Consider the following 113628-nt stretch of genomic DNA (forward strand, 5'->3'; position numbering starts at 1 on the left):
CGATAAGATTATACTTCAAATGGAAGAGATTAGAGCATTTCCAGCAAAAGTGTGAAACGTCTACGCGGGGAAATCAGTTCACTGGACTGATTTCTTATCCCGCTTCGACGCGTTGGATAATGCGAGAAAACAAATAGTTAGAGCGGTTCCGGCGATTCTGTTAGAACAGGAACCGCTCTAGCACCTAGACCGTGCGGCTCGTATATTGCTGGCGCTTGTTCTCATACATCAGCAGGTCGGCGCGTTTGGCGACGGTTTCCAGCTTTTCGCCCGGCATGCTGGTGGCCGTGCCGATGGAAAGATTGAGCTTCAACTGGGAATAATACTGGTTGTTGATATCGACCAGCCGCTGGATGTCCTCGACCATCGCTTCCGCACCGCGCTCGTCCACATAAGGCAGGACGACCGCAAATTCGTCGCCGCCGATGCGGGCTGCGTGGCCCGGCTGCCTTACCGCTTCGTTCAGCACTTCGCCAAGGCGCCGCAACAAGCCATCGCCTGTCGCATGGCCCCATTGATCGTTGGCGGCCTTGAGGCCGTTGAGATCGATGATGATGATCGAGATCGGCGCATGACCCTTGCGCTCGAGCCGGTTGAGTTCGTCGACATAGAAGGCGCGGTTGTGCAGCTTCGTCAGCACATCGTGCTTGCCGAGATATTCCAGATAGGCTTCCGCCTTTTTGCGGGCCGTAATATCGGTGAGCGCGACCTGCACCAGCGACCAGTCCTGCTCGTGTCCCGGCAGGACAGAGAATTGCAGCAGCACGTGCCGCTCGGTGCCGTCGAGCGCATAATTGACCACTTCGCGGCGCTGGAACAGCACGCCGTTCCACAGGTCGATCAGTTGCTCGCGGAATGATGCCTCCATCTCGTCCTTGAAGATGTGCGGCAGGTTTTGCAGCAGGGTCTTCTTGTCCGGCGCGAGGAAGAGGGCGAGCGTTTCGGAGTTGATTTCGAGCACGCGGATCTCGCTCATGCACTGGCGCACGAATTCTGGATGCACGTCGGTGAACACGCGGAAATCGACGATCCCGCGCTGGCGCACATCGTCCATCAAATGCTTGATGCGGCTGAAATCCTCGACCCAGAGCGAAACCGGCGAATGCTCGAATAGCCCTTGCGCATGCTGCTTGTGGCGGTCCTGTTCGCGGCGGGCATCCTCGCGGGCGGTCACGTCCTCAATGGCAAGCAGGACGCGCTCCCAGGTATGTTCATAGCCGGGCAGCACGACGCCCTTGAGCTGGATATCAAGCCGCTTGCCCTTGAGCGTATAGTTGATGGTATCGCTGGAAAAGGCGTTGCCGCCCTCCCAGAGCTGCACCATCTCTTCGATATGCGGGTCCAGCATGTCGTCGCGGAACACGCGTTCAAGATTGGTCACCAGATGGTCGACGCTATCGGCCTCGAAGAGCGAAAGCGTCTTGCGATTGACTTTGAGAACACGGATATGGCTGGTGCAGATGCGCAGCCGGGTCGTGTCCTCATGCAGGAAGGCCCTGAGATCGGTAACGCCAAGCGCACGCCATTCCTCGAACTGCTTGCGCAGGCCGCTATAGTCCTCAAGCCACAGGGAGATTGGGGCGAGGTCAAAAATATTGGCGCTGTCGCTCAGGGCAGACTCGATATTCATGGATTCCGTTCCAACTTTTTGCCGAAACACGTGTCCAGATGGAAAGCCGTCTCACAATGTCCGGGATGCGTTGTCCGTCCCATCGGGAAAAGCCGCGATGGTTATTGGGAGGGCCTTATATTACGGTTATCTTGGATAGACTAGTGCGGCAAATCCGAATTTCGTACAACTTTGGAGCAGTGTTGCTGAGGAATTTCGGTTTCAAAGCCACCGCACTGGCGGCGTCCTGAGCTTAAAAAAAAGAACAGGCGGCCCACTGGACCGCCCGTCATAACGCGTCAAACTCGATTATTCAGTTGCTGATCGGCAGCCGGTGGCGGACGAGCGTCGTCCAGTAGGAGCAACCCCAGGCGATCACATCATCGTTAAAGTCATATTTTGGATGATGCAGATTGGCGCTGGGGCCGTTGCCGATATTGATCATCGCGCCCGGCACTTCATTGAGCATGAAGGCGAAGTCCTCTCCGCCAAGCGTCGCCGGCATGTCGCGGGTGACGCGTTCCGCGCCGGCCACCGCCTCGGCGGCAATGGCTGCGAGTTCCGTTTCCTGCTCGTGATTGACCGTCACCGGATAATTGCGCTGGTAGTCGAGCGTCGCCTTTGCGCCGAAAGCATCGGCAATGCCTTGCACGGCGCGGGTCAGCTTTTCCTCGATATGGTTGCGCACTTCCTCGCGCAGCGTGCGGACAGTCCCGGTGAGGCGGATTTTCTGAGGAATGACGTTGAATGCATCGCCGCCCTGAATGGTGGTGATGGAAATCACGGCGGAATCGAGCGGGTCGATGGTGCGCGCCGTCAGCGTCTGGATCGCCTGAATAAGCGCTGCGGTCACCGGGATGGGGTCAATCGTCTGGTGGGGCGAAGCGGCATGGCCGCCGACGCCCTCTATGGTGATGTCGAGAACATCGACCGATCCCATGATCGGGCCGGAATTGATGGTGAAATGGCCCACTGCGAGGTTCGGACGGTTATGCATGCCATAGACTTCATTGACCGGCCAGCGCTTGAACAGGCCGTCATCGATCATCGCCTTTGCGCCCGCGCCGCCTTCTTCGGCAGGCTGGAAGATCACGATGACCGTGCCGTCAAAGGCGCGGCTTTGCGCCAGTTCGCGGGCAGCGCCCAGAAGCATGGTCGTGTGGCCGTCATGACCGCAGGCATGCATCTTGCCCGGCACTTTCGACGACCATTCAGCCCCGGTTTCTTCGAGGATCGGCAGTGCATCCATGTCGGCGCGCAGGCCGATGGCGCGGCCGGAGCGGTTCGACTGGCCGCGAATGACGCCGATGACGCCGGTGCGCCCGATGCCCGTCACCACCTCATCGACGCCCGCAGCGCGCAACGCTTCGGCCACCTTTTCGGCGGTACGGTTGACGTCATAAAGCAATTCCGGATTCTGGTGCAGGTCGCGGCGGAATGCGACCAGTTCCTCGATCTGGTTTGAAGTCCAGTTTTCAACCGGCATGTCAGGCTTCCCCGTCTTTCGTGTCGTTCTGTTCAAGGCGATAGCGGAAATCGCAGTGGCTGGCGCCCTTCATGATGGTCTGCGTGCGCTCCAGCTTCATGGCCGGGTTGTAGCCGATGCAGAAATCGCCATCACGATTGCACGACAGCAGATGACCGATATGGCCAAGCCCCATGTCGCGATACATTTCCGAATAGCGGCAGCGCGTGACGTTGAAATCGAAATGATCTTCGCCCTGCGAAATAACGTCGATTTCCAGCGCGTTTTCCTTCGTCCACAGCGGCTGGATATCGGCGAAATCCTGTATCGTCGGCGTGCGGCCCAGCTCATCGGCAAAGCTCTTGCCCTGTTCGATTGCCGAGCGGCTGACTGCCTCGCCGATTGCGGCTTGCGCTTCGTCCTCACCGGAACGTTCACGAATGACTTCGTAGACGTTCTTGAGAACCAGCGCTTCGATGCGGCGACGTTCGAGAATTGACATTTGATTCATGGACCTGACCTTTCACATGAACATTGAAGAAGCGGATTTACAGGTTCGGTTCCGAGAGATCCTTGCGCCGAAGCCATGCGAGATAGAACGGCGCAATCTTCCGTGCGACCTTGTGAAAAGGCAACGGCGCCGGTTCCGAGACGGGAAGCGCAAGCTCCTGCACCGGCTCGCCATCCAGCGCACGCGCAAACTCCCGGCCAAGCGATGTGCCAAGCGCCACGCCGCGACCGTTGCAGCCGATCCACGCCCAGCCATTGGGGCCGAGCTGATGGACACGCGGGAAACGATCCCATGTCATGCCGATATAGCCGCTCCACACATGGGTGATTTCCGGTTCGCCAAGGGCTGGAAAGGCTTCCGCCATGTTGCGCGCCGTCTTGCGCCTGACGCGCTCGGCCACGTTGAAATCGCCCATCACCACACCGCCGGTAATGAGCCTGTTGCGGGCATCGTAGCGGAAGAAACGCAGGTCGCCGCGTGTATCGGAAACTGCCTGCCGTCCGGGCAGGATCGTTGCGCGCAGATTGTCGCTGACGGGCGCTGTCGCCATCTGCCACGAGAGAACCGGCACGATGGTGCGGGCAAGGCGCGGGGCCAGCCCCTCGCGCAACTCGCCGGTATAGGCGTTGGTGGCAAGCAGGAAGCCCTTGGCGCGCACGGTGGCGCTTGCGGTCTTCACCTCCCAGTGGTCGCCCGCTCGGGCATAGGAAATGACCGGGCTTTGCTCGTGGATGATTGCGCCGTGGCGCTCGGCGGCGGCTGCAAGCCCGCGAGCGAATGCCAGCGGATTGATATGACCTCCGGTGGGGTTGAACATGCCGCCATACCAGAAATCGCTGCCCAGCAGACGCGATGTCGCGGCGCGGTCAAGAAATTCTGCCGGGAAGCCGAAACGTTTCCATGCTTCCACGCGGGTTTGCGACAGCTTCACCCGGCCCGGCGAATGGGCAGGCTGGAACCAGCCGTTCTGCTCGGCTTCGGCCTCGATATTCTCATTCCGCACGATGGAGAAAAGAATATCGGCGCTGTTGCCGATCAGTCTGGCGAAGCGTTCGCCCGCAGCACCGTAGCGTTTGGCGATTGCATCAGGTTCCGCCGAGGTCATGGTGGGGATCACCTGGCCATTATTGCGGCCCGATGCGCCCCAGCCGACGGCATTGCCTTCCAGCAGGATGACGCGCTTGCCGCGCTTTGCTAGATGGAGCGCTGCCGAAAGCCCCGTAAAACCGCCGCCGACGATGACGACATCGGCTTCCGCGTCCATTGTCAGTGGCTTGGCCGGCGTGCGGGGAGCCGCAGTTGCAGCCCATATGGAGGGGGGAAATTCTACTTTTTGCATGGCTTCACGCATGTTCCAAACGAGGCGGTGTCCAGCCCTTGCCGGGAATGGAGGCAAGCAGGCGCTGTGTATATTCATGTTGCGGATTGGCGAAGACTTGCGCCGTTGGCCCGGCTTCGGCGATCTCCCCCTTCGACATGACGATGATGCGGTCGCAAAGCTGTGCTGCAACCCGCAGGTCGTGCGTTACGAAAAGCAGCGACAGGTTGAGCCTTTCGCGCAGGTCGGCCAGAAGACGCAGCACCTGCGCCTGCACCGAAACATCGAGCGCGGAGACCGGTTCGTCCGCGACGATGATGCGGGGTTCAAGCGCCAAGGCGCGGGCGATGCCGATGCGCTGGCGCTGTCCGCCTGAAAACTCATGCGGGAAACGGTCGGCGGCAGCGGGCGAAAGCTCGACCAGTTCCAGCAATTCGCGGGCCTTCGCGTGTGCCTGTTCCTTCGGCACGCCATGGACGATCGGTCCCTGCGCGATGAGGTCCACGACACGGCGGCGCGGGTTGAGCGAGGCCATCGGGTCCTGAAAGACCATCTGGATATCCTTGCGCATGGCGCGGACTTCCCGCGCGCTGGCGCTCAGAAAATCCCTGCCATTCACATCGACCTTGCCGCTATCGGCTTCCAGCAGGCGGGTGACGATCCGCGAGACAGTCGTCTTGCCGGAGCCGCTTTCACCAACGACGCCCAGCGTTTCGCCCTGGCGCAGCTCGAACGAAAGGTCCTCGACGGCGGACACGGCGCTGCGTTTGCCGGTGAGCAAGCCGCCGCGCGCCTTGAAGGTCTTGCGCAGGGCGCTCGCCCTCAGGATGATCGGCTGTTCAAGAGACGGTTTGGCTGGCGGCGGAGTGAGCGCCGGAACAGACGCGATCAGCGCCCTTGTGTAAGGGTGCTGCGGGTGGTTCAGCACTTCGTTGGCCGGACCTTCCTCCACCAGTTCGCCAAGCCGCAGCACGGCCACGCGGTCGGCGATTTCCGCCACCACGCCGAAGTCGTGCGTGATGAACAGAATGCCGGTATTGTGCTCGCGTTGCAGGTCGCGGATCAGTTTCAGGATTTGCGCCTGCGTGGTCACATCGAGCGCCGTGGTCGGTTCGTCGGCGATGATGAGGCGCGGTTTCAGGATTAGCGCCATGGCGATCATGACACGCTGGCGCTGCCCGCCGGAAATCTGATGCGGATAGGCGTTATAGGCGGATTCCGGGTCCGGAATCTTCACTTCTGCCAGCATGTCCAGCACGGCGGTGCGGCGCTCCTTGCGGCCGAGTTTCGTGTGCAGGCGCAGCACCTCATCGATCTGCCAGCCGACCGTCTTCTGGGGATTGAGCGCGGTCATAGGCTCCTGAAAGATCATGCCGATGCGGTTGCCGCGCAGCTTCTTCATATCCGCTTCGCTGAGCGAATGAAGATCGGTGCCTTCGAGCCTGATCGTGCCATGGGTCACGCGCACGTGCGGTTCCGGCAGAAGGCGCATGATCGCACCCGCCGAAAGCGATTTGCCGGAGCCGCTTTCGCCGACGAGGCAGACGATCTCGCCGGGATTGATGGTTAGCGACAGGTCCTGCAAGGCAAAAGGCCGGTCGGCGCCTTTCGGCAGCGCGATTTGCAGGTTTTTGATTTCAAGAACAGGTGCGGCGGTCATTACTTCTTCTGCCTCGGATTAAGCGCGTCGTTGAGGCCCTCGCCAAGCAGGCTGAAGGACAGGACGGTAAGCAGAATGGCGATGCCGGGAATGACCGAGCAGAACCAGTCGGTGCGCAACACGGCGCGACCCTGGCCGATCATGTTGCCCCAGCTTGCATAGTTCGGATCGCCGAGACCAAGAAAGGCGAGCGCGCTCTCCATCAGGATGGAGGTTGCCATCACCACGGATGCGAAGACGATCACCGGCGGCAGGGCATTCGGCAGGATTTCGCGGAAGATGATCGAGGCATTGCCTACGCCCAGATTGCGCGCGGCGTCGATGAATTCGCGCTTGCGCAGCGCCAGAAATTCGGCGCGCACCATGCGGGCGGGCGCTGTCCACGAAACGATGCCGATGCAGATGATGATGTTCTCGATGGAGGAGCCGAAGATCGCCACCAGTGTCAAAAGCAGCACGAAGCTCGGCACGGTCTGGAAGGCTTCGGTGATGCGCATCAGAACGTCATCCACCCAGCCGCCGTAATATCCGGCAAGCGCGCCGATGATGATGCCGATCACGATGGAAATCAGGGTGGCCACCACGCCGATCAGCAGCGAGATGCGCGCGCCATGGAAGATGCCCGCCATGATATCGCGGCCAAGCTGGTCGGTGCCGAGCGGCGTTGCCGCATTGAGGAACGGCCAGACGAGCGGATCGCCAGCGCGGCGCAGCGGGTCGCCGGGCGCAATGACATCTGCCAGCAGTGCGATCAGGACCACGGCGATGAAGAGGACAAGGCCAAGCACGGCGGCGCGGTTGCGGCTGAAGCGCTGCCACAGAATTTTTGCGCGCGAGACCTGCGGGCGAGTGAGGGAAAGGTCCTGGGAAGTCATGACAGTTCGATCCTGGAATCAAGCCGCGCATAGATGAGATCGGTGATGAAATTCACGATCACCACCAGCACCGAGCACAGGAAGATGATGCCCATAAGCGTGTTGAGGTCGCGCTTGATCACGGAGGTGTAGGCAAGCTGGCCGAGGCCGGGCAGCGAGAAGATCGTCTCGATCACGACCGAGCCGCCGAGAACGGTGGAAAATTGCAGGCCAAGCAGCGTGACGACAGGCAGGAATGCGTTGCGCATGATGTGATGGAACATCAGCCTTGGGCCGCTGGCGCCCTTGGCGCGCGCTGTGCGCACATAGTCGAGGTCGGCCACTTCCAGCACGCTGGTGCGCATCAGGCGCATGTAGAAGGCGAGATAGATGAGCGACAGCGCCGTTGTCGGCATGACGAGGTGGACGGCAATATCCCAGACATTCTTCCAGCCGGTATAGAACCCGCCCAGCGTCTTGTAGCCGCCGACCGGCAGCCAGCCGAGCTTGACGGAAAAGATGAACATCAGGATGAGGCTGAGGAAGAAGCTTGGCATGGCATAGAAGACGAGGCCGAGCGTGGAGATCGCATTGTCGGTGAGCGAATAGGCGCGTCGCGCCGCAAAAGCGCCGAGCGCGATGCCGAAAATGAAAGCCACCGAAAGCGAGGAAACCATCAGCAGGAGGGTCGGCACGAGGCGGGCCATCAGCACGTCCAGCACCGGCTGCTCGTAGACATAGGACCAGCCGAAATCGAACTGCGCCAGCTTGGTCATATAGATCCAGAGCTGCGTCCAGACCGGCTGGTCGAGTCCATATTCGGTGCGCAGATTGGCGACGAATTGCGGGTCAGCGCCGCCCATGTCGCCGACAAGCGCGTCCACCGTGTCGCCGGGGGCAAGCTTGATCAGCAGGAATGACCCAATCATGATGAGGAGAATGACGGGGATCGCCTGCAAGATACGTCGCAGCGCAAAAGTCAGGATCGGGGGCAGGGGCATTGCGGATTATCCTGCAAGATATTCATTTCGGCATTGGTCAAGTGAGAAGCCGCTGCCGGATGACCGGCAGCGACTGCGTTTGGCTTATTGGTCGATCCAAAGATCATACCAGCTGGAAGAATCCCAGCGCGGGGTGTTGTGGTGGTTCTTCAACACCTTGTTGGTCACGCCGACGAACGGATGTTCGATGGCGAAGATGACCGGTAGGTCCTTCATCTCAAGCTGCTGGATCTGATGATAGAGATCGGCGCGCTTGGCCGGATCGAGTTCCGACGCGGCCTTGTCGATCAGGCTGTCCATTTCGTCGGACTGGTAGCCGAACTGGTTGGACCAGGCCGTGCCGACCGGAGCGCCGGAGCGCAGCCACACCGTGGTGGAAACCGCCGGGTCGGAGCGGAACTGGTGCCAGCCATTGGCGGTGTCGAAGTCATGATCGCGATAGACGCCGTTCAGGAAGCCCGGTGCATCATTGGTGAGGATTTCGACATCGATGCCGACTTCCTTCATCGCCTGAGCGTAATATTCAGCCCAGAGCTGCGTATATTCACCCCATGGGGCCGGGCGATGGCGCAGCTTGAAGCGGATGCCGTTTTCCTTGACGGGATAACCGGCTTCATCAAGCAGTTTCTTTGCCTTTTCAACATCATACGGGTAAGTCTGAACCTGATCCGTATAGTTGGCGCCGCCGGTGCTCGGGATCGGGCCACGACCCGGCTTGGCATAGCCGCGCATGATCGTCTTGATCGCGAAATCGATATCGAGCGCGTGGTAGATCGCCTGACGAACCTTCAAATTGGCAAGGATCGGATTGCGCAGGTTGAACTCGATGGTCGAGTGGGCGACGTTGTTTTCAAAGCCCTTGGTGCCGGTATCGAAGCGGCCATCCTTCTGGAGGCGCTCGGTATCCGACATGGAAATGCCGTTGAAGGCTGTCTCCATCATTTCACCGGCTTCGAGTGCCGCGGCAGCAGCCGCCTTGTCCGGCATGAAGCGCCAGATGATGCGGTCGAGGTAAGGATATTCCTTGCCGCGCCAGTAATCTTCGTTGCGCTCGGCAATGATGTGCTGGCCGCGTTCATATTCGACGAACTTGAACGGCCCCGTGCCGACCGGCGCGGCGTTGTACTTGTTCTTCAGAACATCCGTGCCTTCATAAAGATGCTTCGGCACGGGGTGGCCGAGATCTGGCATGGCGGCGACCAGAAGGTCGAGCGGCATCGGCTTGGAATAGCGGAACACCGCCGTGTGCGGATCGGTGCAATCCACGGCTTCGAGATTGGCCTGAAGCGTCGTCGAATAGTTGAGCAGCTTCTTCCAGAGGTTCATCGCGCTGTACGAAACGTCATCGCAGGTGAAGGGCTGGCCGTCATGCCAGCGCACATTCTCACGCAGCTTGAAGGTGATGGCCTTGCCGTCTTCCGAGGACGACCAGCTCGTGGCCAGAACCGGCACATAGCCCTCATAGGTGCGGTCGATCAGCGGCTCCATGATGCGGCCAGTGATCTGATAGACGCCGGTGGAGGCGCGCAGCGCAGGGTTGAGCACACCCTGTTCGGTGTTCATATGGACGATGACAGTGCCGCCGCGCTTGACTTCTTCGGCGTGCGAAGACACCGCCGCAAGCGAAAACGCCGCAACAAACAGGCCAAGGCCAGCTTTTCTGATATGCATTCTCTGTTCCCCTGAAGGACGTTGAGGGAGGGCTTTCCAGCCTCTTTTCCCGCACGTCCCAATATTGTGCAAGCCCCTGAAATTGCAACGAAATGCCGCTTCAGAGGGTCGTTATTGTATGCAAGCATTGATATGCTAGATTCCGTGGCGATATTGTCAAGATAAACTAATATGCGTCGCAAAATTGGTAAAAATTCTCGACCAGCCTGCGTTATTAAATGTCGATTTTTTACGACGGAGTTTGTTGATGAGCCAAAATTCTCCCGAGGTGAACGCCAATTCGGGCAAAATCGTACCCGGTACGGTCTGGATTACCGGCGCCGGGTCGGGCATCGGCGCTGCAATGGCGCGGCGCTTCGCCCGAGAAGGCTGGCGGGTGGCGCTTACGGGCCGCAAGGCGGATGCGCTGACAGCAATTGCCGGGGAAATTGCTGCCAATGGCGGCGAGGCGCGGATTTTTCCGGCAGATGTTCTCGACCGGGAGGCAATCGCTGCTACTGCCGGAGCTATCGTCGAATGGGCGGGCCGTCTGGACGTGCTCTGCAACAATGCCGGTCTCAATATTCCGCGCCGCAGCTGGGCGGATATCGATTTCGATTCATGGGACGATGTCATCGATATCAACATCAAGGGGGCGATCAACGTGATTGCTGCCGCCCTGACGCCCATGCGCGCGCAAGGCGGCGGGTTGATGATCCACACATCGTCATGGGCAGGGCGGTTTTCGTCGCCCGGCGGCGGCGTTCCCTATGGTGCGTCCAAACATGCGCTCAACGATCTGAGCGCCAGCCTCAATGCGCAGGAAGGGCAGAACGGCATCCGGTCGACCGTGCTTTGCCCCGGCGAGGTGGCGACGCCGCTTCTGGCGCGCCGTCCGGGTTTCGATCTTTCCCGCATGGATGAGGTCATCCAGCCCGAGGATATGGCTGAAACGGCACTTTATGTTGCCAATATGAATCCCAAGGTTACGATCCACGAGATCGTTCTGGCTCCGACCAAGAAGTAAAAGGAAGTTTTGCATGTCTCATCCGGTCAAAGGCGTCGATCATATTTTCCTGCTGGTCGGCGACCTGGAGAAAAGTGCCGAGCAATATCGCCGTTTCGGCTTCACGTTGAGCCCGCGCGGGCTGCATAGCAAGGAGAAGGGAACCGGCAACTACACGATCATGTTCCCGGAGGATTATTTCGAGCTGCTTGGCATCGTCGCCGAGACGCCGGGCAATCTGCACCAGCGCGAGAAACTGGCGACGCAGGGCGAAGGCCTCCATGCCATTGCCTGCCGGATCGACAATGCGCGCGACGCCAAGGCGGAACTGGGCGCGCTCGGCATCGAGACGGGTGAGGTTGGCGCGTTCCAGCGTCCCGTTAAGCTGCCGGGTGGCGGCGAGGGTGTGGCGGCCTTTGAAACCGTATCCTTCGCGGAAAGCGAAGTTCCGCAAGGCATGGTGTTCATGTGCCAGCACAAGACCCGAGAAACTGTCTGGCTGCCGGAGCTGATCGAACATGCAAATGGCGCGAATGGCCTTTCCGCCATTATTGCTATTTCGGACGACCCGGAAACAGCCGCCAAGGGGTTTGCCCGCCTTTTCGCGGACGGCAAGGCCGGTGCGCAGGATGGCGGCTGGAAGGTTTCGACCGGCACGCGTTCGGCTGACATATGGGTTGTGACCGCCGAGAAAGCCGCCGCACTCTATCCCGGTGTGGATTTCGGCCAGACGCCGGGCAAGGCTTTTGCCGCCCTGCGCATTCGCGTTGCGTCGCTGGACAAGGCGCGTGGCGTTCTCGAAGCCAACGGGGTTTCCCATGTGGCGACACCGGCAGGCATCGCCGTGTTGCCGGAAAATGCCAGCGGCACGGTTCTGGAGTTCTCGGAACAGTAGGAACTGGAGCAGGCGGGGCCGTGGGCCCCGCTTTCTCACTCAGCGTGGAAAGCGCTGGTTTTCTTCCAGCACGTTCAGGTCCATATGGTTGCGCATGTAGCGCTCGGATGCCTTTTGCAGCGGCTGGTAATCCCATGGATAATAGGCGCCGTTACGCAATGCCGGATAGACGACATGACGGCGCGCCTGGCTGGCGCGAACATCGGCATCGTAGCGGTCCAGATTCCAGCGCTGTTCCGCCTTGGCCAGAAGATTGTCCAGAACTGCCTTGAATTCCGGATTTTCCGCCAGATTGCGCATCTCGTCCGGATCGTCGGCAAGGTTGAAAAGTTGCGGCGGGTCGGCGCGGCACAGGTTGAGCTTCCAGTCTCCATCGCGCAGCGAAACCATCGGCGCGACCGTGCCTTCGGCGGCATATTCGACAGGCACCGGACCGCGTTCGGCGGAACCCGAAGCAACGCCTGCCAGCGCAACGCCATCGGTCCATGGCATGATGCCCTTGAGGTCTATGCCGGCAAGGTCTGCCAGCGTCGGCAGGACGTCGAGCGTGGAGACCGGCGCGTCCACGCGGCCAGCCTGCAATTGCGGCGCGGCAATCATCAACGGAACGCGGGCGGAACCTTCAAAGAAGCTCATCTTGAACCACAGGCCGCGTTCGCCCAGCATGTCGCCATGGTCGGAAGTGAAGACCACAATCGTGTCGTCAGCCATGCCGCAGCGCTCGATTACATCGAGCAGCGCGCCGATCTTCTCGTCCACATAGGATATATTGGCGAAATAGGCCTGCCGCGCCGCGCGAACCTGTTCGCGGGTGAGGTCGTAGTCCTCCGCCTTGCAGGCCCGCAGCAGCCGCTCGGTATGCGGGTCGATCCCGCTTTCATCAAGCGGTCCGATTTTCGGATCAAGTTCGGGAATATCCGCATAGAGATCGAAGAAGCGCTTGCGCGCCACATAGGGATCGTGCGGATGGGTGAAACTGACCGTCAGGCACCATGGCCGCTGGTCGTGGCCGCGAGCCAGATCATAGAGCTTTGCTTCGGCCTGATAGGCCACCTCATCGTCATATTCGAGCTGGTTGGTTATTTCGGCGGAACCTGCCCCGGTGATGGAGCCGAGATTGTGATACCACCAGTCGATGCGCTCGCCGGGCTTGCGATAATCGGGGGTCCAGCCGAAATCCGCCGGGTAGATGTCGGTCGTAAGCCGCTGTTCAAAACCGTGCAGCTGGTCCGGCCCGACGAAATGCATCTTGCCGGAGAGCGCCGTCTGGTAGCCGGCGTTGCGCAGATGATGCGCATAGGTCGGGATTTCCGACGAAAATTCCGCCGCATTGTCGTAGACGCCGGTGCGGAACGGCAACTGGCCCGACATGAACGATGCGCGCGCGGGAGCACAAAGCGGGCTGGCCGTGTAGCAATTGGCAAAACGGGCGGAGCGTTCGGCAAGCTTTCTCAAATGTGGAACGTGGAGAAATTCGGCCGGGCCGTCCGGAAAGAAGGTGCCGTTCAGCTGGTCGACCATGAGGATGAGGATATTCGGCTTTTTCATTGTGCGGAACCGTTGGCAGGTGTGGAAACGCGAAATGGCGGGCGCCGAAACGCCCGCCTTGCTCTTCGTGCTTGTCAGGATCAGAGGCCGAGGCTCGCCTTGACGGCTTCCGCGCCCGGTTCGCCCTTGAAGGTTGTGACGCCTGCAAGCCACTTGTCGATCTGGTCGGGATGCGCCTTCAGCCATTCCTTCGCGGCTGCGGGACCTTCCGCACCGCCATCGAGAATCTTGCCCATCAGTTCGTTCTCGATGTCGACGGTGAAGACGAGGTTCTTGAAGAAGCTTGCCGCATTCGGGCACTGTGCGGCCCATCCGGTGCGGCCAAGCGTGTAGACTTCCGCGCCGCCGAAATTCGGGCCGAAATAGTCATCGCCGCCTGCCAGATATTCGATGTTCAGTTTTGTGTTCATCGGGTGCGGCGCCCAGGCGAGGAACACGACCCAGTTCTTGTCCTTGTTCTTGCGGTCCACCTGCGCGAGCATCGCCTGCTCGCTCGATTCCACCAGCTTCCAGCCGTCGAGCTTGAATTTCTGGTCCTCGATGATCTTCTGGATATTCTGGTTGGCAGGCGCGCCCGGTTCGATGCCGTAGATTTCCTTGCCGAACTTGTCGGCATGGGCGGCAAGGTCGGTGAAATCCTTCACGCCTTCGCTTGCCACATAGTCCGGCACGGCCAGCGTGAACTTCGCACCTTCGAGGTTTTTCACGATGACTTCGGCAGCCTTGGCCTTGTCGAGATCGTCGCGGAATTTCTGCTGCGCGGGCATCCAGTTGCCAAGGAAGACGTCCAGATTGCCGGTTTTCAGCGCCTCATAGCCGATCGGCACGGACATGGTCTTCACATCCGGCTTATAGCCGAGCCCTTCCAGCAAGACGCTGGCGATGGAGTTGGTGGAGGTAATGTCGGTCCAGCCCGGATCGGACAGGCGGATGGTTTCGCAAGCCGCCGGATCGGCAGCGGAAGCCGTTCCCGAAAGCCCCGCCAGTGCCGTGAACGCCAGTGCCGCAATCTTGAAGTAGCGCATTTGATGACCCCTCTTATAGATTAAAACCGGTTATGTCTCGCATTCCTACTTTAAGGAAAACATCATTTAGGCTAAGGAAAAACCCATTCTTTTTTTATCGAAGCTATAGAAAGTTTTTATGGTTTCTCCATCCTGGGATCTTGGCAGCCTTGGCGTTTTCGAAGCGGTGGGACGATTGGAAAATCTGACCCTCGCAGCGCGTGAACTGGGCATGACACAACCGGCAGTGAGTTATCAGATAAAACGCATCGAGGAGCGTCTGGGCGTCGCGCTGTTCGCCCGGCGCGCCCGCGGGGTCGAAATTCTGCCCGAAGGCCGCATTCTTTACGATGCGGTGCGCAGCGGTCTGGATGGAATCGATGAGGCTGTGCAGCAGATCAGACGTCGCCAGCGTGCGCCGGGATTGCGCATCGCAACCGATTACGGCTTCGCAACCTTCTGGCTGATGCCGCGTGTCGCGCAGTTCCGCCCGAAACATCCGGAAGTGGATGTGCGCATCACGGCATCGTCCATGCTTCAGCCGCTCGACCGGCGTGACGCGGACATTTCAATCCTCTTCGGCGGACGCGGGGACTTCCCGAAGGACGCCATAGCCTTCATCGGCGAAAAGGTCGTGCCGGTGTGTTCCCCGGCCTATCTTGCCGCGCATGGTCCCTTTCCGGACGGGAAACGGCTCGGCGCGGCCCCGCTCCTGCATCTCGACACCTTGCAGGGCGACCGCTGGTTCACATGGCAGTCATGGCTCGATGCTATCGGTGAAGATATTGAGGACGGCAATTACGGGCTGGTCTTCAACACCTATAACCTGGTGATCGAGGCAGCGATTGCCGATCAGGGCGTGGCGCTCGGCTGGGCGGGGCTGATCGACGGCGCCGTGCAGCGGGGTCAGCTTGTCCATGCCTGCGAGGTGTCGCAGACGAGCGACAATGGCTACTGGCTGATCTTCAATCCGGATATTTCCGCAGGCGCACGGAAGCTTGCCCTGGAATTGCTCGAGGCGACGGAGGCGGGCTGATATTGCAGGAAAGCGGTCGCGTTCCTACTTTTGCACATCATTCAATATCTCGCGCGCTTGTCAAAGGCGCGATGTTTTTTAAGAGGGTATCCGCATGATTACCTGGAAACGGATCGATGAAACGAATTGAACTCCTGATCGAAAACATCATTCTGGCGTCGCGCTGGCTGCTGGTGGTCTTTTATCTCGGCCTTGCCGTGGCGCTGGCGATCTATGCCGTATCCTTCGTGGGCAAGCTGTTCGATTTTGCCACGAAAGTCACCGCGCTCAACGACACCGACACGATCCTGAAAGTCCTCGGGCTCATCGACGCGGCGCTGATTGCGAGCCTCGTGGTGATGGTCATCATTTCGGGCTACGAGAATTTCGTCAGCCGCTTCGATCAGGCGGGCGACGAGGTGCACTGGCTCGGCACCATCGATGCCGGTTCGCTCAAGATCAAGGTCGCCTCGACCATCGTTGCGATTTCGTCGATCCATCTGCTGCAGATATTCCTCAACGCGACCAGCTATACGTCGGGCCAGCTGATGTGGTTCACCATCATCCATCTGGCATTCGTATTCTCGGCGCTGTTCCTCGCCTATATCGACAGGCTCACCGCTAAGGACAAGGGCGGAGCCAAGGGGAAGGGCAAGATCGAGCCCAATATCTGAGCTTCACGATATAATTCATTGAAAAGCCCGGCTTTTGCCGGGCTTTCTGATTCAGGCCTTCGCCTTCAGGGACTTGTAGCCCTTGACGACGATCACCACGACAATGCCGATCAGGACGGCGAGCACTGCCTGCAGGAAAGACGTTGCGATCCATTCGAAGGCGGCTGCAAAACGGGTGCCTTCGGTCGGCAGGTGCGAAACGAGGGTATGGATGAAGGCTTCGACGCTGTGGATGCCGATGGAATCCAGCCCGTGAACGATGATGCTGCCGCCGACCCAGAGCATGGCGACGGTGCCGACGGTGCTCAGGACCTTGAGGATGACGGGCATGCCGCGACCAGCCCCTTGCCGAGCTGCCTGCCGAAAGCGGTATGGCTGTTGCGCACCAGCGAGACGCCCACGTCATCGAGCTTCACGATGATGCCGACCACGCCGTAAACGACGAAGGTGATCAATATGGCGACGCTGGCGAGGATAGCCGCCTGCGTATAGATGCTTGAAGGGGCGAGCCCCGCCAGTGTCAGCGCCATGATTTCCGCCGACAGGATGAAATCGGTACGGATCGCGCCATTGACGGTCGTTTCCTCGATCTCCTGCGGCGTACCGGCCTTGGTTTCCTCATGTGCCTCTTCGCTGTGCGGAATGAAGAATTCCACCAGCTTTTCCGTTCCTTCAAAAGCCAGATAGACACCGCCGATCATGAGAAGCGGCATGATGAAGGACGGCGCGAAATAACCGAGGATGAGCGCCAGCGGCAGCAGGAAGACGAGCTTGTTGCGCAGCGATCCCTTGGTGATCTTCCAGATGACCGGCAATTCGCGTTCAGGCTTCAGCCCCACGACATATTTCGGGGTGACGGCCGTGTCGTCGATGACGATGCCCGCCGCCTTGGCGCTGGCCTTTGCCGTCTGTCCTGCGACATCGTCGAGCGAGGCTGCCGCCATTTTTGCAATGGCCGCGACATCATCGAGAAGTGCGAACAAGCCGGATGCCATGGGAAACCTTTCTGTGTTGGGTTAGCGGTAGCTAAACGTTCAAAGGGTGCTGCGTCCAGATGGAAATCGCGGTTGCCCGCAACTGTATCTGAAACAGATACAATCTGTGTAGCACCGTCAATATTTCAAGTCCCATGACGATGGTTATATTAGCGGCAACACAATAGGAGAGATCGCCATGCTTAACCAGATCAAGGGCCTCCACCACGTCACCTCGCTTGCCGCCGATGCGCGCTCCAACAACCGGTTCTTTACCGATGTCCTGGGGCTGCGCCGCGTCAAGAAGACCGTCAATTTCGACGATCCGAGCGTTTACCACCTCTATTATGGTGACGAAGTCGGCACGCCCGGCACCGTCATGACCTATTTCCCGTTCCCCGGCATACCGCGCGGACGCGACGGCACGGGCGAGGTGGGAACGACCGTCTTTGCCGTGCCGCAGGGATCGCTCGGTTTCTGGAAGGACCGGTTCGAGCAGTCCGCCGTCAAGGTGGAATCGGAAGACGAGGCGTTCGGTGAAAAGCGTGTCCATTTTCGCGGGCCGGACGGCGACAGCTTTGCGCTGGTCGAAGTGAAGGACGATCCGCGTGCGCCATGGGCGCATGAAGGGATCGATCCCGACCATGCAATCCGTGGCTTTCATTCGGTCTCGATGCGGCTTCGCGACGAGGGCGCCACAGCCGAACTGCTGAAATATATGGGATACCAGAAGTTCGACGCGAAGGACGGCGTCAGCCGCTTCATCATGCCGGAGGGCAATGGCGCGGGCGTCGTCGATCTGGAGACGCTTCCGGCAGTGGGCTGCAACCAGCAGGGCGCGGGTTCCGTGCATCATGTGGCTTTCGCGGTCGAAAATCGCGAGAAGCAATTGGAAGTGCGCAAGGCGCTGATGGATACGGGCTATCACGTCACGCCGGTCATCGACCGCGATTATTTCTGGGCGATCTATTTCCGCACGCCGGGCGGCGTGTTGTTCGAGGTGGCGACCAACGAACCCGGTTTCGACCGCGACGAGGACACTGCGCATCTTGGCGAAGCATTGAAGCTGCCGACGCAGCACCAGCATCTGCGCAGCTATCTTGAAGAACATCTCGACAAGATCTGAGGCGCAGGGAGGAAACGAACATGACCACTCAAACCTATGAGCACCGGCTGAAGGCCGGTGCAAAGGGTGCGCCGCTCTTCATCGTGTTTCACGGCACAGGCGGCGACGAAAACCAGTTTTTCGGTCTGGCGGAACAGCTTTTGCCGGACGCGACCATCGTGTCGCCGCGCGGCGACGTGTCGGAATATGGCGCCGCGCGCTTCTTCCGCCGCACGGGCGAGGGCGTCTATGACATGGAAGACCTTGCCCGCGCCACCGACAAGATGGCCGGGTTCATTGCCGCCCTTGCGGCTGAATACAAGCCGTCCGAAGTGATCGGGCTCGGCTATTCCAACGGGGCCAACATCATGGCGAACCTGCTGATCGAGAAAGGCAGGGTCTTCGACAAGGCAGCGCTTCTGCATCCGCTGGTTCCGTTCAGGCCGAAGGACAATCAGGCGCTTGAAGGAGAGAAAATCCTCATGACCGCCGGGCGGATGGACCCCATCTGTCCGCCGGACCTGACGAAAGCGCTGGCGCAATATTTCGAGCGCCAGAAAGCCGATGTCGAGCTTGTCTGGCATCCGGGCGGGCACGAATTGCGCCAGACGGAACTGGCCGCAGTCCAGTCGCTTCTTGCATACTGACTTTGGTGCCGCCGTTCGGAAATGAACGGCGGCATCATTGTTCCGGCTTCCTCTTGCAAAACTCATTATATATTATATTTAATTGTATATTGATTATGAGGTGACGAGATGGATGCGATTTCGGGCCGTGCGCCCGCCAATGCAAAGAGGATGACGCGCGCGGAAATGGAAGGCCGGGCAACAGAGGTTGCCGAACTCCTCAAGACGCTGTCGCATCCGGCGCGGCTCATGCTGGCCTGCACGCTTGCAGAAGGCGAATATTCGGTCGGCGAGCTGGAGGAAGCGCTAGGCATCCATCAGCCGACGCTGTCGCAGCAACTGGGCGTGCTGCGGGAGGCGGGCGTGGTCGAAACCCGTCGCGAGGCGAAGCAGATTTTCTACCGGCTGACCGAAGCGAGGGCCGCGCAGCTGATCGAGGCTCTCTACGGCATCTTCTGTGCATCGGAGGTCCGGTCATGATCGCCACCTATCTGCAATCGCTGACAGGCGGAATGCTGCTTGGCCTTTCCGCGGTCCTGCTTCTCGTCTTCAACGGACGCATTGCCGGTATCAGCGGCATCATCGGGCGGCTTCTGGAGGGGCAGCAGATTCCGGCCAATGCGGTCTTCGTCGTCGGCCTCGTTCTGGGGCCGATTATCTATGCCGCAATCTATGGCTCCTTTCCCCCCGTCACGATGGCCATGTCATGGCCCGTCATCATCGTGGCCGGGCTTCTGGTCGGCATCGGAACCCGCATGGGGTCGGGCTGCACGTCGGGCCACGGCATTCTCGGCATGGCGCGGTTTTCCGGGCGCTCGATAGCGGCGACGCTCACTTTCCTCATAACCGGCATCGTGGTTGCCACCATTTCGGGAGCGTTCCTATGAAGCAGTCGGCATTCGCACGCCTCTCCGTGACCTTGCTTGCCGGTGCGATCTTCGGTTTCGGCCTGTCGCTGTCGGGCATGATCGATCCCGCCCGCGTGACGGGATTCCTGAATATTGCCAGCGGCCATTGGGATCTCAGCCTTGCCTTCGTGCTGGGCGGTGCTCTGCTGGTGGCAATCCCCGGCGTCCTGTTGCAGCGGCGCATGGCGCGGCCCGTGCTCGGCCAATCCTTCCATCTGCCGGAAAAGACCGAAATCGACCGGCGGCTGATCGCCGGTTCCGCGATATTCGGCGCGGGCTGGGGGCTCGCCGGATTCTGCCCCGGTCCTGTCGTGTCGGCGCTCTCGATGGGCCTGCCGCAAGTCTGGCTCTTTGTCGCGATGATGTGTCTGGGCATGCTTTTCCACGACCGCATTCTCAACCGGATGGCAACGGTGGCGCCCCAATCTTGAACTCTGGGGTCAGATTACCCTTTTAATAGGGAGATGAATGAGTTAGGCACCCTGTGATTGATTTCGAGGGAGCCGCATCATGGCTGGGTTGCTGAAACGCTTTGCCGGATATTACCGTCCGCATCGTGGGCTGTTCGCTCTGGATTTTTCCAGTGCGGTGGCATCCGGCCTGCTTGAGCTTGCCTTTCCGGTCGCCGTCACGCTTTTCATCGACAAGCTGCTGCCCACCGGGCAGCTCGGCGTTATCGCCGTCGCTGCGGTTGGCTTGCTGGCCATCTATGTTCTCAATGCCTTCCTGCAGGTCATCGTAACCTATTGGGGGCATATGCTCGGCATCAAGATCGAGACAGAGATGCGGCGCAAGGCTTTCGATCACTTGCAGAAGCTTTCCTTCGGCTTCTTCGACAACCAGAAGACCGGCCATCTGGTCGCGCGGCTGACCAAGGATCTGGAAGAAATCGGCGAGGTGGCGCATCACGGCCCCGAGGATGTCTTCATCGCGATCATGACGCTTATCGGCGCCTTCATCCTTATGCTGTGGGTGCACCCGCCGCTGGCGCTGATTACCGCCGTCATCGTTCCGCTGTCGGCCTATGTCACCACCCGTTACGGCGGGCGCATGACCAACACATGGCACGCGCTTTACCGGCGCGTCGGCGATTTCAACGCCCGCATCGAGGAAAATGTCGGCGGCATCCGCGTCGTTCAGGCCTTTACGAACGAGGACCACGAGCGGCAGCTCTTCGCCGAAAGCAACGACAAATACCTGACCACCAAGCTTGCTGCCTACAAGATTATGGCGGCGTCCATGTCGCTCTCCTATCTGTCGATGCGCTTCGTGCAGGTCGTGGTGATGCTGGCGGGCGCGTGGTTCGTGGTGCGCGGCGAACTGACGGCTGGCGGGTTCGTCGGCTTCCTGCTGCTGGTCAACGTGTTCTTCCGCCCGATCGAAAAGATCAATTCGGTCATTGAGACCTATCCCAAGGGCATTGCCGGTTTCCAGCGCTATACGGAGTTTCTCGACACGCGCCCGGATATTGCGGACCGCCCCGGTGCGCAGACGGTTGCGCGCCTGACCGGTGATATCGAATATTGCGATGTGAGCTTCGGCTACAGCGCCGCGCGTCCTATTGTCGACGGCCTCGATATTTCCATCCGCGCAAGCGAAACCATTGCCTTCGTCGGTCCATCGGGTGCGGGCAAGACCACGATCTGCTCGCTGCTGCCGCGCTTTTATGACGTGACGAAGGGCGCAATCCTTGCCGACGGCATCGACATTCGCGATATGACGCTGAAATCCCTGCGCTCCAACATCGGCATCGTCAGCCAGGATGTTTTCCTGTTCGCGGGAACGATCCGGGAAAACATAGCCTATGGCCGTCTCGATGCGACCGACGCGGAAATCGCCGAGGCCGCGCGCCGCGCGCGGCTTGATGGTGTCATCGCCAGCCTGCCGGACGGCTACGACACGGTCATTGGCGAGCGTGGCGTGAAGCTTTCGGGCGGGCAGAAGCAGCGCCTGGCCATTGCGCGCATATTTCTCAAAAACCCGCCTATCCTTATCCTCGATGAAGCGACGTCCGCGCTCGATACGGAAACCGAACGCGCCATCCAGCAGTCGCTGGCCGAGCTTTCGCAAGGCCGCACCACGCTGGTGATCGCGCATCGCCTCGCAACCATCGTCAATGCCGATCGCATTCTGGTGGTGGAGGGCGGGCGCATCGCCGAGCAGGGCAGTCATGCGGCGCTTCTGGAAATGAAGGATGGGCGCTACAGGCGCCTGCATGTCGCGCAGGCCGGACTGGATCAGTCTTAGAGCGGTTCCTGTTCTGGCAGAAACGCCGGAACCGCTCTAACCATTTGTTTTATCGCATTTTCCAACGCATCGAAGCGGCATAAGAAATCAGTCCAGTGAACTGATTTCCCCGCGTGGACGTTGCACACTTTTGCTGAAAATGCTCCGGCGGCGCAACAGGCCCACCCGCACAACTGCTCCCCTTTTTGCCGGTTTCAAGCCGGAGCGCACCCTTCTTTTGCATGAACCTATCCGGGAAAGACGACGTTTCGCCGTCTTTTTGCCGTCCGTCAGTCTGTGAGTCAGTTTCATTTGATATCTGATGTATCAGATATTGACATATCAGATTCGCTGTTTCAGGATCGTGGCCGAAAGTTCGTGACAAACAGGTGCTGCCTTGGGTGATAACGTTTCCCCCCTTTCTCCGATCAAGGTGAAGAGCCTCAGAGATCATGTGCATGACAATCTGCGGGAGGCGATCATTTCCGGACGCCTCAAGTCTGGCGAGAAGCTGAACGAGAGGCAGCTGGCTTCGGATCTGGGCATCAGCACGAGCCCGTTGAAAGAGGCGCTGCGCCAGCTGGAAGGGGAAGGGCTGGTCAGGACCGAGGCGCGGCGCGGGACGTTCGTATCGTTCAATGCACGGCAGGCCGAGGAAATGACGCTCGCCCGTGCCGCGCTGGAAAGCATCATTGCGCGGCAGGCGGCCAAGCACGGCGGCGAGGAGGCGTTCGGCTTTCTTCGCGCGGTGATTGAGGAAATGCGCGCGGCGGTGGAAGCGGGCAATGTCGATCTGCTGATCGAGTTGAACGAGAAGTTCCACGACGGCATCCATGAGGCATCGGGCTGCGAATATCTGCGCCGGTTGCAGAATGCGCAGCGCATGTACGACCACGCCGCGAGGGTGACAGTCCTGTCGCGTGAGGATGTGCGCCGCCAGTCGTTCAAGGAACATGAGACTATCATGCAGGCAATCACGGCGCGCAACGGCGATCTGGCCGAGCGGCTGATGCGTGAGCACATCGTGAAAGCGGGGGATACGCATATCGAACTGGTCTTCTGACCGGTACATTGGGAGGAAATGATGGATTTAGCGGGCTACCGCCGGGTGCTTCGCGGCATTTCGGGCGTGCATGCGACTGCCTATGACGCAAGGGGCGAGATCGATGCCGGACTGACGGGTGAAATCGTCGGGCGCATCGCGCAGGCAGGTGTTCATAACATCGTCACCGGGGGGAATACCGGCGAATTCTACAGTCTTACCGAGGATGAAGTCATCCGGCTTCAGGCGATTGCCATTGCCGCGGTTGACGGAAAGGCTGCTGTGACGGCTGCCGCCGGGCGTTCGGTGCGTGAGGCGATCCGGGTCGCGAGCGCGGCAGGCAAGGCGGGGGCCGATGGCGTGATGATCCACCATCCGCTCGATCCCTTCGCCGCGCCCCACGCGCAGGTGGATTACTTCATCGCCATTGCCGAAGCTATCGATCTGCCCATCGTCGCCTATATCCGCTCGGACCTGATCCCGCTCGATGAAATGGTGCGCCTTGCCACCCATCCGAAGGTCGCAGGCGTCAAGTTCGCATCGCAGAACACGATGCTTTTCTTCGAGTGCTGCCGGGCGACGAAGGGCATGGAAGCGACCTGGATCTGCGGTCTGGCGGAAAGCTGGGCCTTGCCGTTCTATGCCCTTGGCGGGCGCGGTTTCACCTCCGGCCTCGTCAATGTCGCGCCGAAGCGCTCGCTTGCCGTGTGGAACGCGCTGGAGGCGGGAGATTTCGCAAGGGCGCGGGCAGTGGTCGAAAGCATTGCCGATTTCGAGACCATGCGCACCAGATACCGCAACGGCGCCAATGTGACTGTTGTGAAGGAAGCCTTGCAGATTCAGGGGCTTGATGTGGGCAAGGTGCGGCTTCCCGGACTGCCGCAGCTTGAAGCGAATGATCGTGGGACGCTTCGCAAGATCGTCTCTGGCTGGGAGAGCGATGGCATTGTCTGACTAATGAACCCGGGCGTCCTGACAGGGAGAAGAGGGGCGCACCGGATAACCAGAAAGTGGAGGAGAACATGAACAAGGGAATTTCACGCCGCACATTCATGGCGGGGGCCGGGATTGCGACCGGCATGGGGCTCATGCTGCCTAAGGGCGCATGGGCGCAGTCGGCGAAGCTGCCGTCCTCGCCGGTGGCGCTCAACGTCATCGATGCCGCTGGCAATCTGGCGCTGACACAGCCGATCTTCGATAATTTCGCAGCCGGGCAGAAGGCGCTCGTCTCGCGCTTCACCTTCAACAAGGCACCGGCGCCGGAACTGCCGGGAAAGATCAAGGCGCAGCAGCGCGCCAACCGCATCGACATCGACATGGTGATCGTCGGGCCGGACGCGCTTTCCGCCGGGCTTGCCGACGACATATGGACCGACATCATTGCGCTGCCGGACAACGGCCTGCCGAAGTTGCAGGATATCTATCTGGAACCCGCCTGGCGCATGCAGGAAATGTCGAAGGGCAAGGGCGTCGTCGTTTCCTATTACCCATCCGGCCCCCTGCTTGAATATCATCCCGACAAGGTGAAGACGCCGCCGAAGACCGCGGAAGAACTGCTCGCCTGGGCAAAGGAAAATCCGAACAAGTTCATCTATGCCCGCCCGGCCAATTCCGGTCCGGGGCGCACCTTCCTGATGGGGCTTCCCTATCTTCTGAAGGACAGCGACCCGAAAGACCCGGTCAAGGGCTGGGATAAGACCTGGGCCTATCTGAAGGAACTGCACAAGAACATCGAATATTACCCGGCAGGCACGGGCGCGCTCATGAAGGAACTGGGCGAAGGCACGCGGGACATGACGGTAACGACGACCGGCTGGGACATCAACCCGCGTGCGCTGGGCGTAGTGCCGAAGGAGATGGGCGTCAGCAAGCTCGACGGCTTCCACTGGGTTTGCGACGCGCATTATTTCGCGATCCCCAAGGGCGTGCCGGAGGAAAAGGTAGCGGTGCTCATGGAGTTCATCAAGTTCGCGCTCAAGCCTGACCAGCAGGCCTATTCCTATGACGCCGGATATTTCTATCCGGGCCCGGCGGTGAAGGATGTCACCATCGAGATGGCGCCGAAGGAAAGCCAGAACATCATCGCGGAGTTCGGCCGTCCGGAATATGCCGACTGGATCGCCAACAATCCGATCGAGCTGCCGCTTGAGCCGGAGGCGCTGGTTGCCGCGTTCCGCCGCTGGGACGAAGAGGTCGCCGGAGGCTGATGAACCGACGGCTGCGTGACGGGCTGCAAACGGCCCGTCACGGGGCGCCGATACTCGCCAATTCCAAACCATGGTGCTTGCGTCAATGTCATTTCAAGAACTCCGGCTCGACCGCATGAGCCGTTCATTCGGGACTTTCGCTGCCCTGAGGGATATCAACCTCACCATCCGCAAGGGCGAGTTCATCGCGCTTCTGGGGCCTTCGGGCTGCGGAAAATCGACGGCTCTCAACTGCATCGCCGGACTTCTCGGCACGACGGGCGGCGGCATCTATATCGACGAGCGACGAGTGGACCAGCTGAAGCCCGAAGATCGCGGCTTCGGCATGGTGTTCCAGAATTATGCGCTGTTTCCGCATATGAACGTTTTGCAGAATGTCGGCTTCGGCCTCAAGATGCGCGGTCTGGCGAAAAGCGAAATCGAAAAGCGCGCGCGGGCCGCATTGGCTCTGGTGCGCCTGCAAGGGCAGGAAGAAAAACTGCCGGGGCAGCTTTCCGGCGGCCAGCAGCAGCGCGTGGCGATTGCCCGCGCCATCGTCATCGAGCCGCCGCTGGTTCTGATGGACGAGCCGCTTTCCAATCTCGATGCCAAGCTGCGCCTTGAGATGCGCGCCGAAATCCGCCGCATCCATAACCAGCTCGGCTCCACGACGATCTATGTGACCCATGACCAGGACGAGGCCCTTTCGCTTGCCGACCGCATCGTGGTCCTGCGCGATGGCGAAATCCGTCAGGTCGGCAAGCCGCACGAACTCTACGAAGAGCCGCGCTATCGCGACGTTGCCGCCTTCATGGGCTTCCGCAACGCCTTGCCGGGCAGGGTCCTGCGCGTAGAAAACGGGCAGGCGGTCATTGCCGTGGCCGGAAGCGAACTCGTCGGGCGCGCCATGGACGAGCTTCGGCCGGGCGATGATGCCGTGCTGATGGCGCGCGGCGATGATGTCGTGTCCGGTTCGGGCCACCGCAACGACTTGCAGGCCACCGTCGAGACCATCGAATATCGCGGGCGCGAATATGTCGGCACCGCCCGCACCGAAACCGGGATGGAACTGATCTTTCACGGGCCGCACGGCGTTGAACCCGGCAGCCGCATCGTGCTCGGCATCGATGCCGGCCATGCGCTGGTCTTTCCGGCGGAGGGCTGAGCGATGGCAGTCGAGACCTATGCAGACGCACCGCTCAATCCCGCCTTGCGGCCCGGCCTGCGGCAACGCCTCGCCAATCGCGGCTTCGATGGCGTCACCCTTCTGATCCTGCCCGCGCTGCTTTTTGTGGTGGGCGTGTTCATCTATCCGTTTCTTTACGGGCTGGTCCTGTCCTTCAACCCGCTCGACGGAGGGGGCGCGCTTGCCAATTACAGCAAGTTCTTCTCCGATCCCTACCTCTACAAGACCATCGGCGCGACGCTGTGGCTGGCGGTCCCCGTTACCCTCATCAGTGTCCTTTTCGCGGTTCCGATTGCCATGCGCGTGCGGCTGATGCGCCGCCAGCGCCTGCTCACCACGATCCTCGTCCTGCCGGTAACGCTTGGCACCGTCCTGATCGCGGAGGGGTTGCTGAACTATCTGGGACCTCAAGGCTGGTTCAGCCGCACGCTGATCACCATCGGCCTCATCGACAGCCCGTTGAAGCTCACCAACAATTACTGGGGCGTCTTCGCATCGCTGGTCATCACGGTGTTTCCGTTCACCTTCCTGCTGACGCTTTCCTATATCACGGGCATCGATCCCGCGCTGGAACGCGCCGCCGCCACCCATGGCGCAAACAGCTGGCAGCGCTTTCGCCATGTCATGCTGCCACTGCTGGTGCCGGGGCTGGTCGTCGCGGCCTGTCTCACCTTCGTGCAGGCCTTCGCCGTGTTTCCCTCCGCCGTCCTTCTGGGCGCGCCGTCGGGTCCGACGCGGGTGATCTCGATTGCCGCGGCACAGGCGGCGTTCGAGCAATATGACGACTCCATGGCTTCATCCATCGCGATGATCATGGCGGGCGTGCAGTTGCTTGTCGTCGGCGCGCTTCTCGGCGTGCGTTCGCTCTTCTATCGCGGTTCCACCGCCGGCGGAAAGGGATAGGCCATGATCCGCGATACTTCCGTCCTTTCCAAGCTCTGGATCACCCTCGTCTGGCTCGTGACCGGCTTCTTCGTGCTCAATGTCCTTGCGGTCATCACGGCTGTGGTGGTTTCGAGCTTCGGCACGCGCTGGCTCGGCACCTGGCTGCCCGAAGCGTTCACCACGCGCTGGTATGCGGCGGCCTGGGCCGAATTCCAGCTCGATCAGGTGCTGCTGGTCACGTTTCAGGTCGTCTTTGCCGTGGTGATCCTGTCGGGCATTCTGGGCGTGACGGCAGCCTATGCCATGGCGCGCCGCGATTTTCCCGGCAAGAAGCTTGTGCTCCTGATCTTCCTGCTGCCGCTTCTGGTGCCGCCGATAACCTTCGGCATTCCGCTGGCGACCGTGCTCTACAAGTTCGGCGTGGGCGGCACTTTCTGGGGCGTGGTGCTCGCCAATCTCGTGCCGACGGTCCCCTTCGTCATTCTGGTGATGATCCCGTTCATCGAGCAGATCGACCCGAAGGTGGAAGCGGCGGCGCGCGTGTTCGGCGCAGGCACGTTCAAGCTCTTCATCCATGTGCTTCTGCCCATGCTGATGCCGGGCGTTCTCGCGGCCATGCTTCTGGTTCTGGTGCGCACGGTGGCGATGTTCGAACTGACCTTCCTCACCGCCGGGCCGACATCGCAAACTTTGGTGGTCGCGCTCTATTATTCGGTGTTCGCCGCCGGGGTCCGCTCGGTGCAGTCCATCGATGCCATGGCGGTCATCTACATGGTCACCTCGCTGGTCTGGCTGCTTCTGGCGCTGCGTTTCGTCAATCCGACGCAGATCGTGGCACGCAACCGTCAACCGTCCGCGCATTGAGGTTACAGGATGAAGATCACCGCAATCGAAACGGTGCAGCTTCCGCACCTCAACAACATCTTGTGGGTGCAGGTTCACACCGACGAAGGTATCGTCGGGCTTGGCGAAACATTTCGTGGGGCAAATGCGGTTGCAGCCTATATCCACAGCGATGTTGCGCCGCTGCTCCTTGGCCAGAACCCGCTGGAGATCGACCGCATTTCGAAACTGCTGCTGGAACCCTATGTCGGCTTTCGTTCCTCGGGCGTGGAAATCCGCGCCGCCTCGGCAATCGACATCGCGCTTTGGGATATTTTCGGCAAGCTGACCGGCCAGCCGATCCACCAGTTGCTGGGCGGCCTGTCGCGCCAATCGATCCGCACCTACAATACCTGCGCCGGTTACACCTATAACAAGAGTGGCGCGCGCCGCTATATCGGCGATGCGGACGAAGCGAAGGAAGGGCCATATGAGGACCAGCTCGCCTTTCACAGGGATGCGGGCGCGCTTGCCGAAAGCCTTCTGTCGGAAGGCATAACGGCCATGAAAATCTGGCCCTTCGATCCGTTTGCCGTCGCTTCCGGCGGGAATTTCATCCACGCCGGTGATCTCGACAAGGCGCTGCAACCGTTCCGTCAGATACGCGATGCGGTTGGCGACCGGATGGAAATCATGGTCGAGTTCCACTCCATGTGGGACCTCACATCGGCGCTCGCCATCGCGCGCGAGCTGAAGGCCTTCCGGCCATTCTGGTCGGAAGATCCGATCAAGATGATGAACCCGCAGGCGCTTGCCGTTTATGCCCGCCAGTCCGGCATTCCGGTCTGCGCCAGCGAAACCATGGCGACGCGCGCGCAGTTTCTCGATGTGCTGCGGGCCGATGCGTCCGACTATGTGATGCTCGACATTTCATGGTGCGGTGGGCTTTCCGAAGCCAAGAAGATCGCCACCATGGCCGAGGCCTTCCAGCGACCCATCGCGCCGCATGACTGCACCGGCCCGGTGGTGTTTGCCGCTTCCATCCACCTGTCGCTCAATGCGCCGAACGCGATCTATCAGGAGTCGGTCCGCGCCTATTACACGTCCTGGTATCGCGATCTGGTGACGGTGATGCCGCGCATCGAAAAAGGCGTGATCTATCCATTCGAAGGCGCGGGCCTTGGATTGGAACTCTCCGGTTTCGTGCTCGATCACCCTGACGTCGTCAGGAGAAAGACGGAGGCTGAATGATGGAGCCGTTTCGCTGCATAGCCGATCTGCGCGGGGAGTTGATGGAAAGCCCGGTCTGGGATGACCGCAGGCAGACACTCTTTGCCTGCGATATCGAGGGGCGACGCATATATGAAATCGACCTTGACCGGGGCCCGCTTCGCGAATGGTCTTTCGACAGCAAGGTGGCAAGCCTCGGATTGACCGAAAGCGGACGGCTTGTCGTGGCGCTTTCGCGCGAGGTCGTGCTGTTCGATCCTGAAACCGGCAGTCAGGAAGCGTTATGGTCCGCCTTTGATGAGCCTGCAACGTCCCGCCTCAATGACGGCAAGGTCGGTCCCGACGGCGCGTTCTGGGTCGGCAGCATGCATGGCCGTCCCGAGCGCGAGCCCATATCGCGGCTTTATCGGGTGACGGGGGATGGCGATGCATCCGTGAAGGCCGACGGCTTCAGGATTTCAAACGGCCTCGCCTGGACGGCGGATGGCAGAACCATGTTCCATACGGATTCACGCGGGCCGTGGATCGATCGCTACGACTTCGACCCCGAAACGGGCGGCGTCAGCGGGCGAAAGCGCATCCGCGATCTTGATGAGCAGGGCGGCAGGCCGGATGGCGGGGCCTGCGATGCCGGGGGCGCTTATTGGAGCGCAGGCGTATCGGCGGGTGTCCTGAACCGCTTCGACCGTGACGGCAATCTGCTGGAAAAGGTGCCGGTCCCGGTTCCAGCCCCGACAATGCCCTGTTTTTGCGGGCCGGGCCTCACACTTCTGGCCATCACTTCGCACCGGCAGGTGCCGGGCGCGGCACTGGACGCAGCGCCCCTGTCGGGCGGCGTGTTTTTGGCCGCGGCTTCGGTCGCCGGTGCCGCGGTGCACCGGATGAGGGGCGTGTGACGGGACCGCCCGGATGCTCCCAAACCATTTATTTCTCCCGGAAGCCGCTTTTGCCTTTCGGGAAGCGCTCTGATCGGGAAGGTAGGAAATGACCAGAAAGACCTATGGTGATCTGCGTTCGGCGCGCTGGATGCTGCCGGACGACCAACGTTCATTCGGGCATCGCTCGCGCACCATGCAGATGGGATATGATCCGGTCGACTGGGAAGGTCGTCCGATCATCGCCGTCATAAATACATGGTCCGAGGCGCAGCCGTGCCACATGCATTTCAAGGACCGGGTGGAGTGGGTCAAGCGCGGCATCCTGCAGGCGGGCGGCTTCCCGATGGAGTTGCCTGCATTGTCGCTGTCGGAAAATTTCGTGAAGCCGACGACCATGCTCTACCGCAACATGCTGGCGATGGAGACCGAGGAACTGCTGCGCTCGCATCCGATCGACGGCGCGGTGTTGATGGGCGGCTGCGACAAGACCACGCCGGGGCTTGTCATGGGCGCGGTCAGCATGGGCCTGCCGTTCATCTTCCTGCCTGCCGGGCCGATGCTGCGCGGCAATTATGCCGGTAAATATCTGGGCTCCGGCACGGACGGCTTCAAATATTGGGACGAGCGCCGCGCAGGCACTATCTCGAAGGAGGAATGGCAGGGGATCGAGGGCGGCATCGCCCGGTCCTACGGCCATTGCATGACTATGGGAACCGCATCGACCATGACCGCGATTGCCGAAGCCATGGGTCTGACGCTTCCCGGCGCGTCGTCCATCCCGGCCGCGGACGCCAATCACCAGCGCATGTCCACCCAATGCGGCCGCCGCATCGTGGAAATGGTCTGGGAAGACCTGACGCCGGAAAAGATCATGACGCCTGCCGCGATCACCAATGCGGTCACGGTTGCGATGGCCACCGGATGCTCGACAAACGCCATCATCCATCTGATCGCGATGGCGCGCCGGGCGGGCGTGGCGCTGGAGTTGGACGATCTCGACCGCATCGGCCGCACGACGCCGGTGATCGCCAATATCAGGCCGTCCGGCACCACCTATCTGATGGAGGATTTCTTTTATGCGGGCGGGCTGCGGGCATTGATGAAACAGCTTGGCGGCAAGCTCGATCCGTCCGCGATAACCGTGACCGGCAAGCCGCTCACCGATGGTCTGGAGGACGTGAAAATCTGGAATGAGGAGGTGATCCGTCCGCTTTCCAATCCGGTCTATCACGAAGGTTCGCTTGCGGTTCTGAAAGGCAATCTCTGTCCCGATGGCGCAGTGATAAAGCCTGCGGCCTGCGATCCGCGCTTCCACCGCCACAAGGGACCGGCGCTTGTGGCCGACAGCTATCCCGACCTGAAGAAGATCATCGATGATCCCGACTATCCGATGACGCCGGACACGGTTCTGGTGCTGCGCAATGCCGGTCCGCAGGGCGGGCCGGGGATGCCGGAATGGGGGATGATCCCCATGCCGAAGGCGCTTTTGAAGCTTGGGCTGCGCGATATGGTGCGCATTTCGGATGCGCGCATGTCGGGAACCAGTTTCGGCGCCTGCGTCCTGCACGTCGCCCCGGAATCCTTCATCGGCGGGCCGCTCGCCCTGTTGAAGACCGGCGACATGGTGGAACTCGACATTCCGGCCCGCAGCCTCAACATGCTGGTTTCGGAGGCGGAACTGGCGGCGCGGCGCGCAGTCTGGCAGGCGCCGCCGCCCAAATATGAGCGCGGCTACGGGTTCGTATTCTCCAAGCATGTCGAACAGGCCGACAAGGGCTGCGATTTCGACTTCCTGAAAACCGATTTCGGCCGTCCCGTCGACGAACCGGTCATCTATTGAGAGGCAGCTTCGATGTCAGATTATGTGCTTTCCGACGAAACGCGAGCGAAGCTGAAGGCGGTTTCGACGGCTTCCGTCGCGACCGCGCTTTACAAGCGCGGCCTGCGCAACCAGTTCATCCAGGGCGTGCTGCCGGTGGCGCGCAAGCGCGAGAACATGGTCGGCCAGGCCTTCACGCTGCGCTATATCCCGGCGCGCGAGGACCGCAATCCCATTACGGTTTTCCGCAATCCGGACCACAAGCAGCGCGTTGCGATAGAGACCTGCCCGCCCGGTTGCGTGCTGGTGATGGATGCGCGCAAGGATGCGCGCGCGGCGACCGCCGGGTCGATCCTGGTGACGAGGCTCGCCCTGCGCGGCGCGGCGGGCATCGTCTCGGACGGCGGCTTTCGCGATGTGAGCGGCATCGGCGAGCTGGACATGCCCGCCTATTGCGCAAAACCCTCCGCCCCGACCAACCTGACGCTGCATGAGGCGGTGGACATCAACGTGCCGATCGCCTGCGGCGATGCGGCGGTGTTTCCGGGCGATGTGCTGGTCGGCGACGCCGATGGCGTCATGGTCGTTCCCGCGCATCTTGCCGATGAAATCGCAGCCGAATGCACGGCCATGGAAACCTATGAGGATTTCGTGCTGGAAGAGGTGCTGAACGGCGCCGCCATTATCGGCCTTTATCCATGCACGAAGGAAGAGAACGAGCGCAAGTTCCAGAACTGGCGCGAAAAGAAGGGCCGTTAGAGCAGTTTCGATCCGATTGGAACGCGCATCATTTCACAATTTTCGGGATGCGCTCCAACAAAAAAGGGAGGCGTTGCGCCTCCCTTTCGAACATTTGGGACTGCCGTGGTTTAATAAAGCACGTTCTTGGCTTCCGGCTTGTCGATATTGTCCTTGGTGACGACAACAGCGCCGGTGTCGACGAACTTCTCGACCTTTTCCTTGTTCAGCACCTTCAGCAGGGTTTCGATGCCCTTCTCGCCCATCTGGTAGGAACCCTGAACGACGATGGCGTTCAGCGTGCCGTCCTTGACGAATTCCTGCAGGTCCTGATTGCCGTCGAAGCCGATGGCGGTCAGCTTGCCCGACTTGCCTGCCTGCTTGATGGCGCGGCCCATGCCGATGGCGGTCGGTTCATTGGCGCCGAAGATGCCGACGAGATCGCCATTGGCCGCCAGAACGTCGGTGGTCTGGTTGAGCGCGGTCGCCATCTGCGACTGCGAGTAATAGGGACCGACGATTTCCAGCTTGGAATTGGCCTTGATGTAGTCCACGAAGCCGCCGACGCGGCCGATTTCGGACCCTGCGCCCGCGACATAGGACATGACGGCGATCTTGCCGGTGGTGCCTGCCTTGTCGATCAGGGCCTTGGCCGCGGCTTCGCCGGCCTTGCGGTTATCGGTGGCGAGGAACGACTGGTAATATTTGTCGCCGCCATCGGCGAGCTGCGAGTCGATGATGACGACCGGAATGCGGGCTTCCCATGCCTTTTTCACGGCGGGCGTCAGCGCGTCCGGGTCGGAAGGTGCAAGCAGGATTGCGTCCACTTTGCGGTTCACGGCATTTTCCACCATGTTCACCTGATCGGCGATGGCCGATTCAGCCGCCGGACCCTGGAAGGTCATGGTGTGGTCCTTGGAATCCTTGATCGCGGCTTCGGCGCCCTTCTGGACGTTCTGCCAGAAAGTCGAATTCACGGTCTTCACGATAACGGCGATTTCGCCAGCCGAAGCGCTTGCCGCCCCGGCAAGGACGAAGGCCGAAGCCATCAATGCAGACACCAGTTTACGCATGTTTTCCTCCTGTTATCGAGCTCTTGGCTCTACCCTTGCCGGAATGCCTCGCATCCCGTCTCCCCTCTCATCGACGGTTGCGCATCTGGTCGATCCAAACGGTGACCAGAATGACGAGGCCGATGATGATCTGCTGCGTGAAAGCGGAAATGCCGTTCATGTTGAGGCCGTTCCGCAGGATTCCGATGACGAACGAGCCGATGAACGTGCCCGAGATAGTGCCGACGCCGCCGATGAGCGACGTGCCGCCGATGACCGCGCTGGCAATGGCGTCGAGTTCGTAGGCGACGCCCTCATTGGGCTGTGCGGTCACGAGGCGGGACATGAGAACGCAGCCCGTAAGCCCGGCAAGCGTTCCCGAAACGATATAGGTGAAGGCCGTCACGCGGGCGACATTGACGCCGGAAAGCCGCGCTGCCTCGGCGTTCGACCCGATGGCATAGATGTGGCGGCCCAGCACCGTGCGGTTCAACACGAGTGCGGCCGCGATCGCGATCACGATCATCAGCACCACCGGGTAGGGGATGCCGGGGAAGGTGACAACCGGAAAGCCCTGTTCGTCGATGCTCTCGATGCGGAACAGCGATCCGTTGCCGAGCACGCCGAAGGATTCGCCAAGGCCGGAGACGGCGCGCGCGCCGGTGATCTGGAGCGCGACGCCGCGCGCGATCAGCATCATGCCAAGCGTGGCGATGAAGGGCGGCAGCTTGAGCCTGGTGATGACAAAGCCGTTGATGAGACCGCAGAGCGATCCCGTCAGGATGCCAAGCAGCATGGCGAGCGGGATCGGCAGTGAAAGTTCCTTGACCGCAAGCGCCGCCACCACACCGGCAAGCGCCAGCACGGAGCCGACCGAAAGATCGATACCGCCGGTGATGATGACATAGGTCGCGCCGATGCCGAGCAGCGCGATGGACGTCACTTGCAAGGCGATGGTCATCGCATTGTTGACGGTCATGAAAGCGCTGCTGGTGACGGAAAAGATCGCCGCCAGAATGATCAGGCTGCCGACGGCCGCAAACTTCTGGATGATATCCTTCTGGCGGTCGCTGAGCCCTTTGGATTTAGCCGCCTGCTGGGGCTTGTCCGTGGTGATTTCGGCCATTACTGCGTCCTCATTTGTCCTGCCGGCCCCGACCGGAGGCATAGGTCATGATTTCTTCCTGCGTTGTCGCAGCCGTATCGAGGACCGCGGTGATGCGCCCCTCGTGAAAGACCGCCACGCGGTCCGAAAGCCCCAGAATTTCCGGCAGTTCCGAGCTGATCAGCACGATGCCGATGCCTCTTGCGGCCAGTTCGTCCATGATCTGGTAGATGGCGAACTTCGCGCCCACGTCGATGCCGCGCGTCGGTTCGTCAAAGAACATGATGCGCGGCTCGCGGAACAGCCACTTGCCGATGATGATCTTCTGCTGGTTGCCGCCCGACAGCAGGCGAACGGGCTGGGCCAGCCCCGGCGTCTTGATGTTGAGAAGATCGACATAGCGCTGGCTTGCCTGTCGGTGGCGCTCGAAATCGATAACGCCATAAGCGCTGCTGACGGCTTCCATATTGGCGAGGGTCAGATTGGCATCGACCGGCATCTTGACGGCCAGTCCCTGCGCCTTGCGGTCTTCCGACAGGTAGGCGATGCCTGCCTCGATGGCGTCGCGCGGGCTGGTGATGGAAAGCGTTTCGCCTTCGAGCACGATGGTTCCGGCGTCATGCGGATCGGCACCGAAGATCGCGCGCGCAACTTCGGTTCGTCCCGCGCCCATCAGCCCGGCAAAGCCGAGGATTTCGCCGCGCCTGAGTTCAAAGCCGATATTCTCGAAGACGCCGCCGCGCGTCAGCCCGGCGACGGAGAACATCACTTCCTGCGTCGGCTTTCGCGTCGGTTCGGGAAATTTCTCGTCCAGCGAGCGCCCGACCATCCCGGCCACGATCTCATCGACGGTGACATCGTGGAAATCCCTGGTCCAGACATAGCGCCCATCGCGCAGGATGGTGACGCGGTCGACAATCTCCGCCATTTCATCGAGACGATGCGAAATATAGACGATGCCGGTGCCCTGCGCCTTCAGCTCGCGGATGACCCTGAACAGAAGCTGCGCTTCCTGCTCGGTCAGCGAGGAGGTGGGCTCGTCCATGATGAGGACGGAGGCATTGAGTGAAAGCGCCTTGGCGATCTCGACCATCTGGCATTGGGCAACGGAAAGGTTCAGCACCTGCGTGGACGGATCGATCTTCACGCCAAGCCGGTCTAGGCAGCGCTGCGCGTCTTCCTTCAGCTTGCGGCGGTCGACAAAGAAACCGCGTTTCGGCTCGCGGGCGAGATAGATGTTCTCGGCAACGCTCAGGTGCGGAATGAGGTTCAGTTCCTGATGGATGATGGCGATGCCTGCCGCTTCCGATTCAAGCGTGGAGCCGAAGCGAACCGGCTGGCCGCGATAATGGATCGTCCCGCCATCGGGCTGATAGACGCCGCTGACGATCTTCATCAGGGTTGATTTGCCCGCACCATTTTCACCGCAGACGGCATGAACCTCGCCCGCCCGCAATTCAAAGCTGACGTTCGACAGGGCTTTGACGCCCGGAAATTCCTTGGAAACGGAATCCAGATTCAGCAATACAGGCGCAGCATCCGCGCGCGCTGATGCTGACGGTAATCCTCCCATCGCGCTTCCTCCTCGCGCAAAGTTTCGTCAACTATTGACAGAAGAAGTAGAAGGCACGCGGTTTCTGGTCAAGCCAATTTTGTGCAGGCAGCAAAAAACTCGTTATGATGGGTTGGCTCGGCCCCTAATTGCTATTGTTAGACCCAATTGGCCTGACCAAACTTCTCTTTTCTCGTTTTGCCTGAATTGTGAATCATTTATTGTGAGGACGACAAATGGCCGCCGGTCCCGATCAGAAGCGAGCCAGAAGAAAGCGCATCATGACTGTTATTGTGACAGTATCGCAGTATTTTATGCGGGCCGCCTCTGGAAAGAGGGGGCGTTCCTTTCTATTATTAGAGCATTTCCAGCAAAAGCGCGAAGCGGTTTTGCATAGGATAACGCGTAGACAAAAAGAGATAGAGCGGTTCTACGAACCCGTTTTAACTGGAAACGCTCTATATTCCGATCATCTGATCCCGAGGGGCAGTTTTGTATTTTGAAATAATTACGGTCGTGCTGCTGACGATCCTCAATGGTGTTCTCGCCATGTCGGAACTCGCAGTGGTTTCCTCCCGCCCGGCACGACTGAGGGTAATGGCGGACAAGGGCAGCCGCGGCGCCCGCATGGCCATCGAGCTTGCCGATAATCCAGGCCGTTTCCTGTCCACCGTCCAGATCGGCATTACGCTGGTCGGCATTCTGTCAGGTGCGTTTTCGGGCGCGACATTGGGTGCCCGTCTCTCCGGCTGGCTTCTGGCGCAGGGCATATCGCCAGCCCTTGCCGATGCGCTCGGCGTCGGTTCGGTCGTGGTGGTCATCACCTATCTGTCGCTGATCGTCGGCGAACTCGTGCCGAAGCAGATCGCGCTTCGCGAGCCGGAGGCGGTGGCAAGCCGCGTCGCCCCGACCATGACGCTCCTGTCGAAAATGGCTGCGCCGCTCGTCTGGCTTCTCGATACGTCGGGCCGTCTGGTCCTCAAGCTGCTCGGTCAGTCCGGCAAGTCGAGCGACGGCGTGACCGATGAAGAGATCAAGTCCGTTCTGGCCGAAGCGCATAGCGCAGGCGTGATCGAGACGGAAGAGTCCCGCATGATCGCAGGCGTGATGCGCCTTGCGGACCGGACGGCGCGCGGGCTGATGACGCCGCGCATGGACGTCGAAATGGTCGATATTGAAGACAGTTTCGATGAAATCCGCCAACAGCTTCACAATACGAGCCGTTCACGGCTGCCGGTACGCGGCGAGAATTCCGATGAAGTGATCGGCGTCCTGCAAGTGCGTGATTTCTTCAACCAGCTTTCCTCCACGGGCAGCGTCAATGTGCGCGAGATCGTCCGGGACGTTCCGGTCGTGTCGGATTTTTCCGATGCGCTGGACGTGGTGGAGGCCATCCGCGGCACGCCGACACATATGGTGCTCGTCTATGACGAATACGGCCATTTTGAAGGGGTGATTACTGCGGGCGACGTGATCGAGGCAATCATCGGCGCCATGCAGGAAGAGGACCATATCGAGGAAAAGGCGATCGTTCGCCGTGCGGATGGTTCCTATCTCGTCTCCGGCTGGATGCCGATTGACGAATTCTCGGAGTTCCTGCGTTTCCCGATCGATGAGGATGCGGAATACAACACTGTTGCCGGGCTGGCGCTGGAGGAAATGAAGCACCTGCCGGATGTGGGTGAAACCTTCGTCAAGAACGGATGGGTGTTCGAGATCGTCGACCTGGACGGCCGCCGCATCGACAAGCTGCTGCTGACGGCGGAAGAGCCCGCGACCGAGTGACCGTGCTTTTTTGAGACCACGCTGGATGGGGCTTGCCGGGTGGTATGCCCCATCCACCGAAGTAATTGTATCGATTGAACCGCTGGACCATTGGCATTTTAGATAAAGTGCATGTTATACTTGGCAGTTGGGGGCAGGTTTTCTGCATTCCTTTCTGGTCGGAAACTCGGGGGCGTCCCGATCGGGAAAAGCTGAACGTGCTCTGGCCGGTGGTTGCGTATCGATGGGGTCGAAAACTGCATATTGGCTTCAACTGGTCAGGTCGGCATATGGCAGCCACGACAGTCCGATAGCCGACAAGATACTGGCGGACCAGCTTGGCGAGATTTGCGAGGGCGCTCGCTTCTCGATGCCCATAAGCACGATTCTCTCGGTGCTCATCGTGCTGGTGCAGAGCGCCGCCGGGTATTTCTGGGAGTCGATCGTCTGGTTCGCGCTCGTCAATATCGTCAATGCGCTGCGCTTCTTCGAGGCAATTGCCTATAGCCGCCGCCAGGCGCCGATTGAAAATGTCGCGGATTTGCAGCGCCAGATCAGGCGGTTCCAGTTTCTTGCCGCCCTGTCGGGCTTTTTCTGGTCCGGCGTCGCCGTCCTTTCCAGCGGGTTCACCGACCCGCAATCGCCGGTCTATCTGGTCATCCTTGCCGGAATTTGCGCAGGCGCCGTCACCTACGGTTCGTCCTATGCTTCGATTGCGATCAATTTCATAACACCGCCGCTCGTCGTGACGGTAATATGCCTGGCCGTGCAAGCCGACCTGCAACGCGGCGTTATCGCCGTTTCCGTCGTGCTGTTCTGGTGCGGGCTTACGCGCGGCGCGCTGCTGGGGCAAAACCGCTTCATCCAGACAAGCAGGCTGAAGCACGAGGCCAAGCAGCTGGCCGACGAAATGGCGCTCAAGTCGCAGGAAGACCCGCTGACCGGCCTCTTCAACCGGCGCGGGCTGGAAAATTCCATCCGGCTTTTTCCCGTCGCGGAAGGCCCCTTCATCGTCATGCTGATTGACCTCGACGGGTTCAAGTCCGTCAACGATACCTACGGACACAAGGTGGGGGACGATCTCCTCGTCGCCATCGCGCAGCGTATCCGGCAGATTTCACCCGAGCGCTCCGTGCTGGCGCGCATCGGCGGCGATGAATTCGTGCTCGTCTATCCCGAACCATCGGCGACCATCGAGGCGGGGCTGGTCGCGGCGCGCATCATCGGCAGCCTGAGCGCCCATTACGAAGGCATCCTGTCGGTCGAGATCGGCGCCTGCGTCGGCATCTGCCGGCTGGAGCGGCTCGACCCGGTTGAAATGCTGCTGCGCGCCGATTTCGCGCTTTATGCCGCCAAGAGGCGTGGCCGCAACGAATATTACTTTTTTGAAAAGCGCCTGCATCACGAGTGGGAGCGCAAGCAGAGCATCGAGCGCGATCTGCGCATCGCCATCGAGACCGGGCAGATACAGACCTATTTCCAGCCGGTGGTGGAACTCTCCAGCGGGAGGATGGTGGGCTTCGAGGCGCTGCTGCGCTGGGACCATCCGCAGCACGGCACCATCGCCCCGCCTGAAATCATCGATGTTGCCTGCGAAGTGGGCGTGGTGCGGCAGCTTACGAAGAATGTCTTCTTCAATTGCTGCGAGATGATCGACAAGCTCACCGAAAGCGGTCGCTGCGATCTGACGGTCGCCATGAACCTGTCGCCGCGCGAAATGGCGGGAGGCCGCATTCCGCATGAAATCCTGTCCCAGATGGAACGACGCGACCTGCCGGTTTCCATGCTGGAAATCGAGATCACGGAGGAGGCGCCCTTCGACCAGCGCGGGATGAATGACAGTCTGGATGCGCTGTCGAATGCCGGTGTTTCCATCGCGCTCGACGATTTCGGCACCGGCTTTGCGACCTTTGCTTCGTTGAAGAAAGGTCTCATCGACAAGATCAAGATCGATCAGGTGTTTGTGCGCGGCATCGCGGAATCGGAGGGCGACCAGCATATCGTGCGGGCGATGGTCGCTTTGGCCGACGCCCTCGGCGTCAAGGTGACCGCCGAAGGCATCGAGACGGAGGAAGACCGGGACATGCTGTGCGCGCTTGGCTGCAGCAGCGGGCAGGGCTTCCTGTTCGCCCCCGCCCTGCCGATGGGCATGGCGCTCGCAGCCCTTGCCCGGTCGAGCGCCGGTTCAAGGGTCGATCAGGCTGTCCGGTAGCCGGGGCGGATAGTCCATCTCGATCTCCTCCCGGCCATAAATGGGGGCTTTGAGGTTGGGGCCGGTCACGACAGGGCGGATTCTGTATTTCCCGGCGGGAAGCCCTTGCGGAAAGAACGGCGAATAGGCGTCTTCATCGCCAACCGGATGGTAGATGACATATTGGCCGTCGCGCTTCTGGACCGGATTGTCGTCGAGCGTTTCGCTCTTTCCCGGCTCAATGGTCTTGTTGAAAAGGTCGTAGAGCTTGTGGGTGGTCTGCTGGCCCTCGGCGGAGGTGAAAAGCAGATGCAACTCGGCATAGCTCAGTTCCACCGCTTCGCTTCCCTTGTTCGCCAGCGTCAGGGTGAACAGGTGCCTGTAGTAATCCTGGTCCTTGTCGACATCGCTGTAATCCGCGAGACCAAGCTGCAGGGATTGCGGCTTCTGCCCGTTTTCCGCCTGCCATTCTGCAAGGTCATAGGCTTCGCTCAGGGATATCCAGCGTTCAAGCGGCCCGGTCTTGTCCTGATAGGCGATCTTCATCCAGTCGCTACCGGCAAAAGCGAGCTTGCGCGCCTTGTCGCCCCGGACCAGATGGGAATTTGTGGCGCTTTCCCGGTCAGGATTGCTGTAAAGCGCCAGCTTTTCTATCGGAACTTCCCAGCCCTGTTCCGTTTCATCGGGCGCCAGCGGCAGTTCGAGGACGATATTCCCCTGCGGGTCGTAAGTGACCATGCGCATGGGCTTTTCCATATAGGGCCAGCCGGACATCTGCTCCTCCGGGCGCGACTGTTCCACAAGCCGTGGCGACTTGTCCGGGCCGATCGACAGGATATCGATCCGGGTGTAATGCCCGTCGCGGCTGCAACTGCTTTTGATCAGCTTTCGCTCTGCAAGGCGCTCGACATTCCACAGTTCGCCGCAGTTCAGTTTTCCGCCAAGTTCGTCCTCGATGATCAGGGGAGAAAAAGATCTGGATTTCGGATCGTAGAGATAAAGCGCCACGCCGACGTCGAGGCTTCCCGCCTCGCGGGCACGCAAGGCGAGGTCCGTATAGCCATCGAAATCATAGTCGGCGGTGTCAAAGCCGACAGGTCCGTCGAGCCCGGTGAGCCAGTCGGAATCCAGCAAGACGAGTTTCGATCCGTCGGGCTGGATCAGAACATAACCCTCTTCGCGCCTTTCGATATGGGCGCTCACGCCCGGTTCCGGCAGAAGGCGCGGAAGATTCTCTTCCGCGAAAGCGCGGTTCATCTGGCCCGGCGACAGAAAGGCCAGCGCAAATCCGAGGGCCGAAAGGTAGAAAAATCGTCTCATCGCAATTTTCTCGTTTGATATCGTGCGTCTGGCTTACATGAGGCCGGGCAGAAACGGGAGTCGTTCTTTCCAGTCATCCGGGGCTTGGGTGCAAGCCGGGCCAGATGTTATGGTCCCCGTTGGAAAAGGTGGAGGAAGCTTCATGGCCGACAAGAAACCTGACGGCCCGGTACTTTTATCGGGCGGCAACCCGCAGATCGCCAAGGGGGAAGGGGACGGGCCGGTGCAGGCCTATATTGCGGCCATGCCGGGCTGGAAGAGCGAGGCAGGCCGCCGCCTCGATGCCCTGATCGTGCGCACGGTGCCGGATGTGCATAAGGCGGTCAAATGGAACTCGCCGTTTTACGGCATGAAGGGAGAGGGCTGGTTCCTCAGCTATCATTGCTTCGAGAAATATATAAAGGTTGCGTTCTTTCGCGGCGCAGGGCTGAAGCCGATGCCGCCGGTCGGATCGAAGAGCAAGGACACGCGCTACTTCCACATCCACGAGCATGACGCGGTGGACGAAGCCCAGCTTGCGGACTGGATCGGACAGGCGAGCCGCCTGCCGGGCGAGAAAATGTAGATGCAGTTCGTGATGCCGCCACGGCCAGAGGAATTTGCAGTTTAGACTACGGGAGGACTTCATGGCAGACGATAACGAGGCATCCAGGCTGATTGACGGCCGCATTGCGGAACTTGGCGACTGGCGCGGCGAGACGCTTGCCAGAATGCGCGCACTCATAAGGCAGGCCGACCCGGAAGTGGTCGAGGAATGGAAATGGCGCGGCGTTCCGGTCTGGTCGCATGACGGCATCATCTGCACCGGCGAGACCTACAAGAAAGTCGTGAAGCTGACTTTCGCCAATGGCGCGGCGCTGGACGATCCCGCCCGCATCTTCAATTCCAGTCTCGAAGGCAATACGCGCCGCGCGCTGGATATCAGCGAGGGTGAAACGGTCGATGAAGACGCCTTCATCGCGCTCGTTCACGCTGCCATCGCGCATAATCAAGCAAAAATGACGCGGAAAAAATCCAAGGCGTAAAGATTAAGCGACCCGAGACGACAGAGGCGATTGAAAAGCCCCTCGTTTTCAACGTAAGGAAGCCCCGGCATCAAGCTGGGCGAGTGTCCGGACGTAATCGAGTTCGATGAGCTGGATGGATGGCGCTGAATAGCGGTCCAATAATATTGTAATGTAGAATGAAATGAATAATGGAAGGCACTAATGATACGTTTAAGGAAGTTGTTTTACATCGCTCTTACCTCTGCTGTCTTCGGCTTTATATTTCTTGTTGGATACAAGATTCAGGCGGGCGTGAATATCTCCGATGGCGGATATCATGGGATTATGAAAATTGTCGTAGACATTCTCAGCGTCTTTGTAGAAGTGTTTGGAGCCGCTTTAGCCGGTGGTGCTATTATGATTGTCGCGCTCTTTGCAGGTATTTTTGCTGCGGTTACGATCTGGCGTGACAAGTTGTATTTCTATTGATGTTACAAAAGATCATGCTTTAAACCGAAAAAGGAGCAAGACTGTATCTCCAGTCTTGCAGCTTCGCCGGTACGCACAACGGTCGCCGCCATGCGGCGGACGACCGTTTCAAACACCCATCACACTGAACGGCTCAACCCGCCATCCACGCGCAGGTTCTGCCCGGTGATATAGGCGGCGCCATCCGATGCGAGGAAGGAGATCGTCGCGGCGATTTCCTCGCTCTTGCCATAGCGCTGCAACGGAACGCTGGCGCGGCGCTCTTCCGTCTTCGGCAGGCTGTCGATCCATCCCGGAAGAACATTGTTCATGCGGATATTGTCGGCGGCATAGGTGTCGGCGAAAATCTTGGTGAAGGAGGCAAGCCCGGCACGGAACACCGCCGAAGTCGGGAACAAGGCGCTCGGCTCGAAGGCCCATGCGGTCGAGATATTGATGATGACGCCGGATTTCTGCTTCTGCATTGTCGGCACGACAAGACGGGCCGGGCGAACCGCATTGAGGAAATAGGTGTCCATTCCCTTGTGCCAGTCTTCATCGGTAATTTCGAGGATCGGCGCGCGCGGGCCGTGGCCTGCGCTGTTGACCAGCACGTCGATACGGCCCCATTTTTCCAGAACAAGGTCAACAAGGCGCTTCAGATCATCGTTCGACTGGTTGGAGCCGGTGACGCCGATGCCGCCCAATTCCTGCGCCAATGCTTCGCCCTTGCCGGAGGACGAAAGGATTGCAACCTTGAAACCGTCCTGCGCAAGCCTGCGTGCGGCGGCGGCGCCCATCCCGCTTCCGCCAGCCGTCACAATCGCTACTTTTTCTACTGTCATGATGCTTTCCTTTCGGGAAAAGGTTGCACAAGCGGTCAACCGCCGATAACCATTCTTTGCAGTTATAGCCGAGAGCCATTATCCTGACGAACGAAAATGCGTAACGTCAGGCAGTAGAAAATCTATCGGGTTCAGTTCATGAAGAGACTTCCCTCGCTCAATGGTCTGCGCGTGTTCGAAGTCGTCACGCGGCATCTGAATTTCCGTCTGGCGGCGGAAGAACTTGGCGTGACGCAGGCGGCGGTGGCCCAGCAGATACGCGGCCTTGAGGCGGAGCTTGGACTGAAACTCTTTGAACGCCAACCCCGCACGCTGGTCATGACCGAGGCGGCCCGCGCCTATACCGCCAGTGTGCGGCGGGCGTTCGACCTGCTTTCGGAAGCGACCGAAATGCTGCGACCCGAGCCGCAGCACCTGACCGTGAGCGTGACGCCGACCTTCGCGTCGAAATGGCTGATCCCGCGTCTGGCCGAATTTACGCAAGCGCATCCCGATATAGAATTGCGCATTGTCGCCAGCGACAAGGTTGCCAATTTCCAGACAGATGCCGTCGATCTCGCGGTGCGTTATGGCGAGCCGCCTTTCGGCCCGGGGCTGAATGCGGAGCTGCTTTTCGAGCACGTGATCGTTGCCGTCGCAAGTCCGGTTCTGGTCGAGAGGCTGGGCGATCCGGGCCTGCCGGAAAATCTGCAGCGCTATCCGCTGCTGCACGATGCGCATAATTTCTGGCCGCGATATTTGGAAAAGGCGTTTCCCGGCGGCGTGTCGGCTTCACCGAAAAATACGCGCTTCAACCAGACTTCGCTCGCCATTGACGCGGCAATCGCCGGGCACGGGCTGGCGCTGGCAAGCCTCTTTTTTGTGGAAAAGGAAATTGCCGCGGGCAGTCTCGTCCAGGCGCTGGCCACCGAATTGCGGGTTGGCGCGGACTTCTACGCGGTTTCGCTGCGAAAGCCGCGCCATCCGGAATCCGTGGAGGCCGTGAAGGGCTGGCTGAAAAGCGCATCCCGAAAAGTGTGAAACGGTTTTCGGAAAAGATGCGCGTCAATACAAACAAGACGCATCCCGAAAAGTGTGAAACGCTTAGGCAGGAAATCAGTCTGATTTGTGATCCTGCTCCGATCAAGCGCGAGCCCATCAGGTTGATGGCTCAGGCACTTCCAGCGGATTTTTGCGGCTGCGGGCCGGCATGGTGATGCAGACGAGGCAGATGACGACCAGAAGGACGCCGAACCAGCCGAGGGCGGACAGCCGCTCGCCGACGATCACCACCGCGAAGAACGCGGCGACGACCGGCTCGAACAGGGTGATCGTGGTCGCCACGCTTGTTTCCACGCGGCTCAAGCCGTAGCCGAAGCAGACATAGCCGAGGAACATCGGCACGAAAGCCATGTAAAGCCCGACGGCCGCATTGTTCCAGGAGGCGAGAAACGGCCCGCCGGTCGCGATCAGTACCGGCATCAGCAGAATGCCGCCTATGCCGAAGGTTGCGCCCATGGCGGTCGTCGACGATATGCCGCCCTGCATCAGCTGGCGCGCGCAGGAGGAATAAAGCGCATAGGTGAAGCCTGCCACGAGGCCGAGCATCGAGCCGATGAGTGGTGAGCCGTCAGCGGAGACGGCGTGGCTGCCGCCATCCTCCGATATGCTGAGCAGGACCATGCCGATGATGCCTATCGTGGCCCCCGCCAGCCAGCGGAGCGATGGGCGAAAGCCGCTTTGCCTGTATTCGATCCCGGCGGAAAGCAGCGGAGCGGAGCCAAGCGAAATGACCGTCCCGATCGTCACGCCCGCCATCCGCATGGAGGCATAGAAGGCGAGGGGATAGATGGCGACGCAGATCGCGCCCAGCATCAGGATGCGCCATTGATCGGCGAGCGCCTTTCGCGAGGCGATGATGCCGCGCCAGGCGATTGCCGCCTGTGCAAGCCCGCCAAGGCCCATGGCGGCGGCGCCGATTGCAGCCGCGCCGACTTCGGGCGCGAAAGTCGCCGCGGTGCCGGTTGTCCCCCAGATCGTGGAAGCGGCGATGATGGCGGCCACGCCCAGAAAATAGCTTTTCGATGATTGCATTTTTACACGGGTTTCAAAATCGTTGCGACCATCGCCCTGGCTTCGCCAAGACGCGCACTGTTGCCCTCGAGCCCGGCCCGCATGACCGCTCCTTCGAGAATGAAGGAGAGCTGCACGGCCAGCTGGCGGACGCGTGGCGGATCGTCGGGGATCAGGCCGGTGAGGTGGCTCACGAGCAGGCCCTCGACCTCTTCCTTGTGCTTTCTCACCGCCTCGCGGCCCGGATCGCCAGCGGGCAGTTCCGCCGCCGCATTCAGGAGGCCGCAGCCGCGAAATCCGTGTTCATAGGCAAATTCCGCGTGATCGCGATAGGCGTCGAACACCGCCAGCAGCCCGCCCATCGGGCCTGCTGCCTTCTCCAGCCGCTTTTCATAGAGGCCCAGCCATTCGGCGTGGCGATGCTCCAGATAGGTTGCCACCAGCTCCGCCTTGGAGGCGAAGTTGTTGTAGAGGCTCTGCTTCGCCACGCCTGCGCGCTGAATGATCGCGTCGATCCCGGTGGCTGAAATGCCCTCGTCGTAAAACAATTCCGCCGCCGCTTGCAGAAGCCGCTCGCGCGCCGGTTTGGAAGTTGGTGTGGCGGAATCGCTCATAATACATGCCCGGATGATTAGGTAGACCAGTCTACCTAATCGAAAGATGGAGTCAATCCGGGGTTGCCTTGACGTCTTGACCCGAAGAGACCTGTCAGTTGTCAGGGAAAGGCATATCGAAACACGTCGTTCAAATAGGCCTCATTCTGAATCCGGAAATGCGTTGTTCCAATTCGTTCAAAGCCGTGGGACGTGTAGAAGTTGATTGCGGAGGTATTTTCCGAGTTCGTGGTCAGCCATACGGAAGGAGCCTTCGCATCGCGCGCGTGGCGCAAGGCTTCCTGCAACAGTGCTCGCCCGATCCCGTTTCCGTGATGTCGCGGCTGGACTTAAAGGGTCGAAATTTCCATTGTCGAACAATTATCTATCGGAGCGGCGCTTTTGGAACTGATCCGGGTGAAGCCATCCAGACCGTCTTTATTCTCCGAAACGACAATATGTTCATCGGCGTCTTCGATGAGGTTCCGGAATTTTTCCTCCGTGAACTCGCTTAAAACGTAATCGGCAAAAAATGCGTTCACGCCCCGGCGGATGTAGATGCCCAGCCAAACCTCAATCGAGATGGCTGCGAGAACAGAAGCGTCAGAAATTTGTGCTGTTCGCAAGCCCATGGGCAACTGCACTCCAACAGGAAAAATAATAATCAGGAATAAAGGGTTGGCTCAATATTTACAGCACATATAAACGGTGATGGGATGTCGTGACAAGTTTGGCACTATCCCCCTTGTCCCCCGGGAGAGATTCACGTATCGGCTATGTGAGGCAGATGGAACGGGAGGTCGTCCGGTGCCGCAGAGAATTTCCCCCCTCGCGCCTTTCCAATACAAGACATTCCGGGCGCTTTGGTCAGCTACACTGGTTTCCAACCTTGGCGGTCTGGTGCAGACGGTCGGCGCTGGCTGGATGATGGCAACCATCGCCCATTCGGACGATATGGTTGCTCTGGTGCAGGCTTCGACAACCTTGCCCGTGATGATCTTTTCGGTCGCCGCCGGTGCCCTGGCCGACAATTTCGACCGCCGCCGCATCATGCTCACCGCGCAGGTTCTGCTGCTGGTCATTTCGGTCGCGCTGGCGGCTTTCGCCTATCTTGGCATATTGACGCCCTGGATGCTGCTGAGCTTCACATTCCTCATCGGCTGCGGCGGGGCCTTGCACAATCCTTCATGGCAGGCGTCGATGGGCGACATCGTGCCCCGCACCGACCTGCCTGCCGCCGTGGCGCTCAACAGCATGAGCTTCAATCTCATGCGCAGCATCGGTCCGGCAATCGGCGGTATTATCGTTGCGGCGGCTGGCGCTGCTTTTGCCTTCATTTTCAATGCGTTCAGCTATTGTGCGCTCATTCTGGCGCTCTGGCAGTGGAAGCCGGAAACGGTCAAATCCACCTTGCCGCGCGAAACGCTGGGACCGGCCATGATGGCGGGGCTGCGTTACGTCGCCATGTCGCCCAACCTGCTGAAAGTGATGTTCAGGGGCTTTCTGTTCGGCCTGTCCGCGATCGTCATCCTGGCGCTTCTGCCGCTGGTCGCCCGCGATCTTGTCCACGGAACGGCGCTTACCTACGGCATCATGCTGGGTTTCTTCGGGCTTGGCGCCATCGGCGGTGCCTTGCTCAGCGCCCGGCTGCGCGAGCTTCTGGGCAATGAATGGCTGGTGCGCGGAGCTTTTGTCGCCTTTGCGGTGAGCTGCGGACTGCTGTCGATCAGCCGGAACATGTGGCTCAGCTGCATTTTCCTGCTGCCTGCCGGTGTGTCGTGGGTCCTGGCGCTGTCTCTGTTCAACGTCACCGTGCAGCTTTCCACGCCGCGCTGGGTGGTGGGGCGCGCGCTGGCTCTCTACCAGACGGCGACCTTCGGTGGAATGGCGGCGGGCAGCTGGCTCTGGGGTGCCGTGGCGGATGAATATAACGTGCCGGGTGCGCTTCTGGCTGCTGCCGTCGTGCTCGTTTTCGGCGCTCTGATCGGTCTTCTCCTGCCGCAGCCCGAGTTCGAATCCCTCAATCTCGATCCGCTCAACCGTTTCAGCGAGCCGCAGCTTCGGCTTGATCTTCGTTCGCGCAGCGGCCCGATCATGATCATGGTCGACTACAAGATCGCGCAGGAAGATGTTCCCGCATTCCTTTCCGCCATGGCCTTGCGGCGGCGCATGCGTATCCGCGACGGCGCCCGGCAATGGGTGCTGCTGCGCGATCTGGAGAACCCGGAAACCTGGACGGAAAGTTATCACGTGCCGACCTGGGTGGAGTATGTCCGCCATAACCAGCGCCGGACCAAGGCCGATGCCGAAGTGTCGGAAAGGCTGCTCGCCTTGCACAAGGGAGACAAGCCGCCGCTGGTCCATCGCATGATCGAAAGGCAGACGGTTCCGGTGCATGACGACATGCCGCTCAAGGCGCATCTCGACCTGTCTTGAGCAGCGATTTCAAATTGAGGCAGAACCGCGAATTCCGCAAAATCGGCAGCGAAACGCTGTTTGCGGAACGAAAGTGTGCGCTTTTCGCATTGATTTTTGTGGCGAAGAACAGACTAAATCATGGCGAAGTCAAGGCTAGAAGCCCATTCGCTCGCGCAACGGCTTCCGATAGGATCGCGAAACCGGCCATGACTGATCGACGCCGCGCATCCTGACCAGCCATTTGTCGATCATGCTTCTGTCTATGTCCGAAACATGCAGGACATTGATGAATGTCGTGCGGTGAATGCGCAAAAAGAGACTTGGCGGAAGAATGCCCACCCATATGCCGAGCGGTCGGGAATCGAGAACCTTGGAACCGTCGCCAAGCCATATCTCGCTGTAATTGCCTGCCGAGCGGACCCCGATGATTTCTTCCGGTGAAACACCGCGCATCACGCCGCGTTTGCTGACATAGATCACCGAAGTCGGGTCTGTTTCCTCATGCCTGACGGGTTCGTCTTCAGGCGTCGCATATTTCGCCTGGGCGATCAGGCTTGCGCACTGGAACATGGCCTTGATCTCGGCCCGCGACCATCGTCTGGCTTCCACTGTCGTATCGAAGCCGATGATCCCGCGCAGCCGGTCGTGATGAAAGAGGGGAATGCTGAGAATGCTCTGGTTTCCCTGCCGCAGAAACTCCGCCTGAAGGGCGCGGGCGGTGCGTGGCAGTCCGCGGACGTCGTGAACCGCGACGGCCTGTCCCCTGGTCAGATAGCGGTGCAGCCATGCGATCAGGGTCGTCGGAACTTCCTGAAGCTCGGCAATATAGGGCGTCGTACTGCCCTTGCACCATTCATGCGAATTGCGAAACCGCAGGAGATCGGGCGTATATTCGATCATCCATGCCCGGTCCGCCCGCGATGCATTGCCGACGGCGGCGAGAAATTCCGAAATGGCGTTTCCGACAGGTTTCCGAAGCAGATGCAATGCGCACACATAGGGCCAGTCGAGTGCCGGCGCCTCCGCGCACTCCGTTTCGGAATAGATCCGATAGGCCCCAACCGCACTATCCAAGCCGCCTCCCAAAATGTCGCGTGATCGAAATCCGTCATCCAGTAATAGCAGGACAGTATATTGAATATAATTGCCCGCTATTTGCAATGGAATTCACGCAGCCAATGCAACCGATGTTACGGGCGGCTTGTTCGGGCGGGGGGAGGGCATAATGGGCGAGGGATGGGGGGAAAGCCGGTCGATAGCCCCAAAAAGCCTCGGTATGTGTGGTGATAGCATAATCATACCGAGGCTGCGCATTTGCCTGATTCCGCCGAAGCGGTGCGCGGGATCAGATTAGTGATCATTGCGACAGAAAGAAGTCTTACTTCATGGGCGCAAGGAATGGCTGTGGATCAATTAATCCGGACCCGGATTAATTTCAAATCCCACGAATTTTATTTCAAATACTTCGCACGGCCATGCCTTTGATTTGACTTCCGTTCAGCCGATATCTTCGACCTGATCGAGATACTGGCCATATCCTTCGGCTTCCATCCGGTCCTTCGGAATGAAGCGCAGCGATGCGGAATTGATGCAGTAGCGAAGCCCGCCGCGATCGACCGGGCCGTCAGGAAAGACATGCCCCAGATGGCTGTCGCCATGGGCCGAACGCACTTCCGTCCGCACCATGCCATGCGAAACATCGGTCAGTTCCGCGACATTGGCGGGTTCGATGGGCTTTGTGAAGCTGGGCCAGCCGCAATGGGACTCGTATTTGTCGGCAGAAGCGAAAAGCGGTTCGCCCGAAACGATGTCGACATAGATTCCCGGCTCCTTGTTATAGAGATATTCGCCGGTTCCAGGGCGCTCGGTGCCGCTTTCCTGCGTGACGCGATATTGCTCCGGGGTGAGCCTGGCAATCGCTTCCGGGTTCTTGCTGTAGGTCATGATGTGCGCTCCCTTGATATGTCTCCAGAATCTAGGACGACGAGAGCAACTATTCCAGCCCGCCGCAAATGACGAACTGTTGAAGAACTGCAAAACCGGAAACCCGGACCTACCGGCTGATCCGGACGCGGGGGAAAATTTCCATGGTCAGATAGTGCTCGTCGAAACTCGAAATATGGACGAGGGCTGACCGGTTGAGGAACTCCACCTCATTGTTGCGGAACACCAGAAGTTCGTCTTCGCGAAGTTCGCGCAGCATGCGGTTGATATGGATCGGCGTCAGCCCGAGCGCATCGGCAAGCTCGCTCTGGGTCAGCGGGCAAAAGAAGCTGTTCTCGTCGCCCGTGCCGTTGATGCGCGCCCGGTGGCCGAGTTCCAGCAGAAGATGAGCGATGCGAACAAGTGCGCTGCGGCGGCCGATGCTGATGAGATGTTCGATCAGGATCGCACGCTGCCGGGCCATCAGTTCCATGAACGTCATGGCGAGGCGGGGCGACTTGAGCAGGCTTTCGGTGAGATGGTCCAGCGAGATTTCGAGGACGGAAAGCTCCGTAACCGAAATGAGCGTGTAATAGTTGAAACCGAGCCCGGTGCGGAAACCGAGAAAATCGCCTTTCATGGGAAAGTCGAGTATCTGGCGGTCGCCATCGGGAAGATCGCGATAGATGCAGCCCCAGCCGCTCTTTATGATATGGACCGAATTGGCCCAGTCTCCCTGGCTGCTTACCACGGTGTGAGCGGCATAGGTCTTGGAAGCCATGGGCAGGGCGGCGAGCACGCTGAGATCGCTTTCTTCAAAAACCGCGCCTATGGGCGCGCTTTCCAGAAAATGGCGCAGCGATTTTGCTTCGTCGGCATTTACCACCATTGAGCCTACCTGCCGTTTCGCCCAGCAAAGGAAATATAAATTTTAAGTCAGGTGTCCCCGCATTCGTTTTTCCCCGCTCTCGCCCGGAAGCGGGGCATCGCAAGAGTTTTATCGAGGGCGGTTGTTTTGGCAAGGTAGTAATTTCTACCACTAATTGGGTATATATCCGCGCTTCTTCTAAACCATATTTTGCCGAAGCCCTTAATCTAGGTTAATGACACTGTAGAAAATTTCAGGCAACTTTCCAGACTAGTTTCCCCCGTTGGTTGTCTATATATCACAAAGATCAATAAAACAGGGTAACCGATGCGCATGCTTGATTGTCATGCGCAAGAAACGGAGGCGTGTAATTAAATTGGGTTAGAGGGCGAACAAATGAACATTTCACCAAAATTCAGCAACAGAACCACTGAAATAAAGAATAATGGCTTCGGAGCGACAAGAGATGCTTCCTTCAAGCCTGAACTGCCCAGTGACAGCGTGTTGCCGTTGCTGGTTATCATAGACAACCGTGCGCTGGATCGCGAGTGCCTGGCACACGGATTGACCAATCACAGTATCGAAATGTCGATTGCCACATTCAGCTCGTTCGAGCAGTGGCAGCATCAGCGTCGGGGCCGCACGGCGGGCGCGGTGCTTTTCAATATCGGCGGCCAGAAGGTTTCCGACCCGGCGGTCGGCAATTATCTCAATCGCATCGTTACGGACTGCGCTCCGGCGCCCGTCATTCTTCTGGCCGACAAGGAAGAAATCTCGCAGGTCCTCAAGGCGCTCGACCATGGCGTGAAGGGTTATATCCCCACCTCGGTCAATGTGAATGTCTGCGTCGAAGCATTGCGGCTTGCCATGGCGGGAGGAACCTTCGTTCCGGCCAGCAGCGTGCTCGCCCTGCGGCACGCCACCGATCCGAATTCGCAGCGCCTGCAGCCTCTCGGCGGAATGTTCACCCAGCGCCAGGCCGAAGTGGTCAATGCGCTGCGCCGGGGCAAGGCGAACAAGATCATCGCCTATGAACTGAAACTGCGGGAAAGCACCGTGAAGGTTCATATCCGCAACATCATGAAGAAGCTGAAGGCATCCAACCGCACCGAGGTGGCTTGCATCATCAACGAGCTGTTCCCGTCGGAAACATCATTTTCCGACCTGCAATAGGGCGCGACCCGACGCCCGCTTTAGGGGCAAGGGGACATTCAGCGGACTGAACTATTCCGTGAAGGAGAATTTGGGTGATTATCTCCGACGTTTCGGCAGGAAACGGGCGGCAGCCGGTGGCTGACCTGCTCGACATTATAAAACGCAGAAAAATGATGCTGATCGTGCCGGTGGTCGCGGGCATTGGCGTCGGTTTTGCAGGCTATCTCACAGCGCCGGTCAGTTATGTGTCGGAGTCCGTGCTGGTGCTGGATATGCGGCGGTTGCAGGCGCTTCCCAATGAAAGCGCCATCACGCCGTTGCCGCAGGACAGTCCCGTTCTGCGTTCGGAACTCGATATCATCAATTCCCGCATGATGGCGCGCAAGGTCATCGACATATTGCAAGCGGAGAACATAACCGTGCCGACGCAATTCCGTTCGCGAACGGTTTTATCGTCCGCCTCGGATGCGGCTTCGCAGGCCAAAGGCGCACGCGAGGTCGATCCAGCCTTGCGTGAGCGCCAGCAGATAGACCTGCTTCTTTCGCGGTTGCGCGTCACCAATGACGGACGGTCCTACACGATCTTCATTTCCTATCGCGCATCCGACCGGGTCTATGCGGCGCAGGTCGCCAATGCGTTCGCCACCGCCTATCTCGACCACCAGATCGACGTGCAGCAATCGGCAACGCGGCGCATCAGCGAGTGGCTTGGCGACAAGCTTGGAAACTTGCGCAGCGACCTTGAAAGTGCGGAACGTGCGGCGGAAGAATTCCGCCAGAAGTCGCGGCTTGCGGGGGATCAGGGGCAGATCAGCTTTCAGGCCCAGCGCGTTGCGGCGCTGAACAGCGAGATCGTCGCCGCGACGGGCGCCGTTTCGCTTGCCGAGGCGCGGCTGCGCACGGCGGAAGAACTGAAGGACAAGGATGAAGCGCCCGCGCTGGCTGAAGTTTTGGCGTCGCCCGCGATCCAGACCTTGCGCAGCGAGCAGGCGCGCGTCGAGCGGCAGCTTGGCGAATTGCAGTCGAATGGTGCGCTGAAGAGCGCCGAAATTCCCGTGCTGAAAGCCGAACAGGAAGCATTGAAACAGCAGATTTCCAGCCAGGTCGGTGATATCATCAAAAGCCTTGGCAACGAAATCCAGATAGCGCGCCAGCGGCGCAGCGGACTGGAGGAAGCCTTGAAGAAGGCGGAGGCCGACCTTGCCGAAGCCAATCAGGCGCAGGTGAAAGCCGTGCAGCTTGACCGTGAAGCCAATGCCAGCCGCACGGTCTATGAAAGCTATCTGACGCGTTACAAGCAACTGATCGAGCAGGACGGCATGGCTGCGCCGGAAGCGCAGATGATTTCTCCGGCGGAACCGGCAATGGCCAAGGCCAGCCCGAACCTGCCCAACTGGCTGTTGCTGGGGCTGGGGCTTGGCGGGCTCGTTGCGCTTGCTGGCACGATGCTGAAGGAAACATTCGACAAGATCAGGCCCGCACAGACGGCATCGCTGGTGCTGCCCGGCATTCCGGCGGCGACGCTGCTGCCGGTCTCGCCGCAGATGACCGTGCCGCTTCTGGTCAATCGCGGTCTCGATCCGGCAAGCCCGTTCGGTCGCGCCATCAAGTCCGTGCATGATCGTGTTCGGGCGCTGACGCGCGGTCGGGATTCGCTGGCGCTTTCGGTGGTTTCCCTGTCCAGCGGCGAGGGAAAGACACTGCTAATCACCGCGCTCGCACAACAGATCGCCGCCACCGGACTGACGGTTGCAGTCATCGACGCGACCCACAGGCGGTCGGGGCTGGCGGAGGCTTTCGGGCTGCCGCACAATGATCTGGGCGGTGTGTCTACCGGACGGCAGCTCACCGGCGCGACGCTCGTGCACGACCATGGCTCCGGCATCGATATCATCAAGCCGAACAGCCTGATGCGCGAGGGAGACTGGCTGGCCGAACTGATTGCCCAGCTTCGCGCCGATCACAAGATCATTCTCGTCGATCTTCCGGCGGTCATGGAAGACAAGCGCTCGGTTCTCCTTTCGCGGGCAACCGATACGGCGCTGCTCGTGGTCCAGTCAGACCGCCAGGACCAGCTTGCAACCAATGCGCTGATACAGACGATGGCCTCCTTCGGGCGCAAGCCGGCGCTGGCGGTGGTGAACCAGAACATTGCGTCCTATCGAAGCTGGATCACGCTTCCCGTCGCGCTGTGCGGGCTGGGCCTGCGCAAGACGGGGCAGGCTTTAGGCGGCATTTTCTCGCGGCGGCGAAAGCCGGTCGCAGGCAGCGTTCAGGAACAGGCGTGAGGGCAAGCCAATGGCACACAGGATCATGAAAAACCGCATCGCCGCCCATCTGCGGGCCACCATGCTCGCGGGGCTCATTCTGGCTGGCGGAAGCTTCGCCGCGCTTGGCGAAGGGCAGGCCTACCGGGTCGGGGCCAACGACGTGTTGCAGGTGACAGTTTATGGCCAGCCTTCCCTGACGGGTCTTTACCCCGTCGATGTGGACGGCAATATCGGCTATCCGATCGTGGGCAATATTCCGGTGAGCGGGCTCACGATCAACGAGATCGGCGAGAAAATTGCCGGGTCGCTGTCGCAGCACATTCCCGGCCTGACGGTCACCGCAACCATCAACCAGTACGCGCCGGTGTTTGTCGTCGGCGACGTGAAGGCGCCGGGAAAATACCAGTTCCGGCCCGGCATGGTGGCTCTTGAACTGATGGCGCTGGGCGGCGGGGCCGGCAAGGCGGAGACGCCGGCGCTGACCGCCGGGATGCAGCTTATCACCGTCCAGCAGGAATATGTGGATCTGCAGATGCAGATCACCGCCATGACGATACGGCGCGCCCGCTTCGAGGCGGAACTGAACGGCACGGAATTCAACTATGTCCTTCCCGAACAGCCCGCCGCCAGCAAGGAAACGGCGGCGCTGACGCAGCAGATGCTGGACGGGGAAAAGACCGTCTTCAATGTCCGCCGCAACAATCTCGCCGCTGAACGTCAGGCGCTGGAAGCGCAGGCCGCGAGCTATGGCGACGAAATAGAGACCTTGCAGCAGAGCATCAAGCTGCACGACACGGAAATCGGGCTGTTGCAGGAGAATGTGGATTCCAGCAAGTCGCTGGTGGATCGCGGGCTGGCCGCCAGGTCCAACCTGCGCGACATGGAGCGCGATCTGTCGGCGACCCGGCGTGCCGCGCTGGAGCTTGCCTCCTTCCTCGCGCGGGCGAGGCAGAACCAGCTTGCCATGCAGCAGCGCATCGCCAATCTGGACGAAATCCGCAAGAGCGAGGCTGCGACCGCCTTGCAGGACATAGACCTCAACATTGCCCGGATGGAGCGCCGCAGCAATGCGCAGCTTCAGACCATGGCCGAAATCGCCAAGTCCTCCGGCAATATCGCCTCGTCCACGCTGCGCCAGAAGCTGATCTTCTCGATCAGCCGCATCGTTGATGGAAGTTTCCAGGATATCGTTGCCGATGAGCGCACGGAGATCAGGCCCGGCGATATCCTGCGCGTCGAGCTCGACATGGGCAGGGTCGGCGGCTCGCCCTCATAGGGCGAGCTTTTTCTCCAGTCAGGATTAGGAATTTTTCAGCGCCGGTTTTCAGGCCGCGACAGGATCGGCGGTTTCCCGCACCCAATCGCGATAGACGTCACGCAGGCCGTCTTCCAGACGGATACGCGGTTTCCAGCCAAGCGCCCGCATGCGCGACGTGTCGAGAAGCTTGCGCGGCGTGCCGTCGGGCTTGCTGAGATCATGCTCGAAGCGGCCCTCATAGCCGACGGCGCGGGCGACGGTCAGCGCCAGGTCCCTGATCGAAATCTCGTCACCCGTTCCGATATTCATCGGCTCGATGCCGTCATAGAAGCGCAGCATGTGCAGGCAGGCATCGGCAAGGTCGTCCACATGCAAAAATTCCCGCAAGGGCTTGCCGCTGCCCCACAGCGTGACGTGATCGATGCCGCGCATCTTGGCCTCATGAATCCGCCGGATCAGAGCTGGCAGCACATGCGAGCTTTCGGGATCGAAATTGTCGTTCGGGCCGTAGAGATTGGTCGGCATCGCCGTCATAAAGCGGTTGCCATATTGCCGCGCGCAGGCCTCGGCATATTTCAGCCCGGCGATCTTGGCGATGGCATAGGCTTCATTTGTCGGCTCCAGAGGTCCGGTCAGCAGTGCGTCCTCGGTGAGCGGCTGCGCCGCGTCGCGGGGATAGATGCAGCTTGAGCCGAGCCATAAGAGTCGCTCGACGCCGTTCTGGTGGGCGGCGCGGATGAGGTTCATGCCGATGGCGAGATTGTCGTAAAGAAAATCCGCCGGATATTGCGAATTGGCCAGGATGCCGCCGACGCGGGCGGCGGCGATGATGATGACATCCGGTTTGCGGCCGCTGATGAAATTTTCCGTCGGTCCCTGCCGGGTCAGGTCGAGCGTGTTATGCGCGGCAGTGATGATGTCGCAATCCGTGCCTTGCAGGCGGCGAAGGATGGCCGAACCGACCATGCCCGTATGCCCGGCAACGAAGATCTTCTTGCCTTCGAGCGAATAGAGAGGGGCGATCTCAGCCGTAGAAGTCATTGCGCCCGACCTCCCGCATGATGTTGCGCAAATCCCAGTCGACCATTTCGGCGACGAGATTGTCGAAGCCGGTCGTATGCTGCCAGCCGAGGCGGTTTTTCGCCTTGGAGGCATCGCCGAGCAGGAAATCGACTTCGTTCGGGCGGAAATAGCGCGGATCGATCTCGATCAGGCAATTGCCGGATTTGCGGTCGCGGCCAATCTCCTCCACGCCGTCGCCCTGCCATTCGATCTCCTTGTCGACCGCCTTGAAGGCGTGTTCGACAAATTCACGCACCGTATGCGTTTCGCCGGTGGCAAGCACATAATCGTCGGGAACATCCTCCTGCAGGATGCGCCACATGCCCTCGACGTAATCACGGGCATGGCCCCAGTCGCGGCGGGCATCGAGATTGCCGAGGCGAAGCCTGTCCTGAAGGCCGCGTTCGATTGCCGCGACGGCCCGTGTGATCTTGCGGGTGACGAAGGTCTCGCCGCGTAGCGGGCTTTCGTGATTGAACAAAATGCCGTTGGAAGCATGGAAGCCATAGGCGTCGCGATAATTGACCGTTGTCCAGTAGGCATAGAGCTTCGCGGTCGCGTAAGGACTGCGCGGCGCAAAAGGCGTCTGTTCGTTCTGGGCCGTGGGAGAGCTGTTGCCGAAAAGCTCCGATGTGGAAGCCTGGTAGAAGCGGCATGTCTTGCCGAGCCCCAGAATGCGCATGGATTCAAGCAGGCGAAGCGTGCCGAGCGCATCGGCATTTGCCGTATATTCAGGCGTTTCAAAGCTCACCTGCACATGGCTCTGGGCGCCGAGATTGTAAATCTCGTCGGGCCGCACTTCCTGAATGACCCGGCACAGATTGGTCGCATCCGTCAGATCGCCGAAATGCAGGCGAAAGCGAATGTCCTCCTCGTGCGGGTCCTGATAGAGATGGTCGATGCGGGCCGTGTTGAACGAGGAAGACCGCCGTTTCAGGCCATGCACGCGATAGCCTTTCTTGAGCAGAAGCTCGCTTAGATAAGCGCCGTCCTGTCCGGTCACACCGACGATGAGAGCTGTTTTCTCCTGCAAGACCCTGCCTCCGATCAGAAACTCGATGAAGCCATGTTAGCGATTTCCGGCGCGGGCAGAACGGCTCCAAAACGGCAATCGCGGGCGGTAACCTCCCTCTTAGGATGAGGCTTGCGGCGCGCCCGGCATGGCCTGTTTCACCCAAAGAGGTAGGCGGTTCGCCCGCTGTCGGTGCCTGCCATGCCTTTGTGTTTCTTGCGGGTTCTGCTGCGCTGTTGCGATCCTCTGCTCTAGAGAAACATGCACAGGAAGCAAAATCATGCGTGTGGTGCTTGCCAATCGTTACTACTATCCGGACCAGTCGGCGACGAGCCGGATGGTGACGAGCCTTGCCCATACGCTGGTGCGCGAAGGCATCGAAACGACGGTGCTGGCAAGCCGCAGCTATCACGACCGGCGAAAGGACGTGCTCCCGGCGCGCGAGACCATCGGCGGCGTGGATGTGCACCGCATATGGACCTCCGGCTTCGGTCGCGGCAAGCTCGTGGGGCGTGCGGTCGATTATGCGACCTTCCATCTGTCCGCTGCCGCATGGTTCGCGTCCAATGCCAAGAAGGACGATGTCTGCGTCGTCTGCACCGATCCGCCGCTTCTGTCGGTTTCCGCTGCGCTGCCCGTCCGTCTTCGCCGGGCAAAGCTGGTCAACTGGGTGATGGACCTCTTTCCCGAAACGGCGATGGAACTGGGGCTCATCAGGTCCAATACGGTTTCCGGCAGGCTTGCCCTCATCCTGCGCAACTGGTCGATGCGCCAGTCGGCGCTGACCATCTGTCCGATCGAGCGCATGGCGCATTATCTTTCGACGCGAGACATTCCGGCGGAAAGCCTGAGCGTGGTTCACCACTGGGCCGACCGAAACGAGATCGTTCCGGTGGAACCCGCGCAAAATCCGCTCCGTCGCGCCTGGGGCCTCGGGCGCAAATTCGTCATCGGCTATTCGGGCAATTTCGGGCGCGCGCACGAGTTTCAGACGGTGCTCGATGCAGCCGAGCGGCTCAAGCACATGAAAAGCATCGTTTTCCTGATGATCGGCGAGGGGCAGCAGCGCGGTTTCGTCGAAAGCGAGGTCAGGCGGCGGGGTCTCACCAATGTGATGATGAAGCCGTTCCAGCCCGTGGCAAAGCTTTCCGAAAGCCTTGGCGCGGCCAATGTGCATCTGGTTTCGCTGAAGCCGGAACTGGAACATTGCATCGTTCCCAGCAAGTTCTACGGCGTGCTTGCCGCCGCCCGCCCGACGATCTTCATCGGCGACACGGAAGGCGAGATCGGCACGATTGTCCGCGATTTCCAGTGCGGCATGGCGTTGAGGCCGGGCGATGTCGATGCGCTGGTCGACGCAATCCTTCATCTGCGCCATTCGCCGGTCGGACGCATGTCGATGGGCAACAATGCCCGCTATTTGATGGAAACCGCCTATTCGCGTGAATATGGCGCAGCCGTCTGGCAGTCTGCCATCTCGCGGCTTGAGGAAAAGGTGGTGCCGCAGGCCATGCCGGTTCTCGACCGCCAGTTCCAGCCGAGGGAACTGTGATGGAAGGCTCGGTCGTTGTCAGCCAGCTTGGCGCGCGCCGGCATTATGCGGTCCCGCGCATTTTCGCAAACAATCAGAGGCTGGCGCATTTCTATACGGATATCTGCGCCTTTCAGGGATGGCCGCGTCTGCTTGGCAACGTTCCGCCCAATGCGCTCCCATCCTCGGTGCGGCGGCTAGTCGGGCGCAAGCCGCAGGGAATCCCACTGAAGCAGATGACGACCTTTCCGGTTTTCGGACTGCATTCCGCTATCCGCAGGCTGGCGAACCAGACCGGGCCGAAATCCACCGCCAATGCGATCTGGGCGGGCGAAACATTCGGCAGGCTGGTCGCCGAAAGCGGTTTCCACGGCGCGGGCGGGGTCTATGCGTTCAGCGGCGAAGCCGTGGAAGTGCTGTCGGCTGCGCGGAAAGCGGGGCTGTGGACCGCTGTCGATCAGGTAATCGCGCCGCGCGCGATTGTCGATCGGCTGGGGCAGGAAGAGGAATTGCTGAATCCGGGCTGGCAATTGCCGGTCGAAGACGATGGCTATTCCGAGGCTTTCGCGGAACGTGAGCGAACCGAATGGCAGCTCGCCGATCTGGTCGTGTGTCCGTCGCCTTTCGTTGCCCGTCATGTTGCCGTAGAAGGCGGCGCGCCCGAAAAGATCGTCGTGGTCCCGACCGGGGTCGATACACGCTTCCAGATCGAACGGAAGGCGCGGGCGCCGGGCAAATTGCGCGTGTTGACGGTGGGCGCGGTGGGGTTGCGCAAGGGCTCGCCCTATGTCGGCGCGGTTTCAAAGCTGCTGGCGGGGCAGGCGGAGTTCCGGATGGTGGGGCCGCTGGAACTCCTGCCCGAGGCGCAGGCAAAACTGGCTGCAACGGTTGAACTGACCGGCCCCATCCCGCGCAGCGAAATGCGCAAGCAGTTTGAATGGGCCGATGTTTTCCTGCTTCCGTCCTTGTGCGAAGGGTCGGCGATTTCCGTTTATGAAGCATTGGCCGCGGGGCTGCCCGTGATCTGTACCGAAAATACCGGCAGCGTGGTTCGCAACGGTGTCGATGGCTACATCGTGCCGATCCGCGACGTGCGGGAGACGGCCGAAATCTTGCGGGAACTGGCGGGCAATCCGGCAGCGCTGGAACGGATGGGGGAAAATGCACGTGAGCGTGCGGCCGATTATACCCTGTCACGCTATGGCGAAAGGCTTGCTGCGGCGATATTTGGGGAGAGGGCGGCATGAACATCGTCCATGTCATCGGCTCCTACGATCCTGCGAAGGGCGGGCCGCAGGCGGTCGTGGTGCGGCTGGCAGCGGCACAGGCGGCGCTCGGCCATGAGGTGACAATCGTAAGCTACAGCGACGATGAGGTGAGCAGGCGCGCTGTCGCGGCGACTGCTGCAATTCCCGGGTTCGACAGGGTGCGCACCCTGTTGCTGCCAATGCCCGATCTGCGCGAAACGCTGTCTGGAAGCGCCGCAGCGAAGGCGATGGAAGCGCTGTTGCGGGCCACGGATTTCGTGCATCTGCATGGCGTGTGGGAAACCAATCTGTTGCGCGCATCGATGCTCTGCCGCCGCTTTTCCGTGCCCTATTGCGTGTGCTGCTGCGGGATGCTCGACGTGTGGAGCATGCAGCAAAGCGCGTGGAAGAAGAAACTCGCGATGAGGCTGGGGTTTCGCCGGATGCTCGACGGCGCGGCCTTTATTCATGCGCTGAATGCGGATGAGATCGAGCTGATGCGGCCCCTTGGCCTGAAGGCTCCGCCGGTGATTATCCCGAACGGGATTTTTCTGAACGAGGTGGAGGGGGGAGAGGCCGATGTGGGCGGCTTGCCCGGACGGCCCTATGTGCTGTTTCTGTCGCGGCTTCACTACAAGAAGGGTCTCGACATTCTTGCCGATGCCTTTCGCCGGGTTGCACCCCTGTTTCCCGATGTCGATCTGGTGGTGGCTGGTCCTGATGGCGGGGCGGAAGACGAATTTCGCGAGCGTATCCGTCAATACGGGCTGCAAGAGCGCGTGCACATGACCGGCGGGCTTTACGGCCCGGCCAAGATCGCCGCCCTCAAACGAGCGGCCTGTTTCTGCCTGCCCAGCCGTCAGGAGGGGTTCAGCGTCGCCATTACCGAAGCGCTTGCCTGCGGCGTGCCGGTGGCGATTACCGATGCCTGCCATTTTCCAGAGGTGGGCGAGGCGGGCGCCGGTATTGTTTCCCCGCTCGATCCGATGGCGGTCGCTGCGGCGCTTGAGCGGATTCTGGAAGACCCGGATCGCGCGGCGCGGATGGGTGTCGCCGGTGCAAAACTGGTGCGCGACAATTACACCTGGCCGCGCATCGCGGTCCAGACGATTGCGGCCTATCAGGATTTTCAATCCCAAAAGCTGGACGCGGTTGCGAGCCGCAAGGCGCTCCGGTCCGTTACTGCAAGCTGAGGGTCAGGGCTTTCGCCGTGGCCGCACCGGCTTGGCCGGATTGCCCGCATAGACCATCCACGGTTCCATGTCGCGGAAACTGACCCCGCGTGCGCCCAGAACCGCCCCTTCACCGATATTCACCCCCGGTCCGACGAAGGCTTCTGCCGCAACCCAGCCATAGGCGCCGACATGAATGGGCGCCGCCGTCAACGGAAAGTCGGCCTGATCGATATTGTGTCCGGCCGTGCACAGATGCGCGCGCTGCGAGACAATGGCGAAAGGCGCAAGCGTCACATGGGCCACGTTGTAGCATAGCGCGCCGGGACCAAGCGATGAATGCGCGCCCATGGTCAGGTTGCCCGGCCACCAGATGCGGGCGCTGCCGCGCACGATGGCCGTCTTGTGCAGCCTCGCGCCGAAGGCGCGCAGCACCGCGCCGCGCCAGCGCCACAGGAAGGACGGTGTCCATGCGGCGAGCAGCAGCCAGCTTGCCTGCCAGCACAGGCGCTGGACGCGATGCCCGAGCGTGAAGGTCGCCCCGCCCTCAAGCGGACGCGAGGCATTCATTCTGCCCCTGATGCCTTCTCCGAGTGCATTATGGTTCGACGTTACGGTCATGATGACCATCCTTCCTGAAGCTTGCCGCCATGCGATGCCGGAAGCGGCAGGTGAATCGATCGATTGCGGATCACGCAGAACGAAAGAACGGGAATGAGGAACAATGACATGTGAATCCAGACCGGCACGACCCAATCCGTGTGGTGGGAAATGGAATGCATGGCCGGGACGATGGAAAGCATGTAAACGAGCTGGCCCAGCATCTCGCCCGCCATCGCGGTTTCCCAGAGCCTGCGCATCGCCCAGGCGAGCACCAGGAATTTCAGCGCGCCGAAATACCAGAACGACGAAAATGCGTCGACCAGCCCGGTCTCGGTGGTGCCGGTCAGCGGATTGTAATCGCGGCTGGGTTCGGGGACGTTGAGATAGAGCGCTTCCTTGACGTCGCCGCCGACGAGCTGCGCCGGAACGAATGTGAAGATGATCCGGTTCCAGTGATATTTGCCGTAGTCGAATTCCAGCCGCCGGTCGATTTCATCGATGCGCTGTACGGCATTGCGCATTTCGGGGCCACCGCGCTCAAGGGTGCTGCGGAAATTGGCGGCATAGTCGATTTCCAGAATCTCATCGAGAACGAAACTCGCATCCGTGCGGGTGACCTGACGATAATCGCCCATGCTGGTCATCAGGAAAGTACCGGCGAGGATGCCGATCGCCATGACGGTTCGAGGCACGACGATCCGCCGGTAGAACCAGAAGGCGAGAAGGAACATGAGGACGAGCTGAATTGTCTCTGCCCGTTTTCCCGTCACCAGAATCCGGTCCAGATAGAAAACCAGATCGAACAGGATGATCGCCAGCGCCGACCATGAGGGACGCCGCGCAAAGCACAAGACGGCGATGGCAAGACCATAGGGCATGAGCTGCGCGAAGAAGAGATAGACAACCGGCATTCCGGTCATCTGCATGCCGATGGAGACATCTCCGGGAAGGCGGCTCAGGAGAAAATAGAAGACGGCGCCGAAAGCCGACAGCCCGGCTGCGGCCCAGATCAGCCGCCGCTCGCTGAAACTCATGCGGAGAAACCGGATCGGCTTTTTCGTCATCCGCCACCCGATCACAAGCATTGCGAATGACAGGATGCCCATGATCATCGTCTTGGCATAAGCGCCGGAAGGCAGGAACTGGTCATAGACGAGGGCCGGGAGCTGCGGCAGCAGGAAACCGAACGTCATCACCCCGGCAAGGAAGGGAAACTGATACATGCGTTCCGGCCGGGAGAAGAGGCCGCCAGCCAGAAGGTAGAGGACGAAGCCGACAAAGATCCAGGTGAGCGACAGGTTCATTGCGTGACCCCCGCCGCAGCGCATGTGTCTGAAAGGTCGGGCGCGGGTTCGCCCGCGGAAAGATCGTGCGGGAAAATGCGGCCCGAAACCAGATACCAGCCGAGCTTCACATATTCCTTGACGACGAGTTCCATGTCTGCGGGCGTTGCCGGAAAGCCGGGGCGTCCGTCATCGCCGCCGATGGGTGACGAGATGAAGCGCATCTGCGGGCAGGCGGCGCGAAAGCTCGCTATGGCCCGGCGCGAGTGATACCAGTTGGTTACGACCAGTGCGCTTCTGGCCCGGATTTCGCGCAGGACGGGGGCGGAAAATTGCGCATTCTGCCAGGTGCTGCCCGACTGGCATTCGACGAAGATCGCCGACGGGTTCACGCCGTTGCGCACCATGATCCGCTTGTTATAGAGGCAGTCGCCATCGCCGGTAACGAGGATCACCGGCGAGCGGCCTTCCTTCCACAGGCGGGCGGCCTGCGCCGCGCGGGGCGGGCCGTCTCCTCCCGGCACTACGATGACATCTGCCCTTCCGCCATCGTCCTGCAAGGTCAGGACCGGTTGCGAGAAGAACATCGCGGCAATCCCGAACAGGATGGCGCAGGGCAGAACGACGAGAAGCATCATACCATACGCCGTTCTGGTGCTTCGGTTTCCAGCGGTTGCCTCGCCGGAGTTGCTTCCGGGAGGGTGGCCAACCGGCGCTGGCGTTGCTCTTCCATTTTGACCACGATCATGAACTCGTAGGCCGAAAGCAGGCGGCAATAGAGATAGCCGGGCTTGCCGTCCAGAAAGCCGCCGCGCAGCAGGTACATGTAGAGGAAGCGCAGGCCCGGCCTGAACGGCATATGATAGGAAAGCGATTTCAGCGCCCGCCGCCGCCGTTCCGGCGCTGCCGAAAGCATGCCGCCCCAGTCGATCTTGCGTTCGAGCTGACGCGAGGCGGACAGATCAGCCTCGGCGGAAGAATAGCGGTTATGCTTGTCGTACCAGGCTTCGAGGCCCTTGTTGAAGCTGTAATGGATAAAATGGGCCTGCAAGGCACCTTCCGGCCCGCCGCTGGCGCGCGAATGCACCGAGCGTTCGAACCGCACGCGGTCCGGCCTCACCAGCCGTGTGATCCAGGTGGGGTAGAGGCTGGCATGACGAATCCAGCGCCCCATGAACATGTTCTTGTAACGCGCCTTGAAGAACACCTCCGGCCGGTCGGCGTCGGCGGCGATTGCCAGCATTTCGTCACGCAGGTCCGGCGGGGTGATCTCGTCCGCGTCAGGCGTGTAAACCCAGTCATGCTTGAATTTGATTTCCGTCAGGCCATACATGCGCTGGCGGTCCTCGGTGTCGTAGGCGCGCTGGAAGACGCGGGCGCCTGCTGCCCTGGCGATTTCGACCGTGCGGTCGCTGCTGAAGGAATCGAGCACGACGATATCGTCGCACCAGTCCAGAGATGCCAGGCAGGCTGGCAGGTTGGCCTCTTCGTTCAGCGTCATGATGAGTACGGAAACATTCATGAAGTTGCCCCGGGATAAGTGATTTTGGGTTTGGTGGCCGGATTGGCCTCGGCCATTGAGGCGGCGACGGCCTGACGCGGACCTCTGGTCATGTGCAGTACGAAAAGCGTGTGCGTCGCAGCGGGGATCGCCAGCGCCAGAAGCATCGGCCAGACGGGCATGTCGAACCGGACGGCGACATAGGCGACGGCACCGGCGATGAGGTTGAGCCCCATGATGGCGACGGCTGTTTGCCCGCAGGAAAGCCCTGCATCCATCAGCAGATGATGCAGATGCTGCCGGTCTGGCGAGAAGGGGCTTCGGCGCGCCGACATGCGGCGCACGATCAGGCTCAGCGTATCGATGACCGGCACGATGACGATCCAGATCAGGACGGGAAAGGGGACGGCGGCTGTTCGGCTTGCGAGGATGAGGATAAATCCGGCAAGGGCTGCGCCCAGAAAGGTGCTGCCGCCATCGCCGAGGAAAAGGCTTGCCTTCGCGCGCCAGCGGTGCCGCATGTTGAAGACCAGAAAGCCGAGACAGGCGGCGGCAATGGCGAGAGCCTGCAGGCCGAGGCGATGCTCGCCTACGCCGAAGCCGATGACGGCCAGCCAGAAGAAGGCGGCGGCGCTCGCCGATCCCGCCAGTCCGTCGACGCCATCGCTCATATTGACCGCGTTGACGAGGCCGACAATGAAAGCAAGCGCGATGAAGAGGAAAAGCGGTCCGGTAAGAAGCTGGATCAGCATGTCCGCGGGGGGCGCTGCGGGCGTTGCGATCCCGTCGGAGGCAAGGCCCAGATAGATCTGCCAGACCCTGGCCATGCCCAGCATCAGGAAGGCTGCCAGCAGCTGAATCGCAAGGCGTGGCGCTACGGGCAGATTGAAGCGGTCATCGAGAACGCCGGTAACGAGGATCAGCACCAGCCCCGGCAGCAGGGTCACGGCATTGGCTTGACCGGAAACGCCGAGCGCCAGCAGCGCGGCAACGGAAAACGACAGAAAAATGGCGATTCCTCCACAAAGCGGGACATTTCCGTCATGCGTCTTGCGGGCGTCCGGGACGTCGATGAGATACCATTCGCGTGCCAGCCCGCGAAAGCCGAGGCAAAAGGCCACGGAAAGGACAAAGGCCAGAAGCGTGATCCAGAAAAGACTCGCCATGTCTCCTCCAAGGCGTGTGCAAAAGGGCGCGTGCAAAAGATAGAACTCGGCAAATTTTTACGCACTGCGACCCGGGTCCACGACTTGGCTTTAGAGCGTGCCGCATACTCCTTTCAGGTCGGGTGCTAACACCAAGGGCGACATTTCGTGCCTGTCGCAAAAGACTATTCTGGGCGGAACCGGGAAGATTGCGCCTGCGGGCGCTGCTGCCGGATTGAAATGGATGGGGGACGAAAAGGTGACACGAAAACCGCCGGCCGCGCCGGGGAACACCACTTGTTGGAGCGCATCATGAATGGCGGTCGCAGAGGCTTTCTCATGGCGGCGCTGGAGCAGTATGCGGGGCTGCTCTTCAACTTCGTGACGGTTGCTGCGGTATCGCGCTTTCTGGGGCCTGCGGAAACCGGAATGGGTGTGATTGGCCTCAGCCTTACGGCAATCGTGTTTTCACTGCGTGAATTCGCCAGTCCGGAGTTCCTGATCAAGATCGACAAGGTGCGCGATCAGGACATCCAGACTTCGCTTACGTTCCTGATGAGCGTGACGGTCCTGCTGTCCGCCGCCCTCTATCTCTCGCTGGGCTACTTCGCCGAATCCTATAATGATCCGCAACTGAAGCTTTTTCTCAGCATCACGATAGTGGCTGCGCTGGTCGAAAGCCTGTCCTTGCCAATCGTCGCGCTGTTGAGGCGCGAAATGGCCTTTGGAAGACTGGCGCGCATTCGGACCGCAGGCTCCGGGCTCGGGGCACTTGTAACCATTGCCATGGCCTTTTGCGGGTTCGGGCATATGTGTTTTGCCTTCGGCCTGCTGGCAAGCGCGCTGATGACGACGGGGCTGGCGGTTGCGATCCATCCTTTGGGCACCTTGCTGCGCCCATCGCTGGCCAGTTTCGATACGGCCTGGCGGTTCGGAATCTTTCTTGGCGGCAATGCCGGGCTGAACAAGATCTGCATGACGCTTCCGCAGCTCCTGCTCGGGCGCTTCATGCCGATATCGGCGGTCGGAATCTACAATCGTGCCGACACGCTGAGCGGCCTGCCGGACCGCATCATCCTTTCCGCCGTTTTCACGGTTGCGTTTCCGATGCTTTCGGCACAGGTCCGTGAAGGAGCCGATATCAGCCAATCCTATGTACGGGCCTTGTCCTATATCACTGTCGTCTACTGGCCTGCGCAGGCTTTGCTTGCGCTCCTTGCCTATCCGGCGGTGCATATCGTTCTCGGTCCCGGCTGGTCCGAAGCGGCACCCATCGTCGCGATCCTCAGTCTGGCCTGCCTTTTCTGGTTTCCCTCCATCCTGACCTATCCGCTGCTGATGGCATTGGGCCAGAACCGCGAGGCGTTCCTGTCCAACCTGATTTCGCGGCTGGTGGCAGTCACCGTCATCAGCGCCGCCGCTTTCTACGGGCTGCTTGCCGTTGCGCTCGGCCAGTTCATCAGCCTGCCGATCCAGATGGTCATAGCCATCGTGTTCGTGCGCAGGCATGTGGCCTTTTCCTATGCGGTGCTTGGCCGGGCCTTGCTGAGAAGCGGGCTCGTCACGCTGATCACGCTCGCCATACCGCTTGCCATGGTGGCGGCGAACGGCTTTTCGCTCGAAATTCACTGGTCCCGCGGCGTTGTGATGGGCCTCATCGCGGCATTCAGCTGGCTTGGCGCGCTGTTCGTGGTGCGGCATCCCTTCATCATCGAGGTTGAACCGATACTGGGCTGGCTTGCCGGTAAGATCCGGACGCGAAGCGTGCATCCGCCAGCTTCCAGGCTTGCGGAATAGGGCGACGGGTCATGGGCGAAAACAGACTGCCGACGATCGACGTTGTCATCCCCAATTTCAACTATGGCCGCTATCTTTCCCTCTGCGCCAACAGCGTTCTGGGGCAGACAGGCGTCAATGTCCGCCTGCTCATTATCGACAATGCCTCGACCGACAACAGCGTGGAGGTGGCGAAGGGCCTTGCTGCCGGGGACAGCCGTGTGGAGTTGCTGCTGCGCCGGAAGAATCTGGGGCCGCATGCTTCGTTCAACGAAGGCATAGACTGGGCCGCATCGGACTATTTCCTGATCCTGTGTTCGGATGACCTGCTGGCAGGCGGCGCGCTGGAAAGGGCGGCAGGTTTGCTTTCGCAACAGGCGGATGTTCATCTGGCGCACGGTGCGACCGGAAGGATGAAGGGCGATGACGGCGAGCCACCTCTGGCCGTTGCAGACACCGTGCCGGATGAATGGCGAATACGGTCCGGGGAAGAATTCATAGAATTTGCATGCCGGTATGCGGTTAACCCGGTGATCGGTCCGACGGCGGTGGTACGGACCGCGATCCAGAAACAGGCTGGATATTACCGCACGTCGCTTTCCCATACGGACGATCTGGAAATGTGGCTGCGCATCGCCATGCGTGGATGCGTTGCATCGACGAACCGGATACAGGCATTCGCGCGTTCGCACCCGCAGAACCAGTCGGCGGCGGTGAATGGCATCCTGAACTGGAATCGGGAATTCGAGGCCGGTTTCCGGTCGTTTTTCGAGCACGAAGGCGCCAGCCTGCCGCAACGGGACCGGTTGTTCGCGATGGTGCGGGATTGCCTGACCAAGCGCGCCTACTGGTCTGCGATCTCCAGTCTGGCGCGGCAGCCGAAAGTGGCGGGTTCGCTGATGGCGTTTGCGCTGAAGCGGGAGCCCTTACTGGCAGTCATGCCCCCGTTCGACTACCTGTTGAAACGATCCGCCTGGCGAAACGGACGGGGTGCATGATTGGGCCGCGCAATCAGCCTTCTGCGGTGCCGGATCGAGAAAAAGGGCGCGAAGGATTTCTTCCTGCCCGGCCAGCCGGCTTCGATAGCGCTCCACGCCCGCCTCGACTTGTCTGGTCAGGGCCGTTCGCTCCGCAAAGGCAAAATCGATCTGGGAGAGGATGGTTTCGGGGTCGAAACTATCGATCCGGTGGCAGAATGCCGAAAGCCCGGTATCGTGCAGCAAGGCATCGTTCTTGCTCGCATAAGCGAGTGAAATTGCCGGACGCCCCATGGCAAGGGCCGAGACGATATTGTGGTAGCGGCTGGCGACCACGATGTCGGTCCTTGCGATCTGCTGCATGAGGTCGTGCAGGGATGCGGAGGGTTCAAATATCACCTTGCCCGCTTCCGCCGGGCCAAGCTGCTCCAGTATATCGTGCGCCGCCTCCATATCGCCCTTGTCGCCGATCAGCAGCCGGACCTGCCGTCCGTTACCAAGAAGTCTTCTTGCAAGTGTGGTCATTTTGGCGAGGTAATCGGCGTAAACGGCATCCCCGTCACTGCCGTTCTTCTTCCACCCGCGATAGGACATCACACCGATGCCGACACATTGATCCTTTTCATCCTGTCGTCCATCGGGAGCCGTCGGCAGCGCGAAGGCGATATCCGCGCTGACGAAATCGCCGGAAGGAGCGACGCCGAGCTGCTTCATGAAGTCGTGCGAAACCTGATCCCGGTAGGACCGGAAAGCGGCAAGCGTCGAGGCCCAGCGAACGAAGCGCCGGCTCAATGGATGACTGACGGGCCCGGCGCCGATCGACACAAAAATCATGCGCGTGCCGGTAAGCCTCGCCGCAAGGGACCACCGCAGCACCGCGAAAGGCCAGCCGAACGGGTTCTCGTTGAAGTCGTCCAGAATGCCCGTTCCCGGCACGACGATGAGGTCGAGCTGGGAAGCGAGCAGCAGCGCGCAGCAGAAGCCGACCGCTCTGCGCGGAACATGCAGCATGGCCTTGTTTACGGCGCGCAGCAGCCAGTTGGACGGGTAGGGCTGGGAGACCGGACGGGCCGTAAGATCGAACTTCTGCGCAACGATGTCGGGTCTGGAACAGATACAGACAAGTTGTGCGCCGGGGCAATTGCGTTTCAAAAGCTGCAACATGGCCTCCAGCGAACCGTCATTGCCGGTATTGCCGGAACCAAACTGCCCGAAAAGTCCAATTCTCATACGCGTGTCTCCCGCTACAGCTAGAAGCTAATGCCGGACGCGCTGTCGGGAAAACTGGCAGAAGGGTGAACACCATCCTCTATTGTAGGAGGGCATGTACCCCTCATAGCCGAAATGCGCAGCGTTGTGATTTCGATACACTGGCCCGCGGTATATCCATTGCCCCCGATATACCGGAGTAAGGCTTCGAGGGAGTTGTTCCCTCGAAGTCTTGTCTCCCTTGCAAGGTGGGCAACAAGGTTCTGGCCATGAAATGTGCTTACTTTGTCCGTCCTCACATCGGCGGGACCTATTCGGTCTTCACGCGGCTGCGTTCGTCGCTCGGCCAGTCCGGGATCGAGCTTCGCTGGCTTGCGGCGGGCGCTGCTGGCGATACGGTCAACGTGCCAAGCGGGCAGGGGCTTGAGGATGCGCTGCGCAAGGGCGATGCGATCGACCGCATGGGGCTGCTGGACGAAGAAACCCGCGCCCGGCACATGATCGGCTTTCTGCGCGATAATCGCTTCGACGCCGTTTTCGTCAATGTTCTCGCGAACCGTTTTGAAACCAATCTGGTGCGCTATCTGCCCGCCGATATCCTGCGCGTCATGATCGTGCACAACATCACGCCCGGCACCTATGCGGCGGCAAGGGCGATCCGCGATCATGTCCATGCGACGGTCGGCGTTTCAAAGCGCTGCCGCGACGACCTCGTCCGCCAGCACGGTTTCGATGCCGCCCGCACACTGGTCATCCCGCACGGTTTGAACCGGGATATTCATCTGGCGCGCAATGTGACGAAGCAGGACGAAAGCGGGCCGCTGCGCCTGCTTTATCTCGGGCGCATCGAGGACAACTCCAAGGGCATTTTCTGGCTGCCGAACATATTGCGCGAACTCGACTGCCCCTATCACCTGACAGTCGCCGGTGATGGCCCCGACCTGGCGGAACTGCGCCGCCGTCTGGCGCCGTTTGGCGATCACGTCAGCTTTACCGGCTGGGTTGCGCCTTCCGATGTACCGTGGCAGGTGAGCCAGCATGACGTGCTCGTCATGCCCTCGCGCTTCGAGGGGTTCGGCCTGACGCTCATAGAAGCGATGAGCCAGGGTTGCCCCGCTGTTGTATCGAGGATCGCAGGCGTGACCGATACCATCGTCACCGATGGCGAGGACGGGCTCTTGTTCCGCGTCGGCGATTTTCGCCAGGCGGCACGCCATATCGAACGGCTTGCCAGTGACCGGAAACTGCTTGCGGGCATGGCCACCGCCGCCCGGCAGAAGGTGGAAACGGTGTTCGACAATGATGTTGTCGGGCGCGCCTATGCGGGCCTCCTCGAACATCTGGCGGCGGAACGCCCTGCCATCGCCCCGCCGCTGGCGCTTTCGCAATGGGCGATGCCGAACGCGCTTCATTCCAGCCTGCGCAGCCGCCTGCCGAAGCCCGTGAAGAACTGGCTGCGCCAGATGCGCGAGCGCCTGCATGCGGGATGGTCGGCAGCATGACCTGTGAATAGAAAGGAGAAGGGGCATGAACCTTTTCACACCGCAGTTCCGCAATTCGCAATTGCTCGCCAGCAAGGCGCATGCGCTTATTCCCGGCGGCTGTCATACCTATGCCAAGGGCGACGACCAGTATCCGGTTCTGGCGCCCGGCTTCATCCAGCGCGGTTCCGGCTCGCATGTCTTCGATGTCGATGGCCATGAGTATATCGAATACGGCATGGGCAATCGCGCCGTGGGGCTCGGTCATGCCTATCCGCCAGTCGTGCGCGCGGTGCGCGATGCCTTGCAGGATGGTTGCAACTTCACACGCCCGAGCGCTATCGAGGTCGAATGCGCGGAAAGCTTTCTCGAGCTGATCGACAGCGCGGACATGGTGAAATTCTGCAAGGACGGGTCCGATGCGACTTCAGGCGCGGTGCGGCTGGCGCGCGCCTATACCGGGCGCGACATGGTTGCCTGCTGCGCCGATCATCCATTCTTGTCGACCGATGACTGGTTTATCGGAACCACGAAAATGAATGCGGGCATTCCCGCATCGGTCTCGGCCCTGACGGCGACGTTCCGTTACAACGACATCGCAAGCGTGCAGGCCGTGTTCGACGATTATCCGGGGCGGATCGCAGCCATTATCCTGGAGCCCGCCAAGGCCGATGAGCCGCAGGACAATTTCCTGCGTGAAGCACGGCGCATCGCCCATGAAAACGGGGCCCTGTTCATTCTGGACGAGATGATTACCGGCTTTCGCTGGCATCTGCGCGGGGCGCAGAAGCTTTACGATGTCGAACCCGATCTTTCCTGTTTCGGCAAGGCGCTGGGCAACGGGTTTGCCATTTCGGCGCTCGCGGGCAAGGCGGAATATATGCAGCTTGGCGGTCTGATCCAGACGGAACACCCCCGTGTATTCCTGCTTTCCACCACCCATGGCGCGGAAACCCATGCAATGGCGGCGGCGATTGCCACGATGACGATCTATCGCGACGAACCGGTGATTGAAAGGCTCTATGAGCAGGGTTCCAAACTGGCGGCGGGCGTGAATGCGGCTATTGCCGCCCACGGACTTCAGAACCATGTTCGCCTGTTCGGGCGGCCTTGCTGCCTTGCCTATGGTACGCTCGATGAAGCGGGGCAGCCGTCGCAGGCTTTCCGCACGCTGTTCCTTCAGGAGACGATCCGGCGTGGCGTGCTGATGCCGTCGCTGGTCGTCAGCTACACCCACAGCGACACCGACATTGCGCGGACGGTGGATGCAATCGACGGGGCGCTCGGCATCTATGTCCGCGCGCTCAATGACGGGGTGGGTTCCTATCTGACCGGGCGTCCCTCGCAGGTGGTCTATCGCCGCTTCAACGAAGCGCCGACCTATCCGCCCGCGATGCGATGAAGCGCCTCGCGGCGGTTCTGATCGCCACGATCCTGCTGTCGATGGCGGCAGGGTCGTCCCATGCGGCTGGCCAGTTTCCGATCAGGGTCGTTGAGGACGGACGCATTTTCGAGGATGCGACGGGCAAGCCCTTCCTGTTGCAGGGCGATACGGCATGGTCGCTGATTGCCGAATTGAAACGGGAAGACGTCGAAATCTATCTTCAGGATCGCAGGAAGCGCGGCTTCAACGCCATTCTGGTCAATCTTCTCGAACACCGGTTTTCCAGCCATCCGCCTGGCAATGCCTATGGAGAGAAGCCCTTCGAGGGCGATGCGTTCGGTGAGCTCAATCCGAGATATTTCGACCATGCCGCCTGGGTGATCGGGCGGGCGGAGCAACTGGGAATGGCTGTCTTTCTGGCGCCCGCCTATCTGGGCGTCAACGGCAACAGTCAGGGCTGGTTTTCCAAGGTTCAGGCTGCGGGACCGGCGAAAATGCGGGGCTATGGCGAAGCGATTGCCCGGCGATTTGCCGGATTCCACAATATCGTCTGGGTTTTGGGCGGTGATTTCAATGCGCCGGATCGCCAGCTTGTCTCTGATCTGGCCGAGGGTATAGCGCTGGTTTCCCCCAATGCGCTCCAGACGGTACATTCCGGCCGCAACACCAATACGGCGGAACTCTGGGCCGACCAGCCATGGCTGAGCCTCGATACGGTTTATACCTATGACGATGTTCATGCGGCGATTTCTGCCCGGCGGCAAACGGGCAGGATGCCGGTCATCCTGCTGGAAGGCGCTTATGAGTTCGAGCGCGAAACCACGGCGCGCATGATCCGCCGCAATGCCTATGGCGCGCTGCTGGCCGGTGCCGCCGGACAGTTCTTCGGCAATAACCCGATCTGGCATTTCACCGGACCCGGTATCTTCAACGCTGACCGCAGCTGGCAGGAAGCGCTCGGCAGCGCTGGCGCGCGATCGATGACCGTAATGAAGAAACTGTTCGACAGGCTGCCATGGCCGCATTTGCAACCGGATCGTGAAAAGCGCATCGCATTGAAGCCGGAAAGCTACGCCTCGTCCCTGCCTGATGGCACGCTGTCGGTTATCTATGGCGACGCCGACGGCTTTGCGGTGGCAAAGCAGGCGATCGGGCAAGCGGTCGGGCAAGGCGGGAAGGCAATCTGGTTCGATCCGGTTTCCGGCATGTTCGCGGATGCGGGCCCGCCGAAGATCGAGGGAACGGTTGCGACCTATATGCCCGCGCAGGCAAAAAATGGGGGCGGGGGAACCGACTGGCTTTTGCTGATCGGCAGCGCCGAGCGCCTGCGCTGCATCCGAAAGGAGTAGGCGATACGCCCTTTTCCTCCTTTCATAAACGCTTGTCCTAACCGGACATGCCTTCGGTCAAGTCGTCGCTCCCGCCCTCCATCGCTAACATGCATTTATCAAAGCTTGAGGAGTCGGACATGAAGGTACTGGTTACGGGCAATCAGGGCTATATCGGGTCGGTCATGGTGCCGGTCCTGATAAATGCGGGGCATGAAGTGTCCGGCTACGACATTGGCCTTTACGAACATTGCCATTTTGAAGAAGGCGGCGCGGTGATGAATGTGCCGACCCTTCGCAAGGACGTGCGCGATGTGTCGCCGCGCGATCTCGAGGGGTTCGATGCGGTCATTCACCTCGCAGCACTTTCCAACGATCCGCTCGGCAATCTCAATGAGGAACTGACCTACGACATCAATCACCGGGCGAGCGTCGCCATGGCCAAGGCTGCCAAGCGCGCCGGTGTGGGGCGTTTTCTGTTTGCCTCATCCTGCAGCAATTACGGCATCAGCGATGCCGATCTGATCGATGAAACCGGCGACCTGAAGCCGGTAACGGCCTATGGCCGGTCCAAGGTGCGGGCGGAACAGGAAATCCGGGAACTGGCCGATGCAAGCTTCTGCCCGGTCTATCTGCGGCCCGCGACCGCCTACGGCGTTTCGCCCTTCCTGCGCTTCGATATCGTGCTCAACAATCTGGTGGCATGGGCGGTGACGAAGGGACTGATCTATCTCAAGTCTGACGGCACGCCCTGGCGTCCCATCGTCCATATTCGCGATATTTCCCGCGCCTTCATGGCGGCGATGGAAGCCCCGCGCGAGAAAGTCTGGAATGAGGCTTTCAATGTCGGCTCGACCGAGCACAATTACCGCATCCGCGATATTGCGGGGATCGTTGCCGAGAATGTTCCTGATTGCCGCATCGAATATGCGGATGATGCGGGGCCGGATACGCGATCCTATCGCGTCAGTTTTGAAAAGCTGGCGCGGGTGCTGCCGGAAGCCAAGCCGGAATGGGATGCCGTTGCCGGCACGCGTGAACTGCTTGCAGCCTATAGCCGCTCGACCCTGACGCTTGAGGAGTTCGAGGGGCCACGGTTCCAGCGCATCGCCCATATCCGCAAGCTGATAGCCGAAGGCGTGCTGGATGCCGATCTGCGGCGTGTCGAAGAACAGTCGCAACCTCTGCGGGCCACGGCATGATGGATACGGGGGCGGGCAGAAGCACCGAATGGGCCGTTCCACCGCCAACGGACGGAACGGCCATATACGAACTTGCTGCCCGCCTTTATCCGCTTTGCCGCAGTCTGGCGGGCGACGGCGTGCGCGAGACGCTCGCCATCATCGGCGAAAATCTGCCGCTGACGGTCCATCAGGTGCCGAGCGGCACGCCGCTTTACGACTGGAAAGCGCCGCAGGAATGGATCATTCGTGAGGCCTATATCGCGGATACGAGCGGCAATCGCATCGTCGATTTCGCCCGGCACAATCTGCATGTGGTGAATTTCAGCGTGAGCGTGCGGGCGCGAATGCCACTCAGTGCGCTGAAGGCGCATATCCATACGCTGCCCGACCAGCCGGACCTCATTCCCTACCGCACCTGTTATCATGCGGAGGGATGGGGTTTCTGCATGGCGCATAGTGAATTTCTGGCGATGCAGGATGGCGATTATGACGTTGTGATCGACGCGGAGCGGCGCGACGGCTTTCTGACCTTCGGCGAGTTCATTCACCGGGGAGAAACCGACGAGACCTTCATCCTGTCGGCCCATCTCTGCCACCCGTCGCTCGCCAATGACAATTGTTCCGGGCTGGCGCTGCTGGCCCGTCTCGGCGAAGTGCTGCAATCAAGGCGCACGCGCCTGACCTATCGCCTGCTTTTCGGTCCGGCGACGTTCGGCGCGCTTGCATGGCTTCAACAGAACGAGGCGCATCTGGGATTGGTGCGGCATGGGCTGGTCCTGTCCTGCGTCGGCGATGCGGGCGGGCCGAACTACAAGCGCAGCCGTCGCGGCGATGCCGAGATCGATCGGATCATGGGCCACGTGCTTGCCGGACGCGCCGATGCGGTGCTTCATGATTTCTGGCCCTATGGCTATGACGAGCGCCAGTTCTGTTCGCCGGGATTCAATCTGCCGGTCGGCATGTTCCAGCGCAGCCTTTATGGCACTTTTCCCGAATATCACACATCGGCCGACAATCTCGATTTCATCAAACCCGGATATCTCGATCAATCTTTCAATATGGTCATGCAGGCTATTGAAATCGCTGAACGAAACTGGCGTCCAGTGAACATTTCCCCAAAGGGAGAACCGCAGCTTGGAAGGCGCGGGCTTTATGGAAACATGGGCGGCGACAGCCGCTCGGCACATAACGCAATGGCGCTGTTATGGGTGCTCAATCTGGCGGATGGCGAGCATTCCATCCTCGATATGGCAGAGCGGGCGAAATTGCCCTTCGCAACCCTTGCCGATGCGGCTGACCGGCTCCGCGATGCGGGTTTGCTGGCGGCGACCTAAAGCAGCGGCCACGCCAGATCCTTGTCGGAAATGACGCTTGGCCTGTTCGGCCAGGGAATGCCCAATGAAGGATCATCATAGCGCAAACCTGTTGCATAATCAGGCGCATAGGGCTTCGAGATCATGTATCGCACGAGCACATCAGGCGTCAGGGTCTGGAAACCGTGCGCGCAGCCTTCCGGAATATAGAGCTGCACGCCGTTTTCCGCTGAAAGCTCCACGCCGGTCCAGCGCCGATAGGTTGGCGAATGCGGGCGCAGATCGACAAGAACGTCCCAGATCACGCCTTGCAGGCAGGTGACGAGTTTCGTCTCCGAGTGCGGCTCGCTCTGGTAATGAAGGCCGCGCAACGTTCCTTCCTCGCGGGAAAAGGAGAGGCTGTGCTGCGGAAAATGCGTTTCCATCTGTCGCTCGGCGAAGGCGCCTTCGCAAAAGACGCGTGCAAACCAGCCGCGCTCGTCCTCAAGCCTTTCAGGCTCGATGGACCAGGCGCCGTCAATATTGAGCGAAGTGAAACGCATGTCGTGCCCCGATTTGTGCAAGCGTCATTCTGCCAGCGGGTTTTTCGGGCGATAGGACCTTCTTCGACGCATCCGGCAGGCTTGCGGATGAGCCGGCCCTGTCCGAAAGAGGTACGCGCCTACGCCCCCATCGCCATTGGGTGAAGATCGGGTATCTACGCTTCATAGTCCATCCGGTGAATGTTGCGCCCGATCGTATGTACGGCTCGCCCCTGATGACAGTCTCGGCAATTTTTAGACCGCTTAGTAGTTTTGGCTATCCGACGCGGATCGGAATTCAACCCTACAGAAGACCCGGCCATATAGGTTTAAAAGGCGAGGAATGACGTATGACCATCCAGACGCCGGATATTTCGCGGAGCACGAGCATGGCGCAAGAGCAGACCGGCTGTCGGCTGTGCGGTAAACTACTTAAGCACAGCTTTGTCGACCTCGGTATGTCGCCGCCTTGCGAAAGCTTCATTACCGCGGATCGCCTCGACCGTATGGAGCCCTACTACCCGCTCTATGCGCTCGTCTGCGACCATTGCTATCTGGTGCAGCTGAAGGAGTATTTCTCGCCTGCCGAGATATTCACCGAATATGCCTATTTCTCATCCTTCGCCACCAGCTGGGTCAGCCATGCGAAGACCTATTGCGACGAGATCACCGAGCGGCTGGGGTTGAATGAAAACAGCTTCGTGGTCGAGATCGCCAGCAATGACGGCTATCTGCTGCAGCATTTTCTTCCGAAGGGCATCCCGATCCTTGGCATCGAACCGGCGGCCAATGTGGCCGAAACGGCAATCGCCAAGGGCGTGCCGACGCGCGTGGATTTCTTCGGTTCGACGCTTGCCGCCGAACTGGTCGGCGCAGGACGCAAGGCCGACCTCCTGATCGGTAACAATGTTCTGGCGCAAGTGCCTGATCTCAATGACTTTGTTCGTGGCCTGCAACTGCTGTTGAAGCCGGAGGGCGTCATTACGCTGGAGTTTCCGCATCTCGCCAACCTGATCGAGCAGAACCAGTTCGACACCATCTATCACGAGCATTTCTCGTATTTCTCGCTGCTGACAATCCGCTTCATGGCGCATCGCCATCACCTCAAGGTCATCGACGTGGAGGAACTGCCGACCCATGGCGGGTCGCTGCGGGTGTATCTTGCGCATAACAGCAGCAAGCGGAAGGCGGGGCCGCGTGTCGCCGCACTCCTGAAGCGCGAAGAGAGTTTCGGCCTCAACGAGATTTCGACCTATGAGCAGTTCGCCGAAAAGACCCGGCGTACCAAGCGCGATCTCCTGTCCTTCCTGATCGCCGCCAAGAATGCGGGCAAGCGCATCTGCGGCTATGGCGCGCCCGGCAAGGGCAATACGCTGTTGAACTATTGCGGCATCGGCACGGATTTCCTGGATTTCACGGTGGATCGCAACCCGTACAAGCATGGCCGTTTCACGCCGGGCATGCACATCCCGATCTACGATGTATCGGCAATCGACAAGTACCGGCCCGATTACATCCTCATCCTGCCGTGGAACTTCAAGGATGAGATCATCCGGCAGATGCAGCACGTGGTCGAATGGGGGGCCAAGTTCATCATTCCCATTCCGCACGTCACGTTGATTGACCCGGCACTACTCACTGAGGAGCGGTAATCATGAAAGTCGTTCTGTTCTGCGGCGGTCTTGGAACCAGAATTCGCGAATATTCGGAGAATATACCGAAGCCGATGATCCCGCTCGGCCATCAGCCGATCCTGCATCACGTCATGGAATATTACAGCGATTATGGGCACAACGAATTCGTTCTGTGCCTCGGCTACAAGGCCAATGTCGTGAAGGATTTCTTCCTGACCATCCGCCCACAGACCTTTGCGGACTGTGTGGTTTCCGATGGCGGGCGCAATGTGCAACTGCTTGAGGAAGTGGATCGCGACTGGAGTGTCACGCTGCTCGATACGGGCATATGGCGCAATATCGGCGAAAGACTGTGGAGCGCCCGGTCGCATGTGGCGAACGAGGACATGTTCCTCGCCAATTACAGCGATGGTCTCAGCGATGTAGACCTCGACGACATGACGGAACGCTTCCGTGCCAGCGGCAAGATCGCCTGTTTTCTCGCCGTCCGTCCGCCGCTGACCTATCACCTTGCCGATATTGCCGAAGGCGGCGACGTGCGTGCTTTCCGGACGTCGAACACTTCGGACATCTGGATCAATGGCGGCTACTTCCTCTTCCGCAAGGAGATCTTCGACTATATGCGCGAGGGTGAGGAACTGGTGCTGGAGCCGTTTGGCCGCCTGATCGCGGAAAACCAGCTGATGGCCTATAAATATGAGGGCTTCTGGCGCTCCATGGATACGCTGCGCGACTGGCAGACGCTTGAGGATATGGTGGAGAAGGGCGACATGCCCTGGAAGAGGCACAAGGCGGAAGAGGCCAGACGCCGCGCCACCAATGTCGCGATAGCGCTATGATCGACCTGCGTTCGCTCGCAAATCATAGCCGTCCGCTGCAATTGCTTTGTCTGGGCGCGCATTCGGACGATATCGAGATCGGCTGCGGCGGCACGCTTCTCAACCTGATCGAGAGCGGCGCGCCGCTGCATGTGGAATGGTGCGTGCTTTCGGGAAATGAGGAAAGGCGGGCGGAGGCGGAAGCTTCAGCCCGCGATTTTCTGCGTGGGATAGACAGTTTCAATATTCATCTCGCCTCTTTCGAGGATAGCTACTTTCCGGCGCAGGGCCGCGAAATCAAGCAATGGCTGATCGAACAGCGCGGGCGAGGGGTGCCGGACATGGTGTTCACCCATCGCCACGGCGACGCTCATCAGGATCACCGGACGGTCAATGAACTGACATGGAACCTGTTTCGGGATCAGGTGATCCTCGAATATGAAATTCCGAAATGGGATGGCGATCTGGGCCAGCCCAACGCCTATTCGGCGCTACCGGCCGCAATCATGGATCGCAAGATCGAACTGTTGATGAAGCACTTCGGCACCCAGCGCTCCAAGGATTGGTTCGACTCCGAAACATTTCGCGGTCTGGCGCGGCTGCGCGGCATGGAATGCCGTGCGCCCGAGACTTATGCCGAGGCTTTTCATGCCAGAAAGCTGCGGTTGTTCTAGTTTGCAATCGGCTCCGCATTGGTGTCGACACGGACGACCACCGACATGCCCGGCGCCAGACGTGCTGCATCCGGCTGATCTTCGTCGATGGCGATGCGAACGGAAAGGCGTTGCGTGATCTTTGTGAAGTTGCCGGTGGCGTTATCGGATTTGATCACGCTGAACTCTGAACCGGCGGCAGGCGCGAAGGCTTCGATACGCCCGGTCAGCTTCGCATGGCGCAGCGCATCGACGGTGAAGGTGACCGGCTGGCCGACCTTCATGCCGTAGAGCTGTGTTTCCTTGAAATTGGCCATCACCCATTTGGACTTCGGCACGACGGAGACGAGCTGCGTTCCCGCTGTCACATATTGCCCAAGCCGCACGCCCACTTCGCCGAGCGTGCCGTCACGCGGGGCGATGATATGAGTGTTCTGAAGGTCGATCCGCGCCAGCTCGACAGTTGCTTCCGCATTGGCGATATCGGCATTGAGGCTGTCGCGATTGACGATGATGGATTGAAGGTCCTGTTGCGCGACGGCCAGCGCGGCCTCCGCTTCCTCCACTGCGGCCTGCGCCTGAAGCAGACTGCCATGCGCCGTATCGGCGGAGCTTTGCGTGGTCACGCCGCGCGGCAGCAAGGCCTCGACGCGCTTGGCATTGGCTTCGGCAACTTCAAGTGCTGCCTTGGCGCCTGAAATCTGCGCCTGCCGCGACTGGATCGTCGCTTCCGCCGAGCGCTGGCTCTGTTCCGAATTGGCGAGCGCTGCCTTCTTGCTGTTGAGCGCGGCCAGCGCCTGATCCAGCTTCTGCTGATAGCTGCGGCTGTCGATCTCGAAAAGGAGGTCGCCCTGCTTCACGGACTGATAGTCGTTCACATTGACCTTGGTGACGTAACCCGCGACCTGCGGGCTGATAACGGTCACCTGACCGCGGACATAGGCATTGTCGGTCGTCTCGACGCTATGCTTGAACGGCGGCAACTGCCACGCCCACAGTACCATCAGGACACCTGCAAGGCCGATGATGAGGGCGAGACCGCCGCGAATATACTGTTTTCCAACTAACATCTTCATTACTCTTCGATTTAACCAGCCATCGTCGCACTATGGCGGCGGGCCTGCATGTTTTCATAGAGGCGATAGGCGATCAGGCATGCGAGCGAGAGGACCGCAATGACGGAGATCGCGAGAAAGGCATCGTTATAGGACAGCACCGTCGCCTCCTTGGTGACCTGTTGCCCGAGAAGCGCCAGCCCTTCGGCCCTGGTCAGTCCCTGATCGGCCAGAACCTTCGCATAGGTGCCGGATAGCGCCTGAACGCGCTGGGCGACTATCGGGTTGGACATGACCAGTTGCTCCACCAGATAGGCGGAATGGTATTTCTCCCGGATCGTGATGAACGTGCTGAATACGGCAGAACCGATAAGCCCGCCGATATTCTGCGTGAAAAGGAAGATGACGATGAAACTCGTCATGTAGGTCGGTCCCTGTTTGAGAGCCTTGGTAATGCCCGCAAGCATGGCCGGAGGCAGGAACAGGGCGCCGCCGAAGGCGATCAGGCCCTGGCTGAGATAGGCGTTGTGCGGGCGGGTAAGGTTGGTCGCATGGCTGTCCAGAAAGGCGCCGACCGCGATGAAAACCAATGCCAGCCCGAAGATGAACGATACACGTTCCAGCTTCATCCACATGCCGCAGGCAATGCCGCCCGCCAGCGAAGCGACGAGAATGACGAGATAAAGTCCGCGGCTCTGGCCGTCCTGCAGGCCGAATGCCTGAAAAAGACCGACCGCGCCCGTCGTCTGCTCGGCAAGCACGATGCGAAAGATGAAGAGGATCAGCGTGAAGCGCAGGATTTCCGGCGAGAACAGCCAGTGCAGGTTCATCAGCGGCTGCTCGCGGTTGAGCTCGAGCGCGGCGGCGCAGGCCAGCGCCGCTATCGAGATCGCAAGGCATATGCCGATCCACGGCGCTTCAAACCACCAGTAATTCTTTCCCTGAACCAGAACCACCGCGAGAAGGCCGAAGCCGATGGCAATCAGCCCATAGGCGACGAAATCCAGCCAGTGCAGCACCTTGGCGCGCGGGGCCTGTGTCATCGGCAGAATATAGACCACGGCGAAGGCGGCGAGCGACAGGCCGATCTCGACCATGTAGAGCTGCTGCCATTGCCCGATGTCGAACAGCAACGGCGAGATGACGCGCGCCAGCGGGCCTGCCGCAGCCGAACAGGTGAGCGCGAGGCTGAGGCCCCACGTCATCTTCTTGGGCGGAGGAAAGGCTTCGAGCATATAGAGAAAGCCGATCGTCGAAACCGGTGCCGCAGCCGCCCCCGCAATGAAGCGGATCGGGATCGCCGACCAGATGTCGTAGACGAGCAGATGCAACAGCGAGGATACCAGAAAGACGGCGATGGCGATTTCCGCGAAGCGGCGCAGTCCGAACTGGGTGCGGATCTTGACGAGCAGGATCGTCAGGCTGGCATAGGGAGCCATATAGGCCGCGATCAGCCATGAAGTTTCCGTCAGCGTTGCGCCAAGTGACCCCTGTATCTGCTGCGTATTGGCAGAGATGAAGTACATGCTGAGACCGCGCGTCGACCACATGAGGATGGACGCTGCAATATAGATGGCCGACATGTAAATCGGCATATGCGGAGCGGGCGGTGCCGCAGCCGGTTGCGCTGCCGGGGGTGTCTGGTCTGATTGATTGGCTTTGTTTTCTTCCGACATGGTTCTAGCGGTCTTTGTCCGCGAGCGTCGTCTCTACCGTCTGGCTGATTTCCTGAAGCACCGATAACGCCGCTTCCAGCGTGGGCCTGTCGATGCGCTGCAAAAGCTCCGACCGGATGCTGCGGGTGATTTCCTGCAACTCGCGCACCTGTGCCTGCGCTTCGTCGGTCAGTTCGATCCGTTTCGCGCGGCGGTCGCCTTCGACTGCGGCACGATAGATCAAACCCTGCTTTTCAAGGCCATCCAGAAGGCGCACCACCGATGGGTGCTCGATTTCCAGCGCATCCGCCAGCTCGCGCTGGTTCCAGTCGCGCTCCTGGGCCAGAAGCAGAAGCACGCGGGCGCGCGCCAGCGTCAGCCCGCGTTCGCGAACACGGGAATCGAACAGGTTGCGCATTTTGCGCGCGGCCGTGGACAGCTCCATGGTGAAGGCCGCTTCGAGATCGAGTTTTGATTGAGACATTGTATAGCTATCTATTATATGTGTAGCTATACATAATAATTTATTGCCTGCTAATCAATGCCGTGTGTGGCCCTGCAAAGCACGGAACCGAAAAAAATCTGCGCCTGCGGGAATAAATCGCGGTTGCCGATTGTCTTACCTCCATATCGCATGTCGCGATTGGAACCCTGTGAGGCAAATCATGAAAACGTTTGGTTTTATGTCCGTACTGGCAATTGCAGCAGTCGCGGCGTCCGCTGCTGTCGCAGCGCCATCCGTCAAGACGATGGAAAGCTCGAAGGGACAGGTCCTGGCAGGCGCCAAGGACATGACGCTTTATACTTTCGACAAGGATAGCAAGGGCGAATCCAGCTGCTATGATACCTGTGCGAAAAACTGGCCGCCCTTCAAGGCGATGAAGGGGGCGAAGGCTTCCGGCGCATATACGCTGGTCAAGCGCAAGGATGGCAGCGAGCAATGGGCAAAGGATGGAATGCCGCTCTATTACTGGGTGAAGGACAAGAAGCCCGGCGATGTGACCGGAGACGGCGTTAATGGGGTCTGGCACGTCGCAAAGCCATGAGGCTGATGTGAGCCATCCCGCCCCGGAAACTTTCGAGGGCCAGCTTCTGGCCCTCCTGCCGGTCATGCGGCGCTATTCGCGCAGCCTTGCAAAGTCCGATGCCGAAGGCGAGGACCTGCTGCAGGACTGTGTGGCCAAGGCGCTGGCCCGTCGCGGCCAGTGGCGCGGCCTCAACCTGCGTGGTTGGATACTCACGATGATGACCAACCTCTATCGCAACGGATATAAAAGCCGCGCGCCGGCACGAAACGCTGGACGCCGCCGAGAATGTCAGCATTGCGGCCTCCGAAACCGATCCGTTCCAGTTGCAGCAGTTGGAAGAGGCGATAAACACCCTGCCGGAAGATAACCGCGCGGTGCTGATGCTCATCGTCGTCGAAGGCTACAGCTATGGCGAGGCGGCGGAAATGCTGGGCATACCTGTAGGAACCGTCATGTCCCGGCTGTCGCGAGCGCGCAATCGCATTGCCGAACATATGAACGGCTCAAATATCGTAACGCTTCGGAGAAACCGATGACAGCCTCCAATTCTCCCATAACCGAAGCGGAACTGCTTGCCTTTGTCGATGGACAATTGTCCGAAGAAGAGCATATGCGCATTGCCGGGCTTCTTGATGAAAACCCCGAACAGGCGGCGCTGGCCGACGAATGGCGCAGGCAGAACGAAGGGATCAGGCACTTATTTTTCCGCTATGCCGAGCCCCGGAACGAAGACGCCGGAATGATCCGGCACGCGGAAACGCGCCAGTCGCGAACCTATCGCGGAGCCACTGCTGCTGCCGTTCTGGCCGCCTTGCTGATCGGCGGTGCGGGCGGCTTTGCAGGCTCGCGCCTGCTTTCGGAAAAGGGGCCGCAACTCGCCAGCGTGCAGACCCTGCCGGAGCAGGCTCAGGCGGCCTATCTCATCTATGCCAGCGAAGTGCGGCATCCGGTCGAGGTCTTTTCCAACGAAGAAGCACATCTGGCGGCATGGCTTGGCAAAAGGCTCGACATAGCCGACCTTCGGCTACCCGATCTCCGCTCGCTCGGCTTTCAGCTTGTCGGCGGACGCCTCTTGCCGGTCGGGGGCAAGGCTGGCGCTTTCTTCCTGTATGAAGACGAGACGGGAAAGCGGCTTTCGGTGATCGTCGGGCGCAACCCGGATAACCGCGACACGAGTTTTCGCTTCGCTTCGAGCGACGGCGTCGAAACCTTCTACTGGATCGACAAAGATCTCGGTTATGCGGTGAGCGGCGAGATATCGCGGGACCGGCTGCGGCAGGTGGCGGAAGAATGCTATCGCCAGTTTCCGAGCTGAACCGCCTTTATCGATAGTCGCTGAAAGCCTGCACCATCGCCTCTCTGGTGCTGCCGCTGGCGATCAGCGCGGCAAGCAGGATGCGGGCCTGACCGGGACGAAGCGTGCTCGCATGGATGGCGCCCGCTTCGCCGAGGTCGTATCCGCCACCGCCGCCGCCATAGCCGGGAACCAGCAGGCCTTCCGGCACGCGGCTTGAAACCACCACCGGGATATTGCGGCGGGTACACTCGCGGACGGCTTCGACAATACAAGGCGTGGCGTTGCCCGAACCGAGCGCCGCAAGCACGATGCCGCTTGCACCGGCTGCGATGCTCGCTTCAATATGGAGGGCGTCGCAGCCAGGATAGATGGCAATCAGGTCCACGCGGCGATCACCGACCGGGGCAGGGAACACCGGGCTCTGAACAAGGAGCGGACGAGCGGAGCGGAAGGCATCGGCATTGTCGCTGCTGAATTTATAGGCTCCCCACGCCGGGATGATGCGTCCGCCGAAGGCGATCTGGACGCCTTTTTCCGCATTGGCCGGATCGCTGGCAAGGCGAATGGCGGCGGCGATGTTTTCAGGGCCGTCCGCGTCTGGGTGGTCGGCGGTAAATTGCGCGCCGGTGAAAATCACCGGCTTGCCGATGCGACACTGCAACTGCACCAGCAGCGCGGTTTCTTCCATCGCGTCGGTTCCGTGCAGGACGATGATGCCATCGACCGCGCCATCCTCGAGTTCGGCTTGGACGGCACTGCTGATGCGCTGCATGTCGGAAAGGGTGAGGCTCGCGGAATCCTTGGCCATCAGGTTGACCGCGCGAAGTTTTGCTTCGGGGCCCGGCACCAGTCCCATCAGGTCTCCACCCGACAGGACCGGGGTGCTTGCTCCATTTTCCCCACGCTTGCTGGCGATGGTCCCGCCAGTGGTGATCAGCGCTATGGACGGCGTTGCAAGCGACATATTTCCGAATCCTCTTACTTATCAGGAACGCTGGCGTCTACAGCACGTTCGGCGGCAAGTCGATGGATGCGCTCACGCATCATATACCAGCCGACGATGAGGGCCGGGCCGATAACCGCCAGCGAAGCAATCGTCCAGGTGCCGACCGGATAATCGAGCGCCATCAGGACGAGCACGCCGAGCAGAAATGCCAGCGTGAGGATGCCGGTGTAGGGCGCTCCGAACATGCGGAAATCCGGACGTGCGATTTCACCACGGCGCGCGAGATGCCAAAGCTTGAGCTGGCAGAGGACGATGACGCCCCATGCCGTGATGATGCCGAGCGCGGAAAGATTGAGCGCGATTTCAAACGCTTCCGCAGGCACGACCGCATTGAGAATGACGCCGATGACGGTGACGACGGCGGTGACGGCAATGCCCATATAGGGAACGCCGTTCTTGTTCATTCTGGCCAAAGACGCCGGTGCAGAGCCGGATATCGCCATGGAATGCAGGATGCGGCCCGTGGAATAGAGACCGGCATTCAGCGACGACAGAACCGCTGTCAGGACCACGAGGTTCATGATGATATCCGCTCCCTCAACGCCGATCTTGCTAAAGAAGGTGACGAAGGGGCTCTCGCCTGCGGAATAGGCCGTATAGGGGAGAAGCAGCGACAGCAGCAGGACCGAACCCACATAAAAGACCAGCAGGCGGAACACGACGGTGCGGATTGCGCGGGGCATGACCTTGCGCGGGTCTTCGGTTTCTCCAGCCGTAGTGCCCAGCAACTCGATGGACGCATAGGCGAAAACGACGCCCTGTATGATGATGAAGGCCGGCAATATGCCGTTCGGGAACAGGCCTCCGCTATTCGGGATGATACTGAAACCTGCCGGATGACCGTCAATCGGCGTTCCGGTCACGACGAAGTAAATGCCGACCACCAGAAACGTCACGAGTGCGATGACCTTGACGAGACTGAACCAGAATTCCAGTTCGCCAAACACCTTGACTGACATGAGGTTCATCGACAGCACGATGACAAGCGCCGTCAGCGCGAATATCCATTGGTCGATGCCTTGCAGCCAAGGCACATAGTGCTTGAAGAAATTCATGTAGAGCGCAACCGCCGTCACGTCGGCGACCGAGGTCATGGCCCAGTTGAGCCAGTACATCCAGCCTGCCACGAAAGCCAGCTTCTCGCCGTAGAACTCGCGGGCATAGGAGACGAAGGAGCCGGAGCTGGGGCGATGCATGATGAGTTCGCCCAGGGCGCGCAGCACCAGAAACGCAAAGAAACCGCACAGGGCATAGACGAAGACGAGAGCCGGGCCCGCCAGCGCCAGACGTCCGCCAGCGCCGAGAAAGAGCCCGGTTCCGATTGCGCCGCCGATGGCGATCATCTGGATCTGCCTCGGTCGCAGGGCCTTGTGATAGCCGCGTTCCTCTTCGATGAACACTTCGCGTGGGGCCGGGACGGCTTTCATGGTTTCAGTCGGCATTGCTCCTCCCTGAGAGCGCGGTTTGCGGGGACGGCCATGGGGCGTGCAAGGCCACTTAGGGCACGCCGCCAGCCATTCAATGAGGGACGGATTTCATCCCGTTTGATGGGGTATTCTGTAAAGCTGCATGACAGGTTTTGGGCGGTTTTAACGCATATCGCAGAACGCGCGTCAAGTATTGCGCGCCAACTGACGAGGTTCGCTTGTGTCGCTCGAACTTTATGGACGGAGAAAAATTCAGCGGGAAGAAAGCTTTATCGGCATTTGCTAAAACGACACGAAAGCAGCGTTCCGGTCCGGTTCGGCACGACTGGCAGGCTGCGATCCTGTGGAAATATCAGCTGACCTCATCCCTGCCGATGATGGTGGTCACCGCCGTCTTGACCTTGCTCAGATGCGCTTCCATGGCAGCGCGGGCTTCGGCTTCCATCCCGCCTCGATGGCTTCCGCGATACGGCGATGCTCGACATTCGATGCTTCGCGGCGGCCCGTCATGAAGTTGACGAGTTCGGATTGCTGGATCAGCGCTTCACGCGCATCCGCCACGATCTTGGTAAAGACCGAATTTCCGGAGGCTTCGGCAATGGCGCAATGAAATTCGGAATCGAGCATCTCCCACTTCTGAAGGTCCGTCTGGCGGTCCATCTTGTCACAGAGTTCGAGCAGACGGGCGAGCTGCCGCGCATCGCGGCGCTTCGCTGCCCAGCCCGCCGCAGGGACTTCGATGAAGGGGCGCGCCTCGATCAGATCGCGGGCTGAATAGCTGCCGTAATTCAGTTCGCTTGCGGGAGAAGCATTCAGGACATAGGTGCCGCTGCCTGTCCGCGTATGGGTAAGGCCGAGCGTCTGCAGGGACCGCAAGGCTTCCCGTACGATGGGGCGGCTGACGCCGAACCGGCCAGCCAGTTGCGTTTCGGAGGGGAGGCGGGTGCCGACCGCAAGACGGCCGGATGTAATGGCGGAACGAATATCGTCGAATACGACTTCCGCCGCATTCTTGCGCGTAACAGGATGGGTGTCCGATAGCCAATCGGCCAGTTCGCTCATGTCCGCACCTCCGTCGATCGCCTTGCTCCTGTCAAGCAGCTAGGCAATTTCCAGAAGGATATCAATCCCGAACCGGTTACGAAAGGCCATCCAGGCAGACACAAATGCCCTGCGGTCCCGCTGGATCGCAGGGGGCTGGCTGGACAATATCAGGCGGCGGTTGCTGCTGTGTTCAACTTGTTGGCCGACAGGATGCTGATAAACGCTGCCCCGTAGGCCGTGAGCGGCGCCATCTTTGCAAGGGCGCTCGCAATGGCGTCGTGGCGGCTCAATTCTTCCTCGGAATCGTGGCGGAAGGAAACGCAGACAGTTTCACCATCTTCACCGATGAATTCGACCTGATAGGAATTTTCCTTGCCGCATCTTTTGACCAGAGCATCGACGATTTGCATGCAATAATTCTCCTTCCGAGCCGCATGAACGCGCCGTGGAGGATATGGTTCCATAAAATTTTATCTTTTTGCCTGCCGTCATTTCCGCCGGGAGAGACGGGCCGCACCCAACGCCGCTGCAAAGGCAAGGGCGAGCATGACGAAAGTGAACTCGGCGACCGCGGACCATCCGTCGGCCGTCCAGAAATAGCCGCCCGCAGCCCCGGCAACGCTGGAACCCAGATAATAGGCCAGCAGATAGAGCGATGAGGCGTGGCCCTTGGTCTGGAGCGCCAACCTTCCAACCAGTGCACTGGCGACCGAATGGCTGACGAAGAAGCCCACGGTGACAAGGATGATACCGGCGACGATGACGGGGAGCGGCGCAAACAGGGTCAGAAGACAGCCCACGGCCTGGATGGCAAGGCCAATGGGAAGAACAGTGAAATAGCCAAGCCTGTCACCCATTCTGCCAGCAAGCCAGGAGGCTGCGATGCCGAAGAGATAGACCGTGAAAATAGCGCCGAGCGCCGTCTGGCTAAGGCTATAGGGCGCGGCAACGACGCGGAAACCGATATAATTATAGATGGTGACGAACGAACCCATCACCAGAAACCCGATGGCGAAGAGCAGCGGCAGCGCCGGGTTGCGGATGTGGCCGAGCCATGCGCCGAGGTGGAATCGTGCGTTGAAGCCGGGACGCGCAATGAAGTTCTGCGATGGAGGCAGAAGGAGGAGAAAACCGATCGATGCGGCCAGTCCAAGCAGGCCCATGCCCGCGAGCCCGACACGCCAGGAGAAATATTCGGCAAGCGTTCCGGCAATGACCCGGCCTGCCATGCCGCCGAAAGCGTTCCCGGCGATATAGAGCCCCATCGATGCGCCAAGGCCGCGTGGGTCGATTTCTTCCGCAAGATAGGTCATGGCGACTGCCGGAACACCGCCCAGCAACAAGCCCTGCAATGCGCGAATGGCGAGCAGCATATGCCAGTCCGGCACAATCGCGCTGGCTATCGTGCAGAGCGCGGAGCCGAGAAGCGAGACGAACATCAGCGTCCTGCGTCCGAAGCGCTCGGATATGGCGGCGGCACAGAAAATTGCGAAGGCCAGAAACCCCGTCGAAACGGAAAGCGACAGCGAACTGGCCGCAGGTGTGATGTTGAAATCATGCGCGAAAAGCGGCATCAGCGGCTGGACGCAGTAGAGCAGCGAGAAGGTTGCAAATCCTGACAGGAACAGCGCGATGCTCGCATTGCGAAACGCTGGGGTTCCCTTGGTGAGATAGTGTCTTTGTTCGGACGCAGCGGGAGCTGAAACGAGCTTGAGCTGGCTTTCCGGTGTTCTTACGCTGTCGAGGCTGCGTTCTGCGAGGCGTGACATGACTTTGCCTTTTCAAATCCTCCCGCTTTTCGATCTAGTCAAAGCCGCTCCATTTGTCCAATATATGGAAGTGACGATTTTAATAGCTTTTGGATATAGCGATGGAACTGCGTCATCTACGGTATTTTCTGGCGGTGGCCGAAGAGGGTAATTTTACCCGAGCGGCTGCGAAGCTCGGGATCGGCCAGCCGCCGCTCAGCCAGCAGATACGTGATCTCGAAAACGAGATTGGCGTGGCGCTGTTTCACCGCGTTCCGCACGGCGCAGAATTGACGGCGGCAGGTACCGCGTTTCTGGATGAAGCCAAGGCTTCCCTTGCCGCCGCCGAGAAGGCGAGGCTTGCGGCGCAAGGTGCCGCGCGCGGAGAGACAGGAAGGCTTGCCTTGGGCTTCACCGCGTCATCCGCGTTCAATCCGGTGGTGAGTGGTACGATCCGAAAGTTTCGGGCCAGATGGCCCGAAGTCCGGCTGACCCTGACCGAGATGAACAGCCATCTTCTGATGCAGAGCCTGCTGCGGGGCGAGGTAGACGCAGCTTTTATCCGACCCGGTCTCGAAAACCCCAAGGATGTGCGCGTGAAGCGGCTGGCCGACGAGCCGATGATGATCGCCCTGCCAAGCCATCATCCGCTTGCGGTTCATCCTGAGCTCCCGATTTCAGCACTGGCAAACGAAGCTTTCGTGCTTTTCCCACGCATAGTCGGGCTAAGCCTTTATGACGACGTGGTCGAGGCCTGCCGGAAGGCTGGCTTTGAAATGATCGTGGCGCAGGAAGCGCCACAGATGCCGTCCGTCGTCAATCTGGTCGCAGCCGATCTCGGCGTCTCGATCGTTCCCGCCGCCATTGCGCAGATCAGGCTGGCCGGTGTCACTTACAGGCCGATCAAGGGGGAGCCGCTTCTGGCACGACTGGGCCTGGTTTCGATGAAGAATACCCGGTCCCCGCTGATCGACAATCTGATAAGCCTGTTGCCGGATCAATGATCCCCATGGCTCGGACTGAGCAGAGTGGCGTCCGGGCGGCGTTGACCGTCATCATCTGGCATGTATGATGGCCAGAGCGGCGACATGCCTGGGAGGGGACGCTGCTTTTCCATCCATAGGATTACCGTAGGCGAGGGCCGGTGGCCGCAAGCCGAACGGTCGAATTATGCCCTATCCCGTCCGAATGGAGATTTTCGTGAAACGACTTCTGATTACCGGTGCTGCGGGTGGACTGGGGCGCGTGATGCGCGAAAAGCTGGTCGGACAGGCCGAACTGTTGCGCCTTTCCGATGTTGTCGATATGGGCGAGGCCAGGCCCCATGAAGAGCTTGTGCAATGCGACCTTGGCGATCTGGATGCGGTCATGCGCCTTGTCGAGGGATGTGACGGCATTCTGCATCTTGGCGGCATTTCCACCGAGGCGTCTTTCAGCAAGATACTCAACGCGAATATCGTCGGGATGTACAATCTCTATGAGGCAGCGCGGGCGCATGGCCATCCGCGCATCATCTTCGCCAGTTCCAATCACACGATCGGTTTCTATCGACAGGACGAATATATCGACGCAAAGGCGCCCACGCGACCGGATGGCCTTTACGGCGTTTCAAAATGCTTTGGCGAGTCCATCGCCAGTCTGTATCACGACAAGTTCGGGCAGGAGACGGCAATCGTTCGCATCGGTTCCTGTTTTGAGGAGCCGCGCAACCATCGCATGCTCTCCACCTGGATGTCCCATGACGATTTTGCCAGCCTGATCGAATGCGTTTTCCGGGCACCGATGCTGGGATGTCCCGTCATCTGGGGCGTTTCCAATAATGATTCGATGTGGTGGGATAACAGCCACGCCCGTTTCCTCGGCTGGCATCCGAAGGACAATGCCGAACGCTTCCGCGCCGGACTGGAGAAGACGACCCCGCGGCCCGCGCCGGATTCAGCGCTCGCGGTCTACCAGGGCGGCGCATTTGTCGATGAGCCCATCCATCAGGATGACTGACGGACTTTTGCCCAAAGACGGATGATGTGAGAGAACGCGTATATTTTGCTTTACGTACCTCAAAACGAAAGCTAATCTTTTAATCGTGATGCTTTGGGAGGAGTTCACGTGCAGCCACAAACAGCGGCGAAAGCTTTGGAAAAGACTGGGCTGAAAAAGCGCCGGAAGCGGCGATTCGCCGTGGGCGGCTGCCTATGAGCGCGCCGGGAGAAGATGGCAGGCCAGCGCTGCTGGAGGCCGTGTCGCTTTCCAAGTCATTCGGTCCCGTTCAGGTTCTGAAAAACATTGATCTGCGCATTTTCGGCGGCGAAGTCCACGCGATCATCGGCGAGAACGGTGCCGGAAAATCGACGCTGATGAAGCTGCTGGCGGGCAATGAGCGTCCGACGGGCGGAGAAATCCGCATCGACGGCAAGCCGGTGTCCTTCTCGGGGCCGGTTGAGGCCGAAGCGCAGGGCATCGTGCTCGTGCATCAGGAAATCCTGCTCGCACCCGATCTGACCGTCGCGCAGAACATTTATCTGGGCCGTGAACTGAGCCGGGGCGTCGTCGTCGACGACAAGTCGATGCGCGAGGGCGCGCGCAAGGCCATCCGTGATCTTGGCGCCGATATCGACCCCGATACGGTCGTCGGTTCCCTGTCGATTGCACAGCGCCAACTGGTCCAGATCGCCCGCGTGCTTCTGGTGCCGCATCGTGTGGTGATCTTCGATGAGCCGACCGCTTCGCTGACGCCTTTCGAGACGGAAGCGCTGCTGAAAGTCATTCGCGATATTCGGGCCAAGGGCGTAGCTGTCCTCTATATTTCGCATCGCCTGCCGGAAGTTAAGGAAATATCCGATCGTGTGACCGTGCTTCGTGACGGGAAGCTCGTTTCCGCGCATCTGGCTTCCGAATTGCAGCCATCCGATATGGCCCGCCTGATGGTCGGCCGCGATGTCGCCAAACTCTATCCTGAACGCGCAAGCCAGCATGACAACGCTGCCATTCTCGAAATCGAGAACTTCAGCGTGCCGGGTTACGTGCAGAATGCGAGCTTCCACCTGAACCGGGGCGAAATACTCGGCTTTGCCGGGCTGGTCGGCGCAGGACGAACGGAACTGATGGAAGGCATCGTCGGTCTGCGGCCCGGCAAGGGCGATGCGCGCCACAATGGAAAGCCGGTTCATTTTCGCAATGCGCATGAAAGCCAGAAGGCGGGGATCGTTTATCTCAGCGAGGACCGCAAGGGCAAAGGGCTGCTGCTGACCAAGGATCTGGGTGTCAATCTGACGCTTGCTTCGCTGAAGAAATTCGTGCGCGGTTTGCAGATCGATCGCAACAGGGAACGCACCGCGCTTGATGATGCGATCCGCGAGTTCGATATTCGTACGGGACGCAAGGACATTCTTGCAGGCCAGCTCTCGGGCGGAAACCAGCAGAAGCTGCTGCTCGCCAAGATGATGATGCTCGAACCGTCCATCGTCATCATCGATGAACCCACGCGCGGCATCGATGTCGGCACGAAGGAGCAGATTTATCAGTTCATCGCCAATCTGGCCGATGAGGGGAAATCGATCATCGTCGTTTCGTCGGAAATGCCGGAACTGATCGGCATCTGCGACCGCATCGTCGTGATGCGGGAAGGGCAGGTCGCCGGCGAGGTCTCCGGCGACCGCATGACGGAACATGACATCGTCGTGCTTGCAACCGGCGTTGAAGCCGAAGACGCCGCATAAGAACAATAAAGTGGGAAATAGATGACACAGGTTGCGACCGATAAAAGCAGAGTGCCGAGGACGTCCAAGGATTGGGATCTGCGGGCAATTGCGCCTTTTGTAGCGCTCGCTTTGCTGCTTGTACTTGGTGCTGTTGTTAGTCCGAATTTCATAGGCCTAGACAATTTGCTCAATGTCATGACACGCGCTGCATTTATCGCGATTATTGCAGTGGGCGCGACCTATGTTATCTCTTCAGGTTGTCTGGACCTGTCAGTAGGATCAATGGTGGCCTTTGTGGCGAGTTTGATGATCCTTTTCATCAATTCCGGCGTCATTGCCGACCCGGTCCTGCTGCTGCTGGTTGCCGTCCTGCTGGCTCTGGTACTTGGAGCAGCCTGCGGACTTCTGAACGGACTCATTACTACCGTTGGCGGAATTGAGCCTTTCATTGCTACGCTTGGAACCATGGGGATCTACAGAGGTTTGACGACCTGGCTGTCGCAGGGCGGCGCGATCACCCTTCGCAATTCCGAAGTTCAGGCCATGTATCGCCCGGTTTACTCTGGATACATAGCTGGCGTTCCGGTCCCCGTTATCTTCATCTTTGCGACGGCGGCGCTAGCAGCTTTTGTGCTTTATCGCACACGCTATGGCCGTCATTTGCTGGCGGCAGGTTCCAACGAAGATGTGGCGCGCTATTCCGGTATCTCGGTCAAGAAGGTGCGCACTATTGCTTATGTGGTGCAAGGGTTGTGCGTGGCTGTTGCGGTGCTGCTTTATGTACCGCGTCTCGGCTCCACCTCGGCGCAGACCGGCATGATGTGGGAACTGCATGCCATTACCGCTGTCGTCGTCGGCGGTACGCTGATGCGCGGTGGCGTGGGCCGTATCTGGGGGACGATCTGTGGCGCGTTCATACTGGAGTTCATCGGCAACATCATGATCCTGTCGAATTTCATCAGCGAGTATCTGCTGGGAGCCATTCAGGGCGCGATTATCATCATCGCGATGCTGGTGCAGCGTTCGCTGGCGCGGAGATAGGTTTTGGAGATTGGCGGGATTGGTGGGGCGATTCCAGCCAGAGAGGAATGAGAGCCCCGCGTTTACTGGGAGGAAGACTATGCGAGGGAATTTGATGAAGCTTGCTTTCGCCGCTCTGACGGCGGGTGCGCTGGCCTTTGGCGGCGCGGCAAGCGCACAGGACAAGAAAGTGACGATCGGCGTGTCGATCCCGGCAGCCGACCACGGCTGGACGGCGGGCGTCGTCTATCACGCCGAACGCGTGGCGAAGCTCCTGATGGAAGAACATCCGGGCCTCAAAGTCATCGTCAAGACATCGCCCGATGCGGCATCGCAGGCCAATGCGTTGCAGGATCTGGCCGTACAGGGCCTCGACGGGCTGGTCGTTCTGCCGACCGATCCCGATCCGCTCGTCAACGCCATCAAGGAGATCAAGGACAAGGGAACCTTTGTCGCTCTGGTCGACCGCGCGCCGAGCAGCAACGACAACACCATCCGCGATCTCTACGTGGCCGGCAATAACCCGGCGCTCGGACAGGTGGCTGGCGAATACATCAAGAAGACCACGCCCGACGCACAGGTCGTCGTCATTCGCGGCCTGCCGATCCCGATCGACCAGCAGCGTCAGGACGGTTTCGACAAGGGCATTGAAGGCTCCAACGTGAAGGTTCTGGACCGCCAGTACGGCAACTGGAACCGCGACGATGCCTTCCGCGTCATGCAGGACTTCCTGACCAAATATCCGAAGATCGATGTGGTCTGGGCACAGGATGACGACATGCTTGTCGGTGTTCTCGAAGCCATCAAGCAGGCGAACCGCTCCGACATTCAGTATGTGGTAGGCGGCGCAGGCTCCAAGGATATGATCAAGAAGGTCATGGACGGCGACAAGCTCGTGCCGGTCGATGTCCTCTATCCGCCAGCGATGGTTTCGACTGCGATGCAGCTTGCGGCCGGTCATTTCTACGACCAGATTCCGGTGAGCGGCAATTACATCCTCGATGCGACGCTCGTGACGAAGGATAACGCCAAGGACTTCTATTTCCCGGATTCGCCGTTCTAAGGTGAACAAATACCGTGCGCCTGCGGGAGCGGGCGCACGGCCTTTCTTTTCCAATCCCGAAATGCAGCGCGAAGCGCGCTCTCAAATTGCTCGATGCCGGTCGATGGCGGAGTCCGAGCATATTCAGGAGAAATTTGATGAAGACGATCAAGGGGCCGGGCATTTTTCTCGGGCAGTTCGCAGGCGATGAAGCGCCGTTCAATACATGGGATGGCATCACCAAATGGGCCGCCGAAAAGGGCTATGCCGGGGTGCAGGTTCCCACATGGGCGAGCCAGCTGATCGATCTGAAAAAGGCTTCTGAATCGAAGGATTATTGTGACGAATTCGCCGGTGTGGCGCGTCAGAACGGTGTCGAAGTCACGGAGCTTTCGACCCATTTGCAGGGCCAGCTCGTTGCGGTGCACCCGGCCTATGACGAAGCTTTCGATGGCTTCGCGGTGCCCGAAGTGCGCGGCAATCCCAAGGCGCGCCAGCAATGGGCGGTCGAGCAGGTGAAGATGGCGATCCGTGCATCGCGCAATCTCGGCATCGGCGCGCATGCGACCTTTTCCGGTGCGCTGGCATGGCCGTTCATCTATCCATGGCCGCAGCGTCCTGCCGGTCTGGTGGAAACGGCATTTGAGGAACTCGCCCGCCGCTGGAAGCCGATCCTCGATCATGCCGATGAACACGGCGTCGATATCTGCTATGAAATCCATCCGGGCGAAGACCTGCACGACGGCGTGACCTTCGAGATGTTTCTGGAGCAGGTCAAAAACCACCCGCGGGCCAATATGCTCTATGACCCGTCCCATTATGTCCTGCAATGCCTCGATTATCTCGACAATATCGACATCTACAAGGACCGCATCAAGATGTTCCACGTCAAGGATGCCGAGTTCAATCCGACCGGACGACAGGGCATCTATGGCGGCTATCAGGGCTGGGTCAACCGGGCTGGTCGCTTCCGGTCGCTCGGTGACGGTCAGGTTGATTTCGGCGCGGTGTTCTCCAAGATGGCCGCGAACGACTTTGACGGCTGGGCCGTCGTCGAGTGGGAATGCGCGCTGAAGCACCCGGAAGACGGCGCGCGCGAAGGCGCGGAGTTCGTCAAGGCGCACATCATCCGCGTGACCGACAAGGCATTTGACGATTTCGCATCCGGCGGCACCGATGACGCCGCAAACCGACGTATGCTTGGATTATGAGGACGCAATGACCATCGAAGCTAAAACCAAGGAAACCGCCGTTCCCCGTATTCGCCTCGGCATGGTGGGCGGCGGCGCGGGCGCGTTTATCGGCGGCGTTCACCGCATGGCGGCGCGGCTCGACAACCGGTTTGAACTGGTGGCAGGCGCCTTGTCGTCATCAGCGGAAAAGGCGCAGGCCTCCGGCCATGAACTGGGGCTGGCCGAAGACCGCATCTATTCCAGCTACAAGGACATGGCTATTCGCGAGGCGCGCCTGAAAAACGGCATCGAAGCCGTTTCTATCGTGACGCCGAACCACGTTCACTACGACGCTGCCAAGGAGTTTTTGCGACGCGGCATCCATGTCATCTGCGACAAACCGCTGACCTCGACACTTGCCGATGCGAAGAAGCTGAAGAAGGTCGCCGATGAAAGCGGCGCCCTGTTCGTCCTGACGCATAATTATACCGGTTATCCGATGGTGCGGCAGGCGCGCGAGATGATCGCCAATGGCGAACTTGGCGATCTTCGCGTCGTACAGGTGGAATATGCGCAGGACTGGCTCACCGAAGCGGTTGAGGCAACCGGAGCCAAGGGTGCTGTCTGGCGTACCGATCCGGCGCAATCCGGGCTTGGCGGCGCAACGGGCGATATCGGCACGCACGCCTTCAATCTTGCCTCCTTCGTGACCGGCCTCACGCTCGATAGTCTTGCCGCTGATCTCGACAGTTTTGTCGAGGGGCGTCGCCTCGACGACAATGCCCATGTGATGCTGCGTTTCGCAGGCGGGGCCAAGGGCATGCTCTGGTGCAGCCAGGTTGCGCCGGGCAATGAAAATGCACTGCGCTTGCGTGTCTATGGCACAAAGGGCGGCATTGAATGGGCGCAGGAAGACCCGAACTATCTCTGGTTCACGCCTTTTGGGGAACAGAAGCGGCTTATCACGCGGGGCGGTGCAGGCGTTGGCGATGCTGCGACCCGCGTGACCCGTGTGCCGGGCGGCCATCCGGAAGGCTATCTGGAGGCTTTCGCCACCATTTATTCGGAAGCGGCCAATGCCATCGAAGCCCATCGCAATGGCAAGAAGCCGGATAGCGCCGTGATCTATCCGACCGTCGATGACGGCTTGAAGGGCGTTGCCTTCATCGATGCCTGTGTGCGTTCGTCTCAGAAAAACGGTGGCTGGGTCAAGCTTTAGAAATTGATAGGGGAATAAAGAAAGGGCGCCAGTGGCGCCCTTTTTTGTTTTCACCGCCTTGCCGGTTCAGACATACCGATTGACGACGTTTTCGAGATATTCCTGACGGCCGGATTTCGGCTGCGGATTGATGTCCTTCGCTTCGACTTCCGCCGTGATCTGGTCCAGCGAGAGGCCGGTCAGAAGTTTCTTGCCGAACTCGCCGTTCCAGCCCGCATAACGGTCATCGAGCGGCCTGGACAACGCGCCGTCCTCAAGCATTCCGGCGGCTGCCTTCAGCCCGCGTGCACAGCAATCCATGCCCCCGATATGACCGATCAGCAGATCCTGCGGATCGAGCGACTGGCGGCGCAGCTTGGCGTCGAAATTCGTGCCGCCGGTCGTGAAGCCGCCTGCAAGCAGGACCTGATAATAGGCGAGCGCCATCTCCGGCACATTGTTCGGGAACTGGTCCGTGTCCCAGCCGGACTGGTAGTCATTTCGGTTCATGTCGATGGAGCCGAAAATGCCGAGTGTGCGGGCAAGTGCCAGTTCATGCTCGAAGGAGTGACCGGCCAGAATGGCGTGGCCCTGTTCGATATTGAGCTTCACCTCGTTTTCGAGGCCATAGCGCTTCAGGAAGCCATAGACCGTCGCGACGTCGTAATCATATTGATGCTTGGTCGGCTCCTGCGGCTTCGGTTCGATCAGGATCGTGCCCTTGAAGCCGATCTTGTGCTTGTACTCGACCACCAGATTGAGGAACCGCCCCATCTGGTCGAGTTCGCGTCCGAGATCGGTGTTGAGTAGCGTTTCATAACCTTCGCGACCGCCCCACAGCACATAGTTCTCGCCGCCGAGTCGCTTGGTGGCATCGATGCAGCTTTTCACCGTCGCCGCGGCGAAGGCGAAGACGTCCGGGTCAGGGTTGGTTGCGGCCCCGCTCATATAGCGGCGGTTGGAGAACAGGTTGGCGGTGCCCCAGAGAAGCTTTACGCCGGTTTCGGCCTGCTTCTTCTCGAAGATATCGACAATCTCGTTGAGATATCGCGTGTTTTCCGCAAAGTTGCGTCCTTCGGGCCGCACATCTGCATCGTGGAAGCAGTAATAGGGCGCGCCAAGCAGGGAGAAGAATTCGAAAGCCACGTCGGCCTTGAGCTTTGCCGCATCCAGTTCGTTGGAATACCACGGGCGGTCGAAGGTGCGACCACCGAATGGATCGCCACCCTCCCAGGCAAAGCTATGCCAGTAGGCGACCGCGAAGCGCAGATGATCTTCCATACGCTTGCCCAGCACGATCTCATTCGGATCATAGTGACGGAATGCCAGCGGGTTGTCGCTGTCCGGCCCCTCATACTTGATCTTCTGAATGTCGCCGAAAAATCCGGTGCTCATTGTGTCCTCCCGTTCGAATGTCGTCATGTCTGATTGGTTGAGGCAGCGTCACTGACCGGCGAGGGCGTGAAGTGCCGGATAAAGTGCGCGATAGCGCTGATAGGCTTCCTCATAGGCCGGGGTGAGGGCGGCTTCCGGCTCTATGGTTCGCTCGGTGCGCGGCGGCGTGCAGACAGCCAGCGGGTCTACGCCGGTAGCGGCGATGAGACCCAGCCGGGCAGCGCCAAAGGCTGCGCCGAAATCGCCTTCTTCCGGCAAGGCGATCGGCACATTCAACGCGGTTGCGATCGCCTTCAGCCAATAGGTGGAGCGGGAGCCCCCGCCGACCGCGGTAAGGGAACTGATCTCGGTACCGGCAGACTGGAGCGCGGCGAGATTGTCGCGGATCGCGAAGGCAACGCCCTCCAGCACGGCTTGCGTCAGGGCGCGCTGATCGGATTCATGTTCCAGACCTGAAAACACGCCGCGTATCTTCGCATCGTTATACGGGGTGCGTTCGCCCGACAGATAGGGCAGGAAGGTCGTGCTGCCCGGCGCATTGAGCCTGTCCCCGAGTTCCCTATCAAGCTCATGCGCCGTCTTTCCGACAAGCCGCGCATACCAGTCGAGCGCGCTTGCTGCGGACAGGATGACACCCATCTGGTGCCACGTGTCGGGCAGGGCATGGCAGAAGGCATGAACCGCACTTTCTGGCTTCGGCTGATAGGCGCCGTTTGCAGCAAACAGCACGCCTGATGTGCCGAGCGAAACGAAGGCGTGACCGGGTTTGACCGTACCCATGCCGCAGGCCGATGCCGCATTATCGCCTGCACCGCCCGCCACCACCGGTAGTCCGGCAATGCCCCATTCGGCGGCCAGTTCCGCCCGCAGCCGTCCGGTTGCGTCCGTGCCTTCGGCAAGACGCGGCATCCGGCTTTCATCGAGGCCGGTCTTGTCCAGAAGTTCGCGTGACCAACGGCGTGCACCGGTGTCGAGCCAGCTTGTGCCCGCCGAATCCGACATGTCGGAGACATACTCGCCGGTCAGCCAGAGGCGAAGGTAATCCTTCGGCAGCAGTACCTTGCGGGTACGTGCGAAAATATCGGGTTCGTTATTGGCAACCCAGACGAGTTTGGGCGCGGTAAATCCCGGAAAGACAATATTGCCGGTGATGGCGCGAAAAGCCGGGTCGGCGTCGAGTGCGGCTGCTTCGCGATAGCTGCGCGTATCGTTCCAGAGGATGCAGGGACGCAATACCTGGTCCCGTTCGTCCAGCAGGGTAGCGCCATGCATCTGACCGGAAAGACCGATACCGGCAATCGCCGAAAACTCCTTCGGGTGCGCCGTGCGCAGGCCGTCAATCGCTATCCGGCAGGCGTCGATCCAATGTGCGGGGTCCTGTTCGCTCCACCCCGGATGGGGTCGCGAAACATCCAGTTCGCCATGGGCCGACCCGATGACGGTCTGTGCGTCATCGATCAACAGCGCCTTGACACCGGATGTTCCTAGATCGATCCCGAGATACATATTTGCTCCTGTTGGAAAGGCCTTGTCGCCTGCGCTTCAGTCGAGATGCGGCAGGTTGTCTTTGAGGAAAATTTCAATACGGATGTGCTCCTGTCCGGGCACGATAGCCAGACGATCGGCAGACGCCTTCAAAACCCTGATGGCGCTGCGGATCTCATGGCCCGCATCCTGCGCCAGGACGGCGTGGATGATGCCATCCGTCAGCGCCTTGGACGTCACGCTATCGCGTTCATGGGCGATGACGAGCGGCCGATTGGAGTTGTGCCTTGCCAGCGCCTTCACCAGACCGCTATTGCCTGCTCCGAGGCTGTAAATTCCGGCGATATCGCTGCGCTCGTCAAGCAACTCGGCTACGAGTTTCTCCACGCGCGAGCCCTCATCGAAGCCTTCCAGAACAGGCAATATCTCGCGGCCCGGAAAGTCCGCTTTCATGGCAGCGGTAAAACCTTCGAAACGTTCCTGATGGTCGCGGACCTTCAACGAACCGGCGACGACTGCAAGCGCCCCTTCAGTCCCGTTGGCGAAAAGCCCCAGAAGCCGTGCCGCCGTGCGTCCCGCCGCACCGTTGTCGACGCCGACATAATGCGTCCGCGTGGAATGCCCGAGATCGGATACCAGCGTGACGGCGTGGACGCCTTGCTCCCCCAATCGGTCGCAGGCTGCACGCACGGGGTCAGTATCGACCGCGACGAATGCTACACCGTCAGGCTTGCGTGTGGCGCAATCATCCAGCGCCGCCACGAGCGCCGCTTCATCGAAGGCGGGGACAAGGACGAGATTGATCAGCACACGCTCGGCCAGTGCCCGTTCGGTCGCGGATTGCAGTTCCGCGCGCAGGCTCAGCATGAAGGTGTTTTCATTGTCCGGCAAAATAAAATCGAACTGATAAAGCCGTCCGCGAGCAAGGTTGGCAGCACCCACATCGCGCACATAGCCAAGCGTGTTCATCGCAGCCATGACCCGGTCGCGCGTCTTCGCTCTCACACCTGGACGTTCGTTCAGCACACGGTCTACCGTGGCGAGGCTGACGCCCGCTGTTCTGGCTATATCATGGACTGTAGGTTTCATCCTCGCTCCTCGACGCGGACCATAAGATCAAAAATGAGGTACGTAAATCAAAAAATGCTTGCTATTCATTTTTCTTCACGTATCAATGGTGTCCGAGGATGGGGCAGTGTCGCTTTTGCAATGCTGTCCGATGGAGTGATCTTGGCGCGGGGCGCCTTCGGGAGGATCAGCCATTCAAGAAATAAGCAGCTCCAAAGTGGGCTGTTTTGTCGTGCCGAACTCCGGGGGCGGAATACGTTCGGGGGCGCGGATTGGTATCAGCCGGCAGCAAGCCGGTGTTGTTTGGAGGAGATTTGCATGAAACGTCGTAATTTTCTGACCGGCGCGCTGGTTGCTGCGGCTTTGGGCATCGGCGCTATGGCGTCCACGCCGGTCTATGCTTCGCCGGAAAATCCGGTTATCGGCTTTTCCATCGACGACCTGCGTGTCGAGCGCTGGGCGCGCGACCGCGACTATTTCATCGAAGCTGCCGAAAAGCTGGGCGCCAAGGTCAATGTGCAGTCGGCTGACGGCAATGAGGAAAAGCAGGTCAAGCAGGTTGAAAACCTGATTGCGCAGGGCGTTGACGCCATCGTCATCGTGCCGATGAACTCCAAGGTTTTCGACGCCGTCGTGGCCGACGCCAAGGCTTCCGGCATCAAGGTTCTTTCCTATGATCGCCTGATCCTCAATGCCGATATCGATGCCTATATTTCGTTCGACAATGAACGCGTCGGTTTCATGCAGGCGGAAGCGGTCCTGAAAGCCAAGCCGGAAGGCAATTATTATCTCCTCGGCGGCTCGCCGACGGATAACAACGCCAAGCTTCTCCGCGCCGGTCAGGAAAAGGCCCTCAAGGAAGCCATCGATTCCGGCAAGGTGAAGGTCATTGGCTCGCAGTGGGTCAAGGAATGGAGCCCTACGGAAGCGCTCTCCATCATGGAAAACGCGCTGACGGCTGCGCAGAACAAGATCGATGCGGTCGTCGCTTCGAACGACGGCACCGCCGGTGGCGCCATCCAGGCACTTGCTGCGCAGGGACTGGCCGGAAAGACCGCCGTTTCCGGGCAGGACAGCGACCTTGCTGCCGTCAAACGCCTGATCGACGGCACGCAGACCGTAACGGTCTACAAGCCGCTGAAGCTCATTGCTTCGGAAGCCGCCAAGCTGACAGTCCAGATGGTCAAGGGCGAAACGCCTGAATTCAATTCCAAGCTCGACAATGGCGGCAAGCAGGTCGACACGCTTCTGCTGACGCCGACCGCCGTGACCAAGGACAATATCGACATCTACGTTCAGGACGGCTTCTATACCAAGGAGCAGATCTACGGGAAGTAAGCCTTTCCGGCGGGTGTCACCGGAGTTGCTCCGGTGAACCAGCCCGATGTGAAACAGTGGGGCCGGAAGTCTGGAAATCATGATCCAGCTTCTGGCCTCGCCGACTTGTCGATGCTGTCTGTGACAGCGTTGTCTGGGAGGAGTTCCGCCGGAATGTCTCGAACCGGCGGTTCATTCTCTGCGTTACTGCAAGGTCATATGCGATGTCCGAATATCTTCTAGAGATGCGCAATATCGGTAAGGACTTCAACGGCGTGAAAGCGCTGGACGGAATTTACCTGAAAGTGCGCGCGGGCGAGTGTGTCGGCCTTTGCGGCGAGAACGGCGCGGGCAAGTCCACGCTGATGAAAGTGCTTTCCGGCGTTTATCCCCATGGCACCTGGAGCGGGGAAATTTTCTGGGAAGGCCAGGAATTGAGGGCAACGGGCATCCGCGACACGGAGGCGGCGGGCATCGTCATCATCCATCAGGAACTCATGATGGTGCCGCATCTGTCGGTTGCGGAAAACATCTTTCTGGGATCGGAGCCGACAAGCGGAGGCTTTATCGATTACGACCAGATGAATGCGCGCGCGACGGAACTTCTGGCGCGGCTCAATATTCACGACATCAATGTCGCGCTTCCGGTCTACCACTATCCGGGCGGCAAGCAGCAATTGATCGAGATCGCCAAGGCGATCAACAAGAACGCGAAGCTGCTCATTCTCGACGAGCCGACATCGGCGCTGACGGCCTCCGAAACGCGCGTCCTTCTCGATCTCATCAAGGACTTCAAGGCGCAAGGCATGGCCTGCGTCTATATCTCCCACAAGCTGGACGAAGTGGCAGAAATTTCCGATACGGTGACGGTCATCCGCGACGGGACGCATATCGGCACGAAGCCGATGGCGGAACTCACCACGCCAGCCATCATCACCATGATGGTGGGGCGCGAAATGAAAAATCTGTTCCCGCGCGAGCCGCATGATATTGGCGAGGTCATTTTTGAAGCGCGCAATATCAATTGCTGGGATGTGACGAACCCCGACCGCAAGGTGGTCGATAATGTTTCGTTCGCCCTCCGGCGCGGGGAAATTCTCGGCATTGCCGGTCTGGTTGGCGCGGGGCGGACGGAACTGGTGTCCAGCCTGTTCGGCGTCTGGCCAGGCGCTCATGACGGGCAGGTGTTCCTGGAGGGCCGGGAACTCAAGATCCGTACCCCACGCGATGCGGTTCGACAAGGCATCTGCATGGTGCCGGAAGACCGCAAGAAGGACGGCATCCTGCCCATCATGCCGGTGGGCTATAATATGACGATTTCGGTGCTGGATCGGTTTTCCCTGCGCGGACTGCTCGACAAGGAAGCGGAACTGGCCACGATCCAGCGTGAAATTCTGCGTCTCAAGGTAAAGACTGCCGACCCAATGCTGGAAATAGCCTCCCTGTCGGGCGGCAACCAGCAGAAGGCAGTGCTGTCAAAGATGATGCTGCCGGACCCCAAGGTTCTCATTCTGGACGAGCCGACGCGGGGCGTCGATGTTGGCGCGAAATATGAAATCTACAAACTGATCTTCGCCCTTGCGAAACAGGGCGTCGCGGTGCTGATGGTGTCATCCGAAATGCCGGAAGTGCTCGGCATCAGCGACCGTGTGCTCGTGATCGGCGAGGGCAGGTTGCGCGGTGATTTCCCCAATGAAAATCTGACCCAGGAGAAGGTGCTTGCCGCTGCAATCGGCAAGCCGACAAGCAATGCGGCCTGATCCGCGATCAACTCTTTGTTTTCACGCATTTCCGAACGCAAGAACCTGTTTCGTCTTTGCTGGAAATGCTCAAAATATGACCGGTGCATGATATGACGATGACGGGCAAAAGCCTTCGAAAGTTTCTGGCGGAACACAAGATTGTCGCTCTGTTGATCGTGGTTGCGCTCATATGGGCATTTTTCGCGATCCTCACCTATGATCCCGAAATGGGGCGATCGCAGTTCCTGACCGCACGCAATTTCTCCAACCTTCTGCGCCAGATGGCGATCACCGGAATGCTCGCATCCGCGATGGTTTTCGTCATCGTTGCCGGTGAAATCGATCTTTCGGTCGGGGCGCTTTTGGGACTCCTTGGCGGCATTGCCGCCGTCCTCGATGTGCTCCTTGGATGGCCGTTATGGGCGACGATCAGTACGGTATTGGTGCTCGGTGTGGCGCTCGGCGCGTTCAATGGCTGGCTGACTGCCTATCTCGGCATACCCTCTTTCATCGTCACGCTTGGCGGGCAGCTGGTCTTTCGCGGCATCGTGCTGGGCATCATGGGCGGCGTCACCATCGCGCCGATCTCGCCGGAATTCAAATATATCGGGCAAGGCTATCTGCCGGGCTGGCTTGGCAATCTCTGCGCCATTGCGCTGTTTGGCGTGCTTATCTTGATGACGCTGCGCACGCGTGCCAGCAAACGCAAGCATAATCTCCAGTTGCTTTCGTCCGGCATGGAAGTCGCGAGGCTTCTTGGTATCGGCGTCCTGATCCTCGGCTTCATCCTGATCCTCAACAGCTATCAGGGCGTGCCCGTGCCTGTGCTGATCCTGCTGGTAATCCTTGGCGTTTTCACCGTCATCGCCAAGCAGACCGTGTTCGGCCGTCATATTTACGCGGTCGGGTCCAATACCGAAGCAACCCGCTTTTCCGGTGTGAATGTCAATTTCGTCAAGATGGCCGTCTTCGCGCTGATGGGGCTGATGGCGGCGGTGGCCGGCCTGACGACGACCTCGCGCCTTGCCGCGGGTACGCCATCGGCGGGCATGGGCGGCGAACTCGACGCCATCGCTTCCTGCTTCATCGGCGGCACGTCCATGCGCGGCGGTGTCGGCTCCGTGCTCGGCGCACTGGTCGGCGCGCTCATCATGTCGAGCCTCGACAACGGCATGTCCATGCTCGGCGTCGATACGTTCTGGCAGCAGATCATCAAGGGCAGCATTCTTGTGCTGGCTGTCTATCTCGACATCGTATCCTCGGGCGCGCGGCGCGGATGAATTCAGGCGCATCATGATCTGATGCGCCTGAAACAACAATTTTTGCCGGAACAGGAAATGCTCTAACCGGGCTTGAGCGGTTCCTGTTCTAACAGACGCGCCGGAACCGCCTAACTATTTGTTTTATCGCATTATCCAACGCAAAACCGTTTCACACTTTTGCTGGAAATGCTCTAACCTTCCTCCACGAATACTTCGTCGCGCTTCTTGCGTACCGATGGAAGCAGCACGACCACGAGAACTGCTGCCGCTATGGCAAGCAGAATGGCGCTGATCGGTCGGGTGAAGAAAGTTGCCGGGTCTCCGCGAGACAGGATCATGGCGCGCCGCAGATGTTCCTCCAGCAATGGACCGAGAACGAAACCGAGCAGCAGGGGAGCCGGTTCGCAGCGCAGCTTGGCCAGCAAGTAGCCGATGAATCCGAAGAATGCGACAGCATAGAGGTCGTAGACATTCGAATTCACACTGTAAACCCCGATTGAACAGAACGTCATGATAATCGGGAAGAGCACATAATAAGGCACGGTCAGAAGCTTCACCCAGAGACCGATTAGCGGCAAATTCAGGACGATGAGCATAAGGTTGCCGATCCACATGGACGCAATCACGCCCCAGAACAGGGCAGGCTGTTCCGTCGCGACATTCGGCCCCGGCACAATGCCCTGGATAATCATGGCGCCTATCATAAGTGCCATCACCGGATTGGCAGGAATGCCCAGCGTCAACATGGGAATGAAAGATGTCTGTGCCCCGGCATTGTTGGCGGATTCCGGTCCTGCAACGCCTGCGATCGCACCCTTTCCGAATTCTTCGGGCGTGCTGGAAATGCGTTTCTCGACCGTATAGGAAGCAAAGGATGCGAGAATGGCACCGCCTCCGGGCAGAATGCCAAGTGCCGAGCCGATGACGGTTCCGCGCAGGATCGGTGCCGTCATGCGTTTGAAATCGTCGCGTGTCGGCATCAGTCCTGTGACCTTTGCCATCAGCACTTCGCGCGTATGTTCGCTTTCGAGATTGCGCAGGATTTCGGCAATGCCGAACACGCCTACGGCAACGGCAACGAAATTAAGCCCGTCTGCATATTCCGTGATGCCGAGCGTGAAACGCGGCGCTCCGGTGTAGATGTCGGTGCCGACAAGACCGAGCAGGAGGCCCAGGACGACCATCGCCAATGCCTTGACAATGGAGCCGTGCGCGAGCGCCACGGACGATACCAGACCCACGACCATAAGCGAGAAATATTCAGCTGAGCCGAACTTAAGCGCGATTTCAGTCAGTGGCGGAGCGAACACCGCTACCAGAAATGTCGAGACAGTGCCCGCAAAGAATGAACCGATTGCCGCGATGGCAAGTGCGGCGCCAGCCCGTCCGCGCCGCGCCATCTGATAGCCATCGATGGCGGTGACGGCTGATGAAGATTCACCCGGCATGTTGATGAGGATAGCGGTGGTGGAACCGCCATATTGGGCGCCGTAATAAATACCGGCGAGCATGATCAGTGCCGAAACCGGATCGCCGATCTGGAATGTGACCGGGAGAAGCATGGCAATTGTCGCTGTCGCCCCGATGCCGGGCAATACGCCGATCAAGGTGCCGAGCAATACGCCGATCAGGCAGAAGCCGAGATTTGCAAGCGTCGATGCGGTGGAGAAACCAAGCGCAAGATTGCTGAAAAGTTCCATGTCCGACCTCCTAGAACGGCCACCACGGCCCGAAACGCTGGTACGGCAGCGCGAGGGCGTAGCTGAACACGATGACGGAGAAGACAGTGATTGCAGCCGCAAGAACCAGTGCTGCGAGCGGCTTCATGCGCATCGAGGCGAAAGAGGCAATGAGGCAGGTGAGGAACAATGACGGTATGAAACCGAGGCCGCGCACCGTGAGGCCGAAGAATATGGGTGCAGGCAGAATGAAGAAAAGGCCGCGCCATGCGATCGGACCCATTGGCTCACCGGAGACGCGCGTCGCCTGGATAAGTATGACCAGTCCAAGCAGGACCAGTACGCCTGAGAGAACAAGCGGGAAATATCCCGGTCCCATGCGCAGCGATGTGCCCAAGTCCAGACCCAGCGCCTGATAGGCGAAAAAGGCGCCGGTCAGTGTGAGAAGGGCACCGCATAATCCGTTTGTCGGATCGATAGAAAATTTCCTTGAGGGCTCATTCATGGGCTAATCATCTTTCGGATTTGCCGTTGAAAGGGCTATGCCGTGGCTCGGCATGTGAATGGGATCAGCTATCCCGAGGCTGCGGTTGCGATGCGGCCGCGGGAATATGACAATCAAGGCGCGCCAGATTGCGCACCTTGATTGAGGGCCGCGACGTCAGTCCGCGTATTGTCCGGCAGCCTCGATGATCGGCTTCCAGCGTGCGACTTCGGATTCCAGCTTTGCCTTCAGCGCGGCAGGCGTCGCATCGGATTCCGATGACGGCTTTGTGCCGAGTTCGGCGAAGCGGGCAACCACATTCGGGTCTTTCAGGGCCAGTTGGAGCGATTTCGACAGCCGCTCGGTGATTGCCGCCGGAGTTCCCTTGGGAGCGTAAATGCCGTGCCAGATGCCCACTTCCATGCCGTCAAGGCCCGCTTCCTTGGTCGTGGGAAGGTCTTTCAGCACGTCCAGACGTTCGGGCGAGGTGACGGCATAGGCCTTGATCGTGCCTGCCTGAATCTGCTTGGTCGTGTTTGTGGTCTGGTCACACATGATATCGACCTGTCCGCCGAGCAGATCGGTCATGGCGGGGCCGGTTCCCTTGTATGGAACCGTGACGAGCGGAGTTTCAATAGCGCTCATGAACAGCATCCCGCACAGATGCGAGGCAGCCCCGATGCCCGCATTGGCGACCGTTACGGTATCCTTGTTGGCCTTGGCATATTCGACCAGCCCCTTCAGATCGGTCGGCTCAAGGTCCTTGCGCGCAACAATGGTCATCGGAACTTCCGTAACCAGCCCGACATATTCGAAGCCGTTCAATGTGTCATAGGCAAGCTTGCGATAGAGAGTGGCGCTTGTGGCCATGCCGATATGGTGAAGCAGGAGCGTATAGCCATCCGGGTCCGCGGTTGCGACGCGCCCGGCGCCAAGTGTTCCGCCCGCGCCGCCCACATTTTCGACAATGACCTGCTGGCCAAGGTCCTTGGACATGGATTCCGCGACAAGACGCGTCACGGTGTCGGTAGGCCCGCCTGCCGCAAAAGGCACGACCATGGTAATCGTCCGTTCAGGATAGTTTTGTGCCTGTGCGGTGAAAGTTGCAGCGGAAATGGCAAGTGTCGTCGCCAGAGCGGCGATAGTCTTCATCATAGCGTCCTCCCAGACTATGTTGCGGCGGGCAAGCCCGTATTCTGAATTCAGTTCCCCGCGCCTCTTTGGGCGCTTCGGGCAATCAGATGCGATATTATCAGGTCACTGCAGTAAATCGCTTCCGCACCGGACTTGCTCTTGAATCGGCAATGATTTCCGGCGCGCTTCAAACAGAATGTAGATGCAACCCGGCGGCTTGCCAATGCCTGAGCTTCAACGAAAGCGCTTATACTACCAAAGTCTGGGTAGCTCGCTCTTCGGCCAGATGGTCGACGAGGGATCTGGCGGCGGCGGTCAGTTCCTCACGGGACCGCACGGCGATTACAAGATTTCTTCTGGCCCAGGCATCGGAGATCGCAACAGTCGCGATTGGCAGCGTCTTTCTGAGACGTTGGGCGGCTGTCTGCGGAATGATTGCAATCCCGGCACCGGAAGCCACCATATGGCCGACCCCTTCAAACGTGCGGAGCCTCGTCCTGATTTTGAGCCTGCCGCCCAGACGGCTCGCCTGGCTCTCGATGTGCTCCTGCAAGGCACCGGCTGAAAGGCCGACGAATTGCTCCTGCAGGATATCCGGAAAGCTCACCTGCTTAGAGCTCGCGAGACGATGGTGCTTGGCCGTGATCAGCACCAGTTGATCTTTAGCAAACAGAACCCTTTCCAGACCGGTTGTGTCTGCCGCGTCCGATAATATCCCGATCTCGACAAACCCGCGCAGGACGGCCCGGGCAATATCGGTGCTCTGCCGTTCCTTCAGCTCCACATCGATGCGCGGATTTTCCGCCATCCAGACGGCGAGTTTTGCCGGAAGATACTCCGTAATCGCCGCCGTATTGGCCGCAACACGGATTGCCGTACGCATGGCTTTGGCATGCAAACCCAATTCGCTATGCATATCCGCCATCTGCCGCATCACTGTTCTGGCATGATGGACAAGGGCTTCGCCCGCTTCAGTCAAGGTTACGCCCCGCCGCCCGCGCTCCAGAAGCATAACCTGTCCAGCGGCTTCCATATCGCGCAGACGCTCGCTTGCCGCTGGAAGCGAGAGGCCTACTTCCGCCGCGCCATGGGTGATGCTGCCGGTATCGGCTACGGCAAGGAAGAGGCGAAGGTCGGTAAGATCAAAGCGCATGCGCGATATTAGCGTGAATCCTGCCTATGGGAAAGCCGAAGGCTGGATGAGGAACTTCCGCATTCCGCCCGCTGGCCATGTCGCTATAGCAGGGACATGACTTATTCCTTCTCCTTGATCTTCACGATTGCGATTACGTTTCTCTGCGCCGGCTTCGTCAAAGGCGTGACCGGAATGGGACTGCCAACCGTCGCGATGGGCATATTGGGCGCGCTCATATCTCCGCTCGCAGCCGCGAGCCTGCTGATTATTCCCTCCTTCGTCACCAATCTGTGGCAGCTTGTGGCAGGGCCGAGTTTCGGTGCGCTCATGCTTCGCCTATGGAGCATGATGCTGGCAATTGTGGTGGGGACCATCACAGGAACCGCGGTTCTGGTCGGCGGAAATATTGCAATCACCACATCGATGCTGGGTTTTTCGCTCGTCGTCTATGCAGCCTATACGTTATTGGCCCGCCAGCTACAGGTGCCGGAAAAGCTCGAGCGTTTGCTATCCCCTGTCATCGGCCTCCTGACGGGGTTGATTGCAGGGGCAACGGGAATATTTGTCATTCCGGCAGTGCCCTATCTGAGTTCTCTGGGGCTTAGAAAAGACGATCTTGTGCAGTCGCTGGGGCTTTCCTTCACTGTTTCGACTGTCGCACTGGGCGTTGGGCTTTCCAGCAGGCAGGCCTATTCGGGTGATCTCCTGTTAATCTCCGTTCTGGCCATTGTTCCTGCACTGGCCGGGATGTTCCTCGGGCAGTTCTTTCGCCGCAAAATCCGGCCGGAAAGCTTTCGCCGTTGGTTTCTGATAGGTCTCATGGTTCTCGGACTTGAAATGGCATTGAGACCATTGTTCTCGTTAAGTTGATGAACGGAGAAGGATTTTTCCGTTCCTGCAAGCTGATACGGATTTGCTTTCTTGTTCGAATCCGGCAAGGGCAGGATATTGTCTCACCCCCAAGAGAATAGCCTTCAGCTTCAACGGTTTTTTGCTGAAGCCTCCCTATCATCGGCCTGATTGACGGAATGACCCAAAGAGATACCGA

101 protein-coding genes and 4 pseudogenes (1 of these 105 only partly in view) are annotated in these 113628 nt (G+C 59.9%); 58 read left to right on the forward strand and 47 right to left on the reverse strand.

Annotation, left to right across the window (positions count from 1 at the left end; all coding sequences use genetic code 11):
- Positions 1-184: 184 nt before the first annotated feature.
- The 8 genes from ACS5UA_RS16110 to ACS5UA_RS16145 form a co-directional block, all read right to left on the reverse strand.
- On the reverse strand, positions 185-1630 hold the full coding sequence (locus ACS5UA_RS16110) for a sensor domain-containing diguanylate cyclase (RefSeq protein WP_021585586.1): 1446 nt from the start codon (positions 1628-1630) through the stop codon (positions 185-187).
- A 292-nt stretch (positions 1631-1922) separates the two neighbouring features.
- Positions 1923-3095, reverse strand: a complete 1173-nt coding sequence (locus tag ACS5UA_RS16115) for a M20 aminoacylase family protein (RefSeq protein WP_273771089.1) — start codon at positions 3093-3095, stop codon at positions 1923-1925.
- A 1-nt stretch (position 3096) separates the two neighbouring features.
- Entirely contained in the window at positions 3097-3585 is a 489-nt protein-coding gene (locus ACS5UA_RS16120) for an L-2-amino-thiazoline-4-carboxylic acid hydrolase (RefSeq protein ID WP_006468580.1), read from the reverse strand.
- Between the two features lie 37 nt (positions 3586-3622).
- On the reverse strand, positions 3623-4924 hold the full coding sequence (locus tag ACS5UA_RS16125) for an NAD(P)/FAD-dependent oxidoreductase (protein ID WP_273771088.1): 1302 nt from the start codon (positions 4922-4924) through the stop codon (positions 3623-3625).
- 4 nt (positions 4925-4928) lie between these two features.
- A complete protein-coding gene (locus tag ACS5UA_RS16130; RefSeq protein WP_443101518.1) occupies positions 4929-6563 on the reverse strand; it encodes an ABC transporter ATP-binding protein in 1635 nt (544 codons plus the stop codon).
- Positions 6563-7438, reverse strand: a complete 876-nt coding sequence (locus ACS5UA_RS16135) for an ABC transporter permease (RefSeq protein ID WP_273771086.1) — start codon at positions 7436-7438, stop codon at positions 6563-6565. Before ACS5UA_RS16135 ends, ACS5UA_RS16130 begins: the two co-directional genes overlap by 1 nt.
- Positions 7435-8418: an ABC transporter permease gene (locus tag ACS5UA_RS16140; protein WP_273771085.1), complete on the reverse strand. Its 984-nt coding sequence runs from the start codon at positions 8416-8418 to the stop codon at positions 7435-7437. Before ACS5UA_RS16140 ends, ACS5UA_RS16135 begins: the two co-directional genes overlap by 4 nt.
- A gap of 84 nt (positions 8419-8502) precedes the next feature.
- Positions 8503-10089 carry an ABC transporter substrate-binding protein gene (locus ACS5UA_RS16145; RefSeq protein WP_006472234.1) on the reverse strand — a complete coding sequence of 529 codons (1587 nt, stop codon included), beginning with the start codon at positions 10087-10089 and terminating at the stop codon, positions 8503-8505.
- Between the two features lie 247 nt (positions 10090-10336).
- Between ACS5UA_RS16145 and ACS5UA_RS16150 the strand changes: the two genes are divergently transcribed.
- Positions 10337-11095 (forward strand): SDR family oxidoreductase, encoded by a 759-nt coding sequence (locus ACS5UA_RS16150; RefSeq protein WP_273771084.1) that lies wholly within the window; start codon positions 10337-10339, stop codon positions 11093-11095.
- A 13-nt stretch (positions 11096-11108) separates the two neighbouring features.
- Positions 11109-11969 (forward strand): VOC family protein, encoded by an 861-nt coding sequence (locus tag ACS5UA_RS16155; RefSeq protein WP_273771083.1) that lies wholly within the window; start codon positions 11109-11111, stop codon positions 11967-11969.
- A 39-nt stretch (positions 11970-12008) separates the two neighbouring features.
- On the opposite strand, the gene betC is transcribed toward ACS5UA_RS16155, so the two are convergent.
- Entirely contained in the window at positions 12009-13517 is a 1509-nt protein-coding gene (betC, locus tag ACS5UA_RS16160) for a choline-sulfatase (RefSeq protein ID WP_273771082.1), read from the reverse strand.
- 80 nt (positions 13518-13597) lie between these two features.
- On the reverse strand, positions 13598-14542 hold the full coding sequence (gene choX, locus ACS5UA_RS16165) for a choline ABC transporter substrate-binding protein (RefSeq protein WP_100649658.1): 945 nt from the start codon (positions 14540-14542) through the stop codon (positions 13598-13600).
- A gap of 118 nt (positions 14543-14660) precedes the next feature.
- Between choX and ACS5UA_RS16170 the strand changes: the two genes are divergently transcribed.
- Both ACS5UA_RS16170 and ACS5UA_RS16175 read left to right on the forward strand, forming a co-directional pair.
- Positions 14661-15557 carry a LysR substrate-binding domain-containing protein gene (locus ACS5UA_RS16170; RefSeq protein ID WP_273771079.1) on the forward strand — a complete coding sequence of 299 codons (897 nt, stop codon included), beginning with the start codon at positions 14661-14663 and terminating at the stop codon, positions 15555-15557.
- A gap of 116 nt (positions 15558-15673) precedes the next feature.
- Positions 15674-16210 carry a TIGR00645 family protein gene (locus ACS5UA_RS16175; protein ID WP_075041539.1) on the forward strand — a complete coding sequence of 179 codons (537 nt, stop codon included), beginning with the start codon at positions 15674-15676 and terminating at the stop codon, positions 16208-16210.
- Positions 16211-16261: 51 nt separating this feature from the next.
- Here the strand turns inward: ACS5UA_RS16175 and ACS5UA_RS16180 are convergent.
- Positions 16262-17205: pseudogene (locus ACS5UA_RS16180) on the reverse strand (DUF808 domain-containing protein).
- Positions 17206-17383: 178 nt separating this feature from the next.
- Between ACS5UA_RS16180 and ACS5UA_RS16185 the strand changes: the two are divergent.
- The 16 genes from ACS5UA_RS16185 (at position 17384) to ACS5UA_RS16260 (ending at position 32856) form a co-directional block, all read left to right on the forward strand.
- A complete protein-coding gene (locus ACS5UA_RS16185) occupies positions 17384-18310 on the forward strand; it encodes a VOC family protein (protein ID WP_273771077.1) in 927 nt (308 codons plus the stop codon).
- Between the two features lie 20 nt (positions 18311-18330).
- Positions 18331-18936: an alpha/beta hydrolase gene (locus ACS5UA_RS16190; RefSeq protein WP_273771075.1), complete on the forward strand. Its 606-nt coding sequence runs from the start codon at positions 18331-18333 to the stop codon at positions 18934-18936.
- Positions 18937-19044: 108 nt separating this feature from the next.
- Positions 19045-19395 carry a sulfite-sensing transcriptional repressor BigR gene (gene bigR / locus ACS5UA_RS16195; RefSeq protein ID WP_273771073.1) on the forward strand — a complete coding sequence of 117 codons (351 nt, stop codon included), beginning with the start codon at positions 19045-19047 and terminating at the stop codon, positions 19393-19395.
- On the forward strand, positions 19392-19802 hold the full coding sequence (locus ACS5UA_RS16200; RefSeq protein ID WP_273771071.1) for a YeeE/YedE family protein: 411 nt from the start codon (positions 19392-19394) through the stop codon (positions 19800-19802). Before bigR ends, ACS5UA_RS16200 begins: the two co-directional genes overlap by 4 nt.
- Entirely contained in the window at positions 19799-20254 is a 456-nt protein-coding gene (locus ACS5UA_RS16205) for a YeeE/YedE family protein (protein ID WP_273771069.1), read from the forward strand. The genes ACS5UA_RS16200 and ACS5UA_RS16205 overlap by 4 nt, the downstream gene beginning before the upstream one ends.
- A 79-nt stretch (positions 20255-20333) precedes the next feature.
- Positions 20334-22070: an ABC transporter ATP-binding protein gene (locus tag ACS5UA_RS16210; RefSeq protein ID WP_443101519.1), complete on the forward strand. Its 1737-nt coding sequence runs from the start codon at positions 20334-20336 to the stop codon at positions 22068-22070.
- Between the two features lie 433 nt (positions 22071-22503).
- Positions 22504-23112 (forward strand): GntR family transcriptional regulator, encoded by a 609-nt coding sequence (locus ACS5UA_RS16215; RefSeq protein WP_420703408.1) that lies wholly within the window; start codon positions 22504-22506, stop codon positions 23110-23112.
- Between the two features lie 21 nt (positions 23113-23133).
- On the forward strand, positions 23134-24045 hold the full coding sequence (locus ACS5UA_RS16220) for a dihydrodipicolinate synthase family protein (protein ID WP_273771065.1): 912 nt from the start codon (positions 23134-23136) through the stop codon (positions 24043-24045).
- Between the two features lie 68 nt (positions 24046-24113).
- Entirely contained in the window at positions 24114-25298 is a 1185-nt protein-coding gene (locus ACS5UA_RS16225; RefSeq protein ID WP_006472240.1) for an extracellular solute-binding protein, read from the forward strand.
- Between the two features lie 70 nt (positions 25299-25368).
- Positions 25369-26442 (forward strand): ABC transporter ATP-binding protein, encoded by a 1074-nt coding sequence (locus tag ACS5UA_RS16230; protein WP_273771064.1) that lies wholly within the window; start codon positions 25369-25371, stop codon positions 26440-26442.
- A gap of 3 nt (positions 26443-26445) precedes the next feature.
- A complete protein-coding gene (locus tag ACS5UA_RS16235) occupies positions 26446-27366 on the forward strand; it encodes an ABC transporter permease (protein WP_006468601.1) in 921 nt (306 codons plus the stop codon).
- Between the two features lie 3 nt (positions 27367-27369).
- Entirely contained in the window at positions 27370-28212 is an 843-nt protein-coding gene (locus ACS5UA_RS16240; RefSeq protein WP_006468602.1) for an ABC transporter permease, read from the forward strand.
- A 9-nt stretch (positions 28213-28221) separates the two neighbouring features.
- Positions 28222-29421, forward strand: coding sequence for a mandelate racemase/muconate lactonizing enzyme family protein (locus ACS5UA_RS16245; RefSeq protein ID WP_006468603.1), 1200 nt, complete (start codon positions 28222-28224; stop codon positions 29419-29421).
- Entirely contained in the window at positions 29418-30296 is an 879-nt protein-coding gene (locus ACS5UA_RS16250) for an SMP-30/gluconolactonase/LRE family protein (RefSeq protein WP_273771063.1), read from the forward strand. The genes ACS5UA_RS16245 and ACS5UA_RS16250 overlap by 4 nt, the downstream gene beginning before the upstream one ends.
- Before the next feature lie 88 nt (positions 30297-30384).
- Entirely contained in the window at positions 30385-32118 is a 1734-nt protein-coding gene (araD, locus tag ACS5UA_RS16255; RefSeq protein WP_273771062.1) for an L-arabinonate dehydratase, read from the forward strand.
- Positions 32119-32130: 12 nt separating this feature from the next.
- A complete protein-coding gene (locus ACS5UA_RS16260; protein WP_021585560.1) occupies positions 32131-32856 on the forward strand; it encodes a ribonuclease activity regulator RraA in 726 nt (241 codons plus the stop codon).
- A 110-nt stretch (positions 32857-32966) separates the two neighbouring features.
- Here the strand turns inward: ACS5UA_RS16260 and ACS5UA_RS16265 are convergent, their stop codons facing one another.
- The 3 genes from ACS5UA_RS16265 to ACS5UA_RS16275 all read right to left on the reverse strand — a co-directional run bounded on the left by ACS5UA_RS16265 (position 32967) and on the right by ACS5UA_RS16275 (position 36565).
- Positions 32967-33908, reverse strand: coding sequence for an ABC transporter substrate-binding protein (locus ACS5UA_RS16265; RefSeq protein ID WP_006468607.1), 942 nt, complete (start codon positions 33906-33908; stop codon positions 32967-32969).
- Positions 33909-33975: 67 nt separating this feature from the next.
- Positions 33976-35013, reverse strand: coding sequence for an ABC transporter permease (locus ACS5UA_RS16270; protein WP_006472243.1), 1038 nt, complete (start codon positions 35011-35013; stop codon positions 33976-33978).
- Positions 35014-35023: 10 nt separating this feature from the next.
- A complete protein-coding gene (locus ACS5UA_RS16275; protein WP_273771061.1) occupies positions 35024-36565 on the reverse strand; it encodes a sugar ABC transporter ATP-binding protein in 1542 nt (513 codons plus the stop codon).
- Between the two features lie 471 nt (positions 36566-37036).
- Here ACS5UA_RS16275 and ACS5UA_RS16280 point away from each other — a divergent pair, with 471 nt between their 5' ends.
- Positions 37037-38329 carry a hemolysin family protein gene (locus tag ACS5UA_RS16280; protein ID WP_273771060.1) on the forward strand — a complete coding sequence of 431 codons (1293 nt, stop codon included), beginning with the start codon at positions 37037-37039 and terminating at the stop codon, positions 38327-38329.
- 223 nt (positions 38330-38552) lie between these two features.
- Positions 38553-40520: a putative bifunctional diguanylate cyclase/phosphodiesterase gene (locus tag ACS5UA_RS16285; protein WP_273771059.1), complete on the forward strand. Its 1968-nt coding sequence runs from the start codon at positions 38553-38555 to the stop codon at positions 40518-40520.
- Here the strand turns inward: ACS5UA_RS16285 and ACS5UA_RS16290 are convergent.
- Entirely contained in the window at positions 40494-41819 is a 1326-nt protein-coding gene (locus tag ACS5UA_RS16290) for a hypothetical protein (protein WP_273771058.1), read from the reverse strand. The genes ACS5UA_RS16285 and ACS5UA_RS16290 overlap by 27 nt on opposite strands.
- Positions 41820-41961: 142 nt before the next feature.
- Between ACS5UA_RS16290 and ACS5UA_RS16295 the strand changes: the two genes are divergently transcribed.
- From ACS5UA_RS16295 to ACS5UA_RS16305, 3 genes are all read left to right on the forward strand, one after another.
- A complete protein-coding gene (locus tag ACS5UA_RS16295; protein WP_063620489.1) occupies positions 41962-42384 on the forward strand; it encodes a DUF1801 domain-containing protein in 423 nt (140 codons plus the stop codon).
- A 61-nt stretch (positions 42385-42445) separates the two neighbouring features.
- A complete protein-coding gene (locus ACS5UA_RS16300) occupies positions 42446-42844 on the forward strand; it encodes a DUF1801 domain-containing protein (protein ID WP_273771057.1) in 399 nt (132 codons plus the stop codon).
- 183 nt (positions 42845-43027) lie between these two features.
- A complete protein-coding gene (locus ACS5UA_RS16305; protein ID WP_006468617.1) occupies positions 43028-43294 on the forward strand; it encodes a hypothetical protein in 267 nt (88 codons plus the stop codon).
- A 119-nt stretch (positions 43295-43413) separates the two neighbouring features.
- Here the strand turns inward: ACS5UA_RS16305 and ACS5UA_RS16310 are convergent, their stop codons facing one another.
- Entirely contained in the window at positions 43414-44118 is a 705-nt protein-coding gene (locus ACS5UA_RS16310; protein WP_176072995.1) for an SDR family oxidoreductase, read from the reverse strand.
- A gap of 138 nt (positions 44119-44256) precedes the next feature.
- Here ACS5UA_RS16310 and ACS5UA_RS16315 point away from each other — a divergent pair, with 138 nt between their 5' ends.
- Positions 44257-45138: a LysR substrate-binding domain-containing protein gene (locus ACS5UA_RS16315; protein WP_273771056.1), complete on the forward strand. Its 882-nt coding sequence runs from the start codon at positions 44257-44259 to the stop codon at positions 45136-45138.
- A 117-nt stretch (positions 45139-45255) separates the two neighbouring features.
- Here the strand turns inward: ACS5UA_RS16315 and ACS5UA_RS16320 are convergent, their stop codons facing one another.
- From ACS5UA_RS16320 to ACS5UA_RS16335, 4 genes and pseudogenes are all read right to left on the reverse strand, one after another.
- Complete coding sequence (locus ACS5UA_RS16320; RefSeq protein WP_273771055.1) at positions 45256-46191, reverse strand: DMT family transporter; 936 nt, start codon at positions 46189-46191, stop codon at positions 45256-45258.
- Between the two features lie 2 nt (positions 46192-46193).
- The gene (locus ACS5UA_RS16325; protein WP_273771054.1) at positions 46194-46784 is read right to left on the reverse strand and encodes a TetR/AcrR family transcriptional regulator; all 591 of its coding nucleotides are present in this window, start codon (positions 46782-46784) and stop codon (positions 46194-46196) included.
- A 101-nt stretch (positions 46785-46885) separates the two neighbouring features.
- Positions 46886-47101: pseudogene (locus ACS5UA_RS16330) on the reverse strand (GNAT family N-acetyltransferase); the annotation flags it as partial.
- A 12-nt stretch (positions 47102-47113) separates the two neighbouring features.
- A complete protein-coding gene (locus tag ACS5UA_RS16335; protein WP_443101520.1) occupies positions 47114-47395 on the reverse strand; it encodes a hypothetical protein in 282 nt (93 codons plus the stop codon).
- 175 nt (positions 47396-47570) lie between these two features.
- On the opposite strand from ACS5UA_RS16335, the gene ACS5UA_RS16340 reads away from it, so the two are divergent.
- Positions 47571-49199 carry an MFS transporter gene (locus ACS5UA_RS16340; protein WP_021585546.1) on the forward strand — a complete coding sequence of 543 codons (1629 nt, stop codon included), beginning with the start codon at positions 47571-47573 and terminating at the stop codon, positions 49197-49199.
- Positions 49200-49334: 135 nt separating this feature from the next.
- On the opposite strand, the gene ACS5UA_RS16345 is transcribed toward ACS5UA_RS16340, so the two are convergent.
- The 3 genes from ACS5UA_RS16345 to ACS5UA_RS16355 form a co-directional block, all read right to left on the reverse strand.
- Entirely contained in the window at positions 49335-50255 is a 921-nt protein-coding gene (locus ACS5UA_RS16345; protein ID WP_443101521.1) for a GAF domain-containing DNA-binding protein, read from the reverse strand.
- Between the two features lie 423 nt (positions 50256-50678).
- Positions 50679-51125 carry a peptide-methionine (R)-S-oxide reductase MsrB gene (gene msrB / locus ACS5UA_RS16350; RefSeq protein WP_006468626.1) on the reverse strand — a complete coding sequence of 149 codons (447 nt, stop codon included), beginning with the start codon at positions 51123-51125 and terminating at the stop codon, positions 50679-50681.
- 109 nt (positions 51126-51234) lie between these two features.
- Positions 51235-51993 carry a Crp/Fnr family transcriptional regulator gene (locus ACS5UA_RS16355; RefSeq protein WP_006468627.1) on the reverse strand — a complete coding sequence of 253 codons (759 nt, stop codon included), beginning with the start codon at positions 51991-51993 and terminating at the stop codon, positions 51235-51237.
- A gap of 375 nt (positions 51994-52368) precedes the next feature.
- Here ACS5UA_RS16355 and ACS5UA_RS16360 point away from each other — a divergent pair, with 375 nt between their 5' ends.
- From ACS5UA_RS16360 to ACS5UA_RS16370, 3 genes are all read left to right on the forward strand, one after another.
- Positions 52369-53145, forward strand: coding sequence for a response regulator transcription factor (locus ACS5UA_RS16360; RefSeq protein WP_006468628.1), 777 nt, complete (start codon positions 52369-52371; stop codon positions 53143-53145).
- Positions 53146-53219: 74 nt separating this feature from the next.
- Positions 53220-55415: a GumC family protein gene (locus tag ACS5UA_RS16365; protein ID WP_273771050.1), complete on the forward strand. Its 2196-nt coding sequence runs from the start codon at positions 53220-53222 to the stop codon at positions 55413-55415.
- A 10-nt stretch (positions 55416-55425) separates the two neighbouring features.
- Entirely contained in the window at positions 55426-56673 is a 1248-nt protein-coding gene (locus ACS5UA_RS16370; RefSeq protein ID WP_273771049.1) for a polysaccharide biosynthesis/export family protein, read from the forward strand.
- A gap of 48 nt (positions 56674-56721) precedes the next feature.
- Here the strand turns inward: ACS5UA_RS16370 and ACS5UA_RS16375 are convergent, their stop codons facing one another.
- Complete coding sequence (locus tag ACS5UA_RS16375; RefSeq protein WP_273771048.1) at positions 56722-57696, reverse strand: GDP-L-fucose synthase family protein; 975 nt, start codon at positions 57694-57696, stop codon at positions 56722-56724.
- Positions 57680-58750 (reverse strand): GDP-mannose 4,6-dehydratase, encoded by a 1071-nt coding sequence (gene gmd, locus ACS5UA_RS16380; protein ID WP_113464296.1) that lies wholly within the window; start codon positions 58748-58750, stop codon positions 57680-57682. Before gmd ends, ACS5UA_RS16375 begins: the two co-directional genes overlap by 17 nt.
- Before the next feature lie 259 nt (positions 58751-59009).
- Between gmd and ACS5UA_RS16385 the strand changes: the two genes are divergently transcribed.
- The 3 genes from ACS5UA_RS16385 to ACS5UA_RS16395 are packed head-to-tail and all read left to right on the forward strand — an operon-like array spanning position 59010 to position 62700.
- Positions 59010-60281 (forward strand): glycosyltransferase family 4 protein, encoded by a 1272-nt coding sequence (locus tag ACS5UA_RS16385; RefSeq protein ID WP_273771047.1) that lies wholly within the window; start codon positions 59010-59012, stop codon positions 60279-60281.
- Positions 60281-61507 (forward strand): glycosyltransferase family 4 protein, encoded by a 1227-nt coding sequence (locus ACS5UA_RS16390; RefSeq protein ID WP_273771046.1) that lies wholly within the window; start codon positions 60281-60283, stop codon positions 61505-61507. The genes ACS5UA_RS16385 and ACS5UA_RS16390 overlap by 1 nt, the downstream gene beginning before the upstream one ends.
- On the forward strand, positions 61504-62700 hold the full coding sequence (locus ACS5UA_RS16395) for a glycosyltransferase (RefSeq protein ID WP_273771045.1): 1197 nt from the start codon (positions 61504-61506) through the stop codon (positions 62698-62700). Before ACS5UA_RS16390 ends, ACS5UA_RS16395 begins: the two co-directional genes overlap by 4 nt.
- A 3-nt stretch (positions 62701-62703) precedes the next feature.
- Here the strand turns inward: ACS5UA_RS16395 and ACS5UA_RS16400 are convergent, their stop codons facing one another.
- The 5 genes from ACS5UA_RS16400 to ACS5UA_RS16420 are packed head-to-tail and all read right to left on the reverse strand — an operon-like array spanning position 62704 to position 67232.
- Entirely contained in the window at positions 62704-63300 is a 597-nt protein-coding gene (locus ACS5UA_RS16400; RefSeq protein ID WP_006470352.1) for a putative colanic acid biosynthesis acetyltransferase, read from the reverse strand.
- Positions 63297-64586, reverse strand: a complete 1290-nt coding sequence (locus tag ACS5UA_RS16405; protein ID WP_273771044.1) for a hypothetical protein — start codon at positions 64584-64586, stop codon at positions 63297-63299. Before ACS5UA_RS16405 ends, ACS5UA_RS16400 begins: the two co-directional genes overlap by 4 nt.
- Entirely contained in the window at positions 64583-65200 is a 618-nt protein-coding gene (locus tag ACS5UA_RS16410) for a YdcF family protein (RefSeq protein ID WP_420703407.1), read from the reverse strand. Before ACS5UA_RS16410 ends, ACS5UA_RS16405 begins: the two co-directional genes overlap by 4 nt.
- Positions 65200-66087, reverse strand: a complete 888-nt coding sequence (locus ACS5UA_RS16415) for a glycosyltransferase family 2 protein (RefSeq protein WP_273771042.1) — start codon at positions 66085-66087, stop codon at positions 65200-65202. Before ACS5UA_RS16415 ends, ACS5UA_RS16410 begins: the two co-directional genes overlap by 1 nt.
- Positions 66084-67232: an MraY family glycosyltransferase gene (locus ACS5UA_RS16420; RefSeq protein ID WP_273771041.1), complete on the reverse strand. Its 1149-nt coding sequence runs from the start codon at positions 67230-67232 to the stop codon at positions 66084-66086. Before ACS5UA_RS16420 ends, ACS5UA_RS16415 begins: the two co-directional genes overlap by 4 nt.
- Positions 67233-67523: 291 nt before the next feature.
- On the opposite strand from ACS5UA_RS16420, the gene ACS5UA_RS16425 reads away from it, so the two are divergent.
- Positions 67524-69008, forward strand: a complete 1485-nt coding sequence (locus tag ACS5UA_RS16425; protein ID WP_273771040.1) for an oligosaccharide flippase family protein — start codon at positions 67524-67526, stop codon at positions 69006-69008.
- Between the two features lie 11 nt (positions 69009-69019).
- Entirely contained in the window at positions 69020-69985 is a 966-nt protein-coding gene (locus tag ACS5UA_RS16430; protein WP_273771039.1) for a glycosyltransferase, read from the forward strand.
- Here ACS5UA_RS16430 and ACS5UA_RS16435 read toward each other — a convergent pair.
- The gene (locus ACS5UA_RS16435; protein ID WP_273771038.1) at positions 69914-71194 is read right to left on the reverse strand and encodes a polysaccharide pyruvyl transferase family protein; all 1281 of its coding nucleotides are present in this window, start codon (positions 71192-71194) and stop codon (positions 69914-69916) included. The two genes, ACS5UA_RS16430 and ACS5UA_RS16435, sit on opposite strands and share 72 nt — an antisense overlap.
- Positions 71195-71442: 248 nt before the next feature.
- Here ACS5UA_RS16435 and ACS5UA_RS16440 point away from each other — a divergent pair, with 248 nt between their 5' ends.
- The 5 genes from ACS5UA_RS16440 (at position 71443) to ACS5UA_RS16460 (ending at position 77884) form a co-directional block, all read left to right on the forward strand.
- The gene (locus tag ACS5UA_RS16440; protein ID WP_273771037.1) at positions 71443-72675 is read left to right on the forward strand and encodes a glycosyltransferase family 4 protein; all 1233 of its coding nucleotides are present in this window, start codon (positions 71443-71445) and stop codon (positions 72673-72675) included.
- Between the two features lie 25 nt (positions 72676-72700).
- Positions 72701-74056, forward strand: a complete 1356-nt coding sequence (locus tag ACS5UA_RS16445) for a glutamate-1-semialdehyde 2,1-aminomutase (protein ID WP_273771036.1) — start codon at positions 72701-72703, stop codon at positions 74054-74056.
- Positions 74053-75387, forward strand: a complete 1335-nt coding sequence (locus tag ACS5UA_RS16450; protein WP_443101522.1) for an apiosidase-like domain-containing protein — start codon at positions 74053-74055, stop codon at positions 75385-75387. The genes ACS5UA_RS16445 and ACS5UA_RS16450 overlap by 4 nt, the downstream gene beginning before the upstream one ends.
- Before the next feature lie 119 nt (positions 75388-75506).
- A complete protein-coding gene (locus tag ACS5UA_RS16455; RefSeq protein WP_021585526.1) occupies positions 75507-76568 on the forward strand; it encodes an NAD-dependent epimerase/dehydratase family protein in 1062 nt (353 codons plus the stop codon).
- Complete coding sequence (locus tag ACS5UA_RS16460; RefSeq protein WP_273771035.1) at positions 76565-77884, forward strand: DUF4910 domain-containing protein; 1320 nt, start codon at positions 76565-76567, stop codon at positions 77882-77884. Before ACS5UA_RS16455 ends, ACS5UA_RS16460 begins: the two co-directional genes overlap by 4 nt.
- Here the strand turns inward: ACS5UA_RS16460 and rfbC are convergent.
- Positions 77881-78405 (reverse strand): dTDP-4-dehydrorhamnose 3,5-epimerase, encoded by a 525-nt coding sequence (gene rfbC, locus ACS5UA_RS16465; protein ID WP_075041497.1) that lies wholly within the window; start codon positions 78403-78405, stop codon positions 77881-77883. The genes ACS5UA_RS16460 and rfbC overlap by 4 nt on opposite strands.
- Positions 78406-78734: 329 nt before the next feature.
- Between rfbC and ACS5UA_RS16470 the strand changes: the two genes are divergently transcribed.
- Genes ACS5UA_RS16470 through ACS5UA_RS16480 form a run of 3 tightly spaced genes read left to right on the forward strand, consistent with a single transcriptional unit; the run spans position 78735 to position 81510 of the window.
- The gene (locus tag ACS5UA_RS16470) at positions 78735-80036 is read left to right on the forward strand and encodes a class I SAM-dependent methyltransferase (RefSeq protein ID WP_021585523.1); all 1302 of its coding nucleotides are present in this window, start codon (positions 78735-78737) and stop codon (positions 80034-80036) included.
- 2 nt (positions 80037-80038) lie between these two features.
- Complete coding sequence (locus ACS5UA_RS16475; RefSeq protein WP_006468651.1) at positions 80039-80857, forward strand: sugar phosphate nucleotidyltransferase; 819 nt, start codon at positions 80039-80041, stop codon at positions 80855-80857.
- Positions 80854-81510 (forward strand): PIG-L deacetylase family protein, encoded by a 657-nt coding sequence (locus ACS5UA_RS16480; RefSeq protein ID WP_273771033.1) that lies wholly within the window; start codon positions 80854-80856, stop codon positions 81508-81510. Before ACS5UA_RS16475 ends, ACS5UA_RS16480 begins: the two co-directional genes overlap by 4 nt.
- Here the strand turns inward: ACS5UA_RS16480 and ACS5UA_RS16485 are convergent.
- Genes ACS5UA_RS16485 through ACS5UA_RS16495 form a run of 3 tightly spaced genes read right to left on the reverse strand, consistent with a single transcriptional unit; the run spans position 81507 to position 84683 of the window.
- Positions 81507-82559: an HlyD family secretion protein gene (locus tag ACS5UA_RS16485; RefSeq protein ID WP_006470344.1), complete on the reverse strand. Its 1053-nt coding sequence runs from the start codon at positions 82557-82559 to the stop codon at positions 81507-81509. The two genes, ACS5UA_RS16480 and ACS5UA_RS16485, sit on opposite strands and share 4 nt — an antisense overlap.
- Before the next feature lie 17 nt (positions 82560-82576).
- Positions 82577-84220, reverse strand: a complete 1644-nt coding sequence (locus ACS5UA_RS16490) for an MFS transporter (protein ID WP_273771032.1) — start codon at positions 84218-84220, stop codon at positions 82577-82579.
- A gap of 4 nt (positions 84221-84224) precedes the next feature.
- On the reverse strand, positions 84225-84683 hold the full coding sequence (locus ACS5UA_RS16495) for a MarR family winged helix-turn-helix transcriptional regulator (RefSeq protein ID WP_006468655.1): 459 nt from the start codon (positions 84681-84683) through the stop codon (positions 84225-84227).
- A 181-nt stretch (positions 84684-84864) separates the two neighbouring features.
- Here ACS5UA_RS16495 and ACS5UA_RS16500 point away from each other — a divergent pair, with 181 nt between their 5' ends.
- The 3 genes and pseudogenes from ACS5UA_RS16500 (at position 84865) to ACS5UA_RS16510 (ending at position 86542) form a co-directional block, all read left to right on the forward strand.
- Entirely contained in the window at positions 84865-85245 is a 381-nt protein-coding gene (locus ACS5UA_RS16500; RefSeq protein ID WP_063620460.1) for a COG4315 family predicted lipoprotein, read from the forward strand.
- Positions 85217-85763 (forward strand): annotated as a pseudogene (locus ACS5UA_RS16505) (sigma-70 family RNA polymerase sigma factor). Before ACS5UA_RS16500 ends, ACS5UA_RS16505 begins: the two are co-directional and overlap by 29 nt.
- Positions 85760-86542 (forward strand): anti-sigma factor family protein, encoded by a 783-nt coding sequence (locus ACS5UA_RS16510; protein WP_443101523.1) that lies wholly within the window; start codon positions 85760-85762, stop codon positions 86540-86542. The pseudogene ACS5UA_RS16505 and the gene ACS5UA_RS16510 overlap by 4 nt, the downstream one beginning before the upstream one ends.
- 7 nt (positions 86543-86549) lie before the next feature.
- On the opposite strand, the gene ACS5UA_RS16515 is transcribed toward ACS5UA_RS16510, so the two are convergent.
- The 5 genes and pseudogenes from ACS5UA_RS16515 to ACS5UA_RS16535 all read right to left on the reverse strand — a co-directional run bounded on the left by ACS5UA_RS16515 (position 86550) and on the right by ACS5UA_RS16535 (position 91770).
- On the reverse strand, positions 86550-87488 hold the full coding sequence (locus ACS5UA_RS16515; protein WP_273771028.1) for an asparaginase: 939 nt from the start codon (positions 87486-87488) through the stop codon (positions 86550-86552).
- 14 nt (positions 87489-87502) lie between these two features.
- Entirely contained in the window at positions 87503-88972 is a 1470-nt protein-coding gene (locus tag ACS5UA_RS16520) for an amino acid permease (protein WP_176072968.1), read from the reverse strand.
- Positions 88973-89309: 337 nt separating this feature from the next.
- Positions 89310-90019 (reverse strand): annotated as a pseudogene (locus tag ACS5UA_RS16525) (FadR/GntR family transcriptional regulator).
- A 149-nt stretch (positions 90020-90168) separates the two neighbouring features.
- On the reverse strand, positions 90169-90411 hold the full coding sequence (locus ACS5UA_RS16530) for a hypothetical protein (protein WP_006470341.1): 243 nt from the start codon (positions 90409-90411) through the stop codon (positions 90169-90171).
- A 78-nt stretch (positions 90412-90489) separates the two neighbouring features.
- The gene (locus tag ACS5UA_RS16535; protein WP_443101524.1) at positions 90490-91770 is read right to left on the reverse strand and encodes an MFS transporter; all 1281 of its coding nucleotides are present in this window, start codon (positions 91768-91770) and stop codon (positions 90490-90492) included.
- A gap of 101 nt (positions 91771-91871) precedes the next feature.
- Here ACS5UA_RS16535 and ACS5UA_RS16540 point away from each other — a divergent pair, with 101 nt between their 5' ends.
- The 7 genes from ACS5UA_RS16540 (at position 91872) to ACS5UA_RS16570 (ending at position 99900) form a co-directional block, all read left to right on the forward strand.
- Positions 91872-92753, forward strand: a complete 882-nt coding sequence (locus ACS5UA_RS16540) for a LysR family transcriptional regulator (protein WP_266018263.1) — start codon at positions 91872-91874, stop codon at positions 92751-92753.
- A gap of 196 nt (positions 92754-92949) precedes the next feature.
- Positions 92950-93747 carry an NAD-dependent epimerase/dehydratase family protein gene (locus tag ACS5UA_RS16545; protein WP_151660773.1) on the forward strand — a complete coding sequence of 266 codons (798 nt, stop codon included), beginning with the start codon at positions 92950-92952 and terminating at the stop codon, positions 93745-93747.
- Positions 93748-93941: 194 nt separating this feature from the next.
- Positions 93942-95465, forward strand: a complete 1524-nt coding sequence (locus ACS5UA_RS16550) for a sugar ABC transporter ATP-binding protein (protein ID WP_273771026.1) — start codon at positions 93942-93944, stop codon at positions 95463-95465.
- A 21-nt stretch (positions 95466-95486) separates the two neighbouring features.
- On the forward strand, positions 95487-96488 hold the full coding sequence (locus ACS5UA_RS16555; protein WP_273771024.1) for an ABC transporter permease: 1002 nt from the start codon (positions 95487-95489) through the stop codon (positions 96486-96488).
- Positions 96489-96567: 79 nt separating this feature from the next.
- Positions 96568-97530, forward strand: coding sequence for a substrate-binding domain-containing protein (locus ACS5UA_RS16560; protein ID WP_273771023.1), 963 nt, complete (start codon positions 96568-96570; stop codon positions 97528-97530).
- A gap of 137 nt (positions 97531-97667) precedes the next feature.
- Positions 97668-98720: a sugar phosphate isomerase/epimerase family protein gene (locus ACS5UA_RS16565; protein ID WP_273771022.1), complete on the forward strand. Its 1053-nt coding sequence runs from the start codon at positions 97668-97670 to the stop codon at positions 98718-98720.
- Between the two features lie 7 nt (positions 98721-98727).
- Positions 98728-99900: a Gfo/Idh/MocA family protein gene (locus ACS5UA_RS16570; protein WP_266029461.1), complete on the forward strand. Its 1173-nt coding sequence runs from the start codon at positions 98728-98730 to the stop codon at positions 99898-99900.
- Between the two features lie 66 nt (positions 99901-99966).
- On the opposite strand, the gene xylA is transcribed toward ACS5UA_RS16570, so the two are convergent.
- Genes xylA through ACS5UA_RS16585 form a run of 3 tightly spaced genes read right to left on the reverse strand, consistent with a single transcriptional unit; the run spans position 99967 to position 103848 of the window.
- Positions 99967-101274: a xylose isomerase gene (xylA, locus tag ACS5UA_RS16575; protein WP_266029462.1), complete on the reverse strand. Its 1308-nt coding sequence runs from the start codon at positions 101272-101274 to the stop codon at positions 99967-99969.
- Between the two features lie 48 nt (positions 101275-101322).
- Positions 101323-102780 (reverse strand): xylulokinase, encoded by a 1458-nt coding sequence (gene xylB, locus ACS5UA_RS16580; protein ID WP_273771021.1) that lies wholly within the window; start codon positions 102778-102780, stop codon positions 101323-101325.
- A gap of 36 nt (positions 102781-102816) precedes the next feature.
- Positions 102817-103848 carry a LacI family DNA-binding transcriptional regulator gene (locus ACS5UA_RS16585; RefSeq protein WP_151660780.1) on the reverse strand — a complete coding sequence of 344 codons (1032 nt, stop codon included), beginning with the start codon at positions 103846-103848 and terminating at the stop codon, positions 102817-102819.
- A 297-nt stretch (positions 103849-104145) separates the two neighbouring features.
- Between ACS5UA_RS16585 and xylF the strand changes: the two genes are divergently transcribed.
- The 3 genes from xylF to ACS5UA_RS16600 all read left to right on the forward strand — a co-directional run bounded on the left by xylF (position 104146) and on the right by ACS5UA_RS16600 (position 108166).
- Positions 104146-105165, forward strand: coding sequence for a D-xylose ABC transporter substrate-binding protein (gene xylF / locus ACS5UA_RS16590; protein ID WP_021585501.1), 1020 nt, complete (start codon positions 104146-104148; stop codon positions 105163-105165).
- A gap of 203 nt (positions 105166-105368) precedes the next feature.
- On the forward strand, positions 105369-106904 hold the full coding sequence (locus ACS5UA_RS16595) for a xylose ABC transporter ATP-binding protein (RefSeq protein ID WP_273771019.1): 1536 nt from the start codon (positions 105369-105371) through the stop codon (positions 106902-106904).
- A gap of 92 nt (positions 106905-106996) precedes the next feature.
- A complete protein-coding gene (locus ACS5UA_RS16600) occupies positions 106997-108166 on the forward strand; it encodes a sugar ABC transporter permease (protein ID WP_273771018.1) in 1170 nt (389 codons plus the stop codon).
- Positions 108167-108339: 173 nt separating this feature from the next.
- Here the strand turns inward: ACS5UA_RS16600 and ACS5UA_RS16605 are convergent, their stop codons facing one another.
- The 4 genes from ACS5UA_RS16605 to ACS5UA_RS16620 all read right to left on the reverse strand — a co-directional run bounded on the left by ACS5UA_RS16605 (position 108340) and on the right by ACS5UA_RS16620 (position 112598).
- On the reverse strand, positions 108340-109848 hold the full coding sequence (locus ACS5UA_RS16605) for a tripartite tricarboxylate transporter permease (protein WP_006468677.1): 1509 nt from the start codon (positions 109846-109848) through the stop codon (positions 108340-108342).
- A gap of 10 nt (positions 109849-109858) precedes the next feature.
- Positions 109859-110332, reverse strand: coding sequence for a tripartite tricarboxylate transporter TctB family protein (locus ACS5UA_RS16610; protein ID WP_006468678.1), 474 nt, complete (start codon positions 110330-110332; stop codon positions 109859-109861).
- Between the two features lie 156 nt (positions 110333-110488).
- Complete coding sequence (locus ACS5UA_RS16615) at positions 110489-111466, reverse strand: tripartite tricarboxylate transporter substrate-binding protein (RefSeq protein WP_006468679.1); 978 nt, start codon at positions 111464-111466, stop codon at positions 110489-110491.
- Between the two features lie 226 nt (positions 111467-111692).
- The gene (locus ACS5UA_RS16620) at positions 111693-112598 is read right to left on the reverse strand and encodes a LysR family transcriptional regulator (protein WP_273771017.1); all 906 of its coding nucleotides are present in this window, start codon (positions 112596-112598) and stop codon (positions 111693-111695) included.
- Between the two features lie 96 nt (positions 112599-112694).
- Between ACS5UA_RS16620 and ACS5UA_RS16625 the strand changes: the two genes are divergently transcribed.
- Complete coding sequence (locus tag ACS5UA_RS16625; protein ID WP_273771016.1) at positions 112695-113450, forward strand: sulfite exporter TauE/SafE family protein; 756 nt, start codon at positions 112695-112697, stop codon at positions 113448-113450.
- 158 nt (positions 113451-113608) lie between these two features.
- Positions 113609-113628, forward strand: the beginning of a protein-coding gene (locus ACS5UA_RS16630) for an HPP family protein (protein ID WP_273771015.1). 1102 nt of this gene lie beyond the right edge of the window; 20 of the gene's 1122 nt are visible here — the first part of the coding sequence; it begins with the start codon at positions 113609-113611; the stop codon falls past the right edge of the window.

This window comes from Brucella sp. RRSP16 (genome assembly GCF_052246815.1).
GTDB lineage: Bacteria > Pseudomonadota > Alphaproteobacteria > Rhizobiales > Rhizobiaceae > Brucella > Brucella intermedia.

What these genes read in the sequence shown, in the direction of transcription:
- ACS5UA_RS16450 (WP_443101522.1), top strand. Translation starts at nt 74,053, where the DNA reads ATGAAGCGCCTCGCGGCGGTTCTGATCGCCACGATCCTGCTGTCGATG.
- ACS5UA_RS16320 (WP_273771055.1), bottom strand. Translation starts at nt 46,191, where the DNA reads ATGCAATCATCGAAAAGCTATTTTCTGGGCGTGGCCGCCATCATCGCC.
- ACS5UA_RS16290 (WP_273771058.1), bottom strand. Translation starts at nt 41,819, where the DNA reads ATGAGACGATTTTTCTACCTTTCGGCCCTCGGATTTGCGCTGGCCTTT.
- ACS5UA_RS16360 (WP_006468628.1), top strand. Translation starts at nt 52,369, where the DNA reads ATGAACATTTCACCAAAATTCAGCAACAGAACCACTGAAATAAAGAAT.
- ACS5UA_RS16335 (WP_443101520.1), bottom strand. Translation starts at nt 47,395, where the DNA reads ATGGGCTTGCGAACAGCACAAATTTCTGACGCTTCTGTTCTCGCAGCC.
- msrB (WP_006468626.1), bottom strand. Translation starts at nt 51,125, where the DNA reads ATGACCTACAGCAAGAACCCGGAAGCGATTGCCAGGCTCACCCCGGAG.
- ACS5UA_RS16445 (WP_273771036.1), top strand. Translation starts at nt 72,701, where the DNA reads ATGAACCTTTTCACACCGCAGTTCCGCAATTCGCAATTGCTCGCCAGC.
- rfbC (WP_075041497.1), bottom strand. Translation starts at nt 78,405, where the DNA reads ATGCGTTTCACTTCGCTCAATATTGACGGCGCCTGGTCCATCGAGCCT.
- ACS5UA_RS16535 (WP_443101524.1), bottom strand. Translation starts at nt 91,770, where the DNA reads ATGTCACGCCTCGCAGAACGCAGCCTCGACAGCGTAAGAACACCGGAA.
- ACS5UA_RS16400 (WP_006470352.1), bottom strand. Translation starts at nt 63,300, where the DNA reads ATGACCGTAACGTCGAACCATAATGCACTCGGAGAAGGCATCAGGGGC.
- betC (WP_273771082.1), bottom strand. Translation starts at nt 13,517, where the DNA reads ATGAAAAAGCCGAATATCCTCATCCTCATGGTCGACCAGCTGAACGGC.
- ACS5UA_RS16300 (WP_273771057.1), top strand. Translation starts at nt 42,446, where the DNA reads ATGGCAGACGATAACGAGGCATCCAGGCTGATTGACGGCCGCATTGCG.
- araD (WP_273771062.1), top strand. Translation starts at nt 30,385, where the DNA reads ATGACCAGAAAGACCTATGGTGATCTGCGTTCGGCGCGCTGGATGCTG.
- ACS5UA_RS16230 (WP_273771064.1), top strand. Translation starts at nt 25,369, where the DNA reads ATGGTGCTTGCGTCAATGTCATTTCAAGAACTCCGGCTCGACCGCATG.
- ACS5UA_RS16420 (WP_273771041.1), bottom strand. Translation starts at nt 67,232, where the DNA reads ATGGCGAGTCTTTTCTGGATCACGCTTCTGGCCTTTGTCCTTTCCGTG.
- ACS5UA_RS16200 (WP_273771071.1), top strand. Translation starts at nt 19,392, where the DNA reads ATGATCGCCACCTATCTGCAATCGCTGACAGGCGGAATGCTGCTTGGC.
- ACS5UA_RS16585 (WP_151660780.1), bottom strand. Translation starts at nt 103,848, where the DNA reads ATGAAACCTACAGTCCATGATATAGCCAGAACAGCGGGCGTCAGCCTC.
- ACS5UA_RS16190 (WP_273771075.1), top strand. Translation starts at nt 18,331, where the DNA reads ATGACCACTCAAACCTATGAGCACCGGCTGAAGGCCGGTGCAAAGGGT.
- ACS5UA_RS16270 (WP_006472243.1), bottom strand. Translation starts at nt 35,013, where the DNA reads ATGGCCGAAATCACCACGGACAAGCCCCAGCAGGCGGCTAAATCCAAA.
- ACS5UA_RS16305 (WP_006468617.1), top strand. Translation starts at nt 43,028, where the DNA reads ATGATACGTTTAAGGAAGTTGTTTTACATCGCTCTTACCTCTGCTGTC.
- ACS5UA_RS16495 (WP_006468655.1), bottom strand. Translation starts at nt 84,683, where the DNA reads ATGTCTCAATCAAAACTCGATCTCGAAGCGGCCTTCACCATGGAGCTG.
- ACS5UA_RS16470 (WP_021585523.1), top strand. Translation starts at nt 78,735, where the DNA reads ATGACCATCCAGACGCCGGATATTTCGCGGAGCACGAGCATGGCGCAA.
- ACS5UA_RS16480 (WP_273771033.1), top strand. Translation starts at nt 80,854, where the DNA reads ATGATCGACCTGCGTTCGCTCGCAAATCATAGCCGTCCGCTGCAATTG.
- choX (WP_100649658.1), bottom strand. Translation starts at nt 14,542, where the DNA reads ATGCGCTACTTCAAGATTGCGGCACTGGCGTTCACGGCACTGGCGGGG.
- ACS5UA_RS16560 (WP_273771023.1), top strand. Translation starts at nt 96,568, where the DNA reads ATGCGAGGGAATTTGATGAAGCTTGCTTTCGCCGCTCTGACGGCGGGT.
- ACS5UA_RS16120 (WP_006468580.1), bottom strand. Translation starts at nt 3,585, where the DNA reads ATGAATCAAATGTCAATTCTCGAACGTCGCCGCATCGAAGCGCTGGTT.
- ACS5UA_RS16250 (WP_273771063.1), top strand. Translation starts at nt 29,418, where the DNA reads ATGATGGAGCCGTTTCGCTGCATAGCCGATCTGCGCGGGGAGTTGATG.
- ACS5UA_RS16425 (WP_273771040.1), top strand. Translation starts at nt 67,524, where the DNA reads ATGAATGGCGGTCGCAGAGGCTTTCTCATGGCGGCGCTGGAGCAGTAT.
- ACS5UA_RS16150 (WP_273771084.1), top strand. Translation starts at nt 10,337, where the DNA reads ATGAGCCAAAATTCTCCCGAGGTGAACGCCAATTCGGGCAAAATCGTA.
- ACS5UA_RS16325 (WP_273771054.1), bottom strand. Translation starts at nt 46,784, where the DNA reads ATGAGCGATTCCGCCACACCAACTTCCAAACCGGCGCGCGAGCGGCTT.
- ACS5UA_RS16265 (WP_006468607.1), bottom strand. Translation starts at nt 33,908, where the DNA reads ATGCGTAAACTGGTGTCTGCATTGATGGCTTCGGCCTTCGTCCTTGCC.
- ACS5UA_RS16125 (WP_273771088.1), bottom strand. Translation starts at nt 4,924, where the DNA reads ATGCAAAAAGTAGAATTTCCCCCCTCCATATGGGCTGCAACTGCGGCT.
- ACS5UA_RS16615 (WP_006468679.1), bottom strand. Translation starts at nt 111,466, where the DNA reads ATGATGAAGACTATCGCCGCTCTGGCGACGACACTTGCCATTTCCGCT.
- ACS5UA_RS16600 (WP_273771018.1), top strand. Translation starts at nt 106,997, where the DNA reads ATGACGATGACGGGCAAAAGCCTTCGAAAGTTTCTGGCGGAACACAAG.
- ACS5UA_RS16355 (WP_006468627.1), bottom strand. Translation starts at nt 51,993, where the DNA reads ATGGTGGTAAATGCCGACGAAGCAAAATCGCTGCGCCATTTTCTGGAA.
- ACS5UA_RS16285 (WP_273771059.1), top strand. Translation starts at nt 38,553, where the DNA reads ATGGGGTCGAAAACTGCATATTGGCTTCAACTGGTCAGGTCGGCATAT.
- ACS5UA_RS16295 (WP_063620489.1), top strand. Translation starts at nt 41,962, where the DNA reads ATGGCCGACAAGAAACCTGACGGCCCGGTACTTTTATCGGGCGGCAAC.
- ACS5UA_RS16115 (WP_273771089.1), bottom strand. Translation starts at nt 3,095, where the DNA reads ATGCCGGTTGAAAACTGGACTTCAAACCAGATCGAGGAACTGGTCGCA.
- ACS5UA_RS16245 (WP_006468603.1), top strand. Translation starts at nt 28,222, where the DNA reads ATGAAGATCACCGCAATCGAAACGGTGCAGCTTCCGCACCTCAACAAC.
- ACS5UA_RS16260 (WP_021585560.1), top strand. Translation starts at nt 32,131, where the DNA reads ATGTCAGATTATGTGCTTTCCGACGAAACGCGAGCGAAGCTGAAGGCG.
- ACS5UA_RS16145 (WP_006472234.1), bottom strand. Translation starts at nt 10,089, where the DNA reads ATGCATATCAGAAAAGCTGGCCTTGGCCTGTTTGTTGCGGCGTTTTCG.
- ACS5UA_RS16440 (WP_273771037.1), top strand. Translation starts at nt 71,443, where the DNA reads ATGAAATGTGCTTACTTTGTCCGTCCTCACATCGGCGGGACCTATTCG.
- ACS5UA_RS16570 (WP_266029461.1), top strand. Translation starts at nt 98,728, where the DNA reads ATGACCATCGAAGCTAAAACCAAGGAAACCGCCGTTCCCCGTATTCGC.
- ACS5UA_RS16530 (WP_006470341.1), bottom strand. Translation starts at nt 90,411, where the DNA reads ATGCAAATCGTCGATGCTCTGGTCAAAAGATGCGGCAAGGAAAATTCC.
- ACS5UA_RS16520 (WP_176072968.1), bottom strand. Translation starts at nt 88,972, where the DNA reads ATGCCGACTGAAACCATGAAAGCCGTCCCGGCCCCACGCGAAGTGTTC.
- ACS5UA_RS16370 (WP_273771049.1), top strand. Translation starts at nt 55,426, where the DNA reads ATGGCACACAGGATCATGAAAAACCGCATCGCCGCCCATCTGCGGGCC.
- ACS5UA_RS16605 (WP_006468677.1), bottom strand. Translation starts at nt 109,848, where the DNA reads ATGGAACTTTTCAGCAATCTTGCGCTTGGTTTCTCCACCGCATCGACG.
- ACS5UA_RS16405 (WP_273771044.1), bottom strand. Translation starts at nt 64,586, where the DNA reads ATGAACCTGTCGCTCACCTGGATCTTTGTCGGCTTCGTCCTCTACCTT.
- ACS5UA_RS16315 (WP_273771056.1), top strand. Translation starts at nt 44,257, where the DNA reads ATGAAGAGACTTCCCTCGCTCAATGGTCTGCGCGTGTTCGAAGTCGTC.
- ACS5UA_RS16210 (WP_443101519.1), top strand. Translation starts at nt 20,334, where the DNA reads ATGGCTGGGTTGCTGAAACGCTTTGCCGGATATTACCGTCCGCATCGT.
- ACS5UA_RS16135 (WP_273771086.1), bottom strand. Translation starts at nt 7,438, where the DNA reads ATGACTTCCCAGGACCTTTCCCTCACTCGCCCGCAGGTCTCGCGCGCA.
- ACS5UA_RS16385 (WP_273771047.1), top strand. Translation starts at nt 59,010, where the DNA reads ATGCGTGTGGTGCTTGCCAATCGTTACTACTATCCGGACCAGTCGGCG.
- ACS5UA_RS16390 (WP_273771046.1), top strand. Translation starts at nt 60,281, where the DNA reads ATGGAAGGCTCGGTCGTTGTCAGCCAGCTTGGCGCGCGCCGGCATTAT.
- ACS5UA_RS16225 (WP_006472240.1), top strand. Translation starts at nt 24,114, where the DNA reads ATGAACAAGGGAATTTCACGCCGCACATTCATGGCGGGGGCCGGGATT.
- ACS5UA_RS16240 (WP_006468602.1), top strand. Translation starts at nt 27,370, where the DNA reads ATGATCCGCGATACTTCCGTCCTTTCCAAGCTCTGGATCACCCTCGTC.
- bigR (WP_273771073.1), top strand. Translation starts at nt 19,045, where the DNA reads ATGGATGCGATTTCGGGCCGTGCGCCCGCCAATGCAAAGAGGATGACG.
- ACS5UA_RS16170 (WP_273771079.1), top strand. Translation starts at nt 14,661, where the DNA reads ATGGTTTCTCCATCCTGGGATCTTGGCAGCCTTGGCGTTTTCGAAGCG.
- ACS5UA_RS16510 (WP_443101523.1), top strand. Translation starts at nt 85,760, where the DNA reads ATGACAGCCTCCAATTCTCCCATAACCGAAGCGGAACTGCTTGCCTTT.
- ACS5UA_RS16540 (WP_266018263.1), top strand. Translation starts at nt 91,872, where the DNA reads ATGGAACTGCGTCATCTACGGTATTTTCTGGCGGTGGCCGAAGAGGGT.
- xylB (WP_273771021.1), bottom strand. Translation starts at nt 102,780, where the DNA reads ATGTATCTCGGGATCGATCTAGGAACATCCGGTGTCAAGGCGCTGTTG.
- ACS5UA_RS16130 (WP_443101518.1), bottom strand. Translation starts at nt 6,563, where the DNA reads ATGACCGCCGCACCTGTTCTTGAAATCAAAAACCTGCAAATCGCGCTG.
- ACS5UA_RS16460 (WP_273771035.1), top strand. Translation starts at nt 76,565, where the DNA reads ATGATGGATACGGGGGCGGGCAGAAGCACCGAATGGGCCGTTCCACCG.
- ACS5UA_RS16395 (WP_273771045.1), top strand. Translation starts at nt 61,504, where the DNA reads ATGAACATCGTCCATGTCATCGGCTCCTACGATCCTGCGAAGGGCGGG.
- ACS5UA_RS16375 (WP_273771048.1), bottom strand. Translation starts at nt 57,696, where the DNA reads ATGACTTCTACGGCTGAGATCGCCCCTCTCTATTCGCTCGAAGGCAAG.
- ACS5UA_RS16155 (WP_273771083.1), top strand. Translation starts at nt 11,109, where the DNA reads ATGTCTCATCCGGTCAAAGGCGTCGATCATATTTTCCTGCTGGTCGGC.
- ACS5UA_RS16485 (WP_006470344.1), bottom strand. Translation starts at nt 82,559, where the DNA reads ATGTTAGTTGGAAAACAGTATATTCGCGGCGGTCTCGCCCTCATCATC.
- ACS5UA_RS16175 (WP_075041539.1), top strand. Translation starts at nt 15,674, where the DNA reads ATGAAACGAATTGAACTCCTGATCGAAAACATCATTCTGGCGTCGCGC.
- ACS5UA_RS16220 (WP_273771065.1), top strand. Translation starts at nt 23,134, where the DNA reads ATGGATTTAGCGGGCTACCGCCGGGTGCTTCGCGGCATTTCGGGCGTG.
- ACS5UA_RS16550 (WP_273771026.1), top strand. Translation starts at nt 93,942, where the DNA reads ATGAGCGCGCCGGGAGAAGATGGCAGGCCAGCGCTGCTGGAGGCCGTG.
- ACS5UA_RS16625 (WP_273771016.1), top strand. Translation starts at nt 112,695, where the DNA reads ATGACTTATTCCTTCTCCTTGATCTTCACGATTGCGATTACGTTTCTC.
- xylA (WP_266029462.1), bottom strand. Translation starts at nt 101,274, where the DNA reads ATGAGCACCGGATTTTTCGGCGACATTCAGAAGATCAAGTATGAGGGG.
- ACS5UA_RS16310 (WP_176072995.1), bottom strand. Translation starts at nt 44,118, where the DNA reads ATGACAGTAGAAAAAGTAGCGATTGTGACGGCTGGCGGAAGCGGGATG.
- ACS5UA_RS16565 (WP_273771022.1), top strand. Translation starts at nt 97,668, where the DNA reads ATGAAGACGATCAAGGGGCCGGGCATTTTTCTCGGGCAGTTCGCAGGC.
- ACS5UA_RS16610 (WP_006468678.1), bottom strand. Translation starts at nt 110,332, where the DNA reads ATGAATGAGCCCTCAAGGAAATTTTCTATCGATCCGACAAACGGATTA.
- ACS5UA_RS16475 (WP_006468651.1), top strand. Translation starts at nt 80,039, where the DNA reads ATGAAAGTCGTTCTGTTCTGCGGCGGTCTTGGAACCAGAATTCGCGAA.
- ACS5UA_RS16415 (WP_273771042.1), bottom strand. Translation starts at nt 66,087, where the DNA reads ATGAATGTTTCCGTACTCATCATGACGCTGAACGAAGAGGCCAACCTG.
- ACS5UA_RS16275 (WP_273771061.1), bottom strand. Translation starts at nt 36,565, where the DNA reads ATGGGAGGATTACCGTCAGCATCAGCGCGCGCGGATGCTGCGCCTGTA.
- ACS5UA_RS16430 (WP_273771039.1), top strand. Translation starts at nt 69,020, where the DNA reads ATGGGCGAAAACAGACTGCCGACGATCGACGTTGTCATCCCCAATTTC.
- ACS5UA_RS16185 (WP_273771077.1), top strand. Translation starts at nt 17,384, where the DNA reads ATGCTTAACCAGATCAAGGGCCTCCACCACGTCACCTCGCTTGCCGCC.
- ACS5UA_RS16235 (WP_006468601.1), top strand. Translation starts at nt 26,446, where the DNA reads ATGGCAGTCGAGACCTATGCAGACGCACCGCTCAATCCCGCCTTGCGG.
- ACS5UA_RS16515 (WP_273771028.1), bottom strand. Translation starts at nt 87,488, where the DNA reads ATGTCGCTTGCAACGCCGTCCATAGCGCTGATCACCACTGGCGGGACC.
- ACS5UA_RS16455 (WP_021585526.1), top strand. Translation starts at nt 75,507, where the DNA reads ATGAAGGTACTGGTTACGGGCAATCAGGGCTATATCGGGTCGGTCATG.
- ACS5UA_RS16490 (WP_273771032.1), bottom strand. Translation starts at nt 84,220, where the DNA reads ATGTCGGAAGAAAACAAAGCCAATCAATCAGACCAGACACCCCCGGCA.
- ACS5UA_RS16620 (WP_273771017.1), bottom strand. Translation starts at nt 112,598, where the DNA reads ATGCGCTTTGATCTTACCGACCTTCGCCTCTTCCTTGCCGTAGCCGAT.
- ACS5UA_RS16595 (WP_273771019.1), top strand. Translation starts at nt 105,369, where the DNA reads ATGTCCGAATATCTTCTAGAGATGCGCAATATCGGTAAGGACTTCAAC.
- ACS5UA_RS16435 (WP_273771038.1), bottom strand. Translation starts at nt 71,194, where the DNA reads ATGAGAATTGGACTTTTCGGGCAGTTTGGTTCCGGCAATACCGGCAAT.
- ACS5UA_RS16555 (WP_273771024.1), top strand. Translation starts at nt 95,487, where the DNA reads ATGACACAGGTTGCGACCGATAAAAGCAGAGTGCCGAGGACGTCCAAG.
- ACS5UA_RS16410 (WP_420703407.1), bottom strand. Translation starts at nt 65,200, where the DNA reads ATGCTTCTCGTCGTTCTGCCCTGCGCCATCCTGTTCGGGATTGCCGCG.
- ACS5UA_RS16205 (WP_273771069.1), top strand. Translation starts at nt 19,799, where the DNA reads ATGAAGCAGTCGGCATTCGCACGCCTCTCCGTGACCTTGCTTGCCGGT.
- ACS5UA_RS16500 (WP_063620460.1), top strand. Translation starts at nt 84,865, where the DNA reads ATGAAAACGTTTGGTTTTATGTCCGTACTGGCAATTGCAGCAGTCGCG.
- xylF (WP_021585501.1), top strand. Translation starts at nt 104,146, where the DNA reads ATGAAACGTCGTAATTTTCTGACCGGCGCGCTGGTTGCTGCGGCTTTG.
- ACS5UA_RS16110 (WP_021585586.1), bottom strand. Translation starts at nt 1,630, where the DNA reads ATGAATATCGAGTCTGCCCTGAGCGACAGCGCCAATATTTTTGACCTC.
- ACS5UA_RS16140 (WP_273771085.1), bottom strand. Translation starts at nt 8,418, where the DNA reads ATGCCCCTGCCCCCGATCCTGACTTTTGCGCTGCGACGTATCTTGCAG.